Annotated in this window: 101 protein-coding genes and 1 tRNA gene (1 of these 102 running past the window's edge); 77 read left to right on the forward strand and 25 right to left on the reverse strand. The window is 39.8% G+C overall.

Annotation, left to right across the window (positions count from 1 at the left end):
* Positions 1 to 342 precede the first annotated feature (342 nt).
* The 9 genes from dnaA to FERPE_RS00045 all read left to right on the forward strand — a co-directional run bounded on the left by dnaA (position 343) and on the right by FERPE_RS00045 (position 9,974).
* On the forward strand, positions 343 to 1,677 hold the full coding sequence (gene dnaA, locus FERPE_RS00005; protein ID WP_041262922.1) for a chromosomal replication initiator protein DnaA: 1,335 nt from the start codon (positions 343 to 345) through the stop codon (positions 1,675 to 1,677).
* A gap of 102 nt (positions 1,678 to 1,779) precedes the next feature.
* Positions 1,780 to 1,962 carry a ferredoxin gene (locus FERPE_RS00010; protein WP_014450637.1) on the forward strand — a complete coding sequence of 61 codons (183 nt, stop codon included), beginning with the start codon at positions 1,780 to 1,782 and terminating at the stop codon, positions 1,960 to 1,962.
* A 271-nt stretch (positions 1,963 to 2,233) separates the two neighbouring features.
* Complete coding sequence (locus FERPE_RS00015; RefSeq protein WP_014450638.1) at positions 2,234 to 4,111, forward strand: hypothetical protein; 1,878 nt, start codon at positions 2,234 to 2,236, stop codon at positions 4,109 to 4,111.
* On the forward strand, positions 4,108 to 5,208 hold the full coding sequence (locus tag FERPE_RS00020; RefSeq protein ID WP_014450639.1) for a BMP family lipoprotein: 1,101 nt from the start codon (positions 4,108 to 4,110) through the stop codon (positions 5,206 to 5,208). The genes FERPE_RS00015 and FERPE_RS00020 overlap by 4 nt, the downstream gene beginning before the upstream one ends.
* A gap of 244 nt (positions 5,209 to 5,452) precedes the next feature.
* On the forward strand, positions 5,453 to 6,967 hold the full coding sequence (locus FERPE_RS00025) for an ABC transporter ATP-binding protein (RefSeq protein ID WP_041262923.1): 1,515 nt from the start codon (positions 5,453 to 5,455) through the stop codon (positions 6,965 to 6,967).
* 11 nt (positions 6,968 to 6,978) lie between these two features.
* Positions 6,979 to 8,013 carry an ABC transporter permease gene (locus FERPE_RS00030; protein ID WP_041262925.1) on the forward strand — a complete coding sequence of 345 codons (1,035 nt, stop codon included), beginning with the start codon at positions 6,979 to 6,981 and terminating at the stop codon, positions 8,011 to 8,013.
* Positions 8,010 to 8,969, forward strand: coding sequence for an ABC transporter permease (locus FERPE_RS00035; RefSeq protein WP_014450642.1), 960 nt, complete (start codon positions 8,010 to 8,012; stop codon positions 8,967 to 8,969). The genes FERPE_RS00030 and FERPE_RS00035 overlap by 4 nt, the downstream gene beginning before the upstream one ends.
* A gap of 27 nt (positions 8,970 to 8,996) precedes the next feature.
* The gene (locus FERPE_RS00040; RefSeq protein WP_014450643.1) at positions 8,997 to 9,395 is read left to right on the forward strand and encodes a secondary thiamine-phosphate synthase enzyme YjbQ; all 399 of its coding nucleotides are present in this window, start codon (positions 8,997 to 8,999) and stop codon (positions 9,393 to 9,395) included.
* Positions 9,396 to 9,698: 303 nt separating this feature from the next.
* Positions 9,699 to 9,974: an HU family DNA-binding protein gene (locus tag FERPE_RS00045; RefSeq protein ID WP_014450644.1), complete on the forward strand. Its 276-nt coding sequence runs from the start codon at positions 9,699 to 9,701 to the stop codon at positions 9,972 to 9,974.
* 61 nt (positions 9,975 to 10,035) lie between these two features.
* On the opposite strand, the gene FERPE_RS00050 is transcribed toward FERPE_RS00045, so the two are convergent.
* From FERPE_RS00050 to FERPE_RS00065, 4 genes are read right to left on the reverse strand one after another with little or no spacing between them, the layout of a single operon-like run.
* Positions 10,036 to 11,298, reverse strand: coding sequence for an HD domain-containing phosphohydrolase (locus FERPE_RS00050; RefSeq protein ID WP_014450645.1), 1,263 nt, complete (start codon positions 11,296 to 11,298; stop codon positions 10,036 to 10,038).
* Positions 11,299 to 11,336: 38 nt separating this feature from the next.
* The gene (locus tag FERPE_RS00055) at positions 11,337 to 13,505 is read right to left on the reverse strand and encodes a FecR family protein (protein WP_014450646.1); all 2,169 of its coding nucleotides are present in this window, start codon (positions 13,503 to 13,505) and stop codon (positions 11,337 to 11,339) included.
* A complete protein-coding gene (locus FERPE_RS00060; RefSeq protein ID WP_014450647.1) occupies positions 13,502 to 14,140 on the reverse strand; it encodes a DUF3307 domain-containing protein in 639 nt (212 codons plus the stop codon). Before FERPE_RS00060 ends, FERPE_RS00055 begins: the two co-directional genes overlap by 4 nt.
* A complete protein-coding gene (locus tag FERPE_RS00065) occupies positions 14,137 to 15,093 on the reverse strand; it encodes an HD-GYP domain-containing protein (RefSeq protein WP_014450648.1) in 957 nt (318 codons plus the stop codon). Before FERPE_RS00065 ends, FERPE_RS00060 begins: the two co-directional genes overlap by 4 nt.
* A 125-nt stretch (positions 15,094 to 15,218) precedes the next feature.
* On the opposite strand from FERPE_RS00065, the gene FERPE_RS10505 reads away from it, so the two are divergent.
* A complete protein-coding gene (locus FERPE_RS10505; RefSeq protein WP_011993230.1) occupies positions 15,219 to 16,169 on the forward strand; it encodes a DDE-type integrase/transposase/recombinase in 951 nt (316 codons plus the stop codon).
* Positions 16,170 to 16,314: 145 nt separating this feature from the next.
* Complete coding sequence (locus FERPE_RS00075; RefSeq protein ID WP_014450649.1) at positions 16,315 to 18,267, forward strand: CHASE2 domain-containing protein; 1,953 nt, start codon at positions 16,315 to 16,317, stop codon at positions 18,265 to 18,267.
* On the opposite strand, the gene FERPE_RS10510 is transcribed toward FERPE_RS00075, so the two are convergent.
* Positions 18,257 to 19,207 carry a DDE-type integrase/transposase/recombinase gene (locus tag FERPE_RS10510; protein WP_011993230.1) on the reverse strand — a complete coding sequence of 317 codons (951 nt, stop codon included), beginning with the start codon at positions 19,205 to 19,207 and terminating at the stop codon, positions 18,257 to 18,259. The genes FERPE_RS00075 and FERPE_RS10510 overlap by 11 nt on opposite strands.
* Positions 19,208 to 19,332: 125 nt before the next feature.
* On the opposite strand from FERPE_RS10510, the gene FERPE_RS00085 reads away from it, so the two are divergent.
* The 5 genes from FERPE_RS00085 (at position 19,333) to FERPE_RS00105 (ending at position 23,814) form a co-directional block, all read left to right on the forward strand.
* Complete coding sequence (locus FERPE_RS00085; RefSeq protein WP_014450650.1) at positions 19,333 to 19,743, forward strand: secondary thiamine-phosphate synthase enzyme YjbQ; 411 nt, start codon at positions 19,333 to 19,335, stop codon at positions 19,741 to 19,743.
* A 22-nt stretch (positions 19,744 to 19,765) separates the two neighbouring features.
* Positions 19,766 to 21,469, forward strand: coding sequence for a sigma-54 interaction domain-containing protein (locus FERPE_RS00090; RefSeq protein ID WP_014450651.1), 1,704 nt, complete (start codon positions 19,766 to 19,768; stop codon positions 21,467 to 21,469).
* Between the two features lie 6 nt (positions 21,470 to 21,475).
* Positions 21,476 to 22,576, forward strand: coding sequence for an MFS transporter (locus FERPE_RS00095; RefSeq protein ID WP_425357274.1), 1,101 nt, complete (start codon positions 21,476 to 21,478; stop codon positions 22,574 to 22,576).
* 105 nt (positions 22,577 to 22,681) lie between these two features.
* Positions 22,682 to 22,990 (forward strand): helix-turn-helix domain-containing protein, encoded by a 309-nt coding sequence (locus FERPE_RS10665; RefSeq protein ID WP_245530413.1) that lies wholly within the window; start codon positions 22,682 to 22,684, stop codon positions 22,988 to 22,990.
* A gap of 35 nt (positions 22,991 to 23,025) precedes the next feature.
* Entirely contained in the window at positions 23,026 to 23,814 is a 789-nt protein-coding gene (locus FERPE_RS00105) for an IS3 family transposase (protein WP_245530414.1), read from the forward strand.
* Between the two features lie 105 nt (positions 23,815 to 23,919).
* On the opposite strand, the gene FERPE_RS00110 is transcribed toward FERPE_RS00105, so the two are convergent.
* The 3 genes from FERPE_RS00110 to FERPE_RS00120 all read right to left on the reverse strand — a co-directional run bounded on the left by FERPE_RS00110 (position 23,920) and on the right by FERPE_RS00120 (position 29,062).
* Positions 23,920 to 24,537, reverse strand: a complete 618-nt coding sequence (locus FERPE_RS00110) for a hypothetical protein (protein WP_014450654.1) — start codon at positions 24,535 to 24,537, stop codon at positions 23,920 to 23,922.
* Between the two features lie 29 nt (positions 24,538 to 24,566).
* Positions 24,567 to 27,245, reverse strand: coding sequence for a PQQ-binding-like beta-propeller repeat protein (locus tag FERPE_RS00115; RefSeq protein ID WP_014450655.1), 2,679 nt, complete (start codon positions 27,243 to 27,245; stop codon positions 24,567 to 24,569).
* A 179-nt stretch (positions 27,246 to 27,424) separates the two neighbouring features.
* Complete coding sequence (locus FERPE_RS00120) at positions 27,425 to 29,062, reverse strand: hypothetical protein (protein WP_014450656.1); 1,638 nt, start codon at positions 29,060 to 29,062, stop codon at positions 27,425 to 27,427.
* 267 nt (positions 29,063 to 29,329) lie between these two features.
* On the opposite strand from FERPE_RS00120, the gene FERPE_RS00125 reads away from it, so the two are divergent.
* Positions 29,330 to 29,406: transfer RNA gene (locus FERPE_RS00125), tRNA-Ala, on the forward strand.
* A gap of 279 nt (positions 29,407 to 29,685) precedes the next feature.
* On the opposite strand, the gene FERPE_RS10515 is transcribed toward FERPE_RS00125, so the two are convergent.
* On the reverse strand, positions 29,686 to 30,636 hold the full coding sequence (locus FERPE_RS10515) for a DDE-type integrase/transposase/recombinase (protein ID WP_011993230.1): 951 nt from the start codon (positions 30,634 to 30,636) through the stop codon (positions 29,686 to 29,688).
* Positions 30,637 to 30,760: 124 nt separating this feature from the next.
* On the opposite strand from FERPE_RS10515, the gene groES reads away from it, so the two are divergent.
* The 14 genes from groES (at position 30,761) to fliY (ending at position 46,818) form a co-directional block, all read left to right on the forward strand.
* On the forward strand, positions 30,761 to 31,030 hold the full coding sequence (gene groES / locus FERPE_RS00135; protein ID WP_014450657.1) for a co-chaperone GroES: 270 nt from the start codon (positions 30,761 to 30,763) through the stop codon (positions 31,028 to 31,030).
* A gap of 26 nt (positions 31,031 to 31,056) precedes the next feature.
* Positions 31,057 to 32,673: a chaperonin GroEL gene (gene groL, locus FERPE_RS00140; protein ID WP_014450658.1), complete on the forward strand. Its 1,617-nt coding sequence runs from the start codon at positions 31,057 to 31,059 to the stop codon at positions 32,671 to 32,673.
* Positions 32,674 to 32,783: 110 nt separating this feature from the next.
* Positions 32,784 to 33,311 (forward strand): dihydrofolate reductase family protein, encoded by a 528-nt coding sequence (locus FERPE_RS00145; protein WP_014450659.1) that lies wholly within the window; start codon positions 32,784 to 32,786, stop codon positions 33,309 to 33,311.
* 73 nt (positions 33,312 to 33,384) lie between these two features.
* A complete protein-coding gene (gene fusA / locus FERPE_RS00150; RefSeq protein WP_014450660.1) occupies positions 33,385 to 35,442 on the forward strand; it encodes an elongation factor G in 2,058 nt (685 codons plus the stop codon).
* A 127-nt stretch (positions 35,443 to 35,569) separates the two neighbouring features.
* Entirely contained in the window at positions 35,570 to 36,511 is a 942-nt protein-coding gene (locus FERPE_RS00155; RefSeq protein ID WP_014450661.1) for a coiled-coil domain-containing protein, read from the forward strand.
* Positions 36,508 to 39,264: a flagellar hook-length control protein FliK gene (locus tag FERPE_RS00160; protein ID WP_014450662.1), complete on the forward strand. Its 2,757-nt coding sequence runs from the start codon at positions 36,508 to 36,510 to the stop codon at positions 39,262 to 39,264. Before FERPE_RS00155 ends, FERPE_RS00160 begins: the two co-directional genes overlap by 4 nt.
* On the forward strand, positions 39,236 to 39,892 hold the full coding sequence (locus tag FERPE_RS00165; RefSeq protein ID WP_014450663.1) for a flagellar hook assembly protein FlgD: 657 nt from the start codon (positions 39,236 to 39,238) through the stop codon (positions 39,890 to 39,892). The genes FERPE_RS00160 and FERPE_RS00165 overlap by 29 nt, the downstream gene beginning before the upstream one ends.
* 12 nt (positions 39,893 to 39,904) lie before the next feature.
* The gene (locus FERPE_RS00170; RefSeq protein ID WP_041262742.1) at positions 39,905 to 42,220 is read left to right on the forward strand and encodes a flagellar hook-basal body complex protein; all 2,316 of its coding nucleotides are present in this window, start codon (positions 39,905 to 39,907) and stop codon (positions 42,218 to 42,220) included.
* A gap of 39 nt (positions 42,221 to 42,259) precedes the next feature.
* Positions 42,260 to 42,463 carry a flagellar FlbD family protein gene (locus FERPE_RS00175; RefSeq protein ID WP_014450665.1) on the forward strand — a complete coding sequence of 68 codons (204 nt, stop codon included), beginning with the start codon at positions 42,260 to 42,262 and terminating at the stop codon, positions 42,461 to 42,463.
* Complete coding sequence (locus tag FERPE_RS00180) at positions 42,463 to 43,251, forward strand: motility protein A (protein ID WP_014450666.1); 789 nt, start codon at positions 42,463 to 42,465, stop codon at positions 43,249 to 43,251. The genes FERPE_RS00175 and FERPE_RS00180 overlap by 1 nt, the downstream gene beginning before the upstream one ends.
* A complete protein-coding gene (locus tag FERPE_RS00185) occupies positions 43,251 to 44,123 on the forward strand; it encodes a flagellar motor protein MotB (protein WP_014450667.1) in 873 nt (290 codons plus the stop codon). The genes FERPE_RS00180 and FERPE_RS00185 overlap by 1 nt, the downstream gene beginning before the upstream one ends.
* Before the next feature lie 29 nt (positions 44,124 to 44,152).
* Positions 44,153 to 44,674, forward strand: a complete 522-nt coding sequence (locus tag FERPE_RS00190; protein ID WP_014450668.1) for a flagellar basal body-associated FliL family protein — start codon at positions 44,153 to 44,155, stop codon at positions 44,672 to 44,674.
* Between the two features lie 36 nt (positions 44,675 to 44,710).
* Positions 44,711 to 45,712: a flagellar motor switch protein FliM gene (gene fliM / locus FERPE_RS00195; protein ID WP_014450669.1), complete on the forward strand. Its 1,002-nt coding sequence runs from the start codon at positions 44,711 to 44,713 to the stop codon at positions 45,710 to 45,712.
* Positions 45,709 to 46,818: a flagellar motor switch phosphatase FliY gene (fliY, locus tag FERPE_RS00200; protein ID WP_014450670.1), complete on the forward strand. Its 1,110-nt coding sequence runs from the start codon at positions 45,709 to 45,711 to the stop codon at positions 46,816 to 46,818. The genes fliM and fliY overlap by 4 nt, the downstream gene beginning before the upstream one ends.
* Before the next feature lie 59 nt (positions 46,819 to 46,877).
* Here the strand turns inward: fliY and FERPE_RS00205 are convergent, their stop codons facing one another.
* The 8 genes from FERPE_RS00205 to mgtE are packed head-to-tail and all read right to left on the reverse strand — an operon-like array spanning position 46,878 to position 55,454.
* Positions 46,878 to 48,191 (reverse strand): GH1 family beta-glucosidase, encoded by a 1,314-nt coding sequence (locus FERPE_RS00205; protein ID WP_082204761.1) that lies wholly within the window; start codon positions 48,189 to 48,191, stop codon positions 46,878 to 46,880.
* Positions 48,191 to 48,763, reverse strand: a complete 573-nt coding sequence (locus FERPE_RS00210; RefSeq protein ID WP_245530415.1) for a Gx transporter family protein — start codon at positions 48,761 to 48,763, stop codon at positions 48,191 to 48,193. Before FERPE_RS00210 ends, FERPE_RS00205 begins: the two co-directional genes overlap by 1 nt.
* Positions 48,682 to 49,080: a NusG domain II-containing protein gene (locus FERPE_RS00215; protein ID WP_014450673.1), complete on the reverse strand. Its 399-nt coding sequence runs from the start codon at positions 49,078 to 49,080 to the stop codon at positions 48,682 to 48,684. The genes FERPE_RS00210 and FERPE_RS00215 overlap by 82 nt, the downstream gene beginning before the upstream one ends.
* Positions 49,081 to 49,083: 3 nt before the next feature.
* Complete coding sequence (hutI, locus tag FERPE_RS00220) at positions 49,084 to 50,280, reverse strand: imidazolonepropionase (RefSeq protein ID WP_014450674.1); 1,197 nt, start codon at positions 50,278 to 50,280, stop codon at positions 49,084 to 49,086.
* On the reverse strand, positions 50,277 to 50,903 hold the full coding sequence (gene rdgB / locus FERPE_RS00225) for an RdgB/HAM1 family non-canonical purine NTP pyrophosphatase (protein WP_014450675.1): 627 nt from the start codon (positions 50,901 to 50,903) through the stop codon (positions 50,277 to 50,279). Before rdgB ends, hutI begins: the two co-directional genes overlap by 4 nt.
* Positions 50,900 to 53,713: an excinuclease ABC subunit UvrA gene (uvrA, locus tag FERPE_RS00230; RefSeq protein WP_014450676.1), complete on the reverse strand. Its 2,814-nt coding sequence runs from the start codon at positions 53,711 to 53,713 to the stop codon at positions 50,900 to 50,902. The genes rdgB and uvrA overlap by 4 nt, the downstream gene beginning before the upstream one ends.
* A 3-nt stretch (positions 53,714 to 53,716) precedes the next feature.
* On the reverse strand, positions 53,717 to 54,067 hold the full coding sequence (locus FERPE_RS00235; protein ID WP_014450677.1) for a hypothetical protein: 351 nt from the start codon (positions 54,065 to 54,067) through the stop codon (positions 53,717 to 53,719).
* Between the two features lie 40 nt (positions 54,068 to 54,107).
* Positions 54,108 to 55,454: a magnesium transporter gene (mgtE, locus tag FERPE_RS00240; protein ID WP_014450678.1), complete on the reverse strand. Its 1,347-nt coding sequence runs from the start codon at positions 55,452 to 55,454 to the stop codon at positions 54,108 to 54,110.
* A gap of 415 nt (positions 55,455 to 55,869) precedes the next feature.
* Here mgtE and leuS point away from each other — a divergent pair, with 415 nt between their 5' ends.
* From leuS to FERPE_RS00385, 29 genes are all read left to right on the forward strand, one after another.
* A complete protein-coding gene (leuS, locus tag FERPE_RS00245; protein WP_014450679.1) occupies positions 55,870 to 58,326 on the forward strand; it encodes a leucine--tRNA ligase in 2,457 nt (818 codons plus the stop codon).
* A gap of 34 nt (positions 58,327 to 58,360) precedes the next feature.
* Positions 58,361 to 59,347, forward strand: a complete 987-nt coding sequence (locus FERPE_RS00250; protein WP_014450680.1) for a peptidyl-prolyl cis-trans isomerase — start codon at positions 58,361 to 58,363, stop codon at positions 59,345 to 59,347.
* Between the two features lie 42 nt (positions 59,348 to 59,389).
* Entirely contained in the window at positions 59,390 to 60,448 is a 1,059-nt protein-coding gene (locus tag FERPE_RS00255; protein WP_014450681.1) for a potassium channel family protein, read from the forward strand.
* A gap of 44 nt (positions 60,449 to 60,492) precedes the next feature.
* Positions 60,493 to 61,566, forward strand: a complete 1,074-nt coding sequence (gene mtnA / locus FERPE_RS00260) for an S-methyl-5-thioribose-1-phosphate isomerase (protein WP_014450682.1) — start codon at positions 60,493 to 60,495, stop codon at positions 61,564 to 61,566.
* 34 nt (positions 61,567 to 61,600) lie between these two features.
* Complete coding sequence (serS, locus tag FERPE_RS00265; protein WP_014450683.1) at positions 61,601 to 62,881, forward strand: serine--tRNA ligase; 1,281 nt, start codon at positions 61,601 to 61,603, stop codon at positions 62,879 to 62,881.
* A 58-nt stretch (positions 62,882 to 62,939) separates the two neighbouring features.
* Positions 62,940 to 64,829 carry a 1-deoxy-D-xylulose-5-phosphate synthase gene (gene dxs, locus FERPE_RS00270; RefSeq protein WP_014450684.1) on the forward strand — a complete coding sequence of 630 codons (1,890 nt, stop codon included), beginning with the start codon at positions 62,940 to 62,942 and terminating at the stop codon, positions 64,827 to 64,829.
* Positions 64,826 to 65,155, forward strand: coding sequence for an Asp23/Gls24 family envelope stress response protein (locus FERPE_RS00275; protein WP_014450685.1), 330 nt, complete (start codon positions 64,826 to 64,828; stop codon positions 65,153 to 65,155). The genes dxs and FERPE_RS00275 overlap by 4 nt, the downstream gene beginning before the upstream one ends.
* A gap of 56 nt (positions 65,156 to 65,211) precedes the next feature.
* Complete coding sequence (locus FERPE_RS00280; protein WP_245530456.1) at positions 65,212 to 66,786, forward strand: DAK2 domain-containing protein; 1,575 nt, start codon at positions 65,212 to 65,214, stop codon at positions 66,784 to 66,786.
* 40 nt (positions 66,787 to 66,826) lie between these two features.
* The gene (locus tag FERPE_RS00285; RefSeq protein ID WP_014450687.1) at positions 66,827 to 67,285 is read left to right on the forward strand and encodes a SoxR reducing system RseC family protein; all 459 of its coding nucleotides are present in this window, start codon (positions 66,827 to 66,829) and stop codon (positions 67,283 to 67,285) included.
* A gap of 54 nt (positions 67,286 to 67,339) precedes the next feature.
* Positions 67,340 to 68,122: an alpha/beta hydrolase gene (locus FERPE_RS00290; protein WP_014450688.1), complete on the forward strand. Its 783-nt coding sequence runs from the start codon at positions 67,340 to 67,342 to the stop codon at positions 68,120 to 68,122.
* 37 nt (positions 68,123 to 68,159) lie between these two features.
* A complete protein-coding gene (gene fliW, locus FERPE_RS00295; protein ID WP_014450689.1) occupies positions 68,160 to 68,636 on the forward strand; it encodes a flagellar assembly protein FliW in 477 nt (158 codons plus the stop codon).
* Between the two features lies 1 nt (position 68,637).
* Complete coding sequence (gene csrA / locus FERPE_RS00300; RefSeq protein ID WP_041262743.1) at positions 68,638 to 68,883, forward strand: carbon storage regulator CsrA; 246 nt, start codon at positions 68,638 to 68,640, stop codon at positions 68,881 to 68,883.
* The gene (gatC, locus tag FERPE_RS00305) at positions 68,867 to 69,151 is read left to right on the forward strand and encodes an Asp-tRNA(Asn)/Glu-tRNA(Gln) amidotransferase subunit GatC (RefSeq protein WP_014450691.1); all 285 of its coding nucleotides are present in this window, start codon (positions 68,867 to 68,869) and stop codon (positions 69,149 to 69,151) included. Before csrA ends, gatC begins: the two co-directional genes overlap by 17 nt.
* On the forward strand, positions 69,072 to 69,497 hold the full coding sequence (locus tag FERPE_RS00310; RefSeq protein WP_245530416.1) for a YraN family protein: 426 nt from the start codon (positions 69,072 to 69,074) through the stop codon (positions 69,495 to 69,497). The genes gatC and FERPE_RS00310 overlap by 80 nt, the downstream gene beginning before the upstream one ends.
* The gene (gene smpB, locus FERPE_RS00315) at positions 69,494 to 69,937 is read left to right on the forward strand and encodes an SsrA-binding protein SmpB (RefSeq protein ID WP_014450693.1); all 444 of its coding nucleotides are present in this window, start codon (positions 69,494 to 69,496) and stop codon (positions 69,935 to 69,937) included. The genes FERPE_RS00310 and smpB overlap by 4 nt, the downstream gene beginning before the upstream one ends.
* A 24-nt stretch (positions 69,938 to 69,961) precedes the next feature.
* Positions 69,962 to 70,711, forward strand: a complete 750-nt coding sequence (gene deoC, locus FERPE_RS00320) for a deoxyribose-phosphate aldolase (RefSeq protein ID WP_014450694.1) — start codon at positions 69,962 to 69,964, stop codon at positions 70,709 to 70,711.
* Between the two features lie 41 nt (positions 70,712 to 70,752).
* Complete coding sequence (glgD, locus tag FERPE_RS00325) at positions 70,753 to 71,868, forward strand: glucose-1-phosphate adenylyltransferase subunit GlgD (protein WP_014450695.1); 1,116 nt, start codon at positions 70,753 to 70,755, stop codon at positions 71,866 to 71,868.
* 79 nt (positions 71,869 to 71,947) lie between these two features.
* Positions 71,948 to 73,195: a glucose-1-phosphate adenylyltransferase gene (locus tag FERPE_RS00330; RefSeq protein WP_014450696.1), complete on the forward strand. Its 1,248-nt coding sequence runs from the start codon at positions 71,948 to 71,950 to the stop codon at positions 73,193 to 73,195.
* Between the two features lie 48 nt (positions 73,196 to 73,243).
* Positions 73,244 to 74,230: a DUF4899 domain-containing protein gene (locus tag FERPE_RS00335; RefSeq protein WP_014450697.1), complete on the forward strand. Its 987-nt coding sequence runs from the start codon at positions 73,244 to 73,246 to the stop codon at positions 74,228 to 74,230.
* A 49-nt stretch (positions 74,231 to 74,279) separates the two neighbouring features.
* On the forward strand, positions 74,280 to 75,260 hold the full coding sequence (locus tag FERPE_RS00340; RefSeq protein WP_014450698.1) for a 2-C-methyl-D-erythritol 2,4-cyclodiphosphate synthase: 981 nt from the start codon (positions 74,280 to 74,282) through the stop codon (positions 75,258 to 75,260).
* 48 nt (positions 75,261 to 75,308) lie between these two features.
* Complete coding sequence (frr, locus tag FERPE_RS00345) at positions 75,309 to 75,863, forward strand: ribosome recycling factor (RefSeq protein WP_014450699.1); 555 nt, start codon at positions 75,309 to 75,311, stop codon at positions 75,861 to 75,863.
* Positions 75,863 to 76,567, forward strand: a complete 705-nt coding sequence (gene uppS, locus FERPE_RS00350; protein WP_014450700.1) for a polyprenyl diphosphate synthase — start codon at positions 75,863 to 75,865, stop codon at positions 76,565 to 76,567. The genes frr and uppS overlap by 1 nt, the downstream gene beginning before the upstream one ends.
* A gap of 1 nt (position 76,568) precedes the next feature.
* On the forward strand, positions 76,569 to 77,432 hold the full coding sequence (locus tag FERPE_RS00355; RefSeq protein WP_014450701.1) for a phosphatidate cytidylyltransferase: 864 nt from the start codon (positions 76,569 to 76,571) through the stop codon (positions 77,430 to 77,432).
* 58 nt (positions 77,433 to 77,490) lie between these two features.
* Positions 77,491 to 80,094, forward strand: a complete 2,604-nt coding sequence (gene alaS / locus FERPE_RS00360; protein ID WP_014450702.1) for an alanine--tRNA ligase — start codon at positions 77,491 to 77,493, stop codon at positions 80,092 to 80,094.
* Positions 80,094 to 81,107, forward strand: a complete 1,014-nt coding sequence (gene mreB / locus FERPE_RS00365; protein WP_014450703.1) for a rod shape-determining protein — start codon at positions 80,094 to 80,096, stop codon at positions 81,105 to 81,107. Before alaS ends, mreB begins: the two co-directional genes overlap by 1 nt.
* On the forward strand, positions 81,104 to 81,739 hold the full coding sequence (locus FERPE_RS00370) for a hypothetical protein (RefSeq protein WP_041262744.1): 636 nt from the start codon (positions 81,104 to 81,106) through the stop codon (positions 81,737 to 81,739). The genes mreB and FERPE_RS00370 overlap by 4 nt, the downstream gene beginning before the upstream one ends.
* A gap of 55 nt (positions 81,740 to 81,794) precedes the next feature.
* The gene (locus tag FERPE_RS00375; protein WP_014450705.1) at positions 81,795 to 82,394 is read left to right on the forward strand and encodes a diguanylate cyclase domain-containing protein; all 600 of its coding nucleotides are present in this window, start codon (positions 81,795 to 81,797) and stop codon (positions 82,392 to 82,394) included.
* 42 nt (positions 82,395 to 82,436) lie between these two features.
* Positions 82,437 to 83,708 (forward strand): UDP-N-acetylglucosamine 1-carboxyvinyltransferase, encoded by a 1,272-nt coding sequence (gene murA, locus FERPE_RS00380; protein WP_014450706.1) that lies wholly within the window; start codon positions 82,437 to 82,439, stop codon positions 83,706 to 83,708.
* Positions 83,705 to 85,576: a nucleoside-diphosphate sugar epimerase/dehydratase gene (locus tag FERPE_RS00385; RefSeq protein ID WP_014450707.1), complete on the forward strand. Its 1,872-nt coding sequence runs from the start codon at positions 83,705 to 83,707 to the stop codon at positions 85,574 to 85,576. Before murA ends, FERPE_RS00385 begins: the two co-directional genes overlap by 4 nt.
* 82 nt (positions 85,577 to 85,658) lie before the next feature.
* Here FERPE_RS00385 and FERPE_RS00390 read toward each other — a convergent pair whose 3' ends face one another.
* On the reverse strand, positions 85,659 to 86,495 hold the full coding sequence (locus FERPE_RS00390; protein WP_041262951.1) for an Hsp33 family molecular chaperone HslO: 837 nt from the start codon (positions 86,493 to 86,495) through the stop codon (positions 85,659 to 85,661).
* A 224-nt stretch (positions 86,496 to 86,719) separates the two neighbouring features.
* Between FERPE_RS00390 and FERPE_RS00395 the strand changes: the two genes are divergently transcribed.
* From FERPE_RS00395 to FERPE_RS00420, 6 genes are all read left to right on the forward strand, one after another.
* The gene (locus FERPE_RS00395; protein WP_014450709.1) at positions 86,720 to 87,328 is read left to right on the forward strand and encodes a hypothetical protein; all 609 of its coding nucleotides are present in this window, start codon (positions 86,720 to 86,722) and stop codon (positions 87,326 to 87,328) included.
* On the forward strand, positions 87,309 to 88,832 hold the full coding sequence (locus FERPE_RS00400; RefSeq protein ID WP_014450710.1) for a capsule assembly Wzi family protein: 1,524 nt from the start codon (positions 87,309 to 87,311) through the stop codon (positions 88,830 to 88,832). Before FERPE_RS00395 ends, FERPE_RS00400 begins: the two co-directional genes overlap by 20 nt.
* 207 nt (positions 88,833 to 89,039) lie before the next feature.
* The gene (locus FERPE_RS00405) at positions 89,040 to 89,762 is read left to right on the forward strand and encodes a response regulator transcription factor (RefSeq protein WP_014450711.1); all 723 of its coding nucleotides are present in this window, start codon (positions 89,040 to 89,042) and stop codon (positions 89,760 to 89,762) included.
* Positions 89,763 to 89,766: 4 nt separating this feature from the next.
* Complete coding sequence (locus tag FERPE_RS00410; protein WP_014450712.1) at positions 89,767 to 91,056, forward strand: sensor histidine kinase; 1,290 nt, start codon at positions 89,767 to 89,769, stop codon at positions 91,054 to 91,056.
* A gap of 23 nt (positions 91,057 to 91,079) precedes the next feature.
* On the forward strand, positions 91,080 to 92,384 hold the full coding sequence (locus FERPE_RS00415) for a pyrimidine-nucleoside phosphorylase (RefSeq protein WP_014450713.1): 1,305 nt from the start codon (positions 91,080 to 91,082) through the stop codon (positions 92,382 to 92,384).
* Positions 92,385 to 92,561: 177 nt separating this feature from the next.
* Positions 92,562 to 94,139 (forward strand): phosphodiester glycosidase family protein, encoded by a 1,578-nt coding sequence (locus FERPE_RS00420; protein ID WP_014450714.1) that lies wholly within the window; start codon positions 92,562 to 92,564, stop codon positions 94,137 to 94,139.
* 45 nt (positions 94,140 to 94,184) lie between these two features.
* Here the strand turns inward: FERPE_RS00420 and FERPE_RS00425 are convergent, their stop codons facing one another.
* The 7 genes from FERPE_RS00425 to FERPE_RS00455 form a co-directional block, all read right to left on the reverse strand.
* The gene (locus FERPE_RS00425; RefSeq protein ID WP_014450715.1) at positions 94,185 to 94,667 is read right to left on the reverse strand and encodes an RNase H family protein; all 483 of its coding nucleotides are present in this window, start codon (positions 94,665 to 94,667) and stop codon (positions 94,185 to 94,187) included.
* A gap of 11 nt (positions 94,668 to 94,678) precedes the next feature.
* On the reverse strand, positions 94,679 to 95,707 hold the full coding sequence (locus FERPE_RS00430; RefSeq protein ID WP_014450716.1) for an AI-2E family transporter: 1,029 nt from the start codon (positions 95,705 to 95,707) through the stop codon (positions 94,679 to 94,681).
* The gene (locus tag FERPE_RS00435; RefSeq protein WP_014450717.1) at positions 95,694 to 96,104 is read right to left on the reverse strand and encodes a methylglyoxal synthase; all 411 of its coding nucleotides are present in this window, start codon (positions 96,102 to 96,104) and stop codon (positions 95,694 to 95,696) included. Before FERPE_RS00435 ends, FERPE_RS00430 begins: the two co-directional genes overlap by 14 nt.
* 20 nt (positions 96,105 to 96,124) lie before the next feature.
* On the reverse strand, positions 96,125 to 97,099 hold the full coding sequence (locus FERPE_RS00440; RefSeq protein ID WP_014450718.1) for a radical SAM protein: 975 nt from the start codon (positions 97,097 to 97,099) through the stop codon (positions 96,125 to 96,127).
* Positions 97,100 to 97,127: 28 nt separating this feature from the next.
* Entirely contained in the window at positions 97,128 to 97,931 is an 804-nt protein-coding gene (locus tag FERPE_RS00445; RefSeq protein WP_014450719.1) for an NAD(P)/FAD-dependent oxidoreductase, read from the reverse strand.
* An 88-nt stretch (positions 97,932 to 98,019) separates the two neighbouring features.
* Positions 98,020 to 100,221: a fibronectin type III domain-containing protein gene (locus FERPE_RS00450; RefSeq protein WP_014450720.1), complete on the reverse strand. Its 2,202-nt coding sequence runs from the start codon at positions 100,219 to 100,221 to the stop codon at positions 98,020 to 98,022.
* 127 nt (positions 100,222 to 100,348) lie between these two features.
* Entirely contained in the window at positions 100,349 to 101,647 is a 1,299-nt protein-coding gene (locus tag FERPE_RS00455) for a nucleotide sugar dehydrogenase (RefSeq protein WP_014450721.1), read from the reverse strand.
* 329 nt (positions 101,648 to 101,976) lie between these two features.
* Here FERPE_RS00455 and rplU point away from each other — a divergent pair, with 329 nt between their 5' ends.
* The 11 genes from rplU to FERPE_RS00510 all read left to right on the forward strand — a co-directional run.
* The gene (gene rplU, locus FERPE_RS00460) at positions 101,977 to 102,294 is read left to right on the forward strand and encodes a 50S ribosomal protein L21 (protein WP_014450722.1); all 318 of its coding nucleotides are present in this window, start codon (positions 101,977 to 101,979) and stop codon (positions 102,292 to 102,294) included.
* A 9-nt stretch (positions 102,295 to 102,303) separates the two neighbouring features.
* Positions 102,304 to 102,615: a ribosomal-processing cysteine protease Prp gene (locus FERPE_RS00465; RefSeq protein ID WP_014450723.1), complete on the forward strand. Its 312-nt coding sequence runs from the start codon at positions 102,304 to 102,306 to the stop codon at positions 102,613 to 102,615.
* A complete protein-coding gene (rpmA, locus tag FERPE_RS00470; RefSeq protein WP_041262745.1) occupies positions 102,605 to 102,874 on the forward strand; it encodes a 50S ribosomal protein L27 in 270 nt (89 codons plus the stop codon). The genes FERPE_RS00465 and rpmA overlap by 11 nt, the downstream gene beginning before the upstream one ends.
* A gap of 37 nt (positions 102,875 to 102,911) precedes the next feature.
* Complete coding sequence (locus FERPE_RS00475) at positions 102,912 to 103,436, forward strand: ECF transporter S component (protein WP_014450725.1); 525 nt, start codon at positions 102,912 to 102,914, stop codon at positions 103,434 to 103,436.
* Between the two features lie 46 nt (positions 103,437 to 103,482).
* Positions 103,483 to 103,929 (forward strand): 50S ribosomal protein L13, encoded by a 447-nt coding sequence (rplM, locus tag FERPE_RS00480; RefSeq protein WP_014450726.1) that lies wholly within the window; start codon positions 103,483 to 103,485, stop codon positions 103,927 to 103,929.
* A 15-nt stretch (positions 103,930 to 103,944) separates the two neighbouring features.
* Positions 103,945 to 104,343: a 30S ribosomal protein S9 gene (rpsI, locus tag FERPE_RS00485; protein ID WP_014450727.1), complete on the forward strand. Its 399-nt coding sequence runs from the start codon at positions 103,945 to 103,947 to the stop codon at positions 104,341 to 104,343.
* Between the two features lie 157 nt (positions 104,344 to 104,500).
* Positions 104,501 to 106,219 (forward strand): DNA primase, encoded by a 1,719-nt coding sequence (gene dnaG, locus FERPE_RS00490; protein ID WP_014450728.1) that lies wholly within the window; start codon positions 104,501 to 104,503, stop codon positions 106,217 to 106,219.
* A 38-nt stretch (positions 106,220 to 106,257) separates the two neighbouring features.
* Positions 106,258 to 107,373, forward strand: a complete 1,116-nt coding sequence (rpoD, locus tag FERPE_RS00495) for an RNA polymerase sigma factor RpoD (protein ID WP_014450729.1) — start codon at positions 106,258 to 106,260, stop codon at positions 107,371 to 107,373.
* Between the two features lie 20 nt (positions 107,374 to 107,393).
* On the forward strand, positions 107,394 to 110,039 hold the full coding sequence (locus FERPE_RS00500; RefSeq protein ID WP_014450730.1) for an ABC transporter permease: 2,646 nt from the start codon (positions 107,394 to 107,396) through the stop codon (positions 110,037 to 110,039).
* Between the two features lie 87 nt (positions 110,040 to 110,126).
* Positions 110,127 to 113,573 carry a polysaccharide biosynthesis/export family protein gene (locus FERPE_RS10165; protein ID WP_014450731.1) on the forward strand — a complete coding sequence of 1,149 codons (3,447 nt, stop codon included), beginning with the start codon at positions 110,127 to 110,129 and terminating at the stop codon, positions 113,571 to 113,573.
* Positions 113,574 to 113,618: 45 nt separating this feature from the next.
* Positions 113,619 to 115,343, forward strand: partial view of a GumC family protein gene (locus tag FERPE_RS00510; protein WP_014450732.1) — the 5' portion only. 297 nt of this gene lie beyond the right edge of the window; 1,725 of the gene's 2,022 nt are visible here — the first part of the coding sequence; it begins with the start codon at positions 113,619 to 113,621; its stop codon lies beyond the right edge, outside the window.

Genomic DNA, 115,343 nt, shown 5'->3' on the forward strand with positions numbered 1-115,343 from the left:
ATCGATGAGGATTAATTATGATTAAAGAATGAGCACCGTTTTGGACAGAATAGTAGCAATTTTCAAAGTGTGCAGTGAGTGATTACTTAATGTTTCTTAATCGATTCTTTACAGTAAACAATTTCGAAACAAAACGTCATATACCATTCCTTGTGAGTAAAATATCATTCATGAGTTAACATAAAGTTTGTCTTGATTTTTAACATAGACTTATGAGATAATACTCAATGCACAGTAATCTTACCCCACCCCCGCCTTGTTGCGTTATAGATACTAGATTCATTTTAGCTTAATTTTCCTTACAATTGCACGTCTCGAGGTGTACTTATGGACAATGTAGAAATTAAGGAAAAGATTTTGTCCGCACTTAAGGAGAAGGTCAGCCGGCAGCAATGGGAACACTGGTTTATAGACTTCTATGTTAAACGTGTAGAAGGTACCCACGTTGTTTTTGAAGTGGGTAACCTTTTTCTTAAAGGTTACATCGAAAAGAAGTTTGATAAGGTTATCAGAAAAGCTATTAGTGAGGTTGTTGGACAAGGGGCAACTTACGAAATTGTTTACGCTCAAGTTGTCAGTCCTGACAACTTTGAAGATGAAATTCCTGACAATGTTGCATTAGTCAGGAAAAAGCCTGTTCTGATAACTCCTCTAAATCCCAAGTACAGGTTCGACAATTTTGTTGTTGACGAGTTCAACCAGTTTGTTTACAACTTACTCCTCGAAGCAGCAAAAAAACCAGGCACTTACAATCCGATATTTATCTACAGTGAAGCTGGAATGGGAAAGACTCATCTTGTTCAAGCTTATGGTAATTATCTACTATCTCAAAACCCCGACCTGAGGTTTGCGTACTTAACTAGTGAAAGTTTTATGAACGAGCTCATCACAAAGCTTAAGTCTGGTAATATGGAGGAATTCCGAGAAAGGTATAGAAAGAAAATCGATGTCCTTGTAATTGACGATATCCAGTTTTTAGCGGGCAAAAAGGGTGTTCAGATAGAACTTTTCCATACTTTCAATGCCCTTTACGAAGCAGGAAAACAAATTATCGTATGCTCTGACAGGTCACCAAAAGAACTTAAAGACTTCCAAGACAGGGTCATTTCAAGGTTCCAGATGGGTGTCGTTGCACAAATTAAAACACCATCCCAAGAAGCGATGTACAAAATAGCAAGAAAAGTTGTTGATGACGAAAAGGCGGATATCGATGATGACGTACTGCGATACGTTGCTACACACATTAAGGGAAGTATAAGAATCCTAAAAGGTGCCGTGATAAAGTTAATTGCTTACAAGAGCATGTATGGAGAGTTAGACATTTCTGTCGTAAAATCCATACTGCGGGACATACTTACTGAAGATGTTAACACAAGCTCAAATGGAGATATTATAGAAATTGTCGCTAAGATGTTTAAAACAACGAAAGACGATATTCTTTCGGGTTCCAGAGACCGAAATACTTCTTTAGCACGACAGGTGTGCATGTACTTTATGGTGAAAAAATACGGTTTATCAACAAGGAAAGTTGGCGAGATATTTAACAAGACACATCCGTCGGTGATAAATTCTGTAAAAGTTGTTGAAGAAAAAATGAGAAATGAAAAGGATTTTGAATTACTATTGAAAACTGTGGAGAACGAACTTCAAAAAAGTGTTGGAAAAGCTTATTCATAATAAGGTACGAGCATATGTAGAGAGTGATAGATTAGAGTCTGTTGAAAAACTAAAAAGGATGTGATATAATCATCAATGACGTCGAAGAGGAGGTGCTAAGGTATGAAGGTTAGAGTAGATGAAGCAACATGCATTGGTTGCGGAGTATGTGAAAACCTTTGTCCAGATGTATTCAAACTTGGTGATGACATGAAGGCAAAGGTTTTGCAACCGGAAACAGACCTTTCTTGCGCAAAAGACGCAGCTGACAGTTGTCCAACAGCTGCAATCACTGTTGAAGAGTAACTCGGGGTTAAATCGCATTTGGAGTTCTTTGCAGGGGGCAAAAGCCCCCTTTTATTTCTAATACGTTAATTTGCCTTAATCGTGGTTAAAAGCTGGTCAGAGTTGGAAAAAAGAAAAGTATAAGAGGAGAAATACAAAAGTTTTTCTTGTTTTTTGTACATTATTGCATTTGCTAAGACTCAGTGTGATATAATATAATCAACAAGCGGTATTCAAATTTCGAAATTAATGATAAATATGAAAAAGCTTGTGAAAAGGAAGGTGTAAGGAAGTGTACATAGCAAAGCATTCGGAGCGATTACAGAAGTTTTTCTATTCATTCATAACTATCACTTTTTTGATTTTGGTTCTCTCCTCAGTAGTTTTCGGTTTGGATGTGACAAAAGCTCAGCAGATTTACAAAAGTTATTTTTCGCCTTCTTCTGATTTTCACCAATTTGTTATTTCACACATCAAGGGTGACCTTCCCTTGTACAGATTTTTGAAGATTTACATGGTAGGTTCAACGGAGAAAACAGAAACCACAAAAAAGACAGGAGATTATTTGGAAGCCCTCAAACCGATGGAAGGTGCTAATTCTGATGAAGAAAGGTTAGCTCGTACCATGTATCTTTCTTACTGGGAAGCTAAACTGAACAACCGTTCGTTCGATGAAGAACTTGTAAAGGGCTCTCCTATTTTTAATTCTTTCTTCAACGATTATCAGATGCGTCTTGTAGATGCCTTTGGCAATTACGCCCAAGACCTTGCTGCCTACCTTTTCGGTGCCGATGTTAACTTGGCTTATATTCCAGAAGAATTGAAAAAGTTAAGAACCAACGTTATCGGAGATTATGAATACACTCCCGTTTACAACGGTGAAGAACTGCAAGCAATAACTTTAATAATGAGAGAACCAGAAGTATTAAAAACCTTGGAAGAGATAATTTTGGAAGCAGCAAATTCAGCAAAAGATTTGGATCCGGAGATGCTAATTTTAAGAACGCGTGGGACCATATTCAGAAGTACATATACACATATTGCAGGCATAAAAGATGAGATAGCTAGAGAGTTTGTCATGATAACTCCAAAAGAATTAAACTTAGCGTGGATTAGATGGTTAGTGTATGTGGTTGTATTCTTTATCTGGTTCTACTTATTTAAAAACATTCATATTCCACTTTTGTTGATAATAGCCTCGGAAACAGTTTATATAGGTGCGTTCATGAATATTCAATCAACATCAGATGGAATGATTTATGGAATACTTATGACTATAGCACTGCTTTTCTCGATGTTCTACTTTTTATTTAAGAAGCAATTCACTCTTTTCTTGGTAAGCCTTGCTACAGTGGTTATAGTATTTCTACCATCGTTTGCAACAAAAGACCTATTGATGCCGGAAACCTTTAGCGCATCTCCATTTTACAACTCGTTGGTGTCTGAAGTTCTTCAAGAACCTTTGAGTGTTGTACAAAGAAGATTGAAAGACTACAACACTACGGTAAACGAATCCATTGAAAAGTTCAACATTCTTCTGAACGACGCAGGTGTTGATACATTCAGTCTTTCAGAAGAATATTTCGCTCCGGAAGGTTTTGAAAAAAGGATAGAGTATGCAAGGAGTTTGTTAAGCAAAATAACGGACAAAGTGTTGATAAAAGAAGCGAACGATTTTATCTACTTTGAAACGAAAAGAACTCAAAAAGTAGAAAAGCTTTTATCAGAATTTGAAAAAGATTTCATAAGATTTGTATCTATTGGTTCTAACGACTTTAGAAAAAAACTCGTTGAATTCGTTGAATCCAATTTCGATGGAGCACACAAAGACAGATTACTGAAAGCTATGTCATCAACTCAAAGAAAACCTTATATCTTATTGCCTACTTATAAGATGTTCTATTCACTTTCGTCAGTCATACTGATATCTCTTGCTTTGTTCTTAATCGTGCTCAAAAGAGATGAAGCATTCATACCCCTTGTGGGTTCATTTGCCGTCTCGGTTCTCACGTTGTTCAAGACGCAAACTGTATTCATCCAAGTCGGCGTTCCTTCTGTTAACGTGTACGTCAGTTGGATAATTCCGTACACTTTGATACTGTCGGTTATTCTGGGTTACTACTGGTTTAAGGAAAACCATATCATCCTTAAAAGGAGGAAGAGAGTATGAAAAAGTTCCTTGTATTTACGCTTCTTGCGGTTCTTTTAACCCTTGGATTTTCATTCAAAGCTATCATGGTGACTGACACGGGTGGACTTGGCGACAAGTCGTTCAACGATGGAACGTGGGCAGGTATCCAAAGAGCTGCACAAGAACTCAAAGTGGAAGCAAAAGTTATCATGTCACAAGAACAGTCAGACTACATTCCTAACCTTACAAAAGCAGCTGAGGAAGTTATGAAGGAAAAAGACGGCGGAATTGTTTTTGCAGTCGGTTTCATGATGACAGACGCTCTTATGAAAGTTGCTCAACAGTACCCGACAGTTTACTTTGCTGGTATAGATATTGCTTTTGATAAGGAACTTCCAAACGTTATTAACTTCTTGTTCAAAGAACAAGAATCTGCATTCTTGGTTGGTTATATTGCAGCCGCTATGACAAGAACAGGTAAAGTCGGATTTATTGGTGGCATTCCAATACCTCCGGTTGAAAGGTTCAGGTACGGTTATGAAGCAGGTATAAAGGCTTACCAGGATCTCAAAGGGAAGAAGATTACAGTTTTGAGAGGATACACAAATGAATTCAGTGACCCAAAGAAGGGTAAAGACCTTGCAAATTCACAGTTCTCACAAGGTGCGGATATTATCTTTGCAGCAGCTGGTGCTTGTGGTAACGGAGTTATTGAAGCGGCAAAGGAAAGATCAGAGAAACTTGCAGGTAAAGGATACGAAAACATTAAGAAATACGCACTTTCTGGAAAACCACTCTACTACGCAATAGGTGTCGACGTTGACCAAGACTACATGGCACCTGGAGTAGTTCTTACAAGTGCGATGAAAGGTATCGATGTGGCAGGGTACTACGGAGTCAAGTGGGCATACACTGGTCAATTCAAGGGCGGAACTAAAATTCTTGGCCTTAAAGAAAATGGTGTAAGAATTTCAGAACTGAAATACACAAAAGAAATCATCGACAAACTTGCTCCAGGCGTTCTTAAAGAACTTGATTATCTCAAACAACTTGTCATCGAGGGTAAAATTGTTATTCCAGATTCGGAAGATGCACTCAAGGCATTTACAGTTAAGGGTGTAAAACTTCCAAAGTAATCCACATAGAGAAATACAATAATCTTTTCTCTTCTCGTTTTTTCAAGTCGGGGGCAACATGCCCCCGTTTTGATAGACTATACGGATAGTGAGATCCGTTGGTCTATCAAAACGAGAAAGTGTTCAATTGTTTAAATATTAATCATTACTAACCGGAGGTGGACTCATAGTGGATGATTTAAGAAAAGATTCAAGACATTCTGAACTTGAAGGTCACGATAACCGTTCTGAGTACGCTGTTGAGATGATAGAGATTACCAAGAGGTTTCCTGGCGTTCTTGCAAATGACAGAGTAACGTTAAGGATTAAAAAAGGTGAAATCCACGCGATAGTTGGAGAAAACGGTGCTGGGAAAAGTACGTTGATGAACCAACTCTACGGTCTCTATCATCCAGATAGTGGCGAAATACGTATCTTCGGGCAAAAAAAGGTTTTTACAGGTCCGAGGGATGCGATAAAAGCCGGTATTGGAATGGTCCATCAGCATTTCATGCTTGTGAATACATTGACCGTAGCTGAGAACGTAGTACTCGGTAACGAACCTGTGAAAGGTGTTAATTTTGACCTAAGAAGGGCAAGGCAAGAGGTTAAGGAATTATCCGAAAAATATGGTTTATACGTTGATGTCGATGCGAAAATCGAGGATATACCGGTCGGAATGCAACAACGTGTTGAGATAATAAAAACACTTTACAGGGGTGCTAACATAATTATATTGGATGAGCCGACTGCGGTTTTGACTCCTCAAGAGGTTGAAGAACTGTTCGAAATTATGAGAAATCTCCAAAAAAGTGGGAAGACAATACTATTTATTTCTCACAAACTCAACGAAGTCATGGAGATTAGTGATAGGATAACAGTTATGCGTGGTGGAAGGGTAATTGCTGAGCTTATCACGAAAGAAACGAACGAACGCGAAATAGCACGTGCAATGGTCGGTAGGGATGTTGTTTTGAAACTTGACAAAGCGCCGCATACACCAAAGGAAGTGGTATTTGAAGTCAAAGACCTTTGGGTGAAAGATAATAGGCATCTTGATGCCGTAAAAGGAGTTTCTTTCCAGGTGAGAAAGGGAGAGATAGTGGGTATTGCTGGTGTTGCAGGAAACGGGCAAACGGAATTAGTTGAGGCAATCACCGGTTTGAGAAAAGCAGAAAAAGGGCAGGTACTATTTGAAGGAATAGATGTGACAAATAAACATCCTAGGGTATTGCGAGAGATGGGGATGACGCATATAGCGGAGGACAGATTGAAGCATGCTTTAATAAAACAATTTCCTGCCTATTACAATGTAATCCTCGGTAGACATTACAAACGTCCGTTTGCGAATGGTGCATTCCTGAATCACCAAGAGATAAAGAGATACACAGCGGAATTGATGGAAGAGTTCGACGTAAGACCGAGGATAATAGAACACTTAGGCGGTAATTTCTCTGGTGGTAACCAACAGAAGCTAGTTGTTGGAAGGGAAATAAAAGCTGGTCCAAAATTTATGGTTGTCGCCCAACCAACAAGGGGTTTGGACGTTGGTGCAATTGAATTTATCCATAGGCAAATTCTGAGGATGAGAGAGCAAGACGTGGGTATACTTTTGATATCGATGGAATTAGAAGAGATATTCTCACTGAGCGATAGGATATTGGTTATGTACGAAGGGCAGATAATGGGAGAAGTGAGACCAGAAGAAACGACAGTTGAGGAAGTTGGGTTGATGATGGCAGGTAAAAGACTAGAAGAAATTCGAGGTGGTAAGAGATGAAGAAGCCGGAAATGAAGAAGTTGTTAGAAAGTATTGCGGTTCCTGTTCTTGCTGTATTGATTGCCTTGTTGATTTCTGGATTTATCATTCTTGCTATTGGTAAGAACCCGATAAAGGCTTACGGTGTTCTATTACACGGTGCTTTTGGTAGTAAGCAAGCGATAATTGATACTCTTATAAAGACAACCCCTCTGATTTTAACAGGTCTGGCTGTTGGGTTTGGATTTAGAGCAGGTGTGTTCAATATAGGTGCCGAAGGTCAAATGGCAATGGGCGCTTTGATGGCTGCCACATTTGCTAGTAATTTTGGAGGATTACCACCTGCTGTAGCAATTCCACTTACAATGTTAATTGGTATGGGTGCAGGTGCTGGATGGGCTGCTATAGCTGGATTTTTGAAAGCAAAGACCGGAGCCCACGAGGTTGTTACAACAATAATGTTGAACTGGATAACAACTTACGTAGCTTCATTCATGGTAACAGGACCTCTCGCAACGGGCTCAGGAACACCGAAGAGTCCTGAAATTGCACAGTCAGCACAACTCCCCATTTTAATGAGAGTTGGTGCAATGGAATTGAGCGCTGGAATACTTATCTCTATAGCGGCTGCCGTATTTATGTATGTTTTTCTCAACAAGACAACAACGGGATATGAAATAAAGGCGGTGGGTTTCAATCCGTATGCTGCGGAATACGGTGGAATAAGTGTGGCGAAAAACGTGGTGCTTGCAATGGCAATCAGCGGTGCACTTGCGGGGCTTGCAGGTGTTACCGAGCTTATGGGTGTTCATCATAGGTTCTTGGGAGAGCTGTCTGGCGGTAAAGGTTTCGATGGTATTAGTATTGCACTCATAGGACAAAATAATCCGATAGGTATCATCTTCGCAGCACTCTTGATAGGTGCACTGAGAACTGGCAGTAATGAGATGCAGTTCATGGGTGTTTCAAAATATATTGTCATCATCGTTCAAGGTATTGTTATCTTCTTAGTAGCGGCGGACAGAATCGTTAAGGCAATATACGCGAGAAAGAAGGTGAAAGCATGAGAGTTTTAACAGCTATACTTTCGATATTTGTGAACCCACAATTTTACAAAATAGCTCTCACGGCGGCAACACCTTTGATTTTTGCATCCCTTGGTGGGGTGTTCAGTGAAATTACAGGCGTAGTCAACATCGCACTCGAAGGCATTATACTTATGGGTGCGTTTACGTCTGTTGTATTCACTTATTTGACAGGAAACGTGTGGTTTGGAGTCTTGATGGCGATTGTTAGCGGTATATTGCTTGCATTATTGCATGCATGGGGCAGTATAAAATGGGCAGGAAACCAGGTAGTTTTGGGAACGGCTATAATATTACTTTCTCAAGGCTTAACGGGTTTTCTAATGGAACCCATCTTTGGTCAGCCAGGTCAGACAGATTTTGTTGGAAAGGTGGACGAAATTACCATTCCCGGACTTGTAGATATTCCATTTTTAGGACAAGTGATTGGTGAAATCAGCCCGTTTGTCTATATAGCATTTGGTTGTGTTGCTTTCGGTTGGTGGCTGATTTACAAAACTAAACTTGGTTTGAGGATGCGTTCGGTTGGTGAAAATCCCGAAGCTGCGGATACACTTGGAGTTAATGTTTATGCGATAAGATACTTTGGAGTTATAATGAGCGGAGTCTTTGCTTCACTTGCGGGTGCTTACCTAAGCGTTGGCGAAATTGGTCAATTCAAGGAGCTTATGTCTGGCGGAAGAGGTTTTATAGGTTTGGCTGCTATGATTATCGGAAAATGGAATCCTGTTGGAGCGATGCTTGCCAGCTTATTCTTTGGCTTGTTTGGTGCGTTCTCAAACCAGCTCCAAAGTTTGCAAGAGATAACTGTCGCAGCTAATGTTAAGTCACTTTTCGATACTATTCCGTTTGTTTTGACAATAATTGTTGTTGCTGGATTTGTTGGTAAATCAAGACCACCTGCTGCAGATGGTGTGCCATACGAAAAAAGCGAGTAAATTTTCAAACAATTTGGTGGTGAGAAAGTGCTTCGCAAGTTTTCTGTGAGAACTTCAAAAAGGGTTGAATTTGTTGATATAACTGCCAAAGTTAAAACATTAGTAATGGAAAGCGGTGTAAAGGAAGGTGTTGTAGTTGTTTATGTACCTCATACAACTTGTGGGATAACTATAAACGAGCATGCGGATCCATCTGTTGTCGAAGATATCATCAACCAGCTATCCAACTTAGTTCCCACAAACGGAGGATACCATCATTTGGAAGGAAATTCGGATGCCCATATTAAGGCTTCAATCGTGGGTAGTAGTGTGACGGTAATTGTGAACAATGGAAACCTTTTGTTAGGGACATGGCAAGGTATTTTCCTGTGTGAATTTGATGGTCCGAGAACACGTGAGGTTGTTGTCAAAGTTGTTGAAGGATGAGAAGTATGTTTGACAACTTTTTTGTGGAATGAATAAAGTGTTGACAAAACCGCAAGAAGTTGTGATAAAATAAAAGCGAGCAAAACATAGTTGTATCAGCCTCATTTTAAGGGGTCTTTAAGATTCTGATAAAAGCCGATTTTATGCAAAAGATAAAATTCAGTGTCAAAATACTTGATTTCTTCGCATATTTTGTGGTATAATCTGCATAGAATTAGTATTCATCATGGTCTTGACTTTAACTCATCGAAAGTGCTATTATATATTTGATTTTCCACACCATCATGAGAAGGAGGGGGATTTATGAACAAAAAAGAACTTGTCAACGCGGTAGCTGAAAAAACACAACTCAAGAAAAAAGACGTAAAACTCGTTATTGACACACTCTTTGAAACGATAGCAGCAGCTCTCGAAAAAGGCGAAAAAGTTCAGCTTGTCGACTTTGGTACATTTGAAGTTAAGAAGATGGAAGGCAGAACAGGCGTCAACCCAAGAACAAAAGCGAAGATTAAGATTCCTGCAAGAAAAGTTCCAAAATTCAGACCTGGAAAAGTTCTCAAGACAAGAGTCAACAAATAATTGTAAAAGCACAATCAAAAGTCGGGGCTTTGCCCCGACTTTTTTGTTTTTGACCTATCTTTTAATTCTCGCTGAGTTCTTTAACACTCTCAAGTAATTTTTCAAAAACTTCTTTTGAAAATTTTCCTTTTTCCACGTCGGCTTCAATTATTTTCAGAACTTCTCCGAAGTCCCATGCTTCTTTATACGTTCTTTTGGATGAGAGTGCATCGAATACATCTGCGATACCAATAATCTTTCCGAATAAGGATATCTCTTCGCCTTTTTTCCCATAAGGGTATCCACTTCCATCGAGCCTTTCATGATGTTCTAAAGCGCCTTTGAGTATGTCTTCGTCAACGTATTTGACTTGAGATAATATTTCTGCACCATAAACCGTGTGGTTTTTTATTATTTTGTACTCCTCATCAGTAAGTTTCCCTGGTTTCAGTAATATGCTATCAGGGATACCTATCTTCCCAACATCGTGTAATATAGCTGAGAACTCAAGCTTTTCTAATTCTTGTTGGCTAAGTCCCATTCTTTTACCAATTTCCACAGATATCCTCGCTACGTTTTTCGAGTGTTGGTGTGTGTAATTATCACGCTTATCTATCGCGGTTGCTATTGCTAAGAGGATCTTCTTAAATGATTCAGAAAACTTTTCATATCTCCATGCGCTAAGAAGTTTTCGTCCAATCAATTTGGCGAAAAGCTCTACCGTTTCAGCATCTTCCTCGGAAAAACCACCATCTTTGTTTAGCACCTCTATAACACCTATCTTTTCATCCTCTACCCAGATGGGTGAACCAACTATGTTTTTTGTTTTAAATTTTGCTACTTTATCGACGCCCTTAAAATGAACGGGATTTGTTTCCAAGTCGTTAAAAACAAGAGCTTTTCCTTCTAGAAAAATCTTCCCTGCGATCGATTCCATAGGAACAGGTATACTTTCAATCTTACCACTCGCTTTCCCAACGGTCACAAGAAACCGCAGATGGTCAGCCTCGTACATAAGAATAGAAGCGGCTTCAGCGTTGATTATGGTGCATATTTCCTGCTGGATATCTTTTAAAAGCTCGTTCAACCTCAGGTTGCTGTTTAGCTTAGCTGCGATGTACACAACTTGGTCACGCAAGCTCGCAGGGTTAATCTTTACACCATGTTCAATCATCTCTGCAAGCCTTTTTAAAAAGTTTTGAGAGTAGTTGCCGAGCACATAGAATTCTATATCTTCGACAACCACTTTGTTTTTAGATACCCTTCCTACTAAACGTCCGTTGTACTTATACCCACAAAGCCAAGTTGGAGCTTCTACAAGTTTCTCTTTATTAAGATTAGACAACGTTTGGCGCCTCCTTTTTGACGCTTAAAAACGATACCTTACCAGCTAATCTCACTACCGATATAGACACTCTGCACCCATTTTGTACCATCCCAATTGTACACAATACCTGCAACAAGGTTACGCTCCATAATTGGGTATGTAATTCTCAAGAACGATATAGTATCGCTGTCGAAGAACTCGCCGTTTGAAAATGGTGTTTGGTCGAAATAATATCCGTAGATAAATAGACCTGCCACAGCCCCTATCTGCGGTATTGTTATTCTAAACTCACCAAGTGCGTCCATGTCTCCACTGAAGTTACCATAAATGTAAAATCTACCGGTAGCGATATCATGGTAGAAATTCAAACCTGCCAGGAAACCAAACGAGGTTTGAACATTATCCAGTGTTGGCAGTTCGTTTTTGGACTTTTGAATGGTGTAAATCCTGCCAAAGTGGAAGGGTCTAAAACCGTTCCAAGTTCCGTAACCACCGACGATGATATCTGCTATTCCTATCTTTCCACTCAAACCACCGAACGCACCAATACCGAACTTAGACATATCGGCTAACCATTGCGAACCAAATTCCAGACCAAAGTAGAAGTTGTTTAGTAGTGGGTATCTCAAAAATGCTGACAGTGAAAGATTTATTGGTGTATCATCAACTGTAGGTTTCGTATTTTCGTTGGTAACGTCAGTATCGTACAATGCGGCAATTCCCAAATCCATACCAAGAACTGCAGATTTCACCTCCATTTCACCTGCAAACACTGAGTCTGACTGAACAATTTCCGGCATCCAAAGTTTTGTAAGTTCGTAGGGAATATGCAAAAAGAGGGCAAAACTACCAAAGGCTATCTTGATATCAAAAGACTTAGCGTATGGTTTGAAATAATCCCTTACGGAAAAGCCCATACCTAATGAAATCGGAGGCATATTTCCATATCTCAAATAGAAATTTCCAAGATTCAAGGCAACGTGATTGATTGTTATCATGTTTATTATATCTGTGCTTGGATTTTCAGAGGGTATACCATAGTACAAAGTTCCACCAACTTCGGTAGCGTAAGCGGTTAGTCCTATACCCAATGTGATGGGACCTATCGTAAATTCTGGAGAAATGCTGTAGACAATATATTTTTGGTTGTTTTTGATAGCTGTTTCAACACCGAGAGGTGGTATGTATGCCTTTGGTTGTGGTTCGGGTTGAGACTGAGGTTGTTGAATCTCTCCTGTTCTTGATGGCTTTTCTTCTTCCGGTTCTTCTGGAGTTTCTTCGAACAACTTTTCGATTTCTGGCATAATCTCTTTGAGAGGTTCTAAGGTAGTTGAGTCAAAGAGCTGAGAAATATCTTGGACAAGTTCAGTTCCAAGCTGGTAGATGAGTGTTTGACCTGCTGTTATCGGAAGCACAAAGTCATTTCCAAAGAAAGCAAATACCTCTCCACTCCAAACCTTTATAACCGGCTTGTCGTTGATAATTTCTACGCCAAATTCCGTTCCTCTCACACCAGCCGTGACACTACCTGCCTTAACTTCGAACGAAGAACCTGCCATCATTTTTTGAACAATGTTGTATGTTCCACCCTTTTGGATAACTATCGATACGAGAATCTTCCCTTCTTTTGATACTCTGAGTTTTTCAAAAAGAACCTGTGTGTTCTCAGTTATCTTTGTCATAGAACCGTCTGGAAATTTTACAACAACGTAAGATTTTTCCAATGTAAGAATCTCATCACCTTCTTGAATTACCATGTTTTTTGTTATTGATTCCCAAGTTGTTTTGTTAGATTTCTTTATCGCAACGCTTCCTCTGAACGAGTCAATCTGAGCTTTCAACTGTTCTGAGAATTCACTCTCATCTTTTTCCGTTACTTTTATGGAAACTTCTTGAGTGAATATGCTCTTGTCTGTTGTCTCAGCTGTAAACGTTATTTTTATTTCACCTGCTCTCTTTGGAGCCAAATAGTTTAAGACTACTTTCCCGTTACCGGTCAGTCCTTTTGTTAATACTTCTGGCTTGTCGAATCCTCCAAGGTTCAATTTGGCTTTTAAAGTGTATTGAGCAGGTTTTCCGTCTTTGCCGGTCACTTCTACTGTAATCGGCAACTTTCCTCCGATGACAACAGTATCGCTTTGCAAATTGACTTTTAGTTCCGCGAATACCGAAATAGCAAAGAGTGTAAAAACTGCAAGAATAAGCATCCTGAAGATTTTCCTCATAACATCACCCCCATAAGTATCATCGTGGAAACTGTTGTTATGATGTAGCTCAGCATGTTGAATTTGGAGCCCCTTTTCTTGAACTTGAACACGGGAATCAAACAAAATAGTGCATAGATTATTAAAAACAATGGGTTAAGCAGATAAACGATAGGTGCTATCATTCGTAGTGCATATCCGATGTAGTCTCGTTGGTACTTACCATTGGATGTTATAAGGTGTACAAGTATACTTACAAAATACCCATTGAATATCATCACCGATAAGAGAACCACTAAAGTTCTTGGAAGAACAGGTTCCAAATGAGTTAACTGCGAGCTTATGAAAAGTAAAGATAACACATGTAACGATTGGTCAAAGAGATAATAATACCAAGTATTGCAAAATTTCTTTTTGCATAAGAATTTAAGTAAATCAATCAAAAAATGAATACCAGAAAGAAGACCAATCATGGTTAAACTCTTAATACTGAAATTTTTACCCACGATGAATAGAACTTGAGAAAAAAATACTAAAACTGTGTGAAGTCCAAGAACTTTTAAGTCTTTCGACTTGTTAGTTGCTATATAACTTACTTGAAGAACGTAATCTCCAAAAAGGTGTCCCAGGAAAAGGTAAGGGAAGATAAGGTTCATTGTAATTCACCTCTGGAATCTATTACAGCTAAGTAACTATCTGGATATTTGCCTTGTAGTTTTGAGACATTCCACTTCAAAATTACAACATGTTCGGCAAAACCTATTGCTAAGGCTATTTTTGGAATTTCATACCCTTTCAATCCCTTTATACCAGAACCATCTATAAACTCGTGATGATACAAACAAGAATCCAGAATAAAATGTGGAACATCCATTTCTTCGAGAATCTCATATCCTAAATCAACGTGTTTCAGAAATTCCCTGTAATCTTCATTTGTGAAATCTCCGGTGAAAATCCTTACAAATAGTTCATCCCTTAAACCCACAAATCCAACATTGGCTATTCTTAGAGCAAAGTGCACCTCTTCGTGATTTAATTGTTCTATTTGTGCAATTCTCGATGCGATAGCTTCCATTCTATCTATGTCACTCTCATTTAATCGGACGCGTTTGTTCAGAGCAACGAACAATGTGTCAAGTGAACTTTTTAACAGTTGTTCTAGACGGTAGTTTATTATTATACTTTCAACAATGGAAACGAAAGAATCGTAAAATGCGAGCAAACCTAAGACTTCGTCGAACGTTAGAAAGCCGTGCAAAGTTATCGTCCCTAAATTACCGGAATTTTTGCTCACTATTGGTAATGAGGCATGATTATTTTGAATATCCATTTGCAAGCTTGCTTCTGAATAAATAATTTTAACGTCTTTGTGTAGTTTCGATTTGAAGAAATCCTCAACTTTCTTTTTTACACTATTTAAATCTTCCGCCTTTAACAGTTCGTGCACCATATCAAATAGTTTCTCATTTATTGGCAAACTATAATTCATCGCCAATTCATAAATCTCATCTTGAGTTGGTAAGTTGCCTGATATTTGAAATGTACCGTTGTTTTTCAGAACGAACTTAGTGTTGCTGAGTTCAATAATCAAATCATTGGAGCTTTTCAATATAATTCCCCCCATCTTCTTTGTGATAATGTTAACTAAAAGTATTGAAACTTTCCAAAAACCGCATTATCCTTATAAAGAGGGGACACCCCCCAACCAACTCTCGACAAAGGAGGTATCCCGATATGAACAACTCAACGCTCTCTTGTCCAAAATGCGGTTCCACCAGCTTATACAAAAACGGTCATGACAAATACGGTAACCAACAATTCCTTTGCAAACTCTGCCATCATTCTTTCAAACTCTCCCATTCTCAAAAACGCAAAAACTTCCCTTTCCCTTATCCCAAATGCACTTCTTGTGGTAAATCTATGCAAATTTACAAAGTCCGTCGCTCTTTCGTTGTCTTCCGTTGTAGAGCTTGTCGTACCAAAGATAGAGTACCTTTTAACCTCCCCGAACCAGTCACCCTTATTCCTGAGAAATTTAAATACTTCCGCTTCCCTATCTTTTTCGTCTTAAAGGCTTTCGTTTTGTATATGAAACACAATATGTCTTATCGCTCTCTTGCTCATTCTCTTAATATCAAAGTATCTCATGTCACCATATACAAATGGGTTATTAAATTGTGTACTTTATTCTCTGTACTTTTTCCAACATTTACCATCGAAAATGTTTTCTCAGTTCATGCTGATGAAACTGTTCTTGTGTTCAAAGAACAAAAGTACTATGTTTGGCTATTAGTTGATCACGAAACTAACTTAATTCTTTGTTGGCATGTCTCAAAGTATCGTGATATGGGACAAGTCAAAGTATTGCTCGAGAAGTTCTTTGGTAATTCAAAACCTAGAAACATTGAACTTATTACTGATGGACTTGGTGCATATGAAAGTGCAGTAAAGCTGTTGTTCAGAAATATCAATCACGTAGTGGTACCGCTCGGTAAAAACAATCAATGTGAATCTAAGTTTTCATTGTTGAAAGACTTTTTCCGACTCAAGCGAGGGCTGAAGAATACGAAGAACTTAGCGAAATATATTCAAGGATTTTGTGTAGTGAAGAATCTTTGGAAAACGCACAATGGCAATATCAATCGCATTCTTTCACAATTACACTCTTTCATCACTACAAGTTAACACTATCATGATTTTTTAAATTACTCAACGTTTTTGACGATCTCGTAGTCTAATTATTAGGGCCTTCTGCTAAAAATTATACTAGATAAATTCTCTTTTTGAAACAACCAACTGACAATTTGAAGCAAAAACAAAGGAGTGACGCATGAAAAAACTACATATCCTGAACATATTACTAACGCTCTTTATGTTATGGGCAATTATGTTTAGGTTTGAAATGACAGAAGTTTTAGACCTCAAAATCTCTGATTTGTTTTACAAAATGCGTGGTGAGGTTGTCATCTCCCCTCAAGTTATCGTCGTTGGAATTGACGAGTACTCATTAAGTACTCTGGAAATCGAGGGTGATACTTGGCCCTGGAACCGTGATGTTTACGGAAATTTACTACAAAAAGTCTTCGAAGATGGTGCGAAAGTTGTAGCTTTTGATGTCTCGTTTACCGAACCAATGGACGAAGAAACAGATGCTTACTTTGCCAGCATGCTTCTTATGTACGGAAACGTTGTTCTGGGAACTTATCTGATAAATGACAAAAAGACATACGAACTATTTAATCAAAAGCTTAGGGAAAAGATAGAACAAAATCGTACTTATCTTGACTACACATACAAAATGAAAAACTTTCGAGAACTTTCGTTGATGAAACCTTTTAAGGTTTACAAAATACGGCCTGTTTACGAACCATTCGCAGTAGCAGCTTACAGTGCAACTTATGAAATAGGTGCCTTAGACCCAGACGGAACCGTCAGGAGAATGCCATTACTTATCATCGAAGAATGGGCAAACGAAAATGGAATCTCTTCCGGTATTTTACCGCACATGAACGTTATAGCTTGCGCTCTTTACCTTGGGGCAAAACCCGAAGAGATGTTACTCGATTTTTCAAAACGCTTTGTGGAATTGAATGGTAAAGAAGTTCCGTTTGACAATTCAGGATACATGCATCTGTGGTATTATGGTAAATCATCCAACGTGTTCAAAGAAGTTCCGTTTTACGATGTGATATCAGGAAATTTTGAAAAAGGAATTTTTAAAGACAAGGTTGTACTTGTTGGATACACAGCAACTGCAAAGGGCCTTTATGATTTAAGGATAACCCCTTTTTCGAATGAAGAAGCAGGGGTTTTTATCCATGCAACAGCGATAGAAAACATGCTGAGAGGTGATTTCTTAAAACTTTTGTCCCCTTTTTATAACAGTCTATTGGTAGTATTTTTAATGACGCTGCTTGGAATCCTGTCGAATTTTAAGAACAGGTATGTTAACGTAATAATTCCTACCATACCGGCTTTGTTTGTAGTAATATCATCCATCCTTTTTTTAAAGCATGTCTACGTATCGACCTTCTACCCAGTATTTGGATACATTGTTGTTGGTTCTGTCAAGCTGGTAGGTGATTTCCTATCTGAGAGTGCTGAAAAAAGAAGGATGAAGGAATTTCTTTACAGGTATGTTCCAGATAGAGTTGCACAAGAATTGGTGAGTAAAGGTGAACTGAAACTCGGCGGGGAAACTAGAAACGTTGTGGTTTTGTTCTCAGACATAAAGGGATTTACTAGTATTTCCGAAAAAATGAAACCGGAAGAAGTGGTTGCGTTTTTGAATGTTTACTTTACAAGAATGAGCGAGATTATCCGTTACAAGTACGATGGAACAATCGATAAATTCATAGGTGATGCAATAATGGCTATATTTGGAGCACCGGTTTCTTACGAGGATGATATCGAACGTGCACTCTCTTGTGCTTTGGATATGAGAGTTGCTTTGAAGGAACTTAACATAGAGTACGGATTCAACCTTGATAGTGGGATTGGTATACACTATGGACCAGCAATCGTGGGAAATATTGGTGCACCCTTTAGAATGGATTATACGTGTATCGGAGACACAGTAAATACCGCATCAAGAATTGAGCATCTCACACGAGAGGTTGATGCGGAAATTATAGTCTCAGAAGCAGTTGTAACTCGCACTGACAAGTTTTTATTTGAATACCTCGGTGAATTTGCCGTGAAGGGAAAAAGCGAAAAGCTGAAGCTGTACAAACTTGTCGGTAAAAAACTTGAAGAAGACAAAGAAGATAGTGTTAACTTGTAGTGATGAAAGAGTGTAATTGTGAAAGAATGCGATTGATATTGCCATTGTGCGTTTTCCAAAGATTCTTCACTACACAAAATCCTTGAATATATTTCGCTAAGTTCTTCGTATTCTTCAGCCCTCGCTTGAGTCGGAAAAAGTCTTTCAACAATGAAAACTTAGATTCACATTGATTGTTTTTACCGAGCGGTACCACTACGTGATTGATATTTCTGAACAACAGCTTTACTGCACTTTCATATGCACCAAGTCCATCAGTAATAAGTTCAATGTTTCTAGGTTTTGAATTACCAAAGAACTTCTCGAGCAATACTTTGACTTGTCCCATATCACGATACTTTGAGACATGCCAACAAAGAATTAAGTTAGTTTCGTGATCAACTAATAGCCAAACATAGTACTTTTGTTCTTTGAACACAAGAACAGTTTCATCAGCATGAACTGAGAAAACATTTTCGATGGTAAATGTTGGAAAAAGTACAGAGAATAAAGTACACAATTTAATAACCCATTTGTATATGGTGACATGAGATACTTTGATATTAAGAGAATGAGCAAGAGAGCGATAAGACATATTGTGTTTCATATACAAAACAAAAGCCTTTAAGACGAAAAAGATAGGGAAGCGGAAATATTTAAATTTCTCAGGAATAAGGGTGACTGGTTCGGGGAGGTTAAAAGGTACTCTATCTTTGGTACGACAAGCTCTACAACGGAAGACAACGAAAGAGCGACGGACTTTGTAAATTTGCATAGATTTACCACAAGAAGTGCATTTGGGATAAGGGAAAGGGAAGTTTTTGCGTTTTTGAGAATGGGAGAGTTTGAAAGAATGATGGCAGAGTTTGCAAAGGAATTGTTGGTTACCGTATTTGTCATGACCGTTTTTGTATAAGCTGGTGGAACCGCATTTTGGACAAGAGAGCGTTGAGTTGTTCATATCGGGATACCTCCTTTGTCGAGAGTTGGTTGGGGGGTGTCCCCTCTTTATAAGGATAATGCGGTTTTTGGAAAGTTTCAATACTTTTAGTTAACATTATCAAAATCATAAAGGGAGGGCTTTATATGAAGAGCTACACTGAATATCTTTGGTTCAACACGAGTAAGAAGAGAGAACTTGTCCACATAACCGACAAAATCCAGGAAATTGTTGAAAAAAGTGGTATCAAAGAGGGCTTTTGCTTGGTTTCTGCAATGCATATCACCGCTGGAATAATTGTGAACGACAACGAGTCAGGTTTGCACCAAGACATCTGGGAATGGCTCGAAAAACTTGCACCAGCGGGTAATTACAAACATCACTGGACTGGCGAGACAAACGGAGATGCTCATCTGAAGAGAATACTAACACACCATCAAGTCGTCCTGCCAGTGACAAACGGAAAGCTAGACTTAGGTCCTTGGGAAGAGATATTCTATGCGGAATACGATGGTCAGAGGAGAAAAAGGGTCGTAGTCAAGGTGATTGGTGAATGATAACTGCGATGGAGATGAGCGAATGGAAAGGATTTACAAGATAGTCCTCGATTCAATTATTGAAGGTATAATCATCGTCGATAAAGATGCAAGAGTACAATACATAAACAAAAATGCGCAAAAACTTCTGAACTTACCATCGGATATAATTGGCAAAAAAGTTGACGAGGTCGTTAAGAACACTCGTCTACATATCGTTGTACAAACGGGTATCCCTGAGATTGACCAAGTCCAACATACCGAGAACGCGGTGATTATCACTTCAAGAATACCTATCAAAGACGAAAATGGAAAAATCATAGGTGTGGTCGCTGTTTTTAGGGATATAACAAGTATTAGGAAACTTGCAGAAGAAATAACAAATCTGAAAGAAATAGAAGCGCAACTCAAGGCAATAATTGATTCTACCAACGACGCGATAAGTGTCGCCGACGAAAATGGGATAGTAAGGCTGGTCAACAAGGCGTACACAAAAATTACAGGTTACTCACCTGAAGATGTAATCGGTAAACCCGCTACAGTCGATATAGCAGAAGGCGAGAGCATACATATGCTCATCGCCAAACTCAGACAACCGATATACAACGCAAGGTTGAAGGTTGGTCCTGCAAAGAAGGAAGTGATTGTAAACGCTACCCCGTTGTTTGTAAAAGGGAAGTTCAAAGGTAGTGTTGCGGTAGTGCATGACGTTTCAGAGATATTAAAACTCACAAACGAGCTTGAAGAAGTGAAAAGATTAATCCGTCATATGCGTGCACAATATACATTCGATGATATCATAGGAGACAGTAAGCTAATCCAAATCGCCAAAGAACAAGCGAAGAAAGTTGCCCAAACACCGGCAACAGTGCTTCTAAGGGGAGAAAGTGGAACAGGTAAAGAGCTTTTCGCACACGCGATTCACAACGCAAGTCCAAGAAGGAATAAACCCTTTGTTAGTGTGAACTGTGCAGCAATACCGGAAAGCATTTTGGAATCAGAGCTCTTCGGGTACGAAGAAGGTTCTTTTACAGGGGCACTACATGGTGGGAAAAAGGGACTTGTAGAAGAAGCAGATGGTGGCACGTTGTTCCTTGATGAAGTTGGGAAACTCCCATTGTCTTTACAACCTAAGTTGTTGAGATTTATCGAAACAAAGGAATACGTCCCCGTTGGTGGAAGAAATGTGAAAAAGGTTGATGTGAGGATCATCGCTGCAACAAATATGGAACTTGAGAAAATGGTAAGAAACGGGGATTTCTTACCTGATTTGTATTTCAGACTCAACGTATTCCCAATATATCTACCTTCCTTAAAAGATAGAAAAGAAGATATCCCAAAGCTTGCTATCCACATTGTGAAAAAGCTCAATCAACAATACGGAAGAATGGTGGAAGGTATAAGCCCCGCAGTAATAAAGTACATTGTATCGAGGGATTGGCCCGGGAATGTGAGGGAACTTGAGAACTTCCTAGGCAGGGTTATGATAAACATGGGACCTGAGGAAAGATATATAGAACTCAAACATCTTCCGGAAGACAGTGGCTTAAAGGTTGAAAAGAAAGATGAAGAATTTACGGACATAGGTGAGAAGTCTCTCAAAGACTTAGTTGAAGAATACGAAAAAAGGATTATCCTCACGGCATTAAAACAAACAGGTGGGGATAAAGTACAAGCTGCAAAGATGCTTGATATCAGTATCAGGACGTTATATTACAAAATGGAGCGGTATGGGATAGATGGTTAGAAAGGAGTGAGTAATTTGGAGAATCTTTATCCTATGCTTGTAATATTTTCTTATTCACTTGTTTTAAACTCAATGCCGCCGTTGTTAAGTTCGTTTAGGGAATTTTTTAACATCTCGATAGCGCTATCTTCTTTCTTACCATTCTTTTCTTTGGCGGGTACTGTGATTTCCAACATCTTCACAGGTATTTTTCTCAACAAACTGGGCATCAAACGGGCGTTACTTACAGGTTACTCTTTAACAATCGTAGGTGCTCTTATAGTTGCTTTCTCCGGCAATTATTTACTTTCAATCCTTGGGCTTTTTGTATTTGGACTTTCAACAGGATTCGGATTCACAAGTTCGACAACACTTCTTTCGCAAGCTAAAAATCCTAATTTTGGATTTTACCACGGAGCTTATGGACTTGGAGGAATGCTTGCGCCATTTTGTATAACTTGGGCGACGAGAAATCTTGGTGATTTCAGAGACGTTTATCTAATGTATGCGATGATGTTTCTACTATTGGTCTTTTACACAGTTATAAAAACATTCCCAGTACTTCACAGTGTGCAAGGTGCATTCTCGCTAAGAGGGATATCGAATGCATTTAGAAACGCAGATTTTTTAATATTCTTGTCACTTCTCATACTTTACTCCTCTGTTGAAATAGGTGTGATAACGTGGGCTGGGGTGGTTATGAAAGATGTCATTATTTCCTCTTATACTGCTTATGCATTATTTTGGTTAACATTTACCCTGAGCAGATTCTTTACAAATTACTTAGAAAAAGTTATTCCATTACTCTTAAGAACAAATACGGTAATTTTGGGATTTACCATATTTTTGTTCTTTTGGTTAAGAAATCCTCTCTTCTTTGCTCTTTCCGGTCTTTTATTTGGTCCACTTTTCCCTTACATACAAAAGAACGCGCTTGTGAGGATAAAGAAAGAACACCTCACATTGTTCAACGGTGCAACATATGCCTTTACATCGCTTGGAGGTAGTATTGTTAGCATACTTATGGGAGTGATAATAGAACGGAACATCTTTTTGGCATTGCTTGTGCCGTTAATCATCTTTATTTCGATGGAATTGGTAAGTTTGAAGACAGGAAAAGTAAAGTGAGTACTATTAAACAACCCCCAGGTAGGTGCACTGAACCCCAATAATGAAACAGGAAAAAAAACACCCCCGAAGTGGTAAAATATAACCATCAAGGGGGTGTTTTCTTTGGCAAAGAAAGGACAAAAATTCAAAAAGTATCCTTCTGAACTAAAACAAGAAGTCATAAGACTCTATTTTATTGAACATCTTCCAAAAAAGACTATTGCTTCGCTTTTAGGTATTGATGAAGGTAGAGTAAAGTTGTGGATAAAGAACTATATTACTCACGGAAAGGTAGAACTAAAAAAGGGAAAACCAAAGAAAGAAACACTTGAAGAAGAGATGGAAAGATTAAGGGCAGAGAATGCATATTTGAAATTAATGATGGAAAAAATGCTTGAAGAAAAAGATAAAAAAAAACAAAGATTGAAGTAATCAAACAACTAAGCAAAGACTTCAGTATTAAGTTATTGTGTGAAATAGCAAATATATCAAGAAGTACATATTACCGAACGATAAATAAGGAAGATAAAGATGAGGAATTGAAAGAAAATATAAAGGAGATATATTTTAAATACAACGGTATTTACGGATATAGAAGAATAACAATGGTATTGAAAAGAGAAGGAAAGAAAGTAAATCACAAAAAGGTATACAGATTAATGAAAGAGATGGGTATATATGCGAGGATAAGAAGGAAAAATTACATAAGAAAAGCGACAAAAGAAACACAGTATGTAAGTGATAACAAGCTTAAAAGAAACTTTAAAAGTAAAAGTAAGTACGAGAAATTTGTAAGTGATATAACAGAAATAAAAACAGAAGAAGGGAAATTGTACTTAATGATAATTCAAGATTTATACAACAATGAAATAGTCAGCTATGGAGTAAGCAAAAGTAATAATATGGAATTAGCACATAAGGTGATAGATGAATGGCTGCAAAGTGGGAAATATAAAGAAGGAAGTATATTTCATACAGATAGAGGATTTCAATTTACACATATATTGACAGTAAAGAAACTAAATGAAAAAGGAATAATCCAAAGTATGCCAAGGAAAGGATTACCACAAGATAATGGACCAGTAGAAAGCTTTTTTAGTCATTTCAAAGAAGAGGTAGTAAAAATACATGGAGAAAAGACGGAAGAAGAATACAAGAAATTGATAGAAGAATATATAAGGTTTTACAACGAAGAAAGATATCAGATTAAATTAAAAGGCACGACTTCAGTAGAGTACCGAAGTCATGCCATCTGAAAAGTTAATAATATACTTTTTTATCTGTCCCACTTTCGGGGGTAAGTCCATAGGAACCTGGGGGTTGTTGTTAACTTAACGATTTCTTCAGACGTTTATGCGAAATTATTTCACATCAATTTTTTCGAATCTTTCAATTCTAGGTGCGGATGTTGCTGGAATTTCTAACTTAACATAAATTTCATCTGGTGATCTGTTCAGTCCTTCTTTACCTACGCCTTTTCCAACACCGATAAGCCAGCCACCTGCCAGAAGCGTTTGATTTTCGTTGAGACGAACATATGTATGACTTGAGAGCCTATCTTTGAGCCAGATTTGGAAGTAAGGTGTATCTGCATAGCCGAATGCGTAGAACATAAGTTTACCATCCGCTGTTCTGAAGATTCCATAACCTTTTGAAGCCTTTTTCTCAAGAACGATGTTAACCTCCTTACCGTCGAAATCCACTGATTTCACAGTGAACAATTGGTCAATTGGTTCTTTGAATGAATACTTCTCAACAGCATTTATCTTTGCTTCGACGTAAACACCATTTTTATCAGCTTTCAATGGGAAATTATTAATCGTTCCATCAACAAATAGCTTATTTCCGTAAGGATCGATAATATTAACAGTTGTCTTCACCTTTGGTGATGAGGTGTTTGAACCCGGATTAAAGATATTACAACTTGAGAGCACAACCAACAAAGAGAGCACGCCAATCAAAATTATCGTTTTCTTCATACTAATCACCTCTCTTTTCTCGTGGGTAGTTACTTCACACGTTCAGAAGCTGGAACTGCAAAGCCGAACATACTCGCAAAGTAGTACAAGTCATAGTCATCTACCTTATTTGTAGTATCTGTTAGATAACCAGCTCTGTAGCTATCATAATCCGGATATGGAGGAATAAAGTCATCACGAGGACCTATATTGTAAATAACATCGGCTCCATCTACAGTACTGCCAAGTTTAGAGACAAACATATTCCAGTCATTTATATCAACAACAAAATCTTCGTTGAAGTCACCAACAACGTATAAGAATTTGTTTGTCCTAAACGACCTCTTAGCTCTCAATAATTCTGGTTCGACGTTTTGACCTTGGGTTTGTGCGTAACCATACAGGTCAAAGAACTCCATGTAGTAAGCGCTATCCACACCCGTGAACCGCACCTTTTCTGGGAACATTAAGTTCAGAGCAATAGTAGCAACCCTTGTAGTGTCTGTTAACGGTCGTTCGAAACTGCTCAACACTATCTGTAAAAAGTTTGAATCCACAGAACTCAAGTTTTCCAATTTAGTAACTTCTGGTGCATATTCTTGCGAAACAATCCTATCTATGGTTATACCCTTCAGCGTTGTTAATTTTATCGTTTCCGCTATAGAATTTGGTGCCGCATCGAGGAACAAATAGGCTCGAGTTTTTCCATATGCGAATTCCGGAAGTAAGAGTGTGACAGTTGCGTTAAGCTCTGCGTAGAAGATTTCAAGATAAGCCGGACCAGAAAGAGGTAGTTTTACACTGTCTTGATCATAATAAACTTTTTTTGTGTACCCGGTTGGTTCGCTCGGATTCCAAGTGTAGACGTTCCATTTATATGCGAAGAAGGTCTTACCAGCGTGTGTGGGACTTGCATTTATTATTGCAACAGCTGTATCAGGATTGTTCCTGAACGAGTTGTAATCAAAGAAAAAGTCCTTGGTCATCGCTGCTTCAGAGTTAGATTGTAGTGGGTATTTATGATACACATAGAACGTATAAGTAGCGTCGGTAAAAATTTCCAGTTTTCTGTCGTTATAGCGGAACGTTATTGTAGCCGGGTTGTCCCCCTCACTTCCTTCGTAATCATTCGGACCTGTTTTCCAGAATTTGAATTTAAATGTTGAATCTTTTGAAAGTGAAATACCACCACTAGGAGTTACGTATCTTCCTATCAGAAGTTTTGCATCAGTTGGTGTTGCGAATTTGACTACAAGTTTTTGTGAACCCGGTACACCTTCAATTACCTTAGCAAGGTTTGTTTCGTTTGTTCTGTAATTTGTGTAGGTGTTTACAACGGTGTTGTTAGCATCAACAACTTTAGCATCGTAAAGTAGACCATAAGAAATTGTAGAACCAAGCAACGAGCCAGAGAGTTCTCTTCCATAGTAACCTTCTTTTGCTATCAAGAATATTTTCGTTTTAAACGCGATTGCAGTTGAATCGATAAAGCCTGTGTTATTTATATTCTGTCCATACTTTGCCCAAATTCCGTATGGACCTCTTGCATTAAATTGCCATGCATAAACAGTGCCATCGTTTGTGGCTGTCACGAAATAGTAATTATCGCCATACAGTGCACCAAGTGGCGCAACGTTTACCGCGGCACTTATTGGGAATGTGCTTGGAACAGCGTATTCCCATACCTTTGTGAACACGCCTGTAACAGCATCAAACGACAGAATCGTTATCTTTCCAGCCCCTGTTGTAGATGAGGGGATTATGAGATAAGTAACACCATCAATGCCTTTAACGATAGCAGGTGTTGTCGTTATCTGCTGACCTATTGTGTATTCCCCAAGTTTTAATAAATTGCTGTTCAAAGCAACAACTTTGCCGTTATCTCCGAATATGTATATAATCCCATCGCCATCAATGAGTGGTCCAGATGAATTTGCAGAGGACAAAAATCTTGCGTGGTTTTCACTACCGGATGGGTCGATTTTGTAGATAATCCCATCATTGCTGAGCGCATACAAAAATCCGGATTCATCCATCGCCATTGGTGTTGTGAAATCGCCACCGAGCTCTATTTTCAGGCTAGCATTCATGGTGGACACATCTACTGTGTAAAACTTACCATTTTGTGTAAGAACGTAGAGTTCCGTCTTGGAAGGACTGAGAACAGGAGGAATTTTGATTGGGCCAGCAAGGTTTGCAGTGGTTGGAACTGCGAAATTACTACTTGAAGTATCATACTCTACTTTGTACAATGTTCCGTGCATCGTTCCTGTAAATATAACTATTTTTGAACCAGATAAATACGCATTTACACCGTAAGCTGCGTTATCAATACTTGTTGACTTTACTGTTCCGCCTGAACCTGAACCAAATTTATGCACAACTAGTTTATTTTGCGCCGTTCCTTGCGCTGTGGTGTAGATAATGTATTGATTAGAGCTATCAGTGATATATGTCGGTGGTGCAACGATGTTTGTGATTTCGCTTGGCTGACCTTTTGGGTTAACTGCTCCTGCCATCGTAATCTCGTAAAGTGCACCGTCTTTTGCAAGGAAAAGTAAGTTTCCACCGTTTTTGGCTATGATTGCAGGACCATATTTGTCGGGAATAGTTTTGGTGAATATATTGCCTGCCCACAGTCCAGAAATATTGAGCGTGGAAAAACCAACTTCAGCAAAAGCGAAAACTAAAAGCAACGAAGTCATCCAAAATATCAATCGACTTTTCATAACAACACCTCCTTGTGGAATTTGAAGAGAGTTTCAACCTTTTGAGGTTAAACCAGGTTACAAAAAACTGAGACCGATACTATAGCCTTACCTTTCCGCTTTTCGCAGGAGGTAAAATACTTTCTTACTGCTAACCACCTTCTTTTGTTTTTTTCTTTTATGTTGGTTAAACACAGCTATTATTGCACGTACAAGAGGAAAGTACCAATATCGCGCATCACATTTCCGGATAGGTCCTGAACATTCAAAACGGTTATGTAATAGTACCCTAATCCCATTGTTGTCGTCACCGAGAAGACTACTGTTTTTCCGTCTGATGAGATCTCTTCTGCATCCATTAGCAGATCTCTGTAATAGTAATCGAAATTATTTTCCCTTATCAACAACCTCGGTTTCACGCCTGTGTTAATCCCACCTGGGTCGTATACTTTTATCTTGAACGTCACAAGCCCTGGGAAGACGTATCCAGGCTGGTCTTTTTTTAGTTCAGCATCGTTTGCTGTTAAAGATACAAACTTTGGACCGTTGTAATCCGGTACACTCGCTATCGTTTCAGCGATTCCACCTCTATTATCGTCCGATTCTGCGTAAATTGTAATGACATGTGAGCCCTCTTCTACATCCCAGAGAGTAAAGCGTTTTGCTTCTTTTCCTTCAGAACCAATGCTTGTATCAATCGCTTTACCATCCACAAAAAAGACAATCTTTGTATAATTCACGTTCGTTTCCTGGGACACAAGCGCGATAACAGCTGTCCCACCTGCCGTAAGATTTTCAGGACTGACCTCAACGGCAAAACTGAGTGCAGCAGAACCGACGTAGATTCTTTTTGAATAGTAAGCAGGATTACCTTCTTTGTCTTTCACATTTATGTTCAACGTATGAGTTCCAAGCTCCCTTTTTCCTATTCGCACGGCTTTTTCAAATGTTTTATCTCTTATCGAACCTTCTTCGATAACTTCTCCATCAAACTCGATTTGATAACTGCTTAACTCCTGGTCGTCGAAGAATTTTACCTCGAAACTGATGTCAGAGTTTTCCGGATAAAAGGTCTTTGTAAATACATTGATAACAGGTTTTACTCTATCGACTTGGTTGACTTCGAAAGTCACTTTGGTGGCATCTTCCATATTATAGGCTTCGGTTTTTAAGAAAAGCTCAACTTTTCCTGGTGCAGTGATAGGTGAGAGTTTTTTGTACACATATCCTGCTTTTTCAACAAGTGTTTGATTTATCCAGCCACTGTCACTGGTTTTACCATCTATGTAATAAGTCACTACCGGATTCTGACTTTTAACCTTCAGCTGTAGCATTATTTCGTCACCAACGTAAGGTCGTTCCGGCAAAATCTGAACTTCCTCTATTATAGGCGGAACTACGTCGTAGACAGTTATCGTTCCGTTTGCTGTATACCATCTATTTTCGGTAATCGAATATCCTTCAACAACCAAAGAATAGATACCAGGTTTTTTGAAAACCCAAGGAATTTCATAAGGGTATTTTTGAACGAGAATCGCTTCTTCATAGACTTGACTATCGGCATTTTTTAACTTGATGCGGATATTTGTCAATCCAGGTTCCAGTGGCTGTACCGAGATAGTAATGTTCGTATTTACTACCGTTGTTTCAGGGTATACTATACTGAACTTTGGACTATCAGAGGTTGATTGGTTTGAGGTACATGAAGATAGGAGTATAGTAAGAAACACGACAATTAGAAACACTGAATAAGAAATATGAGTTCTTAGTTGGCGAAAATAATCAGATGTCTTTTTCGCAAACCAGCCGAACCATTTTTTAGTATGAAGATATTTCATCGTGCACACCTCCGCACTATGTTTTTCATTTTTCTTCAGCACTGTGAATTTCTCCACTTTCTTATTCTATCTAAGGCGTGCTTCTTCCTAATTTTTGGCGACTCTTCCGTCCGGACTCTTATATGCATTTAAACCTCCGATTTCAGAATTTCATTTAACATTTTATGAAAAAATCCTTTGGAAAAAACTTCTTGATTTTTTTTCGACAGGGTGATATAATTCTGATGCACAATGCGGACTTAGAAGTAATGTACTATGCTAACTTGTGGGGCCGTAGCTCAGCTTGGGAGAGCGCTACCATGGCACGGTAGAGGTCGTGGGTTCAAGTCCCATCGGCTCCACCAAAACTAATCCACTTGAGCCCTGGAAATAAACCAGGGCTTTTATTTTTTCCCGTTGCAGCCCTTTATTTTGTCACCCAACATTAAGTGTTACCTTATTTAGTGTAACTTCTGCAAAATGATGAGAAAAAATAAGAAAACTACATTTTTTTGTCTCTAAATCTAGGTAAACGGTATTAGCTTCGAATTATGGCTATTCACATATTCAATTTTTCTGTTATACTAAAATTAGCACACGGAATATAAGAGTGATAATCTAACACAAAAAACGTGACGATAGTGTTAACTTGTAGTGATGAAAGAGTGTAATTGTGAAAGAATGCGATTGATATTGCCATTGTGCGTTTTCCAAAGATTCTTCACTACACAAAATCCTTGAATATATTTCGCTAAGTTCTTCGTATTCTTCAGCCCTCGCTTGAGTCGGAAAAAGTCTTTCAACAATGAAAACTTAGATTCACATTGATTGTTTTTACCGAGCGGTACCACTACGTGATTGATATTTCTGAACAACAGCTTTACTGCACTTTCATATGCACCAAGTCCATCAGTAATAAGTTCAATGTTTCTAGGTTTTGAATTACCAAAGAACTTCTCGAGCAATACTTTGACTTGTCCCATATCACGATACTTTGAGACATGCCAACAAAGAATTAAGTTAGTTTCGTGATCAACTAATAGCCAAACATAGTACTTTTGTTCTTTGAACACAAGAACAGTTTCATCAGCATGAACTGAGAAAACATTTTCGATGGTAAATGTTGGAAAAAGTACAGAGAATAAAGTACACAATTTAATAACCCATTTGTATATGGTGACATGAGATACTTTGATATTAAGAGAATGAGCAAGAGAGCGATAAGACATATTGTGTTTCATATACAAAACAAAAGCCTTTAAGACGAAAAAGATAGGGAAGCGGAAATATTTAAATTTCTCAGGAATAAGGGTGACTGGTTCGGGGAGGTTAAAAGGTACTCTATCTTTGGTACGACAAGCTCTACAACGGAAGACAACGAAAGAGCGACGGACTTTGTAAATTTGCATAGATTTACCACAAGAAGTGCATTTGGGATAAGGGAAAGGGAAGTTTTTGCGTTTTTGAGAATGGGAGAGTTTGAAAGAATGATGGCAGAGTTTGCAAAGGAATTGTTGGTTACCGTATTTGTCATGACCGTTTTTGTATAAGCTGGTGGAACCGCATTTTGGACAAGAGAGCGTTGAGTTGTTCATATCGGGATACCTCCTTTGTCGAGAGTTGGTTGGGGGGTGTCCCCTCTTTATAAGGATAATGCGGTTTTTGGAAAGTTTCAATACTTTTAGTTAACATTATCACGTGACAGGAGGGGGTTAGAGTATGAAGGTAAAACCGCTTGGTGAAAGGCTTTTGATAAAGCCCATCATTGAAGAAAAGAAGACAGCAGGTGGAATAGTTCTTCCAGATGCTGCCAAAGAAAAACCGATGAAGGCTGAGATAGTTGAAGTTGGAAAGCTTCCAGAAGATTGCACACTTAAAGTTGGTGACAAGGTAATTTACAACAAATACTCAGGGACAGAGATTAAAATTGATGACGAAGACTACATCTTGATCGATTTAAACGACATCCTTGCAAAAATAGAAGAATAAAATAAAAAACAGAGGAGGTGTGAGATATGGCAAAGTTGTTGAAATACAGTGAAGAAGCAAGAAGAGCACTCGAAGCTGGTGTTGATGCGGTTGCAAATGCTGTAAAGATTACGCTTGGTCCAAAAGGTAGGAACGTCGTTATTGAAAAATCTTGGGGAAGCCCAACAATTACTAATGATGGAGTTTCTATTGCAAAGGAAATAGAACTTGAGGACAAATTCGCAAATCTTGGAGCTCAACTTGTTAAAGAAGTGGCAAGCAAGACAAACGATGTTGCTGGTGACGGTACAACAACAGCTACTGTTCTTGCTCAGGCAATGATTAAAGAAGGTCTCAAGATGGTTGCGGCAGGTGCAAACCCAATCCTTGTGAAACGTGGAATCGATAAGGCTGTGGCAAAAGTTGTAGAAGAAATCAAAAAGATTTCTAAGAAACTCTCAAGTACAGAAGATATTGCACACGTTGCTGCTATCAGTGCAAACAGTGAAGAGATTGGTAAGCTCATTGCAGAAGCGATGGAAAAAGTCGGAGAAGATGGTGTCATCACAGTTGAAGACAGCAAGACAATAGACACATACGTTGAATTCACAGAAGGTATGCAGTTCGACAGAGGTTACATCTCACCATACTTTGTAACAGACCCAGAAAAGATGGAAGTTGTTTACAATGAACCATTCATACTCATCACAGACAGAAAACTTTCAAACGTAAAACCACTTATCCCAATCCTTGAAAAAGTTGCTCAAACTGGTAAACCACTTGTAATCATTGCAGAAGATGTTGAAGGAGAAGTTCTTACAACGCTTGTTCTCAACAAACTCAAAGGAACGCTCAACACAGTGGCAGTTAAGGCTCCTGGCTTTGGTGACAGAAGGAAAGCGATGCTCCAAGACATTGCTATCTTGACAGGTGGTATCGTTGCAAGCGAAGAAGTTGGAATCAACCTCGAAGACCTCACACTCCAGGACCTCGGTAGAGCAGATGTTGTCAGGGTGAAGAAGGATGAAACGATAATCGTTGGTGGAAAGGGTAAACCAGAAGAAATCAAAAAGAGAATTGCTCAAATTAAAGCCCAAATCGAGCAAACAACAAGCGAATACGAAAAAGAAACACTCCAGGAAAGAATGGCAAAACTTGCTGGTGGTGTAGCTGTTATCAAAGTTGGTGCCGCAACAGAAACCGAACTCAAAGAAAAGAAACACAGAATCGAAGACGCACTCAGCGCAACAAGAGCAGCTGTTGAAGAAGGTATCGTTCCTGGCGGTGGAATTACACTCTTGAGAGCAAGAAAAGCCATTGAACCACTCCTCAACGAACTGACAGGCGATGAAAAACTTGGTGCACAGATTGTCTACAACGCACTCGAGGCACCAATTAAACAGATAGCTCTCAACGCTGGTTACGATGGTGCAATTATTGTCCACAACGTCCTTAGCAAAGATGATGTAGCATACGGTTTCGATGCTCTCAAAGGTGAATACTGCAACATGTATGAACGCGGTATAATCGACCCAGCAAAAGTTACAAGGAGCGCACTCCAGAATGCAGCTTCCATTGCTGGAATGCTCCTCACAACGGAAGTACTCGTAGTTGAAAAGCCAGAAGAAAAGAAAGGTTCTATTCCTGAAATGCCAGAATATTAATCTGTTCGCAAAACAAAGCAAATCAAGGCGGTACCCGAAGAGGGTACCGCTTTTTTTGTTTGCATTCTCGTGTTAAAATTTAGCTTGGGAAAAATAAGAAGGGAACGGTGATGGATACGAAGATTAGGTTACTGGCGGTAACAGATATACGTGGCACAATCGCTATTTCCGATGATGACAGAATTGAGTGGGGGAGTCCGGAAGATAAAAGACTTTTCAAAGAGATAACAACCCAATCTGGTGTTGTCGTAATGGGGAGGAAAACATACGAAGCAATCGGCAGAAAGTTACCAGGGAGATACAATGTTGTTTTGAGTTCGAAAGCGCATTTCAGGTGCGAAGCACCTGATTTGGTACTAAATGGGAGCGTAAACAATGTGGTGAAAATACTCTTCGAGAGAGGTTTCACGGACATGTGCGTTATCGGTGGGCAAGCGGTTTTCTCACAATTTTTGAAATCTGGAATGGTGACGGACTTACATCTGACGATAGAACCGATAATCCTGCCTGATGGATTGAACCTTTTTTCGAATATAGATAAGCAATTCTTGTTACGCCTTGAAAAAACGCATATTTTGAATTCTAAGGGAAGTATCTACATCCATTATCGGATTGAAAAAGTTGGAAGCAAAATATAGGGTTTGAAAATCCGAAATATTCTGGTAAAATATACCACAGTGACATTTTTTTATCACATACGGAGGTGGGGACATGGTTGCGAAGGACAAACGCACGGTGGCTTTGGTAGGCCACAACGGTTCTGGAAAATCTGCTTTGATGGTGACAGCTCTTAACCTTGGTGGTATGAACGTAACAAAGAAAGAGGTTGATTTTGATCCAATAGAAGCACAGAGAGGTGCAAGCATAAATTCACACGTTGGAACGTTCAAGTTCGAAGGCAAACAGATTACACTGATTGACACTCCAGGTTTCAGCGATTTTATAGGTGAAGTCATTAGTGCTATTTTTGTTTCCGAAAACGTTGTTAGTGTTGTTAACGCTGTTGCAGGTGTGGAAATCCAAACGGAGAGAACATGGGCAATTGCAACAGAAATGGAAAAACCGATTATGGTTTTCATCAACCAGATGGACAAAGAAAGAGCAAGTTTTGATAATTCACTTGCCTCTCTCAAAGAACGCTTTGAGGCAAAGATTGTACCAATAGTTTACCCGATTGGTGCGGAAGCAAGCTTCAGAGGTGTGGTTGACCTCGTCTCCGGAAAAGCATACGTTTACGAAAATGGTAAAGCAAAAGAAACAGAAATTCCGGCGGAAGTTAAGGATAAAGTGGAAGAAATAAAGATGTCCATACTGGAGGACATCGTTTCTCTTGACGATGCTCTTATGGAAAAATACTTCGCAGAAGAACCTATCACACCAGAAGAACTCTGGGCAGCTCTTAGAAAGGGATTCATAGAAAGACAAATAGTTCCAGTTTTGGCAGGTTCCGCTGAAAAGAATATAGGTGTTGATATATTACTTAGAACAATAAATAACATTGGAGCATCCCCACTCGACGCAAAACCTTACAAAGCAAGACTTGAAAGCGGAGATGAAGTGGAAGTTTTGGCTTCTGAAACAGACCCATTTGTTGGATATACATTCAAGGCTGTTGTCGACCCATTCGTTGGAAAATTAAGCTACATCAAAGTAATCTCTGGTGTTCTAAAACCAGGAGATACATTTGTCAATGTGACCAGAGGTTCTCAAGAAAAAGTTGGTCACCTTTACTTTGCAAAGGGAAAGGAAACGTACGAAGTTGAAGAAGCATCATGTGGTGACGTTGTAGTTCTACCGAAACTCAAGGAAAGTTCCGTTAGAGATACTTTGACACACAAAGACAGAAAACTCACGATAGTTCCACCGGTTTATCCAGAACCGATGATTTCAAAGAGTGTCAATCCGAAATCGAAATCAGATATCGACAAAATTAGCAACGGTTTGAGCAGATTGGCAGATTCAGATCCAACGTTTGCATGGGAATTTGACCCAGAAACTTCCGAAACTGTTATCTCTGGTATCGGTGGTATGCATCTTGATGTTATGGTCGAAAGGCTGAAGAACATATTTGGTGTTGATGTTGAAGTCGGAAAACCAAAGATTGCTTACAGAGAAACAGTAACAACAAAGGCAATTTCTGAACACAAACACAAAAAGCAAACCGGCGGACACGGTCAATATGGTCACGTCAAAATCGAAATAGAACCACTCGAAAGAGGTGCAGGATTCGAATTCGTTGACAAAATCGTTGGTGGAGTCATACCAAGAAACTTCATTCCGTCTGTTGAAAAAGGTATCAGGGAAGCTATGAAAAAAGGGGTTCTCGCAGCATATCCTGTTGTTGACGTTAGGGTAACACTCTTTGATGGTTCGTACCACGAAGTTGACTCTTCAGATATATCGTTCCAAATTGCGGCAATTCAGGCGTTCAAGAAAGGTATGCAACAAGCAAGACCAGTTCTCCTGGAACCTGTAATGTATGTCGAAGTCTTTACACCAGATGAAAACGCAGGAGATGTCATGGGTGATATTAGCTCCAGAAGAGGAAGACCAATGGGTATGGAACCTGCTGGAAAAGGCATGACCGTTGTCAAAGCAGAAGTTCCTTTAGCGGAAATGCTTGACTTCCAAAGCAGATTATCATCCATCACAAGTGGTAGAGGTTACTTCACTATGAGATTTGCAAAATACGATATCGTTCCACCAAACATCCAAGAAAAGATAATAGCAGAACGCAAGAAATATCTCGAACAGCAAGCTGAAGAGTAATAGATTATCCTCGCAAAGAGAAACAAAAGGGTCGGCTAATACGCCGACCCTTTTGCTTTTAATAAAAACTTTTCACACTTAGGAAAAATGTACAAAACAAAAGAAATATTGAAATGGAGGTGGAGTGATGAAATCAAAAAAGGCTTTGTTTATCATATTAGGAATAATCTTTGGAGTTCTCTTAATTGGTCTACTATTTTTTTACGGTTATTCTTCCTTTCTCGTAAGTCAGATATACGGTCAGCAAGCCTCTACTTTTCAGGCATGGAGGAATTATTTTGGATACTTATTTTCCAAAATTCCTTTTGTAAAGAACTTTATTCAATATGAACCGATTAGTGTTTTCACTGCAAAGGAGTATTTTGAAAAAGCATACGAAGAATACGCTTCACAATTAGATGCCAAATTGAAAGAACTTGAAGAAAAAGATAGGCTCTTAGCCCAAAAAGAAGCTCAAATCGATAAGCTCTTGGAAGCTTTAAGAACCGTTGAGAACAATTGGAAAGAACAAAGGTTAAAAGAAGAACTTAACAAGGTTGAGGATACTACGACATTGAAACGCTTACAGGATATTGTGGATACATTCCTCAACTCTGAACCAGCGCAACTTAGAAGATTGATGAATGCAGATAACATGTCTGTCGAGACGCTTGCACTGGTATTTTCCAAACTACCAGCGGACACAAGAGCAGAGTTAGTCCAAGAACTTACATCAGTTAACCCTGTGAAAGCAGCTCAAGTTATTGAAAAGATGGGTGGTGTGGATCAGTTAATTAGTGATTTAGAAAACAAGATACAAGATTTAGAAGAGAAGATACACGAAATAGTTTCATACGAAGCTCAAATAGTGACCATTGACGGTTTTAGAAAAGGACTCTCAGCGTATCTGTCTGACATGCCATACGAAGAGATATGGAGTATGGTTGAAAAGATAAGCAAGAAACCAGATTTGGTGCTTTACATCCTATCAAATGTGGATGATCAGACACGAATCAGGTTGTTGAAAGATATAAAAGACAAAAATGAAGAGCTCTTTATCGAAGTATTGAACTTGGGGGCGAGATTTTGATAGATCTGATTAACCTTACGAAGATTCTCGGCAATTCTGAAAAGATACAAGATGTGCTCTCTCAAATAAACAAGAATTCCCAAAATGGAGAATCTTTTGAAAAGATTCTCCAAAGAGTTATTGAAGAGCTTTCAAAAAGCGAAGTAGAGAGTAATCCGATCAACGAAAGTTCAACACAAAAATCTACAAACGGACTTCCAAAACAGGATGTAAAAAGGTCGGAAGAAACGCTTAAAAATGCGGACGGTCTAAGCGAAAGAAAGGTTAAAGAAATAACTGCCGGTGATGGAATTGAAAGAGAGCTTGATAATGTAAAAGGAAAATTGAAAGGAGCAGAAATAGAAAAGGACGATTTTAAATTGCTAAACAAAACACAGTTAATGACTAAACATGAAGAGGATAAGCCACTGGACAGTTTGAAGCCTGCAGAAGCAATTGTGGAAGTAAGTTATGATGATTCAAAGAAAAGCACACAGGATTATGGAGATACTACACTGCCTGTGACGGAGAATGCGGAAGTTATAAGAGGTACACAAGAAAACAATGAGTCTCTTGTTCTCAACAAAGAGAACAAAGAAACGGCTTCAGAACTAAAACAAAAGTTTATAGAAGAATTCTCTCCGAAAGTTCCAAAAGAAAACGAAAAGAAAATTACCGTTGTGGATGCCAGTGCGAAAATCCAAAACAACAATGGAAAGGAAAACGCTACTGTCCACGATGGTACTGAATATCTCTCTAACTTACAAAAGACGTCCAGCACTGAAAATGCCCTTGTAGAACCAACTATGGCATCAAACAAACAAGAACAAACAACTAAACCAAACAGTTCTCTACAACCAAACCAACCAGACCAGTCAATTCGAGCAAGTAAATCGACAGGGGAACTAACTGGGAAAAGGCAAGTTAGTCATTTGAGTGAACAATCGCCTAATAGCAAAACGTATAACGAATGGCGTACATCATCTCAGTCTCAAGCATCAAGAGCCTTCCAAGATGTGAAATCATACCAAGCTCCGCAATCAAAACAACCGCAGCAGGTAATCGAAAACACAGCTGAAGCAAAGGGTAACTATGCCAGCAATGTTCCAAACACTTCAAAAGATGGCAACAAAACATTAAATATTTACCAAAATTTCGGTGTTGAGAACGAATCGATGGAAACAAAAAATGTTTTGAAAGGCTTAGCTTTTCAAAGTTCAAATTCTGGGATGTTAGTTAATAATTCTCAAACAATACCTGGAGCGAATGTTCAAAAAGATTCATTGAGTTCTGGAGATAAGTTCGTTGATGCAGGGACCGAGGAAAGAGAAAAAAGAGAGGTTGGAATCCCGAACAGAGTTACAACTATAGTAACAACTAATAAAGATAACTTTAGAACTGATTTGAGTAACAAATCACAGATACTTAACGCTCTTACTGTTGAGATTTCACGTATTATCCAAAAACAACAAGCAGTCAGCGCGAGTTTATCAAACGTAAACCATGCTGGACAAAACGCTCTAAGTTTTCATCAAATAGTCCAGGTTCAGACAGAGCAAAAGAAGAATTTCACATTTCAGATTCAAGCCGATATACCACTGACCGTTGTTGAAAAAGGATATTCTGAAAGAACGCAAAAAGTCAGTTCACAAGAGGTATTATCTTTCCCAATAGTTCAAACAAATTCACAGAAAGTTTTGAATGATAATAGTAGCAAGAAGAGCTCTAATAAAGGTGTAGATGATAACATCCTGCAAATGATTAATTCCATAAAGGTAATCACTTCTGAGCACTTACGAACGATTGGTGATTTGGAAAACAAAAATGAAAAAGCCCCAGTTGTAGAAACGGTAAACTCAGCTGACCCAAAGCTCACCAATGGTCAGATGATTTTCGCAGCTGAACTTGTTAAAAATATTGTAGCAGAAAAACCTAAAATATACGACAACCAAACCATGGAGAACATTGAAAGCATCGACAGCGAAAATTCTTTAAAAGTTGGGGATAAAACGCTCCTTACAAACGCGTTTCAATCGAAGATTGAAAAAGATGTGGTAGAGCAAGTTCATAGTGACTGGCAAAGTGATTCCCGAAATACAGAAAGCTTAGCTAAGGAAGAATACGATGCTCGAGAGTTTAGGAATGGAATAGCCCAGGCGTCGAAGAATAAATTAGAAATAAAGTCATTCGAAATTGAGTACAAGATGAAAGAAGAAAGTAAGAAAGAAGAATTTCAAGAACGCCCAAATATCTCAAACAAGTTCTTAGAAAGACTTGCAGAGTTGACTTACAAATCATCTGAGGCTAAAACCGATCAGACCTACCAAACTAATAACAGGTTCGAACTTGTAGAACGTTTACAGCATTCCCAGAACCTCGAAGAAATTTATAAAAAAATTAGAGATTTCGGATTCTCGAATAGATTGGAAGAAAACGTAAGGATGAAACTATATCCTGAGCAACTGGGAAACATCGATGTTGAACTCAGAAAAGAAGGAAAAGCGATAACCATCGTCTTTGTTGCGGAAAACGAGAAAAGCAAAGAGTTACTCGAGAAAAACATCGGCATACTGAGAGATAGATTAACAGCTTTAGATTTCGATGTGAGGAACATGGAAGTGAAGATGAAAGAAGAAAGTAGCTATCACGAAGACGCAAGACACTACCAGAACCAGCAAAACCAAAAACATGGAGAACAAAATCATGAAAATAAAAGAAAGGCATTCAGTGAAGAGGTGATGGAAGATGATAATGAACGTGAACGCAACGGCTAATCTCTTCTCTCAAGTGGCTGAAAGAACGACAAAAAAAGATATGGACAAAGAAGCCTTTTTGAGGTTGCTTATTACACAACTTAAAAACCAGGACCCTCTTGAACCAATGAAGGATAGAGATTTCATAGCACAAATGTCTCAACTTTCATCCCTCGAACAGATAATGAACATGAGTAAATCGGTCCAACAGTTCGTAGATACCGCAGCTCAGCTTTATAGAACGCAAGCAGTTTCCATGATAGGAAAGACTGCTGTTGTCAAGACAAACACAATCACGGTGTCAGATGGGGTACCGGAAACTAAGGTATTCAAATTGGACACTCCAGCAACGATAGTTGTTAGAATCTTTGATCAAAACGGTAAGCTTATAAAAGAACAAAAGCTTGGAAACGTTGATGCTGGAATGCAGCTAATCGCATGGGATGGAAAAGATGAGAACGGGATGAAAGTAAAGGATGGAAAATACACTTTTAAAATACTAAAGCTGACAGGTAACGGAGATTACGAAGAAATTCCAAGTGTTGAAAGTGGTGTAGTTTCTGGTGTTCAATTTGACGGGAACAAAATCAATGTTGTTGTAAATAGCAAGATATACGAAATTTCAGAAATATCAGAAATCTATGCGTAGGGGTGAGGATATATGATGAGGTCTCTTTACAGTGGTGTTTCGGGGCTTCAGGGCTTCCAGCAAGAAATTGACGTTGTAAGTAACAACATTGCAAACGTTAATACGATAGGTTTCAAAGGTGCAAGGGTCACCTATGCAACTAACTTTTCTCAGATTCTTGATATGTCCAGAAGAGCAACCGATAGAACAGGTGGAACGAATCCAAAACAAATTGGGTATGGTATTCGTGTTGCATCTATTGACAAGATAATGAATCAGGGAAGTTTCCAAAACACTGGAAAGAAAACAGATTTGGCAATTCAAGGTGAAGGATTCTTTATCCTTTCCGATGGTCAGAGGTATTTTTACACAAGAGCGGGTAACTTCGATTTAGACCTCAACGGAACCATCGTCCAACCAACAACAGGTTTGAAACTCCAAGGATGGGTTGCAGAAGTAGACCCCACAAGTGGAAGAAGATACGTTGATACCAACAAACCAATAGGTAGTATTCAAATATCAGCTGGCCTCAGCATGGCTGCAAAACAGACATCAAGAATGACATTGGCAGGGAACCTTGATGCAAGGGTAGGACCTGAGAAGTTTGTTATTGCAATAAATGGATACGGTGGTAGGACTATCAACACAAAAGTCACATTTGAAAGAGACTTTGGAGGACTCCAGGATACATTCAGTGACTATCAAATATATCTCGGTAAGATAGATGCAAACTTGGACGATAAGATTGATGGGAAAATCTATATTAAGTTTGACAAATTTGGGAATGTTGTGAGTGCTGGAGCTATTAAGCAAAAACTTTCTGGAACGGCTTCAAGTGGTACTATTACACTTACAGAACCAATCCAACAGCAAGATGGAAATTACTTGTTCATTATCAGGGATAGCCAAGGAAGAATAGTGGATACACTTTCTCGAAACGTGCTTAATGGAAGCGTCACAGAGGCAATCGCCAGTGAAAAACTTATTGACGGGCAAACTTACTTTGTGGAAATAGCAGCTTCTACCCAGGAAGTGGCTCCACTTGATTTGGAACTTGATAGTGCGAACGTTGCATCAACCACTGCAGGTCAACTTACAAGAAACTATACAGTTCAATACGTTATTGAAAACCTTGATGGAACATTAGTTGCTGGGATTGCCCCGCAAGACATAAACAGTGCAGGAACACAGAGCTTAACAGATGCAAATCTTGTTGCAGGTAGGCAATACAGAGTGCGTGTGGTTGTCAATGGAAAAACTCTTGGTTCAGAAGTTGTGACAGCAATTGATGATGGCGGAAATGGAAAAATAAGCTTTGAATACACACAAGGAAAATATGGAGTCGTGAGAGTGATTAGAGATTCTGTGACAGGAAATGCGATTGGAACATACAATGTGCTTTTGTTAAACGGAGGTAACACGATATACGATGCAAATCTTTTAAGTGGAAATTCATATCAAGATGTTGTGTATCAGCCATCGAAAGTTGACCAACTAACTATTCCTGGCGCTGGTGAACCAAGGTTCTACGAAGCGGATAATCCAACCAACTTCTCTGTTGTTTCGTTCAAATCACCATTCTATACAACATCAACCCAAGTTTACGATTCACTTGGGAACCCATACACGTTGTACATTGATTTTGTCAAACTAGCATCAGTTTACGGCGATAAAGAGAATGTTTGGGCGTTCAGAATTAGAAGCGCAACAGGGGAAAACATAAAATACCTTTCAAACTACGATACAGGCACTGAAATTACCGGTGGCAGCTTTGGAGTACTGAGGTTCGATAAAACAGGAAGACTACTCGGTGTTAATTCCTTTGATCCAAGTACTGGACGAATATCTGAAGGCGAAAACATTGATGCCATCATGTTCAATGCAGGTGAAAATGGTGATGGTATCGTAAAAATAAAGCTCGATATGAATAGCATGACCCAGTTTGCCGCACTTGCAGATGCGTTTGTTAAATCACAAGACGGTAACGCTCAAGGAGTGCTTGAATCATTCTCAATTTCTGAAAACGGAGACATAATTGGTTCCTTCACCAACGGTTTGGTTGACGTTCTTGGAAGAGTTGCACTTGCAACATTCAATAACCCTGCAGGTCTGCTTGAGCTTGGCAATTCGTTGTATGGAGAAAGCGCAAACAGCGGAACAGCACGTATTGGTCAACCTGGCAAGGGTGGGTTTGGTTCCCTTGTTGCAGGTGCACTAGAAATGTCCAACGTAGACCTTTCCGAAGAGTTCACCAAACTCATAATAGCCCAAAGAGGTTTCCAAGCAAACGCAAGAACGATAACCACAGCTGACCAAATACTCCAAGAAGTGGTGAACCTCAGAAGATAATCAGGTAAAATAATCTGAAACCCATAAGGGGTGAAAAAATTGATAAAACTAACAGGGCTGAACGGGAAAGAGTTCTATCTGAACGCTGAATACATAGAAAAAATTGAAGCCAATCCGGATACCACCATAACCTTATACAATGGTAAAAAGTACATAGTTCTTGAGCCTGTTCAAGAAGTCGTTAATCGTGTTATGGAATACAAAAGGAAGATATTCTTACCTCCGATGGTAGGTGAGGAATAATGGATATTACCGTTTTACTCGGTGTTGTTTTAGGTTTTGGTATGATGATATATGGTATCATTAGCGGTTCTGGTGATTTTGCGACATTTATAAACATACCATCTGTTATTATCACTGTGGGTGGGGCAATTTCAGCTGCTATAACTGCAAACAAGAAGAATGTTGTTTTCGGAATTGTTAAAGTGATAATGAATGCTATAAAGGAACCAAAAATTGATTACATAGGAACTTTAAGAACACTGGTTTCGTTCTCAGAAAAAGCAAGAAGAGAAGGGCTGTTGTCACTTGAGGCGAATTTGGAAGAAATTCAGGATCCATTTCTGAAGAAAGCTGTTCAATTAGTTGTCGATGGAACTGAACCGGAAGTTCTGAAGTCCATGATGGAGATAGAAATTGAGATGGCAACAGCAGAAATGATGGACCAGAAGGGATTCTTTGATTCACTTGGAACGTTTGGTCCAGCATTTGGAATGATAGGAACTCTTGTTGGGCTTATCCAGATGCTTAAGAGTTTGAATAACCCAGAGACATTAGGCCCGTCTATGGCGGTTGCACTTATAACCACGTTGTATGGTTCTATTCTTGCCAACATCGTGGGGCTTCCGGTAGCAGAAAAAATAGCGAGACGTGCGGCAGATTTAGAAGTTGCCAGAAGAATGATTTTGGAAGGTGTGTTGTCTATACAGGCTGGAGAGAACCCTAGGGTGCTTGAAGAGAAATTGAAATCGTATCTACCAATCGCTGAGAAGGTTAAGTACGAAGCACAAGTTCAAGGAGCTGGTGCCTGATGGCAAAGAAACAAAAATGTGTTTGTCCTTCGATGCCGGCGTGGATGAACACATACGCAGACATGGTTACTTTGCTGCTTACATTCTTTGTTCTATTGTTTTCAATGTCAAGTTTGAGCCCTGGAAAATTCCAACAGGTGGTAGTTGGTTTGACCTTAGCTTTGAGTGGTAATCCGCCTAGTGTCTTAACTGGTGGGCAGACCATGAGCGAAGAAGCGCTTATATCTTCAAAGCCAGGTGTTTATCAGGAACTGTTAAGAATATCTGAGGAATACAAAGGTAAGGTAACTATCGAAGAACGAGATGAAGGAATACTAATCACATTGACTAATTTTAAGATTTTCGAAACAGGTAGCGCAAGACTAACAGCTGAAGCTAAGGAAATAATTGAGAAACTAGGTGCTATAATTCTGGAGCATACATCGAACATTATCGAGGTTAGAGGATACGCGGATGACAGACCGACAACCCCAGACTCCATTTATCCATCGAACTGGCATCTTAGTAGTGCACGTGCTTCTTCAGTAGTGAATTTCATGCTAACGGAATTAAAGCAAAAAAGGTATGCTTTAAGATATGCTGAAATAAGATCCGGATTATTCGATATTGATTATTTCTATTCGCCTGATAGATTTGTTCCAATTGGAAAAGGGGATGTCGATGTAAACAAAGAACTTAAATCCATAAAGGCGAACTACGACTACGACATGTCAAAGCTGCAAAAAGATTACGAAAGTGGTAAAATATCTATAGAGGAATACCAGAGACGGCGGACAGAGCTTACTCAGAAATACTATAAAGACGTTGAGCAAACACGTGCAAAATATAGAAAAATAGAAATCGTAATCAAGAGAGAAACTAAGGGATACTGATAAATTAAGAAAGCTAAGGAGGGCGAAATATGCCTGAAGAAGTTGAACAACAACAAGCTAAAAAGAAAGGCGGTTTGATGGACTTAATAAAGATGATAGTAATTCCGTTGGTTGTTTCCCTTGTTGTAAGCTTAGTCGTTTTCTTTATGCTTGGTTCAAATAAGCAACCAAACCAAGCTCAGCAAGAAGAAGCAACTGTTGCTGCAGCACCAGTCCAGATAAAGGCAATTGTTATAGCTCAAGGTAAGTATCAAACATTTATGCTCAAAGGTGGAAGGGATGTTGCGGTTGTTGATTCTTTAACCTTGCTTGTTGGTAGTGAAACTTGCAGAGCGGCTGTAGCTGAAAAAAGCGATGAGATAATGGATGCACTTGCTACGATATTCTTGAGTAAAGAGCGTTTTGACCTTGTAACTCCAGCGGGTTTAGATTTGTTAAAAAAGCAAATCAGGGAAGCTGTAAATCAGATTACTGGATTTACTGGCGAGAAAGAAAAACTCGGGGTATTAAATGTTTATATTTACATAAAAGCGATAAGTAGTGTTCAGTAAAGATGTTAAAATCCCTTTTACGGGAGGTTGTTGGTTTTGCCGGATGTACTGAGCCAAGAAGAAATAGACCGATTGTTGGCGGCACTTTCGCAAGGTGAAGTTAGTATAGAGGAAGTGAAAAAAGAGGGCGAAGAGAAAAAAATTCGCACATATGATTTTTTGCGCCCTCAAAAATTTTCGAAAGAGCAAATTAGAACTGTTCAGATGATACATGAAAACTTTGCACGAAGCGTATCTACATATTTATCAGGTAAATTGAGATCCTTCACCTCAGTAAATGTTGTTGGTATAGATCAGCTTACCTACGACGAATACATGAAGTCCATAAGTAACCCGTCTTTCATAACCATATTCACGGCGAGAGAGTTGGTAGGTAGCGCAATATTCAATATGAGCTTAGAAATATTTTATGGTGTTTTGGATGTTTTACTTGGCGGACCTGGTGAACCTGGCGATGTCAAAAGAATCCCAACAGAAATCGAAGTGGGAATAATTAAAAAGGAAGTTGTAAACCTACTTACCGCACTTTCTCAAGCTTGGATGTCTGTTCACCCGTTTATCCCTGTTGTTGAATCTACAGAAACAAACCCACAATTTGTCCAGATAGTTCCAAGTAGCGAGATGGTTTTAGCAATAACATTTTTTGTGAGTTTTGGAAAAGTGGAAGGTTACATGAGTCTTTGCTGGCCTTCTTCTGTTATAGAGCCGATGGGGGAAAAGCTCACAACACAAAGTTGGTTCAAAGTAAAGCAAAAAGAAATAACGGAAGAGCACGTTGAAAAGCTTAAGGAAAATCTGCAAAGAACGAAGATAGATGTTATCGCAATTATTGGTGAAACTGTGCTGACCTTGGGCGAAATATTAACACTTGAGGTTGGCGACGTAATAAGGTTGAAGGAACACTACGATGAACCGATAAGAGTAGAGGTGAATGGTCGAACAAAATTCTTAGGCAAACCTGGTCAGTACAAGGGGAACTATGCTGTAAAGATTACCGAAGTGATAGAAGAACCTAAAGAGGAAGGTGAAGAAGCATGATAGCTGATGACTTCTTAAGCCAAGAAGAATTAGATGCGTTACTCAAGCAAGTTGTTCAAGATGAAGAACTTTCAGATATTGAAAAATCAATGGTTGGCGAAGTTGGAAATATAATCCTTGGTGCAGGTACAACTGCACTATCTAACATTCTGGGCAGAAAAGTGGATATTTCAACACCAGAAGTTGAAGTTATGACACTCAGCGAATTAAGAAAAGGTATAAGTGGCGAGAAAGTTTGTGTAACGATACATTTTGAAGGCGAAGTTGAGGGCTTAAATGCTCTGGTTCTTGAAAAACAATTGGCAGCTGAAATCGCTGATATAATGATGGGTGGCCTTGGTAAGCCAGAGAGTGATGAACTTGATGAGTTCAAACTTAGTGCCGTTGGCGAGGCCATGAACCAAATGATGGGTTCAGCTGCTACTTCACTTTCCGATATGATAAAAAAGCCCGTTAGTATCACACCACCGACAACGGAGATTCTAAATTTCGATGACGAGAGTGTGAAATTCCCACCGATAGGTGATGAAAACGACAAGGTTGCAAAAGCAACTTTTACGATGACTATCGAAAGCTTGCAACCTGCCAAGTTCTTTTTGGCAATGCCTATTCCATTTGTCAAAAAATTGTATGAATTGATATTTGGGACTACTACCATAGGTAAGGAACAGACTACCGTATCTACCACATCTGCTCAACAAGCAACTCAATCTACAGCTTCAAAACCTACAACATTTGTTCCACCTACTCCACAGAAAGAAGGAAAGCAAGCGGTTGCGGCAAGACCTGTCCAATTTGAAGATTTCGGAAAAACTCAGCAACCATCCGAAAAACCACAGACTTTGGATGAAAGACTCCAGTTGCTATTCGATGTGCCGTTAAATGTTACCGTAGAACTTGGACGTACAAAGCTCACTTTGAAAGAAATTATGGAACTTGGCGTGGGGTCTCTAATAGAACTCGATAAACTTACGGGAGAGCCTGTGGATATCTACGTAAACAACAAACTAATTGCACGTGGAGAAGTCGTTGTCATCGATGAAAACTTCGGTGTGCGTATTACAGAGATAGTGAATCCTAAAGAAAGGCTTTACAGCTTAAAATAAGAACATTAAACTCATACAACAAAAGAAGCCCCTTTCGGGGCTTCTTTTCTTTAGAATTCTTAAGATTTTAGAAATTCCTTTAACCATAACGCTGAATCTTTCAGTATCCTTTTTTGTGTATTGTAATCTACGTAGATTATACCGAAACGTTTTGAATATCCGTATGCCCACTCGAAGTTGTCCATCAATGACCAAATGAAGTAGCCTTTCAAATCAACACCTGCGTTGATTGCTTCAAGTGCTTTTTCAAAGTGCTTTTCCAAATATTCAATTCGGTAATTATCATGAACTCTACCGTTTTCCAATTTATCAGGTCCAGCCATTCCGTTCTCTGTGATATAAAGCGGTAGTTTATATCTTTCCTTCAGATAGACCAGCATATCAAATAATCCCTGCGGGTAGATTTCCCATCCCATTTCCGTCTTTGGAAGGTCGCCTTGCACATACGAAAATCCAAGTGGATTGTTCATGTCAAAAACAACGAGTGTTCTTGTGTAGTAATTCACGCCAAAGAAGTCAATGGGGGTTGAAATAATGTTCATATCGCTGTCGGGAACTTGCAGTCCTTTTTCCGTATAAAGTGCAACAGCTTCTTCGGGATATTTACCGAAAACTACAGGGTCATGGAACCATGCATTAACGAACTTATCAACAAGATTGGCGACCAAGAAACTTTCGGGTTTTGCATCGCCTGGTTCTATTTTCATCACAACGTTGGTCAAGCCAACTTTTCCATCTTTTACTTCCTCTCTGAACGCCTGAACGGCGTGTCCGTGTGCCCTCAACAGGTTATGTGCTGCAGTTATTGCTTCTTGTAAATTTTGATGGCCCGGGGCATGCTCTCCTGTGTAGTAACCCAAGAAAGAAGAACACCACGGCTCGTTCAGTGTAATCCAATGTTTCACACGGTCACCGAGTTCGTTGAACATAAACGTTGCGTATGCTCTGAAATAAAGTGCTATATCTGGGTTAAGCCATCCACCTTTTTCATAGAGTGCGTATGGTAAGTCCCAGTGATAGAGTGTTACGAATGGTTTGATATCATTCTTTAAAAGCTCATCAACAAGCCTGTTGTAGAAGTCCACACCCTTTTGGTTGATGTTCTTCCCATCTGGCATGATTCTGGGCCAGGAGATAGAGAACCTGTAAGCGTCTAAACCTATTTCTTTCATCAGCTGGATATCTTCCTTGTATCGGTGATAATGGTCACACGCAACGTCTCCCGTGTCACCATTCAAGGTTTTGCCAGGCGTGTGTGAAAAGACATCCCAAATCGATGGTCCTCTGCCATCTTCGTTTGCTGCACCTTCAATCTGGTATGCTGCCGTAGCCGTTCCGAAGATAAAATCTTTTGGAAAATCGGACCTCCTTATCATTTTTCCACCCCCTGATTTAGTTCAAAATCTCTCACAATACTGTGTGTCTTCAGAGCCAGGAATGCATTTGCAAACGCACTAAATGTACCTAACATCATCACTAGCGGTAGGAAGATGAAAATAGCTTTTGAACCGATTAAGAAACTGCCAATAGCGAACTGCACTAAATTGTTTGTTACCATTCCCAGAAAGCTTATTCCGAATACACTTAAGAAGTTAAACCTTGAGAGAAAACTTTGAACTATCGCAGATGCCACACTGCCGAAAAAACCCATGAAAAAACCTGGAGTAAATATGGTGCCAGAAAGAATAGAACCAAGTAAAGACTTAGAGACGGCAAGAAGTACAGCGTCTGAAAGACCGGAAAAAGCAGACATGTACAACACTAAGAAATTTGAAAAACCCCACTTGCCTCCTGGTACAGGAAATGGTATTAAACCTTCAATAACGTATACTACGCTACTCAGCGCTATCATTATCCCAAAAATTACCACGTTTCTACGTCTACTTCTTTCTTTTCTTTTTTCTCGTCTGTCTTGAACTCTATTATCATTCTGTTTGGTACGCAAATTATACTCCCTCCTGGTCCTATCTTCCCTGTTTTTTCGCAAATTTTATCTGGACAATTCGAGTCGGTAACCCAAGCTCTATTTCCATCAAAATGTAGTGTTGTAATGTACTTTCCTTGTTGGTTTTTTATTATGAATTCGCCAGGTTCTTCGACCGTGAATACCTCTTCACCTTGGATTCTCACAGAAAGTATTTGTGTTCCTGGAATGTTACCATTATCGTACCTAAAGTGAATAAAATACCAGGTTATTCCAAGAACAATTGCAACCAAAACAAAAACAATATCACTTAGTTTAAGGAATTTCCTCTCAGCCATGATTTAAAGAACCATCCTTCCATCTATAAAAACATGTTCAACAAAGTTCTCTTGCCACATATATGGAATGTCCAGAAATTCTGAAGTTTTCCAGAGTACCAAATCTGCGGGATATCCTGGTCTCACAATCCCGGAAGTAAAGCCAAGTAAATACGCTGAATTGACCGTATAGGCGGTTAGTATTTCTTCTGGTTCCATTTTCAAAAATCTTATTGCAAGGTGCATAACAAAACTTGGCATAAAAATGGGAGAAGAGCCCGGGTTGAAATCAGAGCCAAGAGCCACTGGTATACCTGCATCGATGAGTTCTCTTGCCGGTGCAAACGGTTCTCCGAGATAAAAGCTCGTATTTGGTATTAGTGTAACGATAGTCTGGCTTTTTGCTATTTCTTGGATATCCTCTTTTGCAACTTTCAAAACATGGTCAACACTCACAGCATTGAGTCGAGCACCAAACTTAGCAGCCCCAACATTTTCTATTTCGTCAGCATGCAACCGAACTTTAAACCCAAGTGATTTAGCAAAATTAAAGAACTCTTCAAGCTCCTCTGGAAGGTATGCACCTTTATCGCAGAACACATCAACAAAATCAGCAAGGTTCTTTTCCGAAATATCTTTGAGTAATTCTTTCATTTCGGCAATGTAATCTGTGACAGATTTATCCTTTGGTCTTGCGTGTAACCCGAGGAACGTAGCTATAATCTTGTTTGGAAGCGTATCTCTGAGTCGTCTTATTACTCTCAGCTGCTTCATTTCGTTTTCCTTATCTAGTCCGTAGCCGCTTTTGCATTCAATTCCGACTACACCGTGCTTTGTGAATTCTTTAATATATCGAGCAGAAACATTGTAAAGTTCATCTTCGCTGGTTTGTTTTACTAAAGTCGAAGTATAATGTATGCCTCCGCCAGCCTGCAAAATCTCAAGGTAGGTTTTCCCACGAGCCCGCATGTAAAACTCTTTTGCGCGGGAACCAACGAAAGGGATGTGGGTATGAGCGTCAAAAAGACCGGGAGTGACGAGTCTGGCTTTTATATCAGCACTTTTATGTGGACGTATGTCTTTGATTTTACCATCTTCAATAACGATATCTTTATCAAGGTATTCTTCGACCCTTTTCATGTCTAATCCTCTTACGGGAGGTTCGAAGGTGGGGGTCAAAATTCTTTCAGCATGGATGATAAATTTTTCTGCATTGCTCATATTACAATCTCCCCAACTTTCATCAGAAATTCGAACAACTTTTTAAACGCCACGCTCCTGTGGCTTATGTGCTTTTTCACTTCTTCACCAAGCTCACCAAATGTCTTATCGTAGCCTTTTGGAATAAATATGGGATCATAGCCAAAACCTTTATCCCCGCGTATCTCTCGACTGATTGTTCCTTCAACATAACCTTCTACAGAAATCAAGAAATTCTTAATAGGATTGAAATACGTAGCGGCACACACAAACTTTGCGCTTCGTTCTTCGTAATTTCTCATCAACTGAAGGATGCTCTCCATCTTTTCAACATAACTTGCCCCTTCCAAATACCTGGCACTCATAACACCGGGAAAGCCACCCAGCACGTCTATAGAAAGACCTGAATCATCGGCTATTACTGGCTGACCTATTTCTTTTCCATATTCGAGAGCCTTGATGATGGAATTCTCAATGAATGTCTCACCGGTTTCTTCAACATCAATCTCCCAGTTCACTGTTTCAAGTTCTACAAATTCCGGGACAACGAGTTTTATCTCTTCGATTTTGTGATTGTTCTTTGATGCAATGTAGATTTTTACCTTTTCTTGATTTGCAGGTTTTGTATTGTTTAACACGTTCACGATGCTTCCCCCTCATCACAGCATAACAAATTTTGGATTGTATCTGTATTGTCATTTGAATTTGAAAGCACCATCCTTAAGTATTTTCCAGTCCATGAACTTTCAACTTTTGCGACTTCTTCTGGCGTGCCTGTTGCAACGACGTATCCGCCTTTATCTCCACCCTCGGGTCCTAGGTCTATTATATAGTCAGCAGACTTTATAACATCCAAATTATGTTCGATAACAATCACGGTATTTCCTTTATCGACAAGTCTATTAAGAACTTCTATTAACTTCTTTACATCATCAAAGTGTAGTCCGACGGTTGGTTCGTCCAATATGTACAATGTTCTTCCTGTAGCTTTTTTTCTTAATTCAGAAGCAAGCTTAACTCTTTGAGCCTCTCCGCCGGAAAGCGTTGTTGCCGGCTGACCTAATTTGATGTAACCGAGTCCGACATCTGATAGAACTTGCAACGTTTCTCTAATCGCTGGAATATTTTGGAAAAATTCAAGCGCCTCATCGACAGTCATGTCTAAAACATCTGCGATATTTTTCCCTTTGTACGTGACTTCCAAAGTTTCCGAGTTGTACCTTTTACCTTTACATACCTCACATTCCACGTAGACTTCCGGCAAGAACATCATCTCAATCTTTACAACACCTTGTCCTCCACAAGCTTCACACCTTCCACCTTTAACATTAAAACTGAACCTTCCTTTATCATAACCACGTGCTTTCGCTTCCGGAGTCATAGCGAACAACTCCCTAATTGCATCAAAAACTTTGGTGTATGTGGCAGGATTACTACGCGGTGTTCTACCAATTGGTGATTGGTCGATGGCAATGATTTTGTCGATATTTTCAAGTCCTTCTATCCTATCGTGTTCCCCAACTTCGTATCGAGTTTTGTGAAGTTTATTCGCTATAGCAGGATAAAGTGTGTCAATAATCAACGAACTTTTACCTGAACCGCTCACACCGGTAACGCATATGAAAGTTCCAAGTGGAAACTCAACAGTAATATTCTTCAAATTGTTATGCTTTGCACCAACAATCCGTATAAACTTCCCGTTTCCTTTTCTTCGATACTTAGGTACCTCTATCTTCATTTTTCCAGAAAGATACTTTCCCGTAAGCGATTTTTCGCATTTCAAAAGACCATCCAACGTTCCAGCATAAACAATCTGCCCGCCATTTACACCTGCTCGAGGTCCCACATCTACCACGTAATCCGCGCTCCGTATAACCTCTTCATCGTGTTCAACGACAAGTACGGTGTTTCCCAAATCTCTCAGTCCTTTGAGCATAGATATCAACCTGTCGTTATCTCTTTGATGCAATCCGATGGTCGGTTCATCGAGCACATAGATTACGCCAGTCAGTCTTGAGCCTATTTGTGTCGCGAGCCTGATTCTTTGGGCTTCTCCTCCCGAGAGTGTGCGCACATTTCTTGAAAGGCTAAGATAACCCAATCCAACTTGTTCCAAGAAATCTAAGCGTTTCTCTATCTCGTTTAACAACTCCTTTACAGCTTCTCTTTGCTTTTCTGAAAGTTCTGATGGCAACGCCCTAATGATTTCCAATTCTTTTGATATAGGAAGCTCTGTAAACTCGATGATGCTTAGGTCCTTTATCGTGACGCTCAAAGCTTCCTGACGTAATCTTTTGCCTTTACATGTTTGACAGGTGCGTTCCACGAAAAAGTTCGCAACTATCCATTCACGCATTTCTTCTGAAGTGTATTCCTCGTATCGTTCCTTTACAAGGGCAACTAATCCTTCAAAATACTCAGTTCCGTATAAAAGCGCCTCTTTAACCTCTTCGGGTTGTTGCTCAAAAGGTTTGGAAGGGTCTCCACCGTATTCTCGAACAATTCTTTCGATTCTTCTAGGAAGCCATCCGTCAGCTTTATGTCCTATTCTTAAGCCTTGGGTAACGGGAATATCCTCTTCGAAAAGCGTGCGTTCATCAACTTCGAGTTTGAAACCCAATCCGTGGCAGTCAGGGCAAGCACCGTACGGTGCGTTGAACGAAAAGAACTTAGGATTTATCTCAGGCATTGAAAAACCACAGGAAAGACATGAAAGCTTTTCCGAATAAAGGTGTTCATCGTCATCGGATCTTACCAAAACAAAACCGTTACCCTCTTTGAGGGCAAGTTCAACGGATTGGAACAACCTATGTGTGTCGGTATCGGACAGGTCCAACCTATCGATAACCAGATTTATCGTGTGTCTGATATTTTTATTTAATTCCGGAACTTCGTCGAGTCTGTATATCTTTCCATCAACCTCAACCCTTGTGTAACCTTTGTTGAGAAAATTATCGAATTCGTCTTTAAATGTACCTTTCTTTTCCCGTGCGATAGGTGCTAGTATGATAACACGCTTGGTTTGAAAATGCTTTTGTACGTGTATTATAATTTCATCCACTGACATCCTTTGAAGCTCTCTACCACAATAAGGGCAGTGTGGTACACCTATCTGCGCATACAACACGCGCAGATAGTCGTAAATTTCAGTAACGGTTCCAACGGTGGACCTTGGATTGTGAGATACGCTCTTTTGGTCAATTGCTATAGTTGGAGAAAGCCCTTCGATACTATCCACATCGGGCTTTTTTAGCTCGCCTATGAATTGTCTTGCATAGGTAGAAAGGCTTTCCAAATAGCGTCTTTGTCCTTCGATAAAAATAGTATCCATTGCAAGCGAACTTTTTCCAGAACCAGACAACCCAGTGATAACAACAAGCTTATTCTTTGGGATTTCAACGTCAATATTCTTTAAATTATGCACGCGTGCACCTTTGACAATTATCTTGTCCATCGATTAACCTCTAAACCTCCTTGAAAGTATAGACCACAACATTACTATGAATAATAATCCAAAAAAGAGTGCTTCAACACTCAGAGCGACTATTTTCCTTTGAATATCATCGATGCTTAAATAGCGATACGTTGCTGCTTGGAATGGAAAGAACCAGGTAACTGCCATGACGACAAAAACAACTGTAGTCACTATAACAATAATTCTTAGATTATTCCATGCATCGTCTAATTCTTCTTGCAATCGTTGAAGCCTAAGGTTAATATTCTCTACGTCTTCTTCGTATCTTTTCAAATGCTCTTCAAGTTTTTCAATGGATTCAATTAACTTCTTTTCAATTTCCTCTTTTTCCATACGTCTCACTCCCCATTCAAGTGGAAAAAAAGGAACAAAGTTATTTTATTCCGAGTATATGTGTGACAACGGTAAAATAAATCCACATACCACCAAGGTCTGCCACCGTTGTTATCAGTGGACCAGCCATGACTGCAGGGTCAATTCTCATCAGCTTACCAAGGAATGGTAGCATTGCACCTACAACATTTGCAAATATAATGATGATGAGTAATGAAATTGCTGCGGAAACGTTAACCATCACATCGTGCGAAATCATAAATCCGCGAACAAAAAGAACAGCACTGAGTATTGAACCGAGTATCAGTCCAACGTAAATTTCTCTAAGTAACACTTTCCACCAGTCTTTGAGTTCGACATCCCCCAATGCCATACTACGGATTATGAGCGTGCTACTTTGTCCACCAACGTTTCCTCCAGCATCAACCATCGTTGCCATAAAGGCTGCAAGTATTGGCACAGCAGCTATAACACTTTCGAAACTGCTGATTATGTACGCACTAATACTCTGAAGCAATAATAATCCTAAAAGCCAAGGTAATCTGTTTTTGATAAAAATCAGAGGTGATGTGTGGAAATAAGATGTTGTTGTAACGCTCATACCTGCCATTTTGTGGATATCTTCCGTTGCTTCTTCATCGATAACATCAACGATATCATCTATGGTTATAATCCCAACAAGCCTCATATCGTTATCTACTACAGGAATGGCGTTTAAATCGTATTTCTTCATTAGTTCAGCGACTTCTTCTTGGTCTGTATTCGTTTTAACGTAAATCGGGTCGGGAGTGTATATTTCCTCAATCAATGTATCGGGTTCGGCGAAGAGCAAATCCTCGAGTTTTACAGTTCCAATAAGAGTTCTGTCTTCTTCCACTACGAAAATTGTATAAATTGTCTCTGCGTCTTTTCCAAACTTGCGCACCTTATCAAGTGCTTTTTGAACAGTCATGGACTTTGTCACATATATGAAATATGGTGACATCAAACGACCCGCAGAGTTTTCGGGATAGTTCAACACTTCAAGCGTCTGTTCTCTTTCACTTTTAGGTAGGAACGAAAGCAACTTGGTAACAACATCGGCGGGCAGTTCGTCGAGAAGTTCAGCCCTATCGGAAGGGTCCATGTTCTTGAAGATAGATTTGATTTCATCATCTGTGAGCATCTTTACCAATTCATATTGCTCATCGGGCTCAAGTTTGGAAAAGACTTCCGCAGCAAGATCTTTGTTCAGAAGGCGGAATACTACAGCTTTTTCTGAGGTTTCGAGCTCTTCGATCATTTCGTAGATCACGTTTGGATCTTGGTCTTCGAGTAGCATTTTCAGTGTTCGAAAATCACCGCGTTCGATGAGCTTGCGGATATCGATCTGGATTTTTACCTTCATCCTCTTTACCCTCCTTTGCAAGAGATTTATGGTGGCTTGTTACTGGAATAACTCGGGTATTCCACAGATAATCACCTTCCTTTCACCTGAAGAGTTATCATAAAGAAAACTTTCGAAAGTTTTGGAAGTTGTCCTAAATCAAAAATCGCAGTTTAGGAACAGCTATACGGATTTTTCCGATGCTTTTGTTTTCTTGTGCTTTTTTGGTGTTTTAATTATACCAGAAAAAGTGACTTTCCGTGCAGGTTTGTATATGAATTTTCTGTGAAGAAAATTAGAATTCTTGGACATTTGCTCAAGGAAATAAGATGAGTGAAAAAATCGCATTTTATGGTATAATGTATAAGAAATCAAAAAAGCAACGTGGAATATCAAAACTTAAAACGCAAAAAACTGAGCCTTGGAGGGAAAAGGTATGAAGGAGTATCGTCCACAAGAGATAGAGCCAAAGTGGCAAAAGGTCTGGGAAGAGAAAAAGGTTTTTGAAACTCCTCAGTATTCTGAAAAGCCCAAGTATTACACACTCATCATGTTCCCTTATCCATCCGGAACATTGCATGTTGGTCACGTTAAAAACTACACGATAGGTGATATCGTTGCAAGGTATAAAAGAATGCAGGGATACAATGTATTACATCCATTTGGTTACGATGCTTTCGGCTTACCTGCAGAAAATGCAGCGATTGCTCATAAGATACATCCGAAGAAATGGACTATGGATAACATAAACACTATTCGTGGGCAAATAAAGAAGATGGGGATTAGCTACGATTGGAATAGGGAAGTTATTACGTGTAATGAAGACTATTATAAATGGACACAATGGATATTTTTGAAACTCTACGAGGCGGGTTTGGCGTACAAAAAGCCCGGTGCGGTAAATTGGTGCCCAAGTTGTCAGACAGTTTTGGCTAACGAACAGGTGAAAGATGGAAAATGTGAAAGGTGTGGTACGACTGTTACAATGAAACACCTTGAACAATGGTATTTCAAAATCACAGATTACGCAGAAAAATTACTCGAAGGACTCGACAGACTTCCTGGTTGGCCGGAACACGTTAAAACAATGCAAAGAAACTGGATTGGAAAGAGCACAGGTGCGGAAGTTGATTTTCCAGTCGAAGGTCTCGACAAGAAAATCAGAATCTTCACAACAAGACCAGACACTATATACGGTGTGACGTTCATGGCAATTGCACCGGAATCTCCACTGGTGCTTGAACTTGTGACCGATGAAAAGAGGAAAGAGGTAGAAGAATTCCTGGCGAAAGTTGCTCATGAAGATAGATTCAAGCGAACGAGTTTGGAAGCAAAAAAGGAAGGGGTCTTCCTCGGTAGGTATGCAATCAACCCGTTGACTGGTGAGAGAATACCTATTTATGTTGCCAACTACATACTCTATGAATACGGAACAGGTGCAATTATGGCTGTTCCTGCTCACGACAAACGCGATTTTGACTTTGCGAAAGCGTATGGCTTACCAATTAAACAGGTCATCAAGCCAAAAGAAGGTGATTGGAACATAGAAGAAGCCCCTTACGAGGATGAAGGTATAATGATAAACAGCGGTCCATTTAACGGTTTGGACAGTAAGAAAGGCATTGAAGAAGTCACGAAATATATAGAGGAAAAAGGTTTTGGAAAAAGAAGCGTCCAGTACAAACTCAGAGACTGGCTTATTTCAAGACAGCGCTACTGGGGTGCTCCAATTCCAATAATCTATTGTGACAAATGTGGTATTGTTCCTGTTCCGGAAAAAGATTTACCGGTCAAACTTCCGGAAAACGTTGAATTCTTACCAACGGGTCAGTCGCCGCTTACATTGAGCGAAGAATTCAAACACACGACATGTCCAAAGTGTGGTGGTCCAGCCCGCAGAGAAGTAGAGACAATGGACACATTTGTTGATAGTTCTTGGTATTTCTTAAGGTATGTCAATCCAAAATTGGAAGATAAACCATTTGATACGAACGATGTAAATTATTGGTTACCGGTTGACCAATACATTGGTGGAGTTGAGCATGCCGTTTTGCACTTACTCTATTCAAGATTCATCACAAAGGTCTTACACGACCTTGGATATGTTGGTTTCGACGAGCCATTCCAGAATCTCTTCACCCAAGGTATGATTTACAAAGATGGTTGGAAGATGAGTAAGTCCAAAGGCAACGTGGTCTCCCCGGACGATATGATAGAAAAATACGGTGCGGATACACTGAGAATGTATATACTCTTCATGGCACCTCCGGAAAAAGATGCGGAATGGAGCGATGCGGGAATTGAGGGTGTGAATCGATTTGTTAAAAGACTTTGGAATAACTACTACAAAATGCTTGATATCATAAACTCACAAGATGCTGAAGAAAGTGAATTTGGAAAAGAAGAAAGAGCTCTCAGAAGAAAATTGCACGCGATGATTAAGAAAATAAAAGAAGATATCGAAGGCGGTTTCAAATTCAATACCGCCATTGCTGGGTTAATGGAATTCAACAACCAACTTTCCGATTACCTCGAAACGGCCCAAAACCCAAACAAAAAACTGTTAAGGGAGATAGCGGAAAAAATAGCGCTTATAATTTCGCCATTTGCACCGCACATGGCAGAAGAAATGTGGCACGACTTAGGCAAAGAAACACTCATCGTTGAAGAACGCTGGCCAGATTACGATGAAGAAGCACTTAAGGAAGAAGAAATAACGATAGCCGTTCAGGTTAATGGTAAAGTGAGAGGTAGAATCACTGTTCCGGCAGACTCTTCGGAAGACCAAATAAAGGAAAAGGCTGTTGAAAATGTCAAGAAACTGGTAGAAGGCAAACAAATAGTCAATATCTTCTACGTGCCTGGAAAATTGGTGAATATCGTTGTTAAGTAATTCTAGTACCATAAAAATATTGGGGGGAGTTAAGATGAAGAAACTAACAGTGTTTTTGGTGTTACTCATCAGTTTACTCACGTTCGCTCAGCAAGACATCGTTGCTGTTGTCAATGGAAGAAACATCACCATGGATGAATGGAACAGAGAGGCAAATGTTCAGAAATTACTTTTGGAGATTCAAAACTCAAACCCAACGTTTTACAAGGTTTTAACAACTTCTACAGAAGGGATTATTTTGATAGAAAAATACAAATTGGAGGTTCTGGACCAACTTATTCGTAAGGTATTGTTTATCCAATTTGCTGAGAAACTTGGTGTTGCACCGGACGACAGAAGTGTTAAAGCAGATGTCGATAACGAAATTAACAAAATGCTTACTGAACTGAAGATGACCGAACAACAATTTGACGAATACTTGGTACAGCTTGGAATGGGCAAGCTCGAAGATTACAGGCAAAAACTCTATTTCCAAAGAAAATATTCGCTATCACTTGCTAATGCTTATGCTCAATATCTTAAGAACGTGACGGTTTCGGACGAAGAAATAAAAGCTTACTATGAGAAAAACAAGGACAAATACACGGTTCCGGCTCAATATGATTTACTTGTTTTCAAAACGAACAACAAATCGACAGCAGATGCGTTAAGAGTAGATGTTGTGAAAGGTCTTTCAAACGACGAGATATTGAAAAAATATAATCTTTCACCTGTTGTCAACGGATACGTTAACATCAACGACATATCGAAGATTCCACAATCACTTTGGATACTTATCACCAGTGCGGTTAAAGGTACCACATTACCAGTCCAGCAAGTTGGGAATGAATACTACGTTGTGAAAGTAAGAGACATAAAGGTTGGTGGCACGAAAAACCTTAGTGAAGTTAGTGAAGAAATAAAAAACACCCTGCTTGCTTCAAAACAAGATGAAGTATCTAAGAAGCTTCTGGATGATTTCGAAAAATTTAGAAAAGATTCGAAGATAGAGATAAGGTACAAAAGTCCTATTGTTAAATGAAAAGTGAGAAGCTCTGCGGAATACAAAGATTAGGTGTGAGATATGCCGAAAAAGGAATCGAAAAAAGCTTTTGGAACCGTAGAAAAAAACATACAAAACAGAGTAAAAAATGCCTTAGTAAGTATTTTTCTTATATTTCTAATTGGTACTTTGTACTACTGGTTGTTCGAAGGTTACTCACTTATAGATGCTATGTTCTTTGTTGGAATAACCATATCTACAGTTGGTTACGGAATGCATGAGGAACTTTCGAACTTCGGTAAGTTTTTCACACTGATGCTTATACTTGCCGGATTGTCAGTTGTTTTGTACAACCTGTCGTATGTAACAGCTTTGCTAGTTGAAGGTGAATTAATCAAACTGATGAAACAAAGAAGAGTAGAAAGAAAGGTGTCGAAGATAAAGGACCATATAATCGTTGTTGGGGCAGGAAATATAGGAACGCAGGTGATAAACCAATTACTTAGGTTGAACGAACAAGTTGTCGCAATAGATAACCTTGTGACAGAGGAAGAACTAAGGGAAAAGATAACAGACAGTTCAAAGACCAAGAACATAGTTTTTGTAAAAGGGGACGCAACGAATGAAGAGGTATTACTAAGGGCAGGTATTAAAAACGCTAGGGCACTTGTCACCACTTTACCAAATGACGTACTCAACATCTTTGTCGCTTTAACTGCCAAAAACTTGAATGCAAATATATACATTGTTTCCAATATATCTAACTTGTCAAACTTAACAAAATTCATTTACGCAGGAGTAGACCATCCAATTGCAACAGCAGAAATAGCTGGATTGAAGATAGTTGAGGCGCTGACTTTTCTAAAAAAACGGGAAAATATCATAGATGTGCTAAACATATCAGATAAAGCCTTTCAAGTTGAAATAATCGATATTAAAAACACAAAACTTGCTGGCAAAAAGATAGAAGAACTGAGACTTAAGGAAAAGTACAATGTTTACATAATCGGCTTGTTGAAAGATAAAAACTTGGTTTTAGGTCCTTCGAAAAATGAGGTTTTGAGGGATGATAGCAAAGCGGTTCTATTTGGTGAAATAAACGGTCTCTCTAAGTTTAGGGAAGAATTTTTAAACAGCTAAAAAATCACAAAAATCACAAAAATACGGTTAGGAGGGAGCAAACGATGAAGGCGAAAGCTCAGACAAAAGGTTTGAAAACCATGACTATGGAGTGGAATGGAGATGCTTTAATACTTATCGACCAACGAAGGCTTCCTTTTGAAGAAGTCTACGTAACTTGCGCAGACTATCGTGCCGTTGCGCTTGCTATAAAAGAAATGGTTGTTCGAGGTGCTCCGGCTATAGGTGCAGCAGCAGCGTTCGGATATGTGCTGGGAGCAAAAGAGATAACAAGAAAAACTTACAATTACGAACAAGCTATGATGCAGCTGAAAAATGTGAAAGAAACCTTGGCGAGGACAAGACCAACAGCTGTGAATCTTTTCTGGGCACTAGACAGAATGGAACGGAAAGCTGTAGAACATGGAAAATTTGAAGGACTTGTTAGGGCGTTGGAAGAGGAAGCTTTGAAAATTGCAATTGAAGATATAGAAACTAACAAAGCCATTGGCAGACACGGTGCACAACTACTTGAAGATGGGTTTACAGTCTTGACACACTGTAACGCCGGCGCACTTGCAACTGTAGATTACGGGACGGCACTTGGTGTTCTAAGAGCGGCCAAAGAACAGGGCAAACGTATAAAAGTTTACGCAGATGAAACAAGACCATATCTACAAGGGGCAAGGCTTACCGCATGGGAATTGATGAAAGATGGTTTCGATGTCACTGTCATAAGTGACAACATGGCAGGATGGGTTATGAAACAAGGGAAAATCAACGCAGTTATCGTCGGAGCTGATAGAATTGCTGCCAACGGCGATGTGGCAAATAAGATAGGGACCTATATGGTTGCCGTTCTTGCGAAAAGACACGGCATCCCATTCTATGTTGCTGCTCCAACGAGTACGATAGATATGTCGATAAAGAGTGGTTCAGAAATACCAATTGAGGAGAGGTCTCACGAAGAAGTTGCAACTTGTGGTGGGAAAAGGATAGTTCCAAACAATGTGAATATCTACAATCCCGCTTTCGATGTGACTGACAACGAACTTGTCACAGCGATAATCACGGAGAAAGGGATAATTTATCCTCCGTACGAAGAAAATTTGAAAAAGTTGTTTGAAGAAGGAAAATAAGAGGTTGTTTACAGAATCTGAGGAGAGTGATGATATGATAGATCTCAAATTACTGAGAAAGAATCCAGAGTTATTCTACGAAGCAATTAGAAAAAGAAATTATTCTACTGAAATCCTTGACAAAATTGTGGAACTTGACAGAGAGTGGAGAAATTACGTAAATATCGTCAACAACCTAAAAGCAAAAAGAAATGAACTCTCTAAGATAGTTGCAAAATTAAAGGCAGAAGGCAAGAACGAAGAAGCGAATGAAATAATCGCCGAAAGCAAGAAACTTGGCGATGAAATTGCTCAATACGAGGCGAAAGAAAAAGAACTGGAAGACCAAATGTACAACTTGGCACTTTACGTACCAAACGTTCCACACGAAAGTGTGCCTGTTGGAAAGGACGAAGCTGAGAATGTCGAGGTTCGAAGGTGGGGCGAACCGAGGAAATTCGATTTCAAACCGAAAGCACACTGGGACCTCGGCCCTGAACTTGGCATGCTTGATTTTGACAGGGGTGCTAAGTTAAGTGGTTCGAGGTTCACTGTCATGTTTGGAGAAATTGCCAGACTTGAACGTGCTCTTGCTCAATTCATGCTTGATACTCACACACAGAACGGATATATAGAAGTCAACGTTCCGCATTTAGTTAAAAGGGAAACGATTACTGCGACGGGCCAGCTTCCAAAATTCGCAGAAGAACTTTACACATGTGAAAGAGATGATTTATTCCTCATCCCGACCGCGGAAGTTCCACTTGCCGCGCTACATATAGATGAAATTCTTGAAGAAAATCAACTTCCGATAAAGTACACAGCATTCACGCCATGTTACAGACGAGAAGCTGGAAGTTACGGGAAAGATGTGCGAGGTTTGATAAGGCAACATCAATTTGAAAAAGTTGAACTTGTCTGGTACACAACACCTGAACGCTCTTTTGAAGATTTGGAACAACTTACCCGCGATGCAGAGAGGATTCTCCAACTTCTTGGGTTACCTTACAGGGTTGTAGCGCTCTGCACCGGTGACCTTGGTTTTGCAGCTGCGAAAACGTATGACATAGAAGTCTGGTTGCCATCTTACAATGCATATAAAGAAATTTCTTCTTGTAGCAACGATACCGATTTCCAAGCAAGAAGAGGCAACATGCGCTATAGAACGAAAGACGGAAAGCTCAATTACGTTCACACACTGAATGGCTCAGGTCTTGCGATAGGAAGAACACTTGTCGCTATTATGGAGAACTATCAGAATCCTGACGGTACAATAACTGTGCCAGAAGTGCTTAGGCCTTACATGAAAACTGACGTAATAAAACCAATGAAGTAAGTGGGAAGTAGGGAATACAAACAAAAAGATAAGAGTAAAAAAGGACGGGAGAATTTTGATGCAAGAGTTCAACGCAATTTTCGGCGAGGATAAAACCTTGATAGAAAAGATTAGAAAAATGGATTACGAAGAGCTTCGTTCTTTTGCTCAGGAGATTAGAAAATACATGATTGATGTGACCTCCGTCAACGGAGGTCACTTGGCTTCCAATTTAGGAACTGTCGAATTAACCCTCGCACTATATCGAGTCTTTGACCCATACGAGGACTACGTTATTTGGGACACGGGACATCAAACGTACACTCACAAACTATTGACAGGTAGATGGGATGCGTTTAAAACACTTCGGACCTTTGGCGGGATATCAGGGTTTACGAACGTGTTTGAAGCGAAGGTGGATAGATTCGGTGCAGGGCATGTTGGAACCTCGATAGCAGCCGCATTAGGTGTGGAAAAAGCATTAAAGTTGCAAAACAAAAAGGCTAACGTTGTGGTGGTCATAGGTGATGGTGCGCTGACAAGTGGACAAGCTCTAGAAGCACTCAACCAAGTTAAAGCGCAGGATTCAAAGATAAAGATAATACTTAACAGCAATGGAATGAGCATTTCCAAAAATGTTGGTGGGCTGTCCCAAGTACTTGAGGCTCTCAGAACGAGCAAGATTTATATAACAATCAAAGAGAAGCTGAAAAAAGGGTTCAACGAAGCTGTTGAGTTTGAATTGAAAAAGATTAGAGAGGTTTTAAAAGTTGCACTCATTGGTGAGGACTTCTTTGAATCCATAGGTTTAAAACATTTTGGACCTGTTGACGGGCATGACGTGAGGTCTTTAGAAGAAGCTCTAAGACAAGTTAAAGACTATCCATATCCGACGATACTCACAGTATTTACAATAAAGGGTAAAGGCTATTATTTCTCCGAGCAAAATCCTACAAAATTCCATGGTGTGGATAAATTTGATCCAGATTCTGGCATTTTTGAAAAGCCTGAGGGAACTTACTCCTACAGTGAAGTCTTTGGAACGACATTGACAAAAATTGCTTCCCAGGATGATAAAGTTGTTGCATTGACTGCTGCAATGCCTGATGGAACAGGGCTCAGTCAATTTTCAAAACAATTTCCAGAAAGGGTTGTTGACTTGGGTATAACCGAACAATCTGTGGTTACCTATGCTGGTGGCTTAGCGACTATGGGGTTCAAACCTGTGGTAGCAATATATTCTACATTCTTGCAAAGAGCCTATGATCAGATAATTCACGATATCGCACTCCAAAATCTGGATGTTCTATTCGCCATTGACAGAGCGGGCTTAGTGGGAACAGATGGTCCAACGCACCACGGAGTGTTTGATATAGCTTATCTCAAACTAATTCCAAATATGAAGATACTAACACCGCTTGATGGCCAAGATCTTGCCAATATGTTGTGGACGGTCCTAAAAGAAAGGGATAAGTACAAAGGTCCCATTGCCATAAGATACCCACGTGATGTGGAATTTGGCAATTTAGAGGAAATTTGTGGTAAAATAGAAATCGCTGACCCCTTTAAATGGCAGTTACTTGCGGAAGGGAAGGAAGTAGCTTTACTAGCTGTTGGTGTGCTTGCAAAGAAATATTTGGATATAGCAAGAGCAAATGGGTGGAGTTTGATTGGAGTGAGAAGTGTAAAACCGTTAGATGAAGATATGCTCGAAAAAATTTTCGAAACGCACAAATACGTTTTTACTATAGAAGAGGGAGCAGAACTTGGTGGATTTGGGGAGAGTGTTGCTAGGAAATACCTAAGGGATTATGCAGACAATTACGAATGCAAAGTACAAGTCATTGGTATACGAGATGAATTTATACCGCATGGCGCAAGGGATGAACTTATAAGGTACGTTGGACTTGACAGCACCAATATTGAACAATTAATAAAAAAATACATGATGAAAGGAGTGAGATTATGAAGTTCCAAACAGAATACGGTGAGGTTGAAATTACCGTTAACGCTATAAGGAGACTAGTTTATCTCGCAGTCCTTGAAACTTATGGACCTATAAGCATAGGTTCCGACAATTGGTTTTCAAGATGGTTTTCCTCCGAGGAGGGTAAGATAAAGGTTGAAGAAGACGAATACGGACACTTAAAAATTGATATATTTGTTGAAGTAGAATTCGGTACAAAGGTCACAGAGGTTGGTAAGAACATAGAAGAAAATGTCATTCACAAACTCCGTGCATTCGCGAACTGTGAAAATCCAGAAGTGAACGTGCACATCATCGGCGTGCGATGAAATGAGGTGATAGCTTGCTCACTACAATAAATGGTTCAGAAATGAAAGGCATCTTCATGAAAGGTGCCGAAAATTTGCTTGCTCATAGGGATGAAATAAATGCACTGAATGTTTTTCCCGTTCCAGACGGGGATACAGGTTCGAATATGAGTTCTACAATGCTCGAAGCGTGTAAATATCTTGAAAACGTTACCGACGAAAAGCTGAGCAATGTCCTAGATGCTATAAAGCGAGGTACCTTGATGGGGGCAAGGGGGAATTCTGGAGTAATCCTCTCCCAGATATTCAGAGGTTTTTGTGAGACACTCTCGAAAAAAAGCAAACTCACGGTTGCAGATTTTGTAAAGGGCATAAAAGGTGCTAAAGAGACTGCTTATAAGGCAGTTCTAAGACCTGTAGAAGGTACTATCCTTACAGTAGTACGAGTACTTGACGAACATTCGAAAGAACTTGCAAACCTCGAAAGTTTTGAAGCGCTTTTTGAGAAGATGGAAGAGCTTGCACTTGATACAGTGAAAAAAACCCCATCATTGTTGCCAAAACTAAGAGAGGCGAATGTTGTCGATGCGGGTGCAAAAGGTTTGTATTACATCATCCAGGGGTTCAAAATGTACGCCTTGGGTGATACATCAATAAACCTGGAAGGTGTTGAAACAAGACCTTCAGAAGAAATAACCATAGCATATGAAGAACTAACGTATCAATATTGTACGGAACTCATCGTCAGAACCAAGAAGCCGATAACTAATGGTACACAAAAGCTGTTGGAAAATTATTTAAATTCAATAGGCGATTCCGTCGTCTTCTTTGTCCAGGATGATATTATCAAACTCCATGTTCATACGAACAATCCAGGACAAGTCATTGAAGAGTTCCTAAAACATGGAGAACTATTAAAGGTTAAAATCGACAACATGAAAGAACAACATGAACACGTTGTTGGAGAAGCGTATGCAAAGAAGGAGAGAAAGAAAATAGCCTATGTTGCTGTTTCGCCCGGCGAAGGGATTTCCAAAGTGCTCAAAGACCTTGGTGTTGATGAAATCATCTCCGGTGGTCAATCGATGAATCCAAGTATGGCTGATATACTTGACGCTATAAGACGCGCCAATGCGGAAAACGTTATCGTCTTTCCAAACAACTCGAACATAATACTGGCGGCAGAACAAGCAGCGAAGACTGCAGAACAAGAAGGAATAAAGGTCTACGTTGTAAAAACAACCAACGTTCAACAAAGCATTTCAGCGATGATTTACAGGGTGGGAGAAGAAATTGAAGAAATAATAACCAGTATAGAAGAGGCGGTAAAAAAGACAATAGCGATATCAATTACAATTGCTGTAAGAGATTCCAAATACGCAGGTGAAAAGATTAAGAAAGATGAATACCTAGGTTTCTTGAACAAAGAACTTGTTGCACACCACAAGAATTTGGTTGATGTGCTTGATAAGATTTACCAAAAATGCAAACTTGAGGAACACGAGATTCTTACCGTATTCGTCGGCTCAAGTGCGACCCCTATTGAGCAAAGTATTGTCGAAAAATACACCAAGAAGAAATATCCAAACATACAGATAGAATTTATCGAAGGAGGTCAGCCACACTATCCGTTCCTTATGATGGTTGAGTAGAAATTGAGATGCCTACAGCTTTTGCGTTAGAGGTGAATATATGAGGGAATTAATGACAGTTAAAAATGTCGATGAGCGTTACGTATATCTTTCTTTAAACGTTGACAAAGTAGCATGCGCTTCATGTGCGTTATCAGGTTCTTGTTCAATTCAAAACGAGAGCTCCAAAAAGGGAATTTTCAAGATTGATAAAAGAAATGTAAATCAAGATTTACTTCCTCTCATGCCAGGTGATTTGGTAGTTGTTGATTTCAAATACAACCCGGCGATACTATCGCTAATTGTTTATGGTATACCTTTGGCAGGCTTTATCCTTGGCACGCTTATTGGTTACTTACTAAAACTTTCCGACATTGTCTCTTTCATACTTGCGTTGGTTTTTACCGGAGTTGGAGCGTTGCTAACGAGAATTTACGACAGGAAATATAAAATAGAGATAATAGACGTTAGAAGAAACACGGTGACAATAAGTACGGAAACTACGGAACAACTTTCCTAACAACAACGATAACGTAGCTTCTGGAACTTTTTTGGAATTTTAGGGGGGAAAGGTATGGTGTACCATTTCAAAAAAGGAACGGGTAATAAGGGTTGGGTTGTTATTGTACACGGTCTTGGTGAGCATATAGGTAGATATGAGAAGCTCATTAACATGCTTGTGGAAAACGATTTCGGTGTTATTGGATTCGATTTACCTGGTCATGGTAAAAGCTCCGGTAAACGTGGACATACCTCTATTGAAGAAGTTATAGATTTAATCGATGAAATCACAAAAACAGTTAATTCCTTTATCCTTTTCGGACACAGTCTGGGAGGGCTCATCGCTGTACGCTACACAGAAGAAAGACCGAATAAAGTTTCCAAACTTATTGTGTCTTCTCCCGCACTCCAACTAGAACCGAAACCAAGTCAGATAGCGATGTTGAAAATATTCTCAGTTTTGGCACCTTCACTAACTGTGAAAAATGGTATAAACCCTGACCTTTTATCGAGGAATAAAGACGCGGTCCATAGATATGTTACGGATCCCCTTGTTCACGACAAAATCTCGATTAAGCTTGGCAAGAGTATGTTGCACAACGTCCAATTAGCACATGAGAGGGCTTCAAGAATCAAATGTCCTGTAGTTGTCCTAATAGGCACAGAAGATAAAGTAACACCTCCGCAAGGAGCACGTAAGTTTTACGAAGAACTTGATACACAAAAGATAATTGAAGAATTTGAAGGTGGTTACCATGAACTCTTTGAAGACCCAGAACATGGCGAAGAATTTCACAACAAAATCTTACATTATATAAAAGATTGGGCTATAGATAAGGTGGCTGAAGAGCGATAAAAAAAAGAAAAAATGCTATTTGGAAGGATGAGCAAAAATGGGAGTTCACAAAACAAGGTTTGGTGAGCTGGAGATAAACGATAATGAAATTATAACCTTTCCAAATGGAATACCGGGTTTTGAAGAACTCAGAAAATTTGCAATTTTGAACATCCCAGAAACGCAACCAATTCAATGGCTTGTCAGTTTAGAAGATGAAAACATATCTTTTCCTCTCATAGACCCTTGGCTGATTTTGGAAAACTATGAGGTAGATTTATCAAAACAAGACTTAGATATTTTGCAAGTTGATGACCCTTCAGACTTGGTTGTTTGGAGTATTGTTACTATCCCTGTTGGGAAACCTGAACTGGCAACGGTAAACCTAAAGGCTCCAGTTGTGGTAAACATAAAAAAGGGAATAGGCATTCAAGTTATACTTGAAAAGTATGAACTAAAGCATCCCATAGTTTCTGCAAAAGAACCAGAGAGTCAATCTGATGATAGAAATGGCAAAGAAGAGAGTGGTGTTTGATATGCTTGTACTGTCAAGAAGAGTTGGAGAGAGCATAATAATTGGTGATAACATAGAAGTGAAAGTGCTGAAAATCGACGGTAATGCTGTTAAAATAGGCATAATCGCACCGGCTGACGTAAGAATTTACCGTGAAGAGGTCTACAAAACTATAGCTCAAAGCAACAAAATGGCCACCGGTGCTGCATCACAAATAGAGACGGTAATGAAATTGAAGGAGGTTATTGACGGTGATAAAGATAGATGACAAACTTATTGACCATCTTTCCAAGCTCGCACGTTTAACTTTTGAGGAATCGGAGAAATTAAAATCCGACTTGCAGAAAATCATTGACTATTTTGAAATACTTTCCGAGGTTGATATCGAAAGTCTCGAACCGATGTACACACCTATAGAGGAACCATGCAAGCTTAGAGTGTCGGAGCCAAAGTCATATGATAATGTTGAGAGCATTATTGAAAACTTTCCTGAAAAGGAAGGCCGATTCATCAAAGTTCCAAGTATCTACGGTTGATGTAACAATCAACTGGAAAAAGGCGGAAGAACTCGCTGCAGAATTCTTAAAACGCAACGGCTATAAAATACTTGAAAGAAACTATCGCACGCCATTTGGTGAGATAGATATAATTGCAAAGCGCGGTGAAACTTACGTGTTTGTCGAAGTAAAATCCGGCACAGGTGTTCAAATTAATCCTTCCGAGCGTGTTGATATGAAGAAGTACGAAAGAATAAACCGCAGTGCGGAATATTATTTGAGGGGTAAGCGGTATTCAAAAGCCCAAATTGATGTTATTGAAATTATAAACAACGAGAAATTAGAAATAAGACACTACAAGAACGTAGGGTGGGATTTTGTATGAAGATAATAGCAACCAATAAGAAGGCGTACACTGATTACATTATAGATGAGACATATGAAGCTGGCATCGTCCTCGTTGGCACAGAAGTAAAGTCTTTGAGGGAACACGGTGCAAGCTTCAAAGATTCATTTTGTCGAATAAAAGACGGGGAGATATATTTGCTGAATTTGCACATACCACCATACCGGTTTGGAAATATCTACAACCACGACCCTGAAAGGCCTAGAAAATTACTATTACATAGAAAGCAGATAGACAGAATATGGGGCAAAATTAGACAAGAGGGATATACTGTGATTCCGACAAAAATCTATTTCAATGACCGAGGAATAGTCAAGGTAGAAATTGCAGTTGCAAAAGGTAAAAAGAGTCACGACAAACGTGAGGAAATCAAAAAGAAGGAAATCGATAAGAGAATAAAAGAGTACTTGAAAAGATAAAAACCTTCAAAGGGAGTGGTAAGGATGGATGTAAAAAAGGTTGTGCTGGAGAAATTGGAAGAATTCAAAGAAAATTACAAGCCAGAAATCGTTGAGATAAATTTAAAGAACACATCACTCAACGAATATATCGACCATACAAATCTCAAACCTACTGCCACAACAGCAGAGATAGAAACGCTTTGCAAGGAAGCTCTTGACTACAAATTCAAAGGTGTTTGTGTTAACCCTTCGTTTGTTCCTATGGTAGCACAAAGACTGAAAGGTAGCCAAGTTCTCACAGTTACGGTTATCGGTTTCCCGCTGGGAGCCACCAGTACTTACGCTAAGGTAGAGGAGACAAAATGGGCTGTTGAAAATGGGGCTCAAGAAGTAGATATGGTAATCCACATAGGCAAATTGAAAGAGGGAGATTACGAATACGTCTACAACGATATAAAATCTGTTGTTGAGGTTGCGAAAGTTCCTGTCAAAGTTATTATCGAAACATGTTTCTTAACGGACGAAGAGAAAATTGCAGCATGTGTACTTTCAAGACTTGCCGGTGCCGCTTTCGTGAAGACATCTACAGGTTTCGGAACAGGTGGCGCAAAGTTTGAGGATGTCCAACTCATGCGATGGGCAGTTGAGGGTAAGATAGAAGTTAAAGCATCTGGTGGTGTACGAACCTACGAAGATGCGATAAAAATGCTTACGGCAGGGGCTACGAGAATCGGAACGAGCTCAGGTGTTGCGATAGTTACAAATAAAGCTCCTGTACAGGGTGGATATTGATGCTTTGATTTACCTGTTTATTAAACATTGGGGGTGGTCCAATGAAAGTGCTAGGCTTGATTTTGGCTGGTGGTAAAAGTGATGCTCTGGGTAAGCTCGTGTATAAAAGGGCAAGTGCCGCAGTTCCAGTATTTGGAAAATACAGAGCAATAGATTTCACACTAAGTAACATGGTGAATTCCGGGATATACAAAGTAGGCGTTCTAACACAATACAATCCAAGAAGTCTGATGGACCACCTCGGCTCTGGGAAAGAATGGGACCTCGATAGAAAGCACGGGGGACTTTACATACTGCAGCCTTACATTGGTATGACTGGTGAATACTGGTACCGAGGGACTGCGGACGCTATCTTTCAAAACACAACAATGCTTCGTAGGGGCGATGAGGATTACGTCTTAATAGGCTCAGGTGACCATATATACAAAATGCTTTACGACGACTTGTTCAGATACCATTTTGCGAAAAGTGCAGACATTACGTTGCTTGTTAAAGAACTGGATGACACATACGATATAACCCAGTATGGAACAGTTGTTACGGAATCTGATGGAAGGATTGTAGAAATAAAAGAAAAAGTCCAAAACCCACCGACTCGAAAAGCCTTCTTAGGAGTTTACTTTATCAACAAATATCTGCTACTCGAGCTTCTGTATGACACAGTTCCAGCAGGTAAATACGATTTACTTCTGGATGTTGTTATACCAAATCTTTCGAAACTCCGCGTATACGCGTACGAATTCAAAGGATATTGGAGAAATGTCAAAAAAGGTATCAACGAATATTACAAGATGAATATGGAAGTTTTAAACAGTCAAGCGCTTCGTGAGGAACTTTTCATCAAATACGGTAAAGTTTACACTAAGCTAAAAGACTATCCACCTGCTAAATATACCAATACTGCGAAAGTGAGCAATTCAATAATAGCGGATGGTTGTATAATCTCAGGTAACGTTAAGAATTCTGTATTGTTCAGAGGTGTTGTTGTAAAAGCAGGTGCAAGAGTTGAAAACTCCATTGTAATGCAGGACACGGTAATTGAAGAAGGTGCAATCGTTAAAAATGCGATAATAGATAAAAACTGTGTAATTAGGGCTGAACAGATGCTTGTCGGAGACTTTGAGCCCGTTGTACTCGAAAAGTGGATGGTAGTCTGATGTTGTCATTTGTGTGAGTTTTCGCACTTTCGTGATGTTTGTTTCTCTTTTTTCATGTTTAATCTTGGGGGTGTTTATAATGACAAATGTAGTTGCGCTGATACTTGCTGGTGGACAAGGTACACGATTAGGTGTATTGACTGAGAAGATTCCCAAACCTGCTGTTCAATTTGGAGGGAAGTACAGGATAATAGACTTCACACTGAGCAACTGTGTTAACTCAGGTATCTACAGGGTGGGGGTTCTTGCACAGTACAGACCTCACTTACTAAACAAACATATTGGAATTGGTAAGCCTTGGGACTTAGATAGAAAAGGCGGAGGAGTGACGATACTCCAACCTTATTCTACGTTGACGGAGAGTGTTTGGTACAAAGGTACCGCGGATGCTGTTTATCAGAACATAGAATTTGTAGATGAATACAATCCTGAATATGTTGTAGTTCTATCAGGTGATCACATATACTCGATGGATTACAGCGAGTTTGTTTATTACCACGTGTCAAAGGGCGCATTGGCGACGATAGCTTGTATGGAAGTCCCAATTTCCGAAGCGTATAGGTTTGGTATCATGGTAACCGATATCGATTACAAGATTGTCGACTTCCAAGAAAAGCCAAAACAACCAAAATCGAATCTTGCCTCACTTGGTATCTATGTTTTCAACTGGGATTTCATAAAGCAGGTGCTTATCGAAGATGCAAAAGATGAGACAAGTGAGCACGATTTCGGAAAGAACGTAATTCCAAAGATTTTATCTACAGAAAGGGTTTACGCATTCCCATTTGAAGGTTACTGGCAAGATGTGGGAACAATTATGTCTTACTGGGAGACGAATTTAGAACTTGTCAGACCCATTCCGCCATTCAATATACATGACCCGAACTGGAGAATATATACAAGGTCCGAAGAGATGCAACCAGCGTATATATCTCCAAGTGGTGAGGTAAGAAATTCAATCATTAGCGAAGGTTGTGAAATATACGGCTTAGTTGAAAACAGTATCATTTCACAAGGTGTAATTATCGGACAAAACACCGTTGTCAGAAACAGTGTGATAATGACAAAGGTAGAAATTGGTGATAATGTGATAATTGAAGATGCAATTATTGCGGAAAACACAATTATCAAAAACGGGTGTAAAATAGGATTAGGAGAATACGCTGAAAGCAAATATGATAAAAAGGTATACAATTCACACATAACTGTCATTGGAATGGATTCAATAGTTGAGGACGATTGTGAGTTTGGTAAAAACGTAGTCATCGGTAACGATAAAGTTATTCCAAAGGGTACCAAGATAGAAAGTGGTGGTTATTTCATGTGATGTCTCAACACAAAAAAATGGCTTTAGCAACCAGAAGGAGGAATTACAGTGGACCTTTACTTCATAAAAGTGAGGGCACGCAGTAAGGGAACAGCGGAAGAAATAGTTGGGTATTTCTTTGGAAAGACCAATGGAGCACCAGATTTTGACTTTCTGGTAGTTCCTTTTCGTTATTCTGAGATTATAGATAACATTACTTTGGATGAAGACATTAGAGAATTTAAGGAGAAAATTGAAGAAGCGAAACAAAAAGTAAAGGAATTACCGGGTGTTTACGACGTTACTATAGCATTCCTTGCGTATCTTAACAACATGATGAATCGCCGTGGGAAGATACCTTTGGGTATAGAATTTTCTACCGCATTAAAAGAAAATGACACCGAGATACTTAAAGTTATCATTGGCGATTTATTCGAAGAATGGAGCCCGAAGATGGAAATCTTTGTGAAAGCTGAAGGAATGCTTTTAGAAGAATACTCAGCTTACACTTTCCTTTCCATGCAGGAAGATGTTTCCGATGAAAACGTAACAAAGGCTTACACACGACCTGACGTGGCAGATTTACCGGAGGTCTTCCCCGTTATCGACCCTATCAACGGTGCTCCGATTATACAATTTGATGTTGGAGACAAAATCCCAGTTGTAATTCTTAATCCTGGCAAATACGAAAAACAAATCCGTGAGAAATTTCCAAATTTTGACAAAGATAAGCTTTCCATAGAAGCAATACTTTTGAGCAAAGAGCTTATTCGAGTAAAAGGTGGCGATCTTTATCTGATAAAAGTTGAGTTGGACGAGGGATTAGTAGCAAAATCACTTGTGAGTCCGGCTCTGAAAATTCTTAGTGATGAAACATACTTTGCTAAAAAGAAAAGACAGCGTGAATATGAACCGAAGGAAAAACATGAAAAATACCTAAAAACCATCAAAGTTGAAATACCTTCCACAACAGGCACTGAGCTGCTTATCTCGCTCATGACTACTCTTTTAATCACGGGTGCTTTGCTTATTATCGTCTATCTATTTACTAAGTAGTCTTGGACAATACTAACCCTCAAATAAGTTCAAAACCAGAGGTGGTATTTTGCAAACGACGGTTGTAAATAAAGACAATATCGACAAGGTAGTAGGTTTAATATACGAAGAAAAGAAGGCGTTCTACGATGAACTTTTCGGGGGAAATGCACCTAAATACTTGAAAAAGGCTTTCGAATCTGATATACCACCTTTTTTAAAGAAGAATTGTATCGTGCTCCAAGATGGAGAGAACGTAAAAGCAGTTCTATTGTATGCAACCAAGGCAGAATTTCGTCACGGATACCAAAGGTGGTTTCGTGTACTTGGATTAAAGATAGTACCTGTAGGAGCAAAGATGATTTACATTATAGAAAGGATATTGCTTGATTTCTCAACTGATGATTTGTATATCGTATCGTTGGCTGGAGAACATAAAGAACTGCTTTTGTATAGGTTTATCAAATCCAGTAGGTACAAGAAAGTAATAGTCGATACAATAGAGTCTGACCTATACGAACGTTTCAATTTTACCGAGAAGTCACAGATTCACCCAAAATTAAAGCGCTTTTCCAAATTTTGCGATTACCACACATTAACAGGTCTGGGATGGGATACTCATCCACTTGTTCAGGGAAGGAAATTAATACTCGGTGGAGTTCAGATACAATCTCAGCTGGGTCTTCATGGCCATTCCGATGCGGATGTCCTCTGCCATGCGCTTATCGATAGTCTACTTGGAGTATCTTTGAAAAAAGACATAGGAGTGCTCTTTCCAGAAGATGACGAAAACAAAGGACGGAGTAGCTTGGAGATGCTTGAAATAGTTGTTCAAACTGTTAACAAGAGCGGTTTCTTCCCATCATCCGCAGATTGTGTTATAATTTCACCGATTAAGCTGAAAGATTATCGGGAAAAGATATCGGAAAAGCTCGAAAGTGTTTTAGGTTGCCCGGTTTCGATAAAGTTCAAATCCGGCAACGGAGTGTACCCTGAGTCTGAAATGAAGGGAATAACCGCAATATGTGTAACCAATGTTGATAAGATTTGAAGCTTGAAAATCTAAAGATTGAAAAATAGAAAGATGGAGGTGTGAGAGATGGTGAATTCCTTCCTGAAACAAACAGAAGAAAAGATGAAAAAATCTGTCGAAAAGATTGCAGAAGAACTTAAACACCTAAGAACAGGAAGGGCAACGCCCGCTGTTCTTGAGGAGATTAAAGTAGATTACTACGGTGTCCCAACTCCCGTTCTTCAACTCGCCCAAGTGACAACGGAAGAAAGGCAACTCATAGTCAAACCTTGGGAAAGGAACCTACTGTCTGCGATAGAAAAGGCGATTCTTGCAAGTGATTTGGGACTTACACCTGTAAACGATGGAACCGTTGTGAGAATTAACTTTCCAACACCAACAACAGAACAAAGGCAAAAATGGGTCAAAAAGGCTAAGGAAATTGTGGAAGAAGGAAAAATAGCCGTTAGAAATATCAGAAGAGATGTGCTGAAAGATATCAAAGATGCTAAGAAAGAAGGAAAGATGTCCGAAGATGATGAAAAAAGGCTTGAAAAAGAAATACAAAACCTCACAGACAAATATATAGCCGAGTTGGATAAATTATTCGAAAAGAAAGAAAAGGAGATAATGGAATTCTGATGCCCGGAGAACAGCAACCACTAACGCATATCGCATTCATAATGGACGGAAATGGTCGATGGGCTAAGCGTCAAGGAAAGCCTCGAACATACGGTCATTACGTTGGAGCATACAAAATAGAAGACGTTGTTCGATGGTGCGCTGAACGTGGCGTGAAGTACGCCACGTTCTATGCGTTTTCAACAGAGAACTGGAAACGACCACCTGAGGAAGTTAATTTTATATTAGGCTTACTCGTTGAAAAAATAGGTGAATTCTACGAACGCATGGCAAAAGAGCATGTAAGATTACGATTCATTGGAAGGATTCACGAACTTCCCGAGCCTGTTAAACAAAAGTGTTACGAGTACGAGGAAAAGACAAAGGAGTTTGATAGAATACAAGCGATACTCGCTTTAAACTACGGTGGTAGAGCGGAAATCATAGATGCGGTGAAGAAAGTCTTGGAATCAAGGGTTCATCCTCAAGATCTGAACGATGAAATCTTTAGAAATTATCTCTACGCACCGGATATTCCAGATCCGGATCTAATAATAAGAACCTCCGGTGAAATGAGAATTAGCAACTTTTTGATATGGCAAGGTGCGTACAGTGAACTGTATTTCAGTGAACTTCTTTGGCCCGATTTTAATGAAGAAGAGCTCGACAGGGCGATAGAATCTTACAAACGGCGGGAGCGACGCTTCGGGGGGATAAACGGTTAAAATGCAGGGGCAAAACAACACTAATAAGAGTATGGAAAAGAACAATTCGTTGAAAAAAGAGACTATAAAAAGAGTTATAAGCGCTTTCATAGTTGCACCATTTGTCGTATTTTGTTTTGTATCATATCCAAGCTTGGTTGGGCTTGTTGCAACCATTGTAATGATATCTTCTGGGGAATTTTTCTTTGTCACGTTGAAAAAACATGATCCCTGGCTTTCTATAATTTACACAGCTTTGGTAACAACTTATCCAGTCCTTTATGGTATTGCGTTCCGCAGCAATCCAATGGAGTTGTTAGCTGTCGTTTTTATGGTTGGAGCAATCTTCGCACTAAGCAGAGTTAAGAATAAAGAGATAATAACGGAAGTTTACTTTGCGTATTCTGTAGCTTTGATTTACATAAGCTTTTTGCTTTCGTTTTTCATCCCGTTGTATGATAAACATGGGGCAGCAATTGCGCTACTCACACTAACACTTTCTTGGTCTTACGACAGTTTTGCCTACGCATTTGGTATGACTATGGGCAAGCACAAATTCGGAAGCTATTACAGTCCGAACAAAAGTTGGGAAGGATTCTATGGTGGAGTATTTGGAACGTTTGTTTACATCTTGATTTACCAATTTGTTGCGAACAGTGTTTTTAAATCTCATATGCACATAGATCTTTTGTTGGCACTCATACTTGCTTTCGTGACCGGAATCTTCGATACATTTGGAGACATATTTGAATCTTCTATAAAAAGACATTACGGTGTTAAACACATGGGCAACCTTATGCCAGGACATGGAGGAATGCTCGATAGAATCGATGGACTGTTGTTCATGACTCCCGTTGTTTACACGGTTTTGAATCTGTTCTATTAATACGCAAGATAATGTGAAAAAATAATCCAAAACGTTTGAGTCGGAGGTGCAAAGATTAATGAAATACATGACCAGTGACGAGATACGAGAAGCGTTTCTTTCTTTCTTTGAGAGCAAAGGACACAAACGGTTACCGAGTGCATCGCTCATACCGGATGACCCACAACTCATGTTCACCGTTGCTGGTATGGTTCCGTTCAAACCTATCTTCTGGGGAAAGGTTGAACCTGTTTACACTAGGGTTACAACCTGTCAAAAATGTGTTCGAACAAATGATATAGAGAACGTCGGAAGGACTCCTAGACACCACACATTCTTCGAAATGCTTGGTAACTTTTCTTTTGGTGATTACTTCAAAAAAGAAGCAATTGAATGGGCATGGGAATTTGTGACGAAAGTTCTTGAGATGCCAGAGGAAAAACTCTGGGTAACAATTTACGAATACGACGATGAAGCTTTCGAGATTTGGAAGAGTATAGGTGTTCCAGAACACAAAATAATCAGAATGGGAAAAGAGGACAACTTCTGGGGACCAGCAGGTCCTACAGGTCCATGTGGACCATGTTCTGAAATTCATTACGATACAGGTCTTGAAGTGCCTGTCAAAGATGGAGGTATACCAACACCGGCCAATACCGACGGAAGGTTTATTGAAATCTGGAACCTAGTTTTCACAGAATTCTACCAAGACGAGGAGGGCAACCTCCATCCGCTTCCGAGGAAAAACATAGACACAGGTGCAGGGCTTGAAAGAATCTCTGCGATGATGCAAGGAGTGCTTTGGAATTTCGATACAGACCTGTTTGCACCAATCATCGAAAGAATACAAAATGTCCTGAACGTTAAATACAAGGAAGATCCGAAAAAAGATGTTTCCATAAGGGTTATTGCTGACCATGTTAGAGCGGTCACATTCATGATAGCTGATGGTGTCCTTCCATCGAACGAAGGAAGAGGTTACGTACTAAGAAGGGTTCTCAGAAGGGCTTTAAGACACGGGGTTCTTCTTGGTGCAAAAGAGCCGTTCCTTTACAAGATAGTTGAAAGCGTTGTTCAAAAAATGGGACATGTGTACCCCGAAATAGTGGAAAAACGCAGTTTTGTTGAAAACATAGTCAAAGGCGAAGAACTCAAATTCATTATGAATCTTTCAAGAGGTCTTGAACTTGTTCAAAAAATTATCGAGACAAAGGGAAAAATAACTGCAGAAGATGCATTCAAGCTGTATGATACATACGGCTTCCCAATAGATATCCTGCGTGATATTGCACAAGAAAACAACTATGAACTCGATGAAAAAGGCTTTGAAGCATACTTACAACAGCAACGCGAAAGGTCAAGAAAAGCACAGGGGGAGGTCGAATTTGCACAAAAGACAGGTTACGAAACGCTCGAGATAGAGACCGTTTTCGTGGGTTACGAAACAATGGAGTCCGAAGGAACAGTTGTAAAAATCAGAAAAGATAATGAATTTGTCGATAATATAGAATCTCCCGAACCAGTCCAGTGCGAGCTGGTCTTGGATGTCACACCATTCTATGCCGAAAAAGGTGGACAGGTGTCAGACAAGGGAACTATCACCTGGGAAGGTGGCAAATTCGAAGTTGAATATGTCTATAACCCAGTGGAAGGTATTATTGTCCACAGAGGAAAATTAACAGGAAAACTCAGTGTAGGTCAGAAGGTCTTCTCCAAAGTTGACCCTATCAGAAAATGGACGATGAGAAACCACACTGCCACACACTTACTCCACGCAGCACTAAGAAAAGTTTTGGGAACTCACGTACGTCAAGCAGGTTCGCTCGTTGAACCTGAAAGATTGAGATTTGACTTCACACACTACCAAGCACTAACGAAAGAGCAGATAACAGCGATAGAAGACCTGGTGAATGAGGTAATACTTAGTGCTATTCCAGTTGTTACGGAAGTGAAGAGCTACGATGAGGCTGTTAAAGAAGGTGCTATGGCGCTCTTTGAAGAAAAATACGGAGATTACGTAAGGGTTGTAAAAGTGGGCAATTTCAGTGAGGAACTCTGTGGTGGAACGCACGTCAAGAACACAGGTGAAATTGGGCTATTTAAAATAGTATCGGAGAGTGCAGTAAGTGCGGGCGTTAGAAGGATAGAAGCAATTACTGGATTCAATTCGCTTGCATACGTGCGCAAGCAAGACGAGATATTAGAAAACCTAAAAGACAAACTTGAAGCACCGATTAACGAATTAGTAATGAAAGTGGAAAAACTCATAGAAGAAAGGAAGTCATTGGAGCGCGAACTTGCAAACCTTAAGAAAAAGCTTGTCAATCCAGAGAGCGTAGCAAGTAATGTGAAAAGTTGGAACAACGTAAATTACGTATCCGCTGTGTTTGAAGAGATTGACCCAGAGGTTCTAAAAGAACTGACAGACGAGGTTTCTGAAAGAATCAAAGGGGTTGTCTTACTCATTTCCAGACTTGGGGAAAAAGTTGTCTTCACGGTGAAAGTGCCAAAAGAATTGACCAACGAATACCATGCTGGGAACATTGCCAAAGCTGTAGCAAAAATCCTTGGTGGTGGCGGTGGCGGAAGTCCAACGTTTGCACAAGCTGGAGGGAAGTTACCACAAAGTATACCAGAGGCATTGGAAATGTTTGAAAAGATAATAAGAAAGGAAGTGCAGTGATGTTTGGCAGGTCTGATTTAGGAATAGATCTTGGAACGGCGAATACGCTGGTTTACGTGCGAGGTAAGGGCATAGTTATCAATGAACCGTCCGTCATAGCAATTAACGTTGAAACGAACGAAATAATAAAAGTTGGAGCAGAAGCTAAGAAGATGCTTGGCAAAACACCTTCATACATTCGGGCTGTCAGACCTCTGAAAGACGGGGTTATAGCTGATTATGACATTGCACTCGCCATGCTTACATATTTCATAAACAAAGCGCAAGAAAAATTTTCGTTCTTTCGTCCAAGGGTTGTCATAGGAGTTCCTCACGGCGTGACAGAGGTTGAGAGCCGAGCGTTGCTCACTGCTGGAAAAGAAGCGGGTGCTAAAAAAGTGTTCTTGATTGAAGAGCCCATGGCTTCTGCTTTGGGTGCGGGACTTCCCATTGAAGAACCCCAAGGTAACATGATAATAGATATCGGTGGGGGAACAACGGAAGCAGCCGTTATTTCACTTGGTTCCATAGTTACAGCAACATCAATCAGAATAGGAGGGGACGAATTCGATGAAGCGATAATGCAATACGTTCGAGAGATATACAGGGTCACAATAGGTGTGAGGACCGCAGAACGAGTTAAGATAGAGATAGGGAACGTTTACCCACTCAAAGAGTTTGACGAACTGCAAACCGAGGTTGTCGGAATAGAACTATCTTCAGGTCTACCAAAAAGATTGATACTAACCGGTGGTGAAATCAGAGAAGCGATTCGACCAACAGCTATGCAAATTGTTGAAGCTGCTAAGGTAACGCTTGAGAAAACACCTCCGGAACTTGTAGCAGATATCACTGAGCGTGGAATAGTTATTGCAGGTGGTGGTTCATTACTACGCGGTATTGCTGAATTGTTGTCGAAAGAAACGGGCATAAAGGTTTACCAAGCTGAAGACCCGCTCAGTTGTGTGGCGAAAGGTGCAGGTCTGGTCCTTGATAAGATCGACATACTGGCGAGGTTGAAGAGTGTAGAATGAGGCTTAACTATGTGTCTTTAATGTTTATCATTTTGTTAACAATCTTCTTTCTCGATGTGTTTACGAACAATAGCATATCACGAACTATCCATTCGGTATTTTCAACGGCTGCGTCGCCACTTTTCAACGCAAAGATATTTCTTGAAGATTATTTCGAAAAAAACATAACAGTCCAGAATATAAGAATTTTTGCCAACGAAAAACCGGATGAGTTATTGGTTCTCAGTGAAGATTTGAAAGGTTACTATGTACGAAATGTGAAGAAACCGGGTATAATCTTAAACGAGAAAGGTCAACTCGTTGGATTTGTTGAAAAAACTGGAAGTGTGGGGTACGTTTTAAAATGGTGGGAGTCTGAATTTCCCGTAACTTTAGAAGCAACCAATGTTACCGTTACCGGTTATTACAAGGGTTATAGAATTACTATTCCGGATCCAAACATATCGTTAGAAAAACTTCAAGCGAAGGTCTACATGTCTGAATACCTACCGTATGGAAAGCTTCTAAAAAACTACGATATGCACTTGGGATATTACGAGAATGGTATTCTCAAAATTAACATCCCAAAAGTCTCAAAAAAAGTTATTTTGCTTGAAAGCTATGCTAATGATAATGGAAAAAGGCAACAATAGTCAGGTTAATAGTTAGGTTGAGTTAAATAAATCCTCATGACAGGGGGGAACAATTATGGGAGTTACGGGTGACATGGATTACAACAGATTAACAAAAGAAGAGCTTATTCAAAAAGTGCGTGAATTGGAAGATGAAGTCTCCAGACTTAAAATGCGCGAATCTGAGCTTGAGATGCTTCTAAGTGAATATTCTTCTATAATGAAAAAGCAGTTCGAGGTCTTTGATGATTTTATCAAAGATGTTGGAACACGTAGGATGATAGACCCGCTCACAAGGGTTTACTCTCGCGAACATATTTTAAAACTCATCTCCTACTACCACCAAAAGGCGTTTGAGGAGAACTTTGGATACGCACTCGTAACGATAACAATCAATAACTTCAATAAACTTGAACAAATGGAAAAAGAACACGCCTTATTAAGTATTGGAAAACTGCTCAAAGAACTTGTCAGAGTTCCACTTGACAGCGTCGGAAGGTCAGCAGAGGATCAGTTCATAGTCTTACTAACAGAGATAACGAAAGAAAATGCATTGAAAGTTAAAGATCGAATAGAAAACGCACTAGCTTTGCACAACATCGATGCGACAGTAAGATTTGCAGCGTATCCTGAAGATTCAACAAACCTTGAAGAACTTGTTAAGATGGTCCAATAAGTAGAGCACCGAGTATTCTGACTGCAGAAAGGAGATTTAGCAATGGGGTCAATAATTGTTGAGAGATCGCAGCTAACAGGTGAAGTCGAGATTTCCGGAGCAAAAAATTCTGCGCTTCCATTGTTGGCTGCTGCACTTCTAACAGAGGAAGAGGTAGTTCTACACAAAGTCCCCGTTTTATCTGACGTTGAAACAATGATAGATATTTTGAGAACGACAGGCAAAAAGGTGTTATTTGAAAAAGACAAAAACACAGTCCACATATCTGGACCTATCCAGCAGACGCATGTACCGTACGATTTAGTAAGAAAGATGCGAGCATCGTTTAACGTTCTTGGACCAATAGCGGCACTCATGGGAGAAGCGAGCACACCACTTCCAGGTGGTTGTGCTATAGGTGTTCGCCCTGTCGATTTCCACATTGAAGGCCTCAAAAGGCTTGGCTTTGAAGTTACTTATGACCATGGTGAGATATTGGCCAAGCGTGGAACAAAACAAGAAGAGGTGACGGTCTATCTTCCATTTCCAAGTGTAGGCGCTACAGAGCATATAATGAGTACTGCAGCGATACTACCTGGTGTTACTATTATTGAAAACGCTGCCATGGAACCGGAGATAGTAGACCTTCAAGATTTACTAAATAAAATGGGTGCAAAAATTTCGGGTGCTGGAACAAGTAGGATAGTCGTTGAAGGTGTCAAACAACTTCACGGTTGCGAACACACGGTTATACCTGACAGAATCGAAGCAGGTACGTACGCTATTGCATTCCTTGCAACACGTGGTGAAGGGGTTATTAAGAATGTAAATCCAACGCACCTTGATGCATTATGGTTTGTGCTCGAAAGAACAGGTGCAGTTGTTAAGAAAGGGACGGACTTTGTCGAAGTCAAATCCTGGAACCGATGGAAAGGTTGTGATATCAATGTGCTACCTTATCCAGGATTCCCAACGGATTTACAACCACAAATAATTGTTTACCTCGCACTTGCGGATGGTTCAAGCACGGTCACAGAAAATGTATTCAAAACACGCTTTGCACACGTTGGTGAGCTTGTTAGAATGGGGGCGGATATGAGAATAAAGGACAACACGGTTTTCATAAACGGGGTTCCAAAGTTAGAAGGAACTACAGTAATGGGCACGGATTTAAGGGCGACTGCGGCACTGGTGATAGCAGGACTTGCTGCCGAAGGAACAACGGAAGTTACTCAGGTTGAGCACATATTTAGAGGCTATGAGAACGTCATCGAAAAATTTGAAAAAATCGGTGCAAAAATCAAATACGTGCCCGGAGGTGTTCCAGAAATTTGATCGATAAGACACAAAAGAAAGAAAATTCCCAGAGAACCAGCACATTGGAATATTCAAAAATCAAACTGCTTTTAAAATCCTCAAGAAACCTTTGGCTTTTCTTCATTGATACCGCTTTACTTTTTTTGTCTGGTGCTATCGCTCTTTTCGTAAGATTTGGATTCAACTTTACAGAAATGCGCAAATACGCACCAGGTGTTTTACTATTGATAATGTTTACAGCAATATCGAACCTATTCAACGGTACATACAAAATCGTTTGGCGTTACGCCCAGCCTGTTGAATTTCTCAAGCTTCTCAGAGGACTTTTTATAGGTTACGCTTTAACGGTGATTTTTATACATTTTACACGAATCACCGTCCTACCGAGGTCCGTGGGGATGCTCACATTCCTCGGTGGTTATTTTCTACTCTTCAGTGCTCGAACTACGTATCAATTCTTACTTGGTATTCGCAAAAGTTCTGGAAAACGTATAGGTATAGTCGGTGCTGGCGATGCAGGGGTCATATTACTCAATGAAATAAAACGCACAAATTATGGTCGTGTAGTTGCCTTCTTTGACGATGACCCTGCAAAATTGCATAGGACGATAGCTAATGTGAAAGTCGTTGGAACAATCGACGAGATAGACAAATTCATTGATGAACTTGAGCTTGATGAAATATTAATTGCAATTCCCTCGGCATCGAAGGAACTCATCGCAAGAGTTTCAGATAAAGTCAGCGGAAAACACGTAACACTAAAAACGTTCCCCCCAATCTCTCAACTGCTCGATAGAGAACCAACAATTGCGGACCTTAGGGAGATTTCTATCCAAGATATCATCGGTAGGGAACCTGTCACGGTTGACCTAAACTCCATAAGTGGGTACATATCGGGAAAGACAGTCTTAGTTACCGGTGCGGGTGGAAGTATCGGTTCGGAAATTGCAAGACAGGTTGCGAATTTCTCACCGAAGAAACTTATCTTGCTCGGTCGTGGTGAGAATAGTATATACGAGATATACAACGAACTTAAAGAAAAAGATACAGCTTTAGAGTTAATCCCTGTGATAGCCGATGTTACAGATGAAAAATTCATGGAACAAGTTTTTTCAGGTTATAAACCTCAGATTGTTTTCCACGCGGCTGCTCACAAGCATGTATTTTTCATGCAAACAAATCTTTACGAAGCGCTGAGGGTAAACGCTCTTGGCACGATAAACTTAGTAAAACTTTCATGTAAATACAGTGTTGAGAGATTTGTCTTCATCTCTACAGACAAGGCCGTCCATCCAACTTCTTACATGGGACTTAGCAAACGGATTGCAGAACTTTACCTTTTAACAATCCCTGAAACGTGCAGTACACGTATCGCAATCGTGCGATTTGGAAACGTTATAGGCAGTCGAGGAAGCGTGTTGTGGAAGTTCAAAAAACAAATTGAAAAAGGTGGACCGTTGACGATAACCGATCCAAGGATGAAGCGTTACTGGATGAGCATACCGGAAGCTGTCTCTTTGGTGATACAATCTGGTGCGTTTTCCAACAAAAGAGAACTTTACGTGCTTGACATGGGTGAGCAAATTCCTGTCGAAAAGGTGGCAAAAACACTGGCAAAGCTTATGGGAAAACCGGACATACCGGTAATTTACACAGGTGCCGTGCCTGGTGAAAAGTTAGAAGAAGAGCTCTTCTATGAATTTGAAAAACCAGAACCGACAGACCATCCCAAAATTTCCCGTGTTAGGTATACTCAAATTACTTTAAACTCAGATGAGATAGAAAGTATAGTCAAACAATCCATGGAACTTTACATTTCGGGAAAAGAAAAAGAAGCAGTCGATTTACTGCAAAAGATTGTGAGTGCAGTAAATCCTGATGAATAAACTTTAGTAACTGAAAAAATAACAAATGGCAGGACGTGGAAAACTCAGCCCTGCCATTTGTAATTTATTTGGTCTTCTGATTTCAATCCATCGATTTTTTCTTTTCCTCAATCACAACCTTAATCTCTTCCGGTCCGAATGTATAAGTTGTCGAACACCACTTGCAAGTAACTTCTGCTTTTCCTTCTCCAAGCATCTCGTCCAAATCGCTGAGTTCTAAGACTTTCAACGATTCGAATGCTTTTTCCCTACTACACAAGCACTGGAAAATAACGTTCATCTCTTCGAACAATAATTCCTCGGTTCCAAGCACATATTTCGTGATATCTTCTAGAGTTTTCTCCCCAAGGTGGCTAGTGATGGCAAATCCGTTTAACCTTTTCTCAATTCCTGACACAATCTCCTCAGAAATGCTCTTATCCAATATCTGAATTGCGAGTCCACCGGCTTTTGCAACACCATCTTTGTCCATCAATACTCCAAGAGCGAAAGCAGATGGGATTTGTTCAGACTTCGTATAATAATAAGCGATATCCTCTGCAATTTCACCGGACACAATTGGCACTTTGGACACCAGTGGTGTCTTAAGTCCTACATCCCTTACAACAGTCAACTCACCACCAACAATGGCACCCTTAACATCGAACTTTCCAAACTCGTTCTTTTCCAGCTCGAAATTCGTATTTGTTATGTATCCTCGAACTGTTCCTTTCCACGTTGATTGTGCAACAACATTACCTGCAGGTCCCGTGCTACTGATCACAAATGTTATTGTCTCTCTTTCTCCAAGCCAAGGGATAACTAATATTGAAGCGGTAACTAACCTTCCAAGCACAACGGTTGGCAAATACGAAAGCTTGTGCCTTTCTCTAAGTTCACGGACGACATCTTTCGAATCGGTTATTGAAAATCTAATCATGCCACCGTAAGCAGTCCCGTAGAGTAATTTAGCCAAGATTTCACCTCCAATTATTATGATTCCCTTGCTTTCTTGCACCACTCATAATAAGTTTAGCAATTTTCCAGACAAATAGCAAGAAGTAAATCGCATGAAAAGTTAAAAAAGTATAGCATCTTTTAGTAAAGTTTGTGATATAATTCAGTTGGAATGTTTAGAATGCTATCCCAGAATGGGGGGATACTATGCCTGTTGTAGATGCCGTGAAAATTGAAGAATTAATATCGAAGGTTCCAGGTGTAAAGGCAGTCAAAGTTGTTGGCGATGGAGCTGGACTACATGAAATCCACGTGATTACAACGAGTGACAAAAGTCCCAAACAACTTGTAAGGGATATTGAAACCGTTGTGCTTGCAAGCACGGGAATAAGACTTGATAGAAAAATCATCTCCATTGCGCAAGTCGAATCTGATGTAAAGACTCAAAAAGTTCTTCCATATCAAATATCCAATTTGAAGGTTGAGTATGTCGATGAAAGAAACATTCGTGTAACGGTCACGATAGAACACGGCGAAGAAGAATTCTACGGTGAATTCTTAGGTCCTAAGACATCGAGAAATATTCCTAGAGTTATTGGCAACGCTGTTTTAAACGCACTTTCGGAAATCCATGACTTCGCACTCTCTTTCGATGACGTTGCTGAGGTTTATTTTGTTGGAAAAAAATACGTGCTTGTGCATATAACAAAGCAATACAATAACGTAGAAGAAAGCATAATCGGAACAGCTGTTATTGAAGGTAGCTATGAAAGAGCTGTTGCGGAGGCGGTTCTCGATGCTTTCAGAAGGATTTAAAACATTGAAAGTTGCGACCATAGTTCTCGTAACTTTTCTATTCTTACCGACAGCCTTCTCACATATCCTGATTCCCAACAATGCTCAACCCAAGTTAACAGGTGCTTATCCAGTGCCCGAGTTGTGGCTTGGAAATCCATCAACAACTGCGCAAACATGTGTGGAAATAAACTTCTCGCTTTACACAGCCAATTGGTCGAATACCATAGTGACCAAAGACTCCAGTTGGTGGGGAGTTCCGGCAAATCCTGCCCAGAACATCTTTTACTTACCGGAAGAGGTACCACCGTTTTTGAATCTTATCTTCGATTACTCAACGGGGAACGTGGGATATTATCTTGAGTTGCCATTGAAAAAAGAATACAGAAACACGTTACTGACACTTTCAGATGGGAATAACTTACCATTTAACTTGCTTAACCCCCTTGATATGAGCAAGCTTTCCGTAGACCTAAATTTCCCAACTATAGGATATATCTACTACGCCAACGAGCGACTATTCTTCGCAGTCGGGCGGTTCCCACTGAAATGGGGAGATGCAAAATTCCCGGTCCACATTTCTCCAACGACTTACCAAGACAACGCGACGTTCGCGATAAGATTCCCAGGCATGACCTATACATTCCATGCGATAACTTCCTACCCATTACTTTCTCCTAACGAATACTACATTCAAACACACTACTCTGACCAACACACATCAGGAAGATACTTCTACGAGTCATCAAAATGGATAATTGCCCACAGATTGGATTTTTACAACACGTATGGAGATATCAACTTGAGGTTGGGTTTTGGTGAACTGAATGTCGTTGGCGGTAAGCACCTTGATTTGATAGACTTGAACCCCATACTTATTTATCATAACACATACGGTGAAGGCTACAGAAACGTTACAGGTAGTGTTGATTTTACACTGAACTGGAATTCAATAACTTTGTATGGAGAATACGTTCTTGACGACATCGAAGGACCAACGGAGATAGGTTATGGTTACAAACCCGGAGCATCCGCATATGATATCGGGGCAAGAATAGAATTCAACGGTATTACTCTGTGGTCTGAATACGCCGAAATATCTGAATGGATGTATGTGACAAATTATCTGCCATACTTGAGAATAAACGTTCGACACTTCGATTTAGAGAACAATCCCAGTGGTCGATTCATGTTTGACTACCCGCTTGGTTTTATCTACGGACCTGATGCAAAGATGTTCTCAGTTGGTTTAGAAGGTAACCTGCTTGGTGCAGATTTCCAAGTCATGTACAACCTTTTGAGAAAAGGCCTGGTAGACGATAATGGAACGATAAGGTGGAAATGGTTCTGGGATTCCTGGCCTGGGAACGTTTCCGAGCCCGATGCAACAACTCCTCCAAAGGTTGGGGAAGAGACCTACAACATTTTCTCACTGAAATTGACATGGGAAAACTTGACAGTGTTCTACAAAACAATCGATTTTGATAAATACTTCCTCTCAGTTAATTACAAAAATACCTTCTAAGTTTACCGAATTTAAGCTGAATTTTTCCTGCTCATCCAAACCTTATAATTTGCCCTGCACTTTAACGCAGGGCTTTTTTAATTATTAACCCTTGTAACAATGTAACATTTAAACTTAGCTCAACGGTATAAAAAAACTCTTTACAAAAGGTAAACGTTTGTGGTATAATCTTAAAGAAATTCAATATCATTTTAAGGAGGGAAAAGTATGGCAAAAAAGACGATTATGGTTATCGACGACCAGCCTGAGATTCTCGAATTGGTTAGCTTTACTTTACAAAAAGAGGGGTACGAGGTCATCCCAGTGGAGGATGCTGAAAAAGCGTTACAAGAGCTGAAAGATAAAGACGTTGACATGTTTATTGTTGACATTATGCTTCCAAACATGGATGGTTTCGAATTCGTAAGACACATTCGTGCAACGGAAAAACACAAACTAACTCCTGTAATATTCCTCAGCGCAAAGGGAGAAGAATTTGACAAAGTGCTCGGTTTAGAACTCGGTGCGGACGATTACATAGTTAAACCGTTCAGCATCAGGGAACTCCTTGCAAGGATTAGAGCAGTCTTCAGAAGGATGCAACTTGGAAACGTTGTAAAAGAGGAGAAGCCAAAGAAGATAGTTGCAAAAGACCTCGAAATCGATATCGACAAATACGAAGTTAGGGTAAAGGGTAAGAAAGTTAGCCTTACACCACTTGAATTTGACTTACTCAGATTCCTTGCCGAAAACGAAGGAAAGGTCTTTTCAAGAGATGTACTTCTTGACAAACTTTGGGGTTACGATTACTTCGGTGATACAAGAACCGTCGACGTACACATCAGAAGGTTGAGAACAAAAATTGAGGAAGATCCTTCAAATCCAAGGTATGTCGTAACTGTGCGTGGAAAAGGATACAAATTTAGAGATCCTGGAAAGGAAGAACAATAAGTAGATGGTAATTGCCACGATTGTTAGTATCATCCTTGCCGTTACTTTTGCAATTCTTTACAGCTTAGCAAGAAGGAACGAAAGAACATACGCGAAATACTTGGATAAAATAGCTTTAAGTATAGGAGAGGAGGCGGGTACTCCTCCCCTATACGTTTATGAGCGCTTGAGGAAAAAATTAGAAGAATTGGAAAAGAGAATTACCGAGACTGAGCGTGAAAGACGCAATATATTTACAATCCTAAATAACATCACTGACCCAATAATAATAGTGCGAGGCGATGGTGTTGTAACATTCGCCAACATTGCCGCACGAGATATCACACGCCCCGGTATCGAGGGTAGAAGGGTCTATGATATCATCGAGAACTACCATCTACTTGAATTATTCGAGAGGGCACTTGAGACAGGAGAAATACAGAGTGCGGATGTGTCTTTAGTTGTAGATGCCGAACCCCGTTATTACGATGCAAAGGTTGTGCCGATAAAATTCGACGAAGAAAGCGAACGTTACATTATAGTCTTGCACGACACAACGAAAGAGAAACAACTTGATAAATTAAGGAGAGAATTCATCTCAAATGTTTCCCACGAGCTCAGAACACCACTAACTTCTATCCACGGGTATGCCGAAGCGCTCCTTGAAGACGACCTTTCGAACAAAGAACTCGTCAGGAAGTTCCTTAATGTAATAGAGAGCGAATCTGCCCGAATGACAAGATTAATCAACGACTTACTTGATTTAGAAAAGCTCGAATCTGGCGATACTAAATTCAACTTTGCGCCTGTTGAAATGTGTCAGGTAATGGATAGGGTTTACAGCATCGTTGAGCCACTCGCTCATGATTATGGAGTGGAGCTTGACATGGAGTGCGATGAGCCAAAAGTCGTCTGGGGAGATTTTGACAGACTTGTCCAAATGGTTCTAAACCTTGTCGATAACGCTGTGAAATATACATCTACCAAAGAGTCTGGTGAAAAGAGAGTTATCGCAAGGTGTTATGAAAAAGAAGGAAAAATCGTCTTTGAGGTAAAAGATACAGGTCCTGGTATCCCAGAAGATGCACAAAAGAGATTGTTTGAAAGGTTCTACCGTGTCGACAAAGCAAGAAGCAGAAAAGTTGGAGGAACAGGGCTTGGACTTTCAATTGTAAAAACGATTGCTGAACGCCACAATGCAATCATTACGTTTGAAAGTAAAGTTGGTGAGGGCACCACTTTCAGGGTGTTTTTCGATAAATACAGAGAAAAACAACCATCCAAAACAACCAGTGAACAAAAATTAGGCAATTGATAGACATATGGAGGCGGTAGCAAATGAGAGCTTACGATATAATCCTCAAAAAGAGAAACGGAGGAAAACTTTCAAAAGAAGAAATAGAGTTCATGGTTAATGGTTACGTAAAAGGTGAAGTTCCTGATTATCAAATGGCTGCATTCCTCATGGCGATTTACTTCCGTCACATGGACCCAGAAGAACGCGCTATTTTAACCGAAGTTATGGCAAATTCAGGTGATAGGATAGACCTATCTTCCATCCCCGGGATAAAGATAGACAAACACTCAACTGGTGGTGTTGGAGATAAAACAACGCTTGTTGTTGGCCCCATTGTTGCTTCACTCGGTGTTCCCGTCGCGAAGATGTCTGGTAGAGCACTTGGTCACACCGGAGGCACGATAGACAAACTTGAATCGATACCGGGTTTTCGCACATCACTATCGGAGGAAGAATTTTTCGAAAATGTCAGAAAAATTGGCATTGCAATAGTTGGGCAAACAGCGAACCTTGTTCCAGCTGATAAGAAGATATACGCTCTTCGTGATGCAACGGCAACTGTTGATGAAGTATCGCTCATTGCTTCGAGTATCATGAGCAAAAAACTCGCAGGTGGGGCAGATGGTTACGTACTCGATGTCAAAGTAGGTAGCGGTGCATTTATGAAAACAATAGAGCAAGCAACCGAACTTGCAGAAGCAATGGTTGGAATTGCAAAAGCACATGGTAAAAAAGCGGTAGCTGTCCTGACAAACATGGACGTGCCACTTGGAAAGATGGTCGGAAATTCACTCGAAGTGCTTGAAGCGATAGAAACATTGAAAGGAAGAGGTCCCGAAGATTTCACGGAACTGTGTTTGAACTTAGCTGCTTGGATGTGTCATCTTGCCGAGAAAGGAACGTTTGAAGAATGCCTTGCTATGGCTAAAGAATCTTTAGAAAGTGGGAAAGCCCTTGAGAAGTTCAGACAACTTGTCGAATACCAAGGTGGCAATCCAGAGGTTGTCGACAGACCAACAGAGATACTGCCCCTGACCGATAAAACAGTAGATTTCATCGCACCACAGAACGGATACATCACCGCTATAGATACTGAAAAAATAGGCATTGCTTCGAACTACCTTGGTGCAGGAAGAAAGACGAAAGAAGACACAATCGATTACCGCGTTGGTATCGAAATACTCAAAAAACTCGGCGATTGTGTGAAAAAAGGCGAACCTATTGCAAAATTGTATATCTCTGACAAAAGCGATGTAGAATCCGCACTAAAACTGCTGTCGGAAAGCTACAAATTCAGTGACCAAAAGCCTGAGCACAAACCAATAATTTTAGGAATCGTGAAATAAAGTTTTCAAAGAGTAAATAAGCAAGACACACCAAGGGAGGGCTAGGAACAATACGACAATACAACAATACCCTCCCTTTTTTGTTTCTTTTAGATATTCTTGATTGCAGAGCCTAAACATGGTATAATTCTCATTGGAAGGAAAATAAAAAATCTAAACCAAGGGGTGTTCTCTTTCGTGAACGCAAAAAACTCGGCACTACTGAAAACACTTTCTTTGTTTTTCTTGACCTTGGCAACCTTTCTAGCTGCCCAGGTTTTTTTAATTAATAACAAAGTCTTCGAACCAAGCAATGGTTATTTCACAGAATCCCAGCTCAGAGATATGGGGTTTAGCGTTGTCAAGAATGAGAGGGTTTACCTCATACACAACAAAAAGCTTATTATCGGTTCAGGTGGTGACTTTCTTGTCGATTTTGAATCGTATGTCCCGAAAGCCTACACTATTATCAACGATGTCTTATATGTAAAAGTGGATTTCATATCAAGCTTTTTGAAATTATCAAAGATGAACGACGTATACTACGATAAACCGTTTTCAATAACATCGATTGATTATACAGATGATGTACTTACTATCGCTACCTCAGTTCCTGCCAAAAAAGAGTTTTTTAGTGTATCACTTTCCAAGAACACGCTTTCACTCAAAATTTCACCAACTCAAGGTGATTTAAAAACTCCTGCGGGTGTATCGATTTCAAGAACGAATCACACTACAATAATAACCGTTGAAAAAGCTGTATCAAATTACAAAATCACGTATTTGGAGAACAAGATAGTTGTACAGCTGGAACCCGTGATTAGAAAAATAGAATACACAAGGCGTACAGAAACATTTGTTGGAAGAACTTTCACTGTTAATTACATCATAGTGGACCCGAGACATACTAATATCACCCCCTTGTTGCCAGCGAAAGGCATAGGTTCAATGGCAACATTGGCAAATATCCTTTCCCATCATGGGTATTCTAACGGTGTTAATGCAAACTACTTTGATCCAGCAACAGGGTTACCAATAGATATCGTCATATCGAATGGGAAAGTGCTCTCTCATAGGTATGGATTGAGGCCCATGTTCATCCAAACAACCGATGGTAGAGTGTTTATTAAAAAAGCGTACGTTGATATTACGGTGAGAATTGGAGATGTTTTACTCTTAGTCAAAGGTGTGAACACAACATCTCTGGGAGAAGTGAACTTATACACTTCCGAATTTGCTCTCAAGATACCAAACGACAGAACAAGAACGTATGTAGTTGTAAAGAATGGGAAAGTTGCATCGATTGGCTACGTTTCAGCAGTCCCATCAAATTCGGAGGTTATAATGATTAGCAACGATATAAGAAACAAATTCTTACCTGATCTCAGAGTTGGTCAAACTGTCACGGTCGAGCTTTACACGGACGATGGATATCAGATCAAAAACGCTGTTGGCGCAGGTCCATTGTTGTTACAAGATGGCAACGTCATTCCAGACGCAGCCGAAGAAAAACTCAGATACGGTGGAGGTATACCAACAACGCGTGCGAACAGGACAATAATAGCGATAAAGGATGGGAAAGTTCACCTCATAACGATAGAGGGCACCAATGGGGTTGGTATGAATTTCGATGAAGCAGCCCAGTTCTTGAAATCCAAAGGTTACGAATCAGCGATGATGCTTGACGGTGGAAGCTCGACGTCGATGGTCTACGCAGGAAAGTATGTAACAAGCGGTTCTCCAAGAAGTATACCTGTTGCGTTGGGAGTAAAATAACAAATGAACACCAATCAAAACTGCCCCGATGTGACGGGGCAGTTTTCATTTAAATATCTCAAGCTGAGCTAAAAAGTCCTCAAAGTAAGGTGCGTGGAACTTACCTTCAAGAGATTGCTTAGCCAATTTATCTGCCAAATTGTTCAATTGGTTACCTCTATGCGCTTGCACCTTTACAAATTCGATATCAACGTAACTCATGTAGTATTTCACAAACGCCTTATACAACTTTGTCAGCTCAGTTTTTGTTTTCCATTCACCATTAACCCAGTGCGCAAGCCCTGAGTAATCATGGAAAATGCGTAGTTTACTGATTCCTTTCTTTGAAGCGTAAAAAACAGCGTACATCACCGCGTAAATCTCTCCTGAAACATTTCTATGAGCAGAAAGTGTTTCAGATTGCATACTAAACGCGATTTCTTCTATCGTTTCATCACACTTAATTACAACACCACTTCCCACGATACCATCTCTGAAACTACCATCTGTGTAAACATCGCATATTTTATAGTTTGAAGTATCTTTCATCTGCATATCACCTATTTTTCACTTCTTAGTCTAAGCACATAGAAATTCCAATAATCACGTACGAATATCAAAATTGGTAAAGCGAGTAGCACGCCAGCTAGTCCAAGGACGCTACCTAAAATGAATATCGAAAGCAATATCACGAACCAGTGAATTTTTAAATTATTACCCTGAATTCTTGGGCCATAGAACCAAGATTCTGTTTGATTAACAGCAACAAGCACGACGGTCAGCCAAACCATGCCCTTTACCCCTTGAGAAGTAAACGCCAGAAGGTACATAGGAACAGCGGTGAACAGCAGTCCTACGAACGGGAAGAATCCGCCGATGAAAGACAAAATACCCAATGTTAGCGCCGAAGGTACACCGATGATGTAAAGTCCAATCGTTGTAAGTGCTGCACTGATAAACGAAACCAAAACCTGCCCTCTTATGTATCGCTTTACATTACTAAAAAAGTGAGCAATAAACTGTTCACCGTATTTTGGATCATCAATAAACAATAAATGGACTTTTTCTTTGAAATAAAACCTGATACTCTCTATACCAGCCATCGTAACTATAAGTAAAACAACCATTGTGAAAAGCGATGGCAATATGTTGGCAACGTATTTTATCAACTGCGCAAGGAAAGAAGAGATATTACTTTTGAATTCGTCAAGATATTTCAAAGCCCAAGACGGTAAATCCAGATTGAGCTGTGCCGACTGTGCACTTTGTATAACCGAGTTTATTTGATTGATAACTATTGGGAAAAAAGAGGCGATTGCATAGACAAATATTGCGATTACAAAGACGTAAGATGCGATAGCAAGAAACTGCTTTCCAGTTTTCTTCAAAACATAATCGTAAGGGACGCTCAGAATAACGGAAAAATAATAACCCAATATGAGCGCACCGATAACAAAAGGCACTTTCCATGCAAAGAATATGAAAAGTAGAAAATAAACCAAAACTAACCACATATCTCTGTATGGTATTCTTTCAGCCTTGATATTCTTACTATCATTGTTGACAACAGTTTTTTTACTCTCCTTCATTTTCTTTTGTCTCCTTAATGATTTTCTTTTCAATCTCAAGCACAAGGGCTTCTGCAGTTGCAAGATTCGTTGCTAATGGTACGTTATGCACATCGCACACTCTCAAAAGTGCACTCACATCAGGTTCATGAGGCTGAGCGGTGAGTGGGTCTCGTAAAAATATCACGAAATCGATTTCTTTATTGACTATCAGTGCACCGATTTGCAAATCTCCTCCGTACGGTCCAGATTGGAACTTATTCACCTTCAGCCCTATCTTTTCCTCTATCACCTTCCCTGTAGTGCTTGTTGCATACAACTCGCATTTGGAAAATACATGCATCCACTCCTTGACGAACATTGCTAAGTCCAATTTTTTCTTATCATGTGCGATAAGTGCAACTCGGATTCTCTCCATACACATCGCTCCCGTATATTCTACTCTTTCCTAACAAAGACATACGAATTTTCCAATTTTCGTTGTGCTGCCAGATGCCTTTGGACGTACTGACCACAGTTACTTCCGATTTTATTTTCTTCCAGCTCTCCAACACTGATTATAACCTCATACCCACTTTTCTCAAGTTCTTCGACGAACTTTCTGTGTTTAAGCACAAGTCCACGCTCGTCAACATCCGAATTCAACCTATTCTCAACCGCCCTGTACGTAGGATTAACTGGCGTAATTTTGATTAAGAATTTCTCAGGGTCAAAGTACTCCATGATTACCGATGCATCTACTTCATTTTCCTGCGCGAGTGCGAAATTCAGTGTCACTTTTCTATCACCTTTTTGAACAAACCGTTCTCCGTACTTTGTAATTTCTTCAAAACCCCATTTCTTTACAGGAATAATCCTATCTCTTTGCTCTTTCGACGTACTGTGAATTGAAAATTGCATTTGGAACCTACCTATATAGTATTTGTTCTTTATCTCAAGCAATCTTTCGAACCATCCTTCTCTCCCAACTGGTGCAACGGTACTTATTGAAGGCATCAATCCTGGTGCATCGAGCATGTGTGGGAGTTTTTCAAGCACGCCAAGCACATTATCATTCAAAGCCGGTTCCCCAACACGTGCAAATTGGATTTTAAACTTCTCTACAGGGATACTCCTACCATATCTTTTATTGGTTAAAAACAAAATTTGAGCCAATATCTCTTCTTCCGTCAGTTTTCTTTTGTAATACCCTCCTGCATCGCACATCATACAGCCAACAGGACAACCGTCCATAGTCGACACAATCAAAACCCATTTCTTCTCTCTCGGAATCGGGGGTTGGATTGATTCAACGAATTCTATCAACGCACCGTTTTTAATCTCGGCAAGATAAACCATGGCGATATCTTCCTTGCCATAGCTCGCAATGATTTTCAAATCGTTAAGCAAACTCTTAACTTCGGAAAATTCCATAAGTTTACCACACCTCCACAAATACTTTCTATCTATTCAATTGCTCAGCAATTTTCACAATCTCCATCGCACACTTAATTCCATCACCTATTGCTATGGAAGATTGCCGAAAATCGGGATGAGCAACATCTCCAATTTTAAATACTTTCATGAAGCTCGCGTTTATTTGAGGTTCATTCGGTGCTCTACCAATTGCGATTAGAAGAGCATCGAAGATATACGACCCGTTGTTTGTATAAACGTAGACTCTCTCACCATTTTGTTCAACATAAGCGATAGCTTCTCCAAATCTGATGGGAACTCCTCTTTCTTTTGCGTACTCAACCAATCTGCTAACAGCCTTAAGCTTGTTGTTTCTTACAAAGACGGTAGGTTCTCTCCCATCTTCCTTTGCATGGATAGCGTAATCTAAAGCTACATCACCCCCACCGTAGATGCCAACTGTTTGAACATTTTGAGGTAGATGGAGATATTCATAGAACGTTCTTGGACCTTCTAATTCTACCAGCCGTTTTGGAACAGTGCCGGTGGCAACAACTGCAACATCGCATTGATATCTTCCAGTTCTACCTGTAAGTTCAAAGTCGCCTATAGTTAAAATCTCTTCCTGCACAACCTCTATATTATACTCTTTAATATACCACCTTAACTTATCTGCAAATTCCTTTCCAGAGATAAACCCAACTGGTGGGAAATTTTCAACGCGCCAAGCATTCCTTATCAACCCACCAACTTCATCTTTCTCATAAATTGTAACATTCATACCGTATCTCTTCAACAACACCGCGCACGATATCCCGGCAGGTCCACCACCTGCAATCGCTACCTTCAAACCATTCCTCCCCTTATTTCAAAAAACTTCAAAAAATTTCAAAAAGCCGTGGCATTTGCCACGGCATGGTAATTCGGTTTTAAAATATTTATTGAGCTTTCAATTCAAATTTCCAAACCTTTCCTTCTGCCACTCCACCATGCGAGTCTTTTGCAACAACCCGCCAGTAATATACACCTGGTTCGTTTAATGTAACCTGGGCCGATTTCTGAGAAGTTCTTATTGGGTCCACGCCGTTAAAATCATTCGTTTTTGCGATGTAAATTTCGTAAGTCAGACTATCTCCATCTGGGTCAGAACATCCCCAACTAAGAGTTATGGTTGTTGGCGTGCTTGGCGAAGAAATTACACTTTCATCTGCTGGATTTGGATTTGATGGGAAGTCGGGAGCTTCGTTTGGTTTCGTCGTAAAGTTCCAAGTGGTACTGTAAGCGTAGTTTCCAAATGTATCCTTGATCTCGACTCTCCAGTAGTATGTCTTAATTGGTGAAAGCCCGGTTACAACCTGAGAGATTTCAGGACCAGTTTGACCGGTTATCGTTGCGTACAGCGTCATCTGGTCAGGTTGACCTATGTAAAGATAATATACCAGAAGTGCTGGGTCTGTAGTTTCTCTATCCGTACTTGCTCTCCATCGTAACGTAACGTTGTTAAAATTCGTATTCTTTGAGTTGTTTGGGGGTGACAAGAGCTCAGGTGCTGTAGGTGGATAGTCCTGGTCAGTTATTTTGAAACTCCATATTGGTCCTTCTACTGGTGGATTGTATCCGTCTGAAACTACAACCTTCCAGTAGTATGTCTTTCCAAACTCAAAAAGCCTTCGAGTTTCAAAGACATTGGTTGTTAGTCCACTTGCCAGAAGTTGCAGATTATCACGATTTTCACCCAAATAGATATCATATGTCAACGGATCCCCGTCAGGGTCTTCTGAAACCCATGAGAACTTTGGAATCCTGTTTGGAAGGTTTTCAGCCTTATCCGACGGATATGGTGATTTAGGAACCGTTGGTGGATTGTTCCTGTAAGTGGTAAACGTGAACTCATCGCTCTTTGTGCTTCCACCATGTGGGTCTTTTGCTAAGACATACCAAGTGTAACTCTTTCCAACTTCAAGCACACCAGAGATATTTAAATTTATGTTATTGCCAAGCACAGGACTTTTTCTCAGCACAACCTTGTTTTCGGAAAGCAGCACAAACTCGTAGCTAACTGTATCTTCATCAGGATCACTCACTGAGCTCCATTGGAAATTAACACTAGAAGTCTTCGCGAAATTCAACTTTACTTTGTTTTCTGGAGCAAATAGCGTAGGTTTATCAGGCGATGTATTTGCTCTTGTTGTAAAGTAGAAACTTTGCGTTTTTGTTTCACCATACTTATCTATCGCCGTTATAGTTAATTTATATGTAACACTTGGCTTTAGTCCAGTGACCGTAAATTCCGTGTAGGTAGAATTACTGAGCAGATTTTGACTATCGTTGAGCGAGATACTATATTTCAAATCTTCATAGTCTCTATCGTATCCTTGCCATTTGAGTGTTAAATTATTGAACTTCACATCTCTTTCCCCATCGCGCGGATTAAGTAGTTCTACTCTGTCCGGCGCCTCGTTTTGCTTTGTTGTGAACGTTGCGCTTAACAGAGAACTCTTCCCACCCCATGGGTCAACCGCTTGGACGGTCCACTTATAGCTTGTGAGTTGTTTCAGGTCCTTCACAACTGCAGAATTTGTGGCTACCGTTGTTTCAAAAACAGGTGTCGTTTCTTTGCCTAACTCGTAGACTTTCACATAGAAGGTCAAATCGTCATTATCGGAATCGCTGGCATCCCATGTTAGTGCAAGTGCTCCGAACGGATGACCAGATGTATTATCTGGTTTCAGATTGCCTATCGTTGGCAACGAATTTTCTTTAGTTGTAAAGTTCCAGTACTCACTTGCAATCGAATCATTTTCCTTGAGCCTAACATACCAACGGTAGGTAGTATTTGGTTTTAATCTACCTTTAGGAACATCTACCTGGATACCTTGACCACCACTAACAACTTGGGTAAAGACTGTGACTCCCGTGCCATTTTCTCTGACTATTACTTCATATTCACCACTTGTTGGGGTATTAAAGATTAGCTTCACACTGTTGAAGTTTAAATTATTCTCATTGTTTCTGGGCGATAAAAGTTCTGGTTTCTTGGAAGTTGAAGGATTTACGCATGAACTGAGGATAACCCATAAAACGAAAGTAACGAAGAAAAATTTGGTTGCTTTCCAAGAAAAGATTTTCGTATATACCATTTGTATCCCCCTTCCATAAAACTGCTTGCGATACTTTTCATCTACTAAATTATACCACAAACCAAAAAAACAACACACCCTCAAAAGTGAGGGTGTGTTGCCTAAAATTGTATTCAAGTCAGTTATATCAAAGCAATATCACATTTTCATACTTTCCTTTGGTCACGTTCTTTGTGTCAAACAGAAACGGCACGTTCTTTGCAACAAACTCATAATCGATACCTATTGTATGTCCTGATGTCACAATAGCCCCATCCATCTTTCTTAGATTTTCTTCTGTCAGCTCAATGCGTTTGTAATGTTTTCCATTGTGCGTAAATTCAGGAACGAATGGGTCATAGTAGAATACGTTTGCCTTTTTCTTTTCGAGTATTTCAATTACCTTCAACGCGGGACTTTCTCTCAAATCATCTATATTCCCCTTGTAGGCAACTCCAAGAAGCAAGATATTCCTTCCGTTCAAACACTGTTTCCTTTCGTTTAGTATGTCGGTAAGCCTTTCAACAACGTAATACGGCATACTATTGGAAATTTCTCCGGCCACTTCCACAAGCATCATGTGAAGGTCGTATTCCTTCGCCTTGTAGACAAGATAGAACGGGTCAATCGGGATACAATGCCCTCCGATGCCAGGTCCAGGATAGAACGGCATGTAACCAAAGGGTTTTGTTGCCGCTGCGTCGATAACCTCCCAAATGTTTATCTTCATCTTCTCCGCAACTTTTGTCATTTCTTGAACAAGCGCGATATTCACAAGCCTGAATGTGTTTTCCAATATCTTTGTCATCTCTGCCGCCCTTGGTGAAGAAACGGGGAAAACACCTGCTTCAAGCACGTTTTCATACAATGCAACGGCATGCTTTGTGCATTCTGGGGTAACTCCACCGACAACTTTCGGTGTATTCCTCGTCTTGTACCTTGGGTTACCTGGGTCAACACGTTCTGGACTGAACGCAAGATAAAAATCCTTTCCAACCTTTAGTCCTGTCTCTTGCAAAATTGGTAGGACAACCTCTTCCGTTGTGCCTGGATACGTCGTGCTTTCAAGGACAACGAGCTGATCTTTTCTCAGTCTTTTCTTTATTTCATTCGCACTGTTGATTATGTAACTCAAATCCGGTTGCTTGAACTTATCAAGTGGTGTAGGCACGCATATACTTATCACATCGCAGTTCTTCAATTCATCAAAATCCGTGGTTGCTCTGAGTCTTTTTGCTTGGACCAGTTCTCTTAATTCATTATCATCAACATCGCCAATGTAGTTTTCCCCTCTGTTAATCATATCAACGCGTTTTTCTTGTATATCAAACCCAACGACCTTGTAGCCAGCTCTTGCTTTCTCAACTGCCAGAGGTAGTCCTACATAGCCCATCCCAATTACACCAACAACCGCTTCTTTGTTTAGAATCTTTTCGTACAAACTCATCTTCATCCCTCCAGCCAGCTTTATTATCCCACACTCGCTCAAGAATTTTAAAATATTCATTCACTGAATGAATTTTACCATACAAATTATCGTCCGTCAATTAAGAAACTTTAATTATCCCGCCTGATTGGTTAGCAACATCTCTGTAAGCATATATTAACGAAAATTTTTCTTGAAAAACTTTCCTCAATGGTAAAATAATACACGTATGCAAGTTTCATATGCAAAAAACGGGTACTTAAAACGCGTCTTAAACGGTTGGGGATTCCCCGCACGTCTCCAACCTACGTTGTTTTAGTACCTGTAAAACACTCAGGGAGGTGAACTTTGTGTACGCGATAGTGGAAAGTGGTGGAAAACAGTACAAAGTCGAGGCTGGACAACTACTACACACAGAAAAGCTCAACGTGGCTCCAGGTGAAACCATCGAGCTTGACAAAGTTGTCATGGTCAAAACAGACGATGGTAAAGTCCTTGTTGGACAACCATACCTCACAAACGTAAAGGTTACAGGAACTGTTGTCGAACACGCAAGGGCAAGAAAAGTGCTCGTTGGGCAGTTCATTCCAAGAAAAGGCCACAAGACAATCAAAGGGCACAGACAGTGGTACACCACTATCAAGATTGAAAAGATAGAAGTGAAATAATCACATAAGATGATTGTGTGCAAGTTTAAGGTATTAAAAGGCTTCTATGAAGCATTTGAAATCTCAGGACATGCGTTGTATGCAAAGAAGGGAAAAGACATAGTCTGCGCGGCGGTAAGTACGGTTTCTCAGCATACGGCGAGGGCGTTGAGTGAAGACGGAGCGCAGTTAGAAATTGAAGAAGGATACCTGAAAGTTGAAAAGATTCCGAAAGACAATATCTCGCAAAGATTCGTAGAAGAACTTAGAAAAACACTGGAAGATATCGCAAGTCAGTATCCAAGATACGTCAGAGTGGAGGTGAACGATGATGCGCATTAATATACAACTCTTTGCAAAAGCCAGTGGCGCAGGCAGAAACGGAAGAGACAGCAATCCAAAATACTTGGGTTTCAAGAAATACGATGGTGAAAGAGTCATCGCAGGGAACATCATACTCAGACAGAGAGGCACAAAATTCTGGCCCGGTCAGAACGTTGGAATGGGTAGAGACTTCACACTCTTCGCACTCAAAGACGGTATTGTGAAGATTGTCGAAAAGAACAACAGAAGATACGTAACGGTTGTCGAAGAACAATAAGAACCCCAACTTCTTCCCATCGAAGGGGGAACACAGTATGAAGAACAGTTCTGCGGTAAGAATTGCAACAATTGGAATAATGTCTGCACTAGCAACCGGACTCATGTTCTTAGAACTTCCCATATTTCCATCGGTGAATTTCTTAAAATTCGACCCAAGCGATATACTTCCATTGCTTGCAGGATTTATTTTTGGACCCATCGACGGAATTTTGGTGTTATTAATCAAAGATATACTCTTTTATTTACTGAAATCCGGAGATATTGTAGGCATCATGATGAACTTTGCAGCAGGTGTTTCGTTCCTGTTACCGGTTATCTACATCTACCGAATTAGGGAAAATAGGGTATTCGAGATAATTGGTTACGTAGTTGGTGTGCTCGTAGTTTCAGGTGTAATGACCGTTCTCAATATGGTAGTTGTTCCGTTCTACTGGAAAATCCCACTCAAAGAGACACTGAAATATTTACCGTACATAGCAGGTTTTAACGCGATAAAATTCTCAATAGATGCGGTTGTAACTGCCTTAATTAGAGAGCGAATTGAGAAAATATTTGAATAATGACAGTCGAAACGAAGAAAGTGAAAAGTGAAGGGAGGAAAACAAAATGGCAAGGCCATTACCAATACAGAAAACCACATTCCCGAAAAAAGTAGAAAGAAAATGGTATCTTGTCGATGCAGCAGGCAAGCCACTTGGAAGGCTTGCGACAAGAATAGCGCTCTTGCTCCAAGGCAAGAACGAACCGACATGGTCTCCACACTATGACAACGGCAATTTTGTTGTTGTAATAAACGCAGAAAAAGTAAAACTCACAGGTAAGAAAATCAAGCAGAAAGTCTATTACCACCACTCAGGATACCCTGGTGGACTTAAATCACAAACCGCAGAACAAATTCTCCAAAAACACCCTGAAAGACTCATCGAACTTGCGGTCAAAAGAATGCTTCCAAAGACAACACTCGGCAGACACCAATTCAAGAGATTGAAGGTCTACGCTGGTGAAACACACCCACATGAAGCGCAAAAACCTGAGAAGGTAGAACTTCTCTGATAGGGAGGGAAATAAATGGCTGAAATCTACATGGGCACAGGTAGGAGGAAAACTTCAACTGCCAGAGTTTACCTCAGACCAGGGACAGGGAAGATAGAGATAAACGACAAAGTCTACAACGATTTCAATGAATACTTTGAAAATAAAGTCTGGACAATGCACGCGATTGAACCACTCAAGGTAACAGGTCTTGAGGGTACATTCGACATCCAAATCAGGGTCGAAGGTGGCGGTAAGAACGGACAAGCCGGAGCTGTCAGACTCGGTTTGGCAAGGGCACTTGTTGCATTCAACCCAGACCTTAGAAAGACACTCAGAGACAAAGGATTCCTCACAAGAGACCCAAGAATGGTCGAAAGAAAGAAATACGGTCTCAAAAAAGCAAGAAGAGCTCCACAGTTCTCCAAGCGTTAATTTGGAAATCTCAAATCTTACTTACATTTCGCAATTAACGACCTACAAGATTACAAATCAGGTGGCGGATGGTACGTTCCATCTGCTACCTTTATTTTCATGATTTTTGTATTTCCACTTTTTCTTTCCCCGCTTCAAGAAAGGGGCGGTGAGTGGTATGATACCAAGAGACATAATTGAAAGAATTAGGGAGAAGAACGACATTGTTGAAGTTATTTCGGAATATGTAAACCTTCAAAAAGTGGGTTCAAATTACCGAGGGCTTTGTCCATTTCATCTTGAGACCACCCCTTCGTTTTACGTAAGCCCACAAAAAAAGATATTCCACTGTTTCGGTTGCGGTGCCTCAGGTGATGTTATCAAGTTCGTCCAAGAGATTGAAAACATTTCGTATGTTGAAGCGGTTCGAAAGCTTGGTGAACGTGTAGGTATAACTGTTTCGTATACGGAAGAAGACGAGGTCAGAACCAAATACTACACATTCTACAAAGAACTCCACCAGCTTTACAAATCCAAATTGAATCAGAATCAAATTGCAATTGAATATCTAAAAAAACGTGGTTACGATGCACGGGAGATTTCCTTGTATGAATTCGGCTTTTCTCCTGTCGATTCAAAATTTCCACAGCAGGTTGCACAAAGATTAGGACTGAGCAAAGATGAGCTTGAAAAATTCGGTTTTTCAAACTCAGACCCATTTGCCGGCAGACTCATCATACCTATCGCCGATGATTTTGGTCGGGTCATCGCATTCGGTGGTAGACTCATAGGGGAAGGCGTTCCAAAATACCTAAATTCACAAGACACGTTAGTTTTCAAAAAATCTTCCACACTCTTTTTGTTCAGCTTTGCGAAAGAATACATAAAGCAAGTAGATTACGTGATTATCTGTGAAGGATACTTTGATGCTTTGGCATTTCACAGAGCCGGTATAAAGAACGCGGTTGCAACACTCGGAACAGCGCTGACAAAATCGCATATTTATAAACTCAAAAAACTTACACCAAACATTGTTCTTGCTTTCGATTCAGATAGCGCTGGGATTAAAGCAGCGTTGAGAAGCTTAGAGATGCTCATACCTGAAGGATTCAACGTTGCCATTGCAAAATTTGAACAAGCAAAAGATGCCGATGAAACATACTCGAAACTTGGAGTGGAAGGTCTTGTCAAAGTCCTTGACAACAGCATCGGTGCCGAGCAATTCGTTGTTGAAAGCTTGGCAAAACAATACGATTTATCCAACCCAAGTGGGTTCAATACTTTCATAAAAATTCTCAGAAACTGGGAACGTTTGTTTTCTTCCAATCCCAAAAGCTTGGAAAAATTCTACGAGCATGCGAGTACAACGGCGGGTGTGATGAAGGAAGAATTGAAAAACTTACTCGCATCTCAACAATTGCAAAATCAAGGTGATAAGTACAGTCAGTACAATCAACCATCTAGAAGCTATCAGCACCAAAACATCCAACTTCCCAAAACACCTGTCAAAAAAGTCCCAACAACGGAAGATTACCTTGTTTACATGTATTTCAACTACCCAGAATTATTCAAACAAATTGAATTCACCCCAGATTTGCTCGAGGGAAAGGCAAGAGAATTCTTTTTAATCGCAAAAGATTTGAACGTTTCGTTAGATTCGTTGTCTAAACATATGGGCGAGTATGTTAAAGAGGTGTTTGACAAAATTGATTTCGAAGTCGATGATAAAATAGTGGAATACATTAAGAAAGACCTCGAGCTAAGGCGTATTGACAAACGCATTGCGGAAATCGACTCCCTCGTTTTAAAAGTTACATCCGATGAAGAAAAGCGCATACTTTTGAAAGCTAGGACAGAACTGGTCCGGCAGAAGATGAAAATAAAAAATCAAAAATGAAAATAAAGTTCCTCAAAATGGTGAGGAGGTGTTTTTGTATGTCAAAAACAGCGGTAAAAGAGAACACCGAACTACAGAAAAAGCTCGAGAAGCTCATCGAACTCGGTAAAAGGAAAGGATACATCACATACGACGACATTGACCGCACATTCCCACCAGGGGAAAGTGAGGAAGTCGATGGTAATTTGGATCTTGTTTACGAAACACTTGAAAAGAACAAAATAGAAATTAGAGATACAACTGATTTTGCCAACATGGAAGAAGAATTGAAAAGTTACCTAAGCGAAGGTCCTGAGGTATTCGACAGCACAGAACCCAAGGATTTAATAAAAATGTACCTACGTGATATTGGAAAAATCAGATTGCTTACACCATCTGAAGAACGCAGGCTTGCTCAGAGAGCCCAGATGGGCGACAAAAAAGCAAAAGAAGAACTCATCATCTCAAACCTTAGACTTGTTGTCAGTATGGCAAAAAGATACCTCGGTAAGGGACTTTCTTTCCTCGACCTTATCCAAGAAGGTAGCTTGGGATTGATAAAAGCAGTTGAAAAATTCGACTGGTCAAAAGGTTACAAATTTTCCACATACGCAACCTGGTGGATTAGACAGGCGATAACAAGGGCTATAGCTGACCAAGCAAGAACAATCAGGGTACCCGTCCACATGGTTGAAACAATAAACAAAATACAAAAAATAAAAAGAGAATACATGCAAGAGCATGGAGAAGAACCACCTCTAGAATACATCGCCGAACAGGTTGGAAAACCGGTTGAAAAAATAGAGGAAATCTTGCAATCAACTCCTGAAACACTCTCTTTGGAAACACCTGTAGGCGAAGAAGAAGACTCTTCTATGGCTGATTTTGTTGCCGACGAATCCGTTGGTTCACCTAAGAAAGAAGCAATAAGAACGCTCATGAAAGAAGAAATCGATAAATTATTGGAAACACTCAACGACAGAGAAAAGATGGTTTTAAAGATGAGGTACGGTATACTCGATGGGAAGCCCAAAACACTTGAAGAAGTCGGTCAGTACTTCGGTGTCACTCGTGAAAGGATAAGGCAGATAGAAGTCAAAGCGCTAAGAAAACTCAGACATCCTTCACGTAGCAGATACTTAAGGTTACTCCAGAAACTCGCCGAAGAAGACTAAAAATATTAAGGAATGAGACCATGATAAGACAAATTTACGACACGATATTAAAAATCTCCTTCAGAAACTTCATCAAACACTGGAAAGTAGGCTTACTTGCAATCCTTGGCACGATGGTGGCCACCATGCTCCTTGTTGGTGGCCTTTCTCTTAATGATTCTGTTTCTGCTTATCTGCATCAAAAGCTCACGAAAAACTTTGGAGATGTGGATTTAATAATCAAAGATAAAGCGGACACGATATTCCTTCCAAAAGCTGTTAACGCAGAATCTGTCGAGTTGTTGCTTAAGCAATACCCCCAAGTAACAAAATACGTTCCTGTCAAAATCGCCCAAGTAACTGCCAAAATAAAAGGAAAATACGTTGACCTATTTGCAATAGCGATTAACGAGAACTTCGAAAAATTTCTTGGGCAGAATGTTCAACCGTTCACCATCAGTGAAGATACAGCAAGAGCATTTGGAACTAACATCGGTGATGAGATAGAGATAATCACGGCGAAAACATCTTTCAACATCAAAATTGGAGCCTTTGGTAGAGGTACACTCAATTTCAGAGGAGAAACAGCATCAGCAAATGGGACAATCTTTTTACCCGAAAGTTATTTTGAAGAATACAGTGTTTACCCATTGAAAGACCCGAACGTCTATTTTGTCTCTACGAATTTGCCTGTCGAACAACACGAAACATTTGCTAAAGAATTGGAAGAAAAAGAAGGTTCAATCCGCGTCATCGCTGGCAAATACAGATTATCAACTTCCCCGTTGAATAAAATTATCGGCTATCTCTTCATTGGATTTTCCGGGTTCACAGTTATCTCAAGCTTTCTTTTCGTCTCCTCGTTTTTTGGCATCATTGTTGAAGAGCGCAAACGCTCACTCGGTGTGCTAAGGGCGTTAGGTTACACAAGCCTTCGAATGTTCTCGGTGCTTTTTGTTGAGGGATTGCTTTACCTGATATCTTCGGAAATCGTCGGTGCAGTCGCTGGAATATTCTTTGGTAGATACCTACTTGACAAAATCAACTCATTTGGAAGAGAAGACCAGCTCTTCGCATTTGTCCAGGATAGAATACCTTTCAACATATCATTCTCAACCATTGTCCTTGGTATTCTCATCGCTATGATTGTCCCGGTTATAATCCTCATCTACCGTAGCATGGAATTTTCCCAAATCACCCCATCCGAACTGTATGGTGATAGACCCATTGAAAAAAAGAAAAAGAAAGGGAAAGTAAAGAGAGTTTTCGTAGCAATTGTAGGAATTCTCCTTTTCCTCTTCCTTTTGCGCACATCGTATATCTATGCGCTTTTGGGATTACTTTCCATCGTTCCTCTTTTTTACCGCAATTCCTTAGTTACTTTCGTATACGGACTTTCCATCCTTGCTTCGGCCTACCCTCTTGTAGGCTCTGGTGGAGCGAAAGATTTACTTATCCGCTCAGGTTTTGCGCTTGTTGGAAGTATATACTCTATCTTTGCTTTCATCCCATATGCCAAAGCATTTTTCGAACGCTTCAAAAATGTGTCCGTTGTTTTGGCGTTATCTTACATCGACAAACACAAAATGCGCAACTTTGCGATGTTTGTAATATACGCCGTCACACTTATTTTAATTCTTGTGAGTGCAATAGTTCCAACGAGCATTTCTGAATACATAAAAGAAAAGAAGGAAGAAGGCGCGTTTGGTTACAACTTCATCATCGTTGAAAACCCCATTAAAACATTCTTCGGTTCCTACAAATACCTCAACGATGAACAATTCGTCTCAAAATTCCAAGCACTTGTTCCTATCCAACTTGTCCAAGCATCGTTCCCAAATGACAAAAAGAAGTACACAATAATCGTTTCAGACGAGAGAATATTCCAACACCTAAAGCTCCCGAGTGAAAAGTTAATGAACGATATCCGAAAAGAAAACTGGTCAAAAGTACCAGATAAAACATTGTACCTGTCAAACAAAATCCTAAAAACTCCTGGCGTAGAAGTCACAATGGTTTTAAAAGGTGTTTTGCCTGGCATCTCACCAAAAATTGTTGAAACGCTTTACATAAAAGGTGTCTACGACCCCCAGGAAACTTTGCTGCCCTTGGACGGTGTTCTCATTTGGAGAAACAAAAAATTCTTCGGTGCCATAAGTGGCTATGCAGGTGTTATTAAAGATCCACAAAAGGCACTTGAAGCCCAAGAATTTGTCGCAAGAAAACTCGATGGTGCATTTTATATAACCGGTGAAATCGAAAAACTGTACGCTTCAACAAACAACCTTGTTGACTTATCCTTGCAACTTTTCCAACTCGGGTTTATCGCCGGTTTTGCCGGTCTGGCGATAATTACCTTTAGAAACGTTTATGCGCGTAAAAAAGAGATCGGTATGCTCAGAGCCATAGGGGCAGACAGCAAAGTGGTTTATCGAATGTTCATCTACGAAGCACTGGCTATAGTACTCATTGCAACAATCGTTGCGATACTCGCAAGCATATTCGTTGTCAAAGACCTCGTTGCCTTTGTCCAACCTTTGCTCAGTTCATTCAAGGTAGTGATACCGTTTTGGAAAGTATTTGTAACCTTAGCTGGCGTTTTTGGAATTACAATAATATTTGTCTCACTTCCTGCGAGTATATCGCAGAAGATTCCACCTTCAGAGGCGTTAAGGGTGTTTGATTGAAAAATTCTTTGGAAGTTTGTTTGGACATGGTATAATCTAATGGTATAGTAGTTTAAAATTAAACATAAAAAGGGGTGTACACAAGGCATGAAAAAAGTCTTCATTGGTACAATCTTACTGCTCACACTAACTACTATTTTTGCCTACGCCGTTCGGGTAGGAGATACTATTGCCATCGAAGTTTTTGGTCAGCCTCAGTTCAGTAGGACGGTTAAGGTAGCTTTTGATGGAACGATCCCTTATCCATACGCCGGGAATGTGAAAGTTGTGGGATTCACTACAGACCAAATCAAATCGATAATCGAACAGACAGTGCGCAGGTTTATAAAAGACCCCGTTGTTACCGTTTACGTTGTCGACTACGGACCTATGTACGTATACCTCCAAGGAGCTATCAACCGTATATTTGATATTTCGAACTACAAAGAAGTCACTCTAACCCAGCTGTTCGCACTCTTGGGGCTATCCCCGTCGTCTGAGATAGACTTTGAAACAATTCAACTGAGACGAGCAGGAAAAACGCAAACGCTGAATATGCTTTCGTATTTTTACGATGGGACCATCACAGACGACCCGAAGCTCCAAGAAGGTGACGTAATTTACTTCCCGCCTTTGAAATATAGCCAAACAATCCAAGTCAGCGGTGCTTACACTTACATTGGCAGATACGAGCCTGGCATGACTTTAAAAACATTAATTTTACGCCTCGGAACACTTGATAAAGAAAAAGCGGTCCTCGAAAGTTCATACCTTACGGTTTCAGGAAAGACAATAGTTGTAAACCTCGAGGATGTTATTAGTGGAAAAATCGATTACCCAATTTTGTCTGGTTCATCACTATACATCCCAAAGCGTGAAGAACGATTCATTTACGTTGTTGGCTTTGTGCCTTCTCCTGGTCCAAAAACTTTCCTTTCAACAGAACCTCTAACTCTTGCATACGCACTTGCCAAATCTGGTGGCATCTCTCCAGATAACGAAAAATGGATAGAAAAAATCACAATAACAACCCCTGATGGGAAAACACGAGAATACAAACCAGATATCATTAAATCATCAGAAAATCTCCTGTTGCAAACGGGTTCTATCGTGAACGTTGTAAAGTACCCAGAATTTAAAGTATACCTAACAGGAGATTTCTCTACAGGTGTGATTGTCTTTGAACCAACTGAACCAAAGACACTTAAAACATTACTTACGAAAGTAGGTGGCTTAAAGACAGACCAGCTCAAATGGATAGAATGGATAAAGATAAATAACAAACTTGTGGACCTGGCAAAGCTCGATGATTACACACTTTCAAACAACGACAGTGTCGAAATCAAGAAATACCCAGAATTCAGAGTGTATGTCACAGGTGATTACAAACCGGGCATAGTATCATTCGAACCAGATGAACCAAAGACACTCGAAGGGCTGTTGACAAAACTTGGTGGAATACCAGTAAATGAACAAAAATGGATAGAGAGTGTAACGATAAATGGACAACCAGCTGACATATCGAAAGCTGCAAGCTATATGTTGAACAATGGTGATAAGGTAGAGATAAGAAGGTATGCGGAATTTAAAATCTACCTCAGTGGAGACTTTGAAACTGGAGTAATCAACTTCGAACCACAAGAGCCAAAGACATTGAAGACATTACTTACAAAGATAGGTGGCCTAAAAACAGACCAGCTCAAATGGATAGAGAGTATAAAGATAAACGATAAGGCGATAGAATTAAGCAAACTTGAAACCTACACGTTGAGAAATGGAGATAGTGTAGAGATAAAGAAATACCCGGAATTTTACGCTTACGTCCAAGGTTATGCAAATGCAAAAGGAAAAATTGTATTTGAACCACAGGAACCAAAGACACTAAAAACCCTTATTAACAAAATCGGACTCACATCGCCAGATGTAGAAAATGAAGGTCAAGCAATAATTAATAACGCCACGGCTGTTGCACTCAAAGATGTTGTTTACTCTAATAAAGATGTTCCGCTTTCACTCGGTGATACCGTTCTTATTTCATACGAGCCGTTCTTAGTTTACGTAACAGGTTCTGGCATGCCCGGTGTTGTTCAATTGTCTTACTATGAGCCAAAAACTCTTAGCTACATCTTCAAAAAGCTTGTTAACACGCCCGAAAACATCGAACAGGTTACACTTGTACGCAATGGAAAAGAAACCGTCTATTCACCAAACGACTTACTCTACGGACTCAAAGACTCAGTAATTGAAAGAAACGACACTGTTGTCTTCAAACAAGCACACGTCAACGCCGTCTACCTTATTGGCGATGTCTCTTCATATGTCTCGTTTGCACTCAACGAACCGATAACAATCCAAAGAATTCTTGCTAAGGTTGGCTTGAGTGATTTTAGAAGAATCGAAAGCATAACCCTTGATGGGACAAATGTGAACTTCACATCCGATATATCAATACCAAAAGGTGCAATTCTTAACGTCCAACTCAAGAAGCCAGTCTTTGTAACGGCAATGGGATATATCAGAAACACCGGCAGAGTGCAATTTGATTACTACGAAACACCTGATTTAAAAACACTCTTTGCCAAACTCGGTGGACTCATAGTTGGACCGGAAAATTACTACGCATCTGACAAAGTACTCGTAATACGTGAAGGAAAATTAATAGGACAGTTCGATGCGGAAAATATCTTCAAAGGCATAGAAAACGCGGAACTTAAAGATGGCGACTTCGTCTATGTAACCCAAAAAGACCCGAACCAAGTCTATGTCTTTGGTAAAGGCGTTCCAAACGGATTATTCAAATTCACACAAGGTGAAGAATTCGACCTTAGAACGCTTATCGGCAAGCTGGGCGGAATTAAAGAAGGCGTTAGCAGAAAACTGACAATCGTCACTGGTGATAAGGTCGAAAGCATCAAATGGGACGAATATACAAACTTCAAACTTACAAGCAATAGTATCATTCTCTTCGATGTAGACAAAGAAAACTATGTCTACATCATCCGTCAAGACGGAAGACCAGATATGATATACACAGACAAACCAACAACCCTTTACGAAATACTCACCAAAGTAGGAATCGACAAAAATTACAGAAAAATTGAACTCACACGCGGAACAGAGAAACAAACACTTGAACTCAAAGACCTTGCTCAAGCAAGAGGATATAATGTTTATCCAGGAGATATTGTCAGAGTGCTCGACGTTTTGCAGAACTACGCCTTCGTGTTTGGCGAAGTTAATCAGCCTGGTATAATTAAGCTGACTGAAGGAATGACCGTACTACAAGCAATACTCCTATCAGGTTCATTTACTCAAAAAGCGGCACCATCGAGCGTGTGGCTTTACAAAGGTGGAGTTGAAGGTAAACCGATACAAGTAGACCTCTCCGCCACAGTTTCTGGAGGAGTAATCAAGTTTAACCCTGTTGTTGAGAATGGGGATATCATATTTGTACCGTCTGATCCTTGGAGAAGTGCTCTCGATTGGTTGCCTGTTATTACGAGCTTATTGGGATTTTACACGTACACAACTAATTTGTTCGGCGGCAGCAAGTGATGAAAAACCAAATGATTTATAAATGGACAAAGGAGGAAACCTAATATGGAAGCAAGAGAGCTGCAACAAGATGTCGTTAACGATGAAATAACACTGAGCGATATAATCCAAATACTCAAAAGACGAAAATGGCTTTTAATTGCAACATTTGTTATCACGGTTGCACTAACTCTTGTCTACTTATTTTTCATTGCAGCACCTACATACGAAATAACTGCAACGATAAAGCTTCCAAAATCTTCGGGAATGAGCCTTTCTGGTGCGGCAGCACTCGTGCTGGGAGGTTCAACAACCTCTCCAGCTGTTGATGAGCAGATAGAAATAATCAAGAGCAGAAAAGTTCTTGGGAATGTTGTAAAAGAGCTAAACTTACTGGATTACTTCAAAAACAAGGCAAAGAATCCTGAAAAAGTTGAATTAACAGAAAACCAGGTTATTAATATGCTCGCTAAAGACATAGTAACTGCAACATCTAAGAAGAATACATCACTTATCAGTCTTACAGTCGCCCTTGACGACAAAGAACTTGGTTACAAAATCGCACAATCGGTTATAAAGAACTACATCGAAGTTGCAAAAGAACTCAACAAGGATGAAAATTCGTACCTGTATGATTTTGTAAGGCAGCAACTACCTATAGTTGAAAAAGAACTTGCCGAAGTAGAAGCCAAGCTTCAGGAATTCCAAAAGACAAAATCGCTCATGCCAACGAAAGAAATAGAACAGTTGATCCAAAGCTATAGTGACATAACAAAACAAATTGTTGACACACAGCTTGCAATTCAATCGGCAGAGGCTCAAATAGCGGAGCTAAACAAAAGGATTTCGGAAGTAAAAGGACTGGCAAAAGCACAGTCATACACACCAACCAGTGACCAACTTGAAGAATTAAAAAAGGAACTATCTCAACTTGAAATTCAACGCAGTTCTTTACTTTTGAAATACACAGAAGAAGCAGAACCTGTGAAAGATGTTGAAAAACAAATAGAAGTTATTAAGAAGATGATAAATGACGAGCTAAACAGAATAACATCAGCAAAAGTTGAAGCTCAAGACCCTGTGCTCAGTGAACTTTACGCTTCGCTTTCAAAAGCAATCACAGAAAAAGAAAGCCTAAAAGCTGCGCTCCAAGGACTTCAAAAGACAAAAAATGACCTTGACAACCAACTTTCAAAGTACCCAGAAATCCAACGTGAATATGTTGCCTTGCAAAGAGATTTCACTGTCAAACAACAGACATATACAGCTCTTAAAGCCAAGGAGGAAGAACTCCGCCTTTCAACTGCTGGAATGAACTTCAACGTACCTGTTGTTATCGATGAACCATACATTCCAGAAAAACCCGCCAAGCCAAATAAAAAACTAATGCTTGCTGTTAGCGGGGTTCTTGGTATTTTTCTTGGTATTCTTGTTGCCTTTTTACGAGAAGCAACAGACCAAAGAATTCTCGATAAATACCAACTTACCGCCATCACTGGAGTTATACCAACCGAATTCAAACTACCATTTGATAGTGCAAAGAACACTGAAGCAATGAAAGAGTTGTACGTAAAACTCTTTGGCAATAACTTTTCACATGAAGAATCAAATAAAACTGCCAAAATGATCCATATCACATCGGTAGGAAGAATAACTGAGAAAAACAGCATCAGCTACGAGCTTTCAAAATTTTTCTCCGCACTCGGTAAGAGAACCTTAATTATAGATACCACCGGTGATTTTAGTGATCTCATCGATAAATCAAAAGCACTATCTTTTGCTCAATTCATT

The sequence above is a fragment of the Fervidobacterium pennivorans DSM 9078 genome (assembly GCF_000235405.2).
Classification (GTDB): Bacteria; Thermotogota; Thermotogae; order Thermotogales; family Fervidobacteriaceae; genus Fervidobacterium; species Fervidobacterium pennivorans.

What these genes read in the sequence shown, in the direction of transcription:
- FERPE_RS00355 (WP_014450701.1), top strand. Translation starts at nt 76,569, where the DNA reads ATGCAGGGGCAAAACAACACTAATAAGAGTATGGAAAAGAACAATTCG.
- FERPE_RS00435 (WP_014450717.1), bottom strand. Translation starts at nt 96,104, where the DNA reads ATGGAGAGAATCCGAGTTGCACTTATCGCACATGATAAGAAAAAATTG.
- FERPE_RS00025 (WP_041262923.1), top strand. Translation starts at nt 5,453, where the DNA reads ATGATAGAGATTACCAAGAGGTTTCCTGGCGTTCTTGCAAATGACAGA.
- FERPE_RS10505 (WP_011993230.1), top strand. Translation starts at nt 15,219, where the DNA reads ATGAACAACTCAACGCTCTCTTGTCCAAAATGCGGTTCCACCAGCTTA.
- FERPE_RS00075 (WP_014450649.1), top strand. Translation starts at nt 16,315, where the DNA reads ATGAAAAAACTACATATCCTGAACATATTACTAACGCTCTTTATGTTA.
- FERPE_RS00370 (WP_041262744.1), top strand. Translation starts at nt 81,104, where the DNA reads ATGAGGCTTAACTATGTGTCTTTAATGTTTATCATTTTGTTAACAATC.
- FERPE_RS00400 (WP_014450710.1), top strand. Translation starts at nt 87,309, where the DNA reads ATGCTTTCAGAAGGATTTAAAACATTGAAAGTTGCGACCATAGTTCTC.
- FERPE_RS00415 (WP_014450713.1), top strand. Translation starts at nt 91,080, where the DNA reads ATGAGAGCTTACGATATAATCCTCAAAAAGAGAAACGGAGGAAAACTT.
- FERPE_RS10510 (WP_011993230.1), bottom strand. Translation starts at nt 19,207, where the DNA reads ATGAACAACTCAACGCTCTCTTGTCCAAAATGCGGTTCCACCAGCTTA.
- leuS (WP_014450679.1), top strand. Translation starts at nt 55,870, where the DNA reads ATGAAGGAGTATCGTCCACAAGAGATAGAGCCAAAGTGGCAAAAGGTC.
- FERPE_RS00430 (WP_014450716.1), bottom strand. Translation starts at nt 95,707, where the DNA reads ATGAAGGAGAGTAAAAAAACTGTTGTCAACAATGATAGTAAGAATATC.
- FERPE_RS00275 (WP_014450685.1), top strand. Translation starts at nt 64,826, where the DNA reads ATGAAGTTCCAAACAGAATACGGTGAGGTTGAAATTACCGTTAACGCT.
- groES (WP_014450657.1), top strand. Translation starts at nt 30,761, where the DNA reads ATGAAGGTAAAACCGCTTGGTGAAAGGCTTTTGATAAAGCCCATCATT.
- mtnA (WP_014450682.1), top strand. Translation starts at nt 60,493, where the DNA reads ATGAAGGCGAAAGCTCAGACAAAAGGTTTGAAAACCATGACTATGGAG.
- fusA (WP_014450660.1), top strand. Translation starts at nt 33,385, where the DNA reads ATGGTTGCGAAGGACAAACGCACGGTGGCTTTGGTAGGCCACAACGGT.
- FERPE_RS00310 (WP_245530416.1), top strand. Translation starts at nt 69,072, where the DNA reads ATGATAATGTTGAGAGCATTATTGAAAACTTTCCTGAAAAGGAAGGCC.
- FERPE_RS00165 (WP_014450663.1), top strand. Translation starts at nt 39,236, where the DNA reads ATGATAATGAACGTGAACGCAACGGCTAATCTCTTCTCTCAAGTGGCT.
- FERPE_RS00440 (WP_014450718.1), bottom strand. Translation starts at nt 97,099, where the DNA reads ATGGAATTTTCCGAAGTTAAGAGTTTGCTTAACGATTTGAAAATCATT.
- FERPE_RS10165 (WP_014450731.1), top strand. Translation starts at nt 110,127, where the DNA reads ATGAAAAAAGTCTTCATTGGTACAATCTTACTGCTCACACTAACTACT.
- FERPE_RS00250 (WP_014450680.1), top strand. Translation starts at nt 58,361, where the DNA reads ATGAAGAAACTAACAGTGTTTTTGGTGTTACTCATCAGTTTACTCACG.
- FERPE_RS00045 (WP_014450644.1), top strand. Translation starts at nt 9,699, where the DNA reads ATGAACAAAAAAGAACTTGTCAACGCGGTAGCTGAAAAAACACAACTC.
- FERPE_RS00390 (WP_041262951.1), bottom strand. Translation starts at nt 86,495, where the DNA reads ATGATTAGATTTTCAATAACCGATTCGAAAGATGTCGTCCGTGAACTT.
- FERPE_RS00030 (WP_041262925.1), top strand. Translation starts at nt 6,979, where the DNA reads ATGAAGAAGTTGTTAGAAAGTATTGCGGTTCCTGTTCTTGCTGTATTG.
- csrA (WP_041262743.1), top strand. Translation starts at nt 68,638, where the DNA reads ATGCTTGTACTGTCAAGAAGAGTTGGAGAGAGCATAATAATTGGTGAT.
- FERPE_RS00020 (WP_014450639.1), top strand. Translation starts at nt 4,108, where the DNA reads ATGAAAAAGTTCCTTGTATTTACGCTTCTTGCGGTTCTTTTAACCCTT.
- FERPE_RS00185 (WP_014450667.1), top strand. Translation starts at nt 43,251, where the DNA reads ATGGCAAAGAAACAAAAATGTGTTTGTCCTTCGATGCCGGCGTGGATG.
- FERPE_RS00010 (WP_014450637.1), top strand. Translation starts at nt 1,780, where the DNA reads ATGAAGGTTAGAGTAGATGAAGCAACATGCATTGGTTGCGGAGTATGT.
- FERPE_RS00455 (WP_014450721.1), bottom strand. Translation starts at nt 101,647, where the DNA reads ATGAGTTTGTACGAAAAGATTCTAAACAAAGAAGCGGTTGTTGGTGTA.
- murA (WP_014450706.1), top strand. Translation starts at nt 82,437, where the DNA reads ATGGGGTCAATAATTGTTGAGAGATCGCAGCTAACAGGTGAAGTCGAG.
- frr (WP_014450699.1), top strand. Translation starts at nt 75,309, where the DNA reads ATGGTGAATTCCTTCCTGAAACAAACAGAAGAAAAGATGAAAAAATCT.
- FERPE_RS00290 (WP_014450688.1), top strand. Translation starts at nt 67,340, where the DNA reads ATGGTGTACCATTTCAAAAAAGGAACGGGTAATAAGGGTTGGGTTGTT.
- fliY (WP_014450670.1), top strand. Translation starts at nt 45,709, where the DNA reads ATGATAGCTGATGACTTCTTAAGCCAAGAAGAATTAGATGCGTTACTC.
- hutI (WP_014450674.1), bottom strand. Translation starts at nt 50,280, where the DNA reads ATGAGCAATGCAGAAAAATTTATCATCCATGCTGAAAGAATTTTGACC.
- FERPE_RS00425 (WP_014450715.1), bottom strand. Translation starts at nt 94,667, where the DNA reads ATGAAAGATACTTCAAACTATAAAATATGCGATGTTTACACAGATGGT.
- FERPE_RS00085 (WP_014450650.1), top strand. Translation starts at nt 19,333, where the DNA reads ATGAAGAGCTACACTGAATATCTTTGGTTCAACACGAGTAAGAAGAGA.
- FERPE_RS00255 (WP_014450681.1), top strand. Translation starts at nt 59,390, where the DNA reads ATGCCGAAAAAGGAATCGAAAAAAGCTTTTGGAACCGTAGAAAAAAAC.
- FERPE_RS00115 (WP_014450655.1), bottom strand. Translation starts at nt 27,245, where the DNA reads ATGAAAAGTCGATTGATATTTTGGATGACTTCGTTGCTTTTAGTTTTC.
- FERPE_RS00110 (WP_014450654.1), bottom strand. Translation starts at nt 24,537, where the DNA reads ATGAAGAAAACGATAATTTTGATTGGCGTGCTCTCTTTGTTGGTTGTG.
- fliW (WP_014450689.1), top strand. Translation starts at nt 68,160, where the DNA reads ATGGGAGTTCACAAAACAAGGTTTGGTGAGCTGGAGATAAACGATAAT.
- FERPE_RS00450 (WP_014450720.1), bottom strand. Translation starts at nt 100,221, where the DNA reads ATGGTATATACGAAAATCTTTTCTTGGAAAGCAACCAAATTTTTCTTC.
- rplM (WP_014450726.1), top strand. Translation starts at nt 103,483, where the DNA reads ATGGCAAGGCCATTACCAATACAGAAAACCACATTCCCGAAAAAAGTA.
- smpB (WP_014450693.1), top strand. Translation starts at nt 69,494, where the DNA reads ATGAAGATAATAGCAACCAATAAGAAGGCGTACACTGATTACATTATA.
- groL (WP_014450658.1), top strand. Translation starts at nt 31,057, where the DNA reads ATGGCAAAGTTGTTGAAATACAGTGAAGAAGCAAGAAGAGCACTCGAA.
- FERPE_RS00465 (WP_014450723.1), top strand. Translation starts at nt 102,304, where the DNA reads ATGATTGTGTGCAAGTTTAAGGTATTAAAAGGCTTCTATGAAGCATTT.
- FERPE_RS00060 (WP_014450647.1), bottom strand. Translation starts at nt 14,140, where the DNA reads ATGAACCTTATCTTCCCTTACCTTTTCCTGGGACACCTTTTTGGAGAT.
- FERPE_RS00330 (WP_014450696.1), top strand. Translation starts at nt 71,948, where the DNA reads ATGACAAATGTAGTTGCGCTGATACTTGCTGGTGGACAAGGTACACGA.
- uvrA (WP_014450676.1), bottom strand. Translation starts at nt 53,713, where the DNA reads ATGGACAAGATAATTGTCAAAGGTGCACGCGTGCATAATTTAAAGAAT.
- glgD (WP_014450695.1), top strand. Translation starts at nt 70,753, where the DNA reads ATGAAAGTGCTAGGCTTGATTTTGGCTGGTGGTAAAAGTGATGCTCTG.
- deoC (WP_014450694.1), top strand. Translation starts at nt 69,962, where the DNA reads ATGGATGTAAAAAAGGTTGTGCTGGAGAAATTGGAAGAATTCAAAGAA.
- FERPE_RS00500 (WP_014450730.1), top strand. Translation starts at nt 107,394, where the DNA reads ATGATAAGACAAATTTACGACACGATATTAAAAATCTCCTTCAGAAAC.
- FERPE_RS00280 (WP_245530456.1), top strand. Translation starts at nt 65,212, where the DNA reads ATGAAAGGTGCCGAAAATTTGCTTGCTCATAGGGATGAAATAAATGCA.
- mgtE (WP_014450678.1), bottom strand. Translation starts at nt 55,454, where the DNA reads ATGAAGGTAAAAATCCAGATCGATATCCGCAAGCTCATCGAACGCGGT.
- FERPE_RS00235 (WP_014450677.1), bottom strand. Translation starts at nt 54,067, where the DNA reads ATGGAAAAAGAGGAAATTGAAAAGAAGTTAATTGAATCCATTGAAAAA.
- FERPE_RS00375 (WP_014450705.1), top strand. Translation starts at nt 81,795, where the DNA reads ATGGGAGTTACGGGTGACATGGATTACAACAGATTAACAAAAGAAGAG.
- FERPE_RS00155 (WP_014450661.1), top strand. Translation starts at nt 35,570, where the DNA reads ATGAAATCAAAAAAGGCTTTGTTTATCATATTAGGAATAATCTTTGGA.
- FERPE_RS00170 (WP_041262742.1), top strand. Translation starts at nt 39,905, where the DNA reads ATGATGAGGTCTCTTTACAGTGGTGTTTCGGGGCTTCAGGGCTTCCAG.
- dnaG (WP_014450728.1), top strand. Translation starts at nt 104,501, where the DNA reads ATGATACCAAGAGACATAATTGAAAGAATTAGGGAGAAGAACGACATT.
- FERPE_RS00395 (WP_014450709.1), top strand. Translation starts at nt 86,720, where the DNA reads ATGCCTGTTGTAGATGCCGTGAAAATTGAAGAATTAATATCGAAGGTT.
- FERPE_RS00285 (WP_014450687.1), top strand. Translation starts at nt 66,827, where the DNA reads ATGAGGGAATTAATGACAGTTAAAAATGTCGATGAGCGTTACGTATAT.
- serS (WP_014450683.1), top strand. Translation starts at nt 61,601, where the DNA reads ATGATAGATCTCAAATTACTGAGAAAGAATCCAGAGTTATTCTACGAA.
- FERPE_RS00190 (WP_014450668.1), top strand. Translation starts at nt 44,153, where the DNA reads ATGCCTGAAGAAGTTGAACAACAACAAGCTAAAAAGAAAGGCGGTTTG.
- mreB (WP_014450703.1), top strand. Translation starts at nt 80,094, where the DNA reads ATGTTTGGCAGGTCTGATTTAGGAATAGATCTTGGAACGGCGAATACG.
- FERPE_RS00475 (WP_014450725.1), top strand. Translation starts at nt 102,912, where the DNA reads ATGAAGAACAGTTCTGCGGTAAGAATTGCAACAATTGGAATAATGTCT.
- FERPE_RS00090 (WP_014450651.1), top strand. Translation starts at nt 19,766, where the DNA reads ATGGAAAGGATTTACAAGATAGTCCTCGATTCAATTATTGAAGGTATA.
- FERPE_RS00035 (WP_014450642.1), top strand. Translation starts at nt 8,010, where the DNA reads ATGAGAGTTTTAACAGCTATACTTTCGATATTTGTGAACCCACAATTT.
- rpsI (WP_014450727.1), top strand. Translation starts at nt 103,945, where the DNA reads ATGGCTGAAATCTACATGGGCACAGGTAGGAGGAAAACTTCAACTGCC.
- FERPE_RS00410 (WP_014450712.1), top strand. Translation starts at nt 89,767, where the DNA reads ATGGTAATTGCCACGATTGTTAGTATCATCCTTGCCGTTACTTTTGCA.
- alaS (WP_014450702.1), top strand. Translation starts at nt 77,491, where the DNA reads ATGAAATACATGACCAGTGACGAGATACGAGAAGCGTTTCTTTCTTTC.
- rpmA (WP_041262745.1), top strand. Translation starts at nt 102,605, where the DNA reads ATGCGCATTAATATACAACTCTTTGCAAAAGCCAGTGGCGCAGGCAGA.
- FERPE_RS00055 (WP_014450646.1), bottom strand. Translation starts at nt 13,505, where the DNA reads ATGAGGAAAATCTTCAGGATGCTTATTCTTGCAGTTTTTACACTCTTT.
- rpoD (WP_014450729.1), top strand. Translation starts at nt 106,258, where the DNA reads ATGTCAAAAACAGCGGTAAAAGAGAACACCGAACTACAGAAAAAGCTC.
- FERPE_RS00120 (WP_014450656.1), bottom strand. Translation starts at nt 29,062, where the DNA reads ATGAAATATCTTCATACTAAAAAATGGTTCGGCTGGTTTGCGAAAAAG.
- FERPE_RS10515 (WP_011993230.1), bottom strand. Translation starts at nt 30,636, where the DNA reads ATGAACAACTCAACGCTCTCTTGTCCAAAATGCGGTTCCACCAGCTTA.
- FERPE_RS00180 (WP_014450666.1), top strand. Translation starts at nt 42,463, where the DNA reads ATGGATATTACCGTTTTACTCGGTGTTGTTTTAGGTTTTGGTATGATG.
- dxs (WP_014450684.1), top strand. Translation starts at nt 62,940, where the DNA reads ATGCAAGAGTTCAACGCAATTTTCGGCGAGGATAAAACCTTGATAGAA.
- FERPE_RS00215 (WP_014450673.1), bottom strand. Translation starts at nt 49,080, where the DNA reads ATGGCTGAGAGGAAATTCCTTAAACTAAGTGATATTGTTTTTGTTTTG.
- uppS (WP_014450700.1), top strand. Translation starts at nt 75,863, where the DNA reads ATGCCCGGAGAACAGCAACCACTAACGCATATCGCATTCATAATGGAC.
- FERPE_RS00145 (WP_014450659.1), top strand. Translation starts at nt 32,784, where the DNA reads ATGGATACGAAGATTAGGTTACTGGCGGTAACAGATATACGTGGCACA.
- FERPE_RS00405 (WP_014450711.1), top strand. Translation starts at nt 89,040, where the DNA reads ATGGCAAAAAAGACGATTATGGTTATCGACGACCAGCCTGAGATTCTC.